Below are 90,627 nucleotides of genomic sequence, written 5' to 3'. Positions count from 1 at the left end.
TTGCAGACCATCGACAACCCGTTCGGCACGAGGTTGTCACCCATGTCTTAGGTACATTCTGTTACCCATGTCTCCGGGTCGTACCCCGAGGTGGATGGTGCCCAGAGGCGGATTCGAACCACCGACACGCGGATTTTCAGTCCGCTGCTCTACCAACTGAGCTATCTGGGCCTGCCCCAGTGGGCGGCAATCTGCACACCGGGTTCATGAAAGCGCCGTCGGCACCCCTTGAAAGCGCGTGGGTTATAGCACGGGAATTCGGCCTGTCCAGCGCTTAGAGCATGATCCCGAAAAGTGGAATCCGGTTTTCGGAAAAAGATTATGCTCAGACAAAAAGCATGATCCCGAAAAGTGGAATCCGGTTTTCGGAAAAGATCATGCTCAGACAAAACGCCAGAACCTGTTCCGTCCGACAGTGCCCGGCCGGAGCAGGTTCTGGACATTGATTTCAGTCGGGAAGCGACAGGCAGTCCGCAAGGCCGATCATCGGTCACGATCGCGGCTGCGAAACCGTCCCAAGCCTGCGGAAAACCGCAGGTGGACGGTGCTATTTCTGGTCGTCGTTCTCATCCTCGTCGTCGCGGCCCGGGATGACGTAGACCCCCTTCAGCCAGCGGTTGAGGTCGATGTCCTTGCAGCGCTTCGAGCAGAACGGATAGGTTTCGCGCGCCGATGGCTTGCCGCATTCCGGGCATGGCCGCTTGGGACGCAGCGGCGTGACCTTGTCGTCCGAGCTCATATCCCTGCACCCGTCAGCCAGTTGGCATGCACCTTGAAGCCTTCGCCGCTGAGCAGCGCCACCGTCTCGTAGAGCGGCAGGCCGACGACGTTGGTGTAGGAGCCGACAAGCTTGACGACGAAGGCGCCGGCAAGCCCCTGGACGGCATAGCCGCCGGCCTTGCCGCGCCATTCTCCGGATGCGATGTAGGCCTCGATCTCCTCGCGCGGCAGCCGCTTGAAACGCACCCTGGTCTCCACCAGCCGCAAGCGCTGCTTGCCGCCTGGCGTGATCAGGCAGATGCCGGAATAGACGCGGTGCGAACGGCCGGACAAAAGCCCGAGGCAGTTGGCCGCGTCATCGAGCGTCTCGGCCTTGGGCAGGATGCGCCGCCCGACGGCGACCACCGTGTCGGCGGCCAGCACGAATGTCGGCACGTAGTCGGTCTCGGTCTTCAGCGAGGCCAGCGCCTTCTCGGCCTTCTGCGTCGCCAACCGCTTGGCCAGCGAGCGCGGATGCTCGGCACGCAGCGGCGTCTCGTCGACATCAGCCGGCAACACACGGTCCGGCTCGATGCCGGCCTGCTGCAGCAGCTCTATCCGGCGTGGCGAACCCGAGGCAAGCACGAGCTTCTGCAAAATGCCCATCGCGATCCCGGCCGGGTCCTTGAACTTACTTGAAGCGGTAGGTGATGCGGCCCTTGGTCAGGTCGTAGGGCGTCATCTCGACCAGGACCTTGTCGCCGGTCAGAACGCGGATGCGGTTCTTGCGCATGCGGCCGGCCGTATGGGCGATGATTTCATGTTCGTTTTCGAGCTTGACCCTGAACATGGCGTTGGGCAGCAGTTCTGTCACGACACCCGGAAACTCGAGGACTTCTTCCTTCGGCATTCGATACCTTTGCTTGGATGGATACTTCCAGCGCCCCGGCCGGAAAGTTGCGCGGAACCTATATGATAAACGTCCGCTTGTGAACATGCTTAATCCGCGGCGTTTTCAGCCCCGTTGCCGAGAAAACGGCGGCCGATCCGCGCCTTCAGCCGCTCGCGCACGTCGCGATAGGCGGCCATGATCTGCTCGCGCGTGCCGCTGACGCCGGTCGGGTCGGGCATCGGCCAATATTCGACTTCGACGGCCAGCGAACGGGTGAGCTCGAGCGCGGTGTGGTGGGCTTCCGGCGCCAGCGTCACGATCAGGTCGAAATAATCGTCCTCGAGGTCGTCCATCGTTCTCGGGTGCCGTTCGCCCAGTGAAAGGCCCTCTTCGGCCAGTACGGCATCGACGAACGGGTCGCGTTCCCCGCCGCGCACCCCGGCCGAGGCAACGAAGGTGGTGGGCGGGAGCACCTTGCGTGCCAGCAATTCGGCCATCGGCGAGCGCACTGCGTTCATGCCGCAGACAAACAGGATCGAGCGGGGCAGATTCGAGCGGGGCAGCGGGGCGGCCAGTTCAGCCTCGCCAGTGCAGCACGCAAACCAGCGTGAACAGCCGGCGCGCCGTGTCGAAGTCAATCTCGATCTTGCCGGCGAGCCGGTCCATCAGCGTTTGCGAGCCTTCATTGTGCAGGCCGCGCCGGCCCATGTCGATCGCCTCGATATGGCTGGGCGTCGCGGTTCGGATGGCATCATAATAGCTTTCGCAGATCATGTAGTAATCCTTGACGATGCGCCTGAGTGGCGTCAGCGACAGGATGTGGGTGACCACGGCTGCGCCGTCCTCGCGCGTCACGGCGAAAACCAGCCGGGATTCGGCCAGCGACAGTTTTAGTCGGTACGGCCCGGCGCCATCGTCATTGACCGGTTGAAAACGGTTCTCCTCGATCAGGTCGAAGATCGCCACCGCCCGCTCATGCTCGACATCGGGCGTCGAGCGGCCGATCGTCTCGTCGAGCTCGACATCGATCAGCCTGGCGCGGGTTTGGTCGTAGTCGGACATTTCTACATGTTCAGCCGGATGCCGACGGAGCGTCCATGCGCATCGAGGCCTTCCGCCTTGGCGAGCGTAATCGCCGCCGGCGCCAGCGCCCGCAACTGCTCCGGCCCGAGCTTCAGGACCGAAGTGCGCTTGACGAAATCGAGCACCGAAAGTCCGGACGAGAAGCGCGCTGAGCGCGCTGTCGGCAGCACGTGGTTGGAGCCGGCGACATAGTCGCCGATGGCTTCCGGCGTATGGCGGCCGAGAAACACCGCGCCGGCATTGCGCATCCGCGCCAGGAATGCCTCGGGATCGTCGATGGCAAGCTCGACATGTTCGGCGGCGATGCGGTCGACCAGCGGCAGTGCCGCCTCGATCGTCGGCACCAGGATCACGGCGCCGAAATCGCGCCAGCTCGCCGCCGCCGTTTCTCCGCGCGGCAGGTTCTGCAACTGCCGCTCCACCGCCTGTTCGACCGCCTCGCCAAAGGCAGAATCGTCGGTGATCAGGATCGACTGCGACGATACGTCGTGCTCGGCCTGGGCGAGCAGGTCGGCGGCGATCCAGTCCGGATCGTTGCTGCCGTCCGCCACAACCAGCACTTCCGAGGGCCCGGCGATCATGTCGATGCCGACCGTTCCGAACACCTGGCGCTTGGCCGCCGCGACATAGGCATTGCCGGGGCCGACGATCTTGGCGACAGGTTTTATCGTTTCGGTGCCAAAGGCAAGGGCGGCGATCGCCTGGGCGCCACCGACGCGGTAGATTTCGGAGACGCCGGCAAGGTCGGCCGCCACCAGCACCAGCGGCGGCACGTCGCCGCCGGAGGCCGGCACCACCATGGCGATGCGCTCGACGCCGGCGACCTTGGCCGGCACCGCGTTCATCAGCACCGAGCTCGGATAGCTCGCCGTGCCGCCCGGCACATAGAGCCCCACGGCCTCGATCGCCGTCCAGCGCGAGCCGAGCTCGACGCCGGCGGCATCGGTGTAGCGGTCGTCCTGCGGCAGCTGGCGCTGGTGATGGGCGCGGATGCGCTCGCGGGCGAATTTCAGCGCCTCGACCGTTTGCGGATCGGCTGCATCGTAAGCCTGGGCAATGTCGTCCCTGGAGACGGCGATGCCGAGCTCGGCCAGGTCGCCGCCGCCGAATTTCTGCGTGTACTCGACCAGCGCGGCGTCGCCCTCGGCGCGCACCTTGGCGATGATCTCGCGCACCACGGCGTCGACATCGGCCGAGACCTCCCGCTTGGTCAGCAGGAACGCGGCAAAGCGCTGCTCGAAATCGGCGTCGGACTGGCGAAGCGTGATGGCCATCGGCTCAAACCCTGTGGGCCGGGCGCGACGTCGCTTCCCAGGCGCCGCCGACATCGGCAAGCCGCGCCTCGATGCATTCGACATCGAGCATGATCGCGCCGCCGCCCGAAAAGATCAGCTCGACGATGCCGGCCGGCTTGTCGAGCGCGAGAAAGCTGATCGCCAGCAGCGACAGCACTTCGTCGGGCTTGTCGCGGGCAATGCCGCTGGTCTTGGCGCCGAGCACCCGGTCGAAATGCAGCACAGCCTGCCGCCGCTCGTTGTGCTGGCGAAAGAAGCCGGATTTGGCCTCCCAGACGAAGCGATTCATGGTCAGCACGAAGCGCTTTACCGAAGGCAGGTATTCAAGATCGCTGACCTTCATGACGGCATCCTGGACATGCGCCGAGATGATGCTCAGATCCTGATCGTCGAGCGCGACAAGCTTGAGGGCCATGCGGATTTCACACCTGAAGGTTGGACTATTCAGCCTTCTGTTAGGCGGTCTTTCCGGTCCGTGCAACCGCGCCACAAGCCCTGCGGAAAGGCTCTAGCCCGAAATGCGCTCGATCTCCGCGCCGCAGCCGGACAGCTTTTCCTCCAGCCGCTCGAAGCCGCGGTCGAGATGGTAGACGCGGTTGACGGTGGTTTCGCCTTCGGCGGCGAGGCCGGCGATGACCAGCGACACCGAGGCGCGAAGATCGGTCGCCATGACCGGCGCGCCCTTCAGCTTCGCCACCCCGTCGACGATCGCGGTCTGGCCGGACAGCGTGATGTGGGCGCCGAGCCGGGCGAGTTCCTGGACGTGCATGAAGCGGTTTTCGAAGATCGTCTCGGTGATGCGCGACTTGCCCTTGGCCATCGTCATCAGGCCCATGAACTGCGCCTGCAGATCGGTCGGGAAAGCCGGGAAGGGCGCCGTCGTCACGTCAACCGGTGAAATGCCGGCGCCATTGCGCCTGACGCGGATGCCGGAATTGGTCTGCGTGATCTCGGCGCCGGTCTGCGAAATGATGTCCAGCACCGTCTGCAACAGGTCGGGCCGCGCGCCTTCGAGCACGACGTCGCCGCCGGTCATCGCCACCGCCATCGCATAGGTGCCGGTCTCGATACGGTCGGGGATCACCCTGACGCGGGCGCCCGACAGCGCCTCGACGCCGTCGATGGCGATGGTCGCCGTGCCGGCGCCCGAGATCTTCGCGCCCATGGCGTTGAGGCATTCGGCGAGGTTGACGATCTCCGGCTCGCGGGCGGCATTTTCGAGCACCGTCTCGCCCTTGGCCAGCGAGGCCGCCATCATCAGCACATGGGTGGCGCCGACCGAGACTTTCGGGAACACATAACGGTTGCCGACAAGCCGTCCGTTCCTGGTCTTGGCGATGACGTAGCCGGTGTCGACGTCGATATCGGCGCCCAGCGCCTGCAGGCCTTCGAGGAAGAGGTCGACTGGGCGCGTGCCGATGGCGCAGCCACCGGGCAGCGACACCTTCGCCTCGCCCATGCGGGCCAGCAACGGACCGATCACCCAGAACGAGGCCCGCATCTTCGACACCAGCTCGTAAGGCGCCGTCGTGTCGACAATGTTGCGGGCGGAGAAAGTGATGGTGCGCGAATAGCCTTCCTGCTGCTTTTCGCGGCGGCCATTGACCGAGTAGTCGACCCCGTGATTGCCGAGGATGCGGATGAGCTGTTCGACATCGGCCAGATGCGGCACGTTTTCCAGCGTCAGCGTGTCGTCGGTCAAAAGCGAAGCGATCATCAGCGGCAGCGCGGCGTTTTTCGCGCCCGAGATCGGGATGCTTCCGGCAAGCTTGTTGCCGCCGACAATTCTGATGCGATCCATGAAGAGCGTCCCCTCGGCTAAAAGGCCGGTTTAAATCGGTTGAGTCTGTTGCCGCCCATCTAGACCATTGGCCGGCTTGGTTCAAGAAACAGGCTATTCCCCACTTTGGCCCACGCTGATTTGGCCAAAGTACCGGCGACCAACATAGCCGATTCGCGTTAATCTTTTTTCATCGCCGCCTGCAGCCCGTCCGGCCGCTGGTCGGCGTCGCCGGTCCTTCGTGAGCGCAATTGCGCCTTGCGCTTCTGCAGATTGGCGCGCAACTGCTCGGCCAGGCGGTCCTTGCGGCCAGTTCCTGCCTTTTTCGCGGAACCATCCTTCTTCGGTGGCTTGTTCGGAGAAACTGCCTTGTCGTTCATCGTTCCGTCCCCGGCCCGGCGACCCGCCGGTACGGATCAAGGGATAGCCAACATTGTGGCACGGCCATGTCCGCAACGATCGCCTGGTGCGGCCTTTCAACCCGGCCCCGTTTGTGCCCTTGTCTTGGCCTTGCGCTTGCCGGTTCGATATGGCAGAAGCCCCGCCATCGGCGGCTGCGGTAGCTCAGTGGTAGAGCACTCCCTTGGTAAGGGAGAGGTCGAGAGTTCAATCCTCTCTCGCAGCACCAGCGAATTCAGCATGCACCTGTTAGCGCCAACTGGTCGCTAGTATCCCGGGCAGACTCCAGCATCATTCGAACCACACTGAAGCGATCCAGTCAGATCGCGGCAACGCTCGCTGGCATGGCGACGCCCCCGAGCGGGAAGTGGACGGCTATGGGTCAGGCGAACCCAATCCGATGGCGTTGGGGTCAAAACCCGATTGTCAGGGGCGGAAGGCGTGGCTCCTCCGCGTCGTCAAATGGGGTAGCCGACGGCCCCGTTTAGGATTCGAAGCAGTCTTTGCCCCCAGGCTACTGTGTCTGACGTGAGCCCAACGGTCCAGCCGTCCGAAATCGGCCCGCGCATGGCGGCCAGCGCCGTTCGGGCGGGCGTCCGAAAATGCCTGAATGCCAAGCATCTCGCCATGATAGAAATGCCAAGGTCGAGCCACAGCTCGTGCTCGCACGCGCCATGATGCGCATGGGGAAGCGCTCTGGTCTGCCCCCGCTGCAGGCGACTTAACAAAGCTTGCAGCCGGGAACAATCGCTCAATGACTCGCGTTTCTTGCGAAGACCCGCTTCTTTTGCACGGGCAGCGGCCTCGAAGGCTCGCAAATGTCGCGCCGGCGTTTCAATCGCACCCGCCTCAGCCCTCACGATTTGGCTATTTGTGAACGCGTGTTTGATCAGGTTTGCGCAGATGAGCACATTGACCCTCTAAGCCTGGCTGCCGAAGCCTTGGCGGTGATGATTTTCGCAATCTTCCGAAACGTGACTACCAATGAGCGCGAATTGCTGGAGGAAGTTAGGTCTCTTCGTGGCTCAAAAGGCACAGAGAAGGCGCACTAGCTTGGCAACGTTCTGCGGCGAATTGGTCTAGTCCGGCTTTGGCACAGCCGTTTGGCATCTGAATTGCTCATTGAGAATCGCCAGGTTGTAGCCACCGAGCTTGCGAAGGGGATGGAAATGGGCTTAGCCGAAGACTTATCAGATGTCGCGCTCACATTCGAATGTCCGGATTGCTTGCATCCGGCGGTAAGAAAGGGCTCTGCACTAAGAACAATCGCGCACTTCAAATGCGATGGGTGCAACGCAAAGGTGCGGATAACCTATCCGCAGAAGCTAGCGATCTTCGAAAAGCACAGGCTATTGGCCGCGGGCGACCGCCGCCAGCAAGGCCAGGAACACTACGGTGCCCGCAACAACATCGATCGGGCCGCCGATGCGGCCGAAGTGGCTTCGCGACCGCTGCCGCGCGCGGCGACGCGTGCTTAAGCCTTCCTCATCCGCGCGACCTTCACGCATGTGACCACGGCAATGCCGTCCATCGGAATAATTCGGGCGAAGGGCGCGTTAGTTCATTAGACGATGCTAAAAATACGGCAACGTGTCCGAATGTCACTTCATGAAGCCCGCCAGACAGGCTGCGGCTTGCTCTGGCCTAACCTCGAAGGGAACCAGGGATGAAAATTTCGACCTCTTTCACGAGACGAAGTGTTGTCGCCGGGCTGGCGCTGGCCGCCGCATCGACGTCGGTATTGCCTGCCGACAACGCACTCGCCCAGGCTAAGAAAACCACATCGGGGAAGACTCTATATGAGCGCCTGGGTGGTGTGTTCGCCATCGCAGCGGTGATCGATCATTTCAGCGACGCCGTCGTGATGAACCCGATTGTCGGCAAGAAGTCCAAGAACCCACAATTGCGCAAATGGCACACCAAGAACCTTGAAAGGTTGCCCGGCCTCAAGTTCATGCGGACGCTGTGGGTCTGCGACGTTTCTGGCGGGCCCTTCAAGTTCGTCGCCACCAAGCCCGGCACGACGCCGCTCGGCCTCGAGGAGGCGCATCGCGACCTGCGGATTTCCCCCGCGGAATTCGATGAGGTCGCAGCGGAACTCGGGCGGACCTTGGATCATTTCAAAATTCCGAAGCCTGAGAAAACCGAAGTCCTGGAAGCTTTCGCCGCTCACAAGGACGAGGTCACCGCCGGCTACGTCAAGCCGGGCTGAAGCGCTTATATCGCGCGGGCATTCGTTCTGAGCATGGGCGCGGCGCGGCCGCAGCTCAGCGCGCACCTTTCCGATGGTCCCTACTCTGAACCCGCCCGAGCTGTCTCCACTCTGAGCGACCCTTCCGGCAACGGGCGCAGGAGTTCGGCCTCGGACCTCGTCAGGTGGATCCAGGCCGCCCAGTCCGACGGCCGCAGCACAACCACTTGCCGGTTGTGGTATGGCGCCACGTCCGGCCCCGGCTCGCTCGTCAGCATCGTGAACGTCGGCGGCTTGTTGCCGATTCCCTCGCGCCACAACCCGGCAATCGCCATGAACGAATGGCCATTCAGCGTGAACCTGTGCTTGGTTTTTGGATATTTCGTTCCCGTGAATTCGAAGAATGCCGACGCCGGAACGAGACAGCGCTTGCTGTTGCCGAACTGCCGGCCCTCCGAGCGAAAGTTGAATACAGGTCCGCCTTTTGGCCCGGCCGGGGGAAAGCCGAACGTCATCGACGCCAGTTCGATTGCGTCGCCGGCGGCGCGCATTACAGGCGCGGGGTCGTTGATGTGGATGTCATCCGTCTGCGGCAGATCCAGTTCGGTTTGATGGCTGGGGATTTTGAGCGCCAGCGATTCCATCATCCGGCAGTATTCGGCCCAGGCGATGTGCTGCTCGTAGTCGTTGCACATGGAAAGGCTCCGTACGCTCGACCGAGATCAGTTCAATCCATAGCGTTTGGTTGGCGCTGATTGCCGGCGGATTTGATATAAGCCTATTTGGGCCGGCGTGCAGCAGCGATGGTCTGCAACAGATTGATGCTGTTCACGTCAGGTTGACTGGATGCGGCGACGGCAAGTGCGGTGGCCTCGGCTATTTTCGCGACGTCGTCGCTGCTGATCAATCCGCGCTTTTCCAGCAGATTTACCAGTTCGACAACGAGAAGAAAGGCGTTCACACCATATCGTTCGGCTTTGAGCTCGAACTCGCCTCGGGCCAATTTCTCCCTGTCTCCTTCAGCCCGTTTGTCCACGTCGGCGTCCTCTCCTATGGCTACAAGCTATTAACGCTTAGCACGAATGGTTTAATCCTTCGAACTGGCCACAACCTTCGCCAATTGCCGGGCATAGTGTCGCCGGTGGCAAGGGGCATGGGTTCAGCCAAGGATGAGACCAGCCAACAGAACGGTAAGAATAAAGGACAACACCACGGTAAGTAGCCCGCATGCTTCAAACTTCATCGGGCACCAGATCGGACGCGGAGCCGGCTTGAATTTGGCGAAGCGCTCCTCTTCATCGGCCCGGAAGGCGTCTCCGCGAAACTCCGGAGCACCGTATGCGCGGCGCCGGCCTGCCTTTCATCGACCCGGGCCATCACCAGTACGACACCCTCAGCGATCCTCGGCTTGCGCGGCTTCTGGGCGAAATTGGCGAAAGTTCCGAGAAGCACGCCGGCAAAGCCGCCCCACGCCGCGCCGACCAGGGCCATGCCGGTCATCCCCGCAGGATCAACGTCTTGAGCTCCAAAAGCGCTGAAGCCGGCCAACAGACCAGCCGTGGCGCCAAGTGCGGCACCGGCGACGGCGCTCCGCCAGAGAGCGCTCATCTCATCGTCGTAATATCCAGCAACGCTGATCGGTTCATCATTGTCGTTGTAAGATCCGACCACGCTGATCTGGCGGCGGCGAATCCCGGCAGCCTGAAGCGCGGCAACGGCACGTGCTGCCTGGGCATGGGAATTGAACAGTCTGCTGATTGTTTGCATTCACGCCCAGGCCCGACGCTCGTTAGCAGCGTCGGGCCTCTCCTCCCTGGCTTTGAACTCTTCCGCCCGGACGCATCTTCGTCGCGCCAAAGCTCACCACAACGTGAGCCAGCCGGCTACGTTCCTCAGCCGAGGCTTCGGTCCAACCCCAGAGCGGCTTGCTTGGGACCTAAGTCTGACCAGCTTGGGCGTGCTGAGGCCATGCCGCGCGGGGACGGTCGCCGGCTCGAAGAGAGGGTTCAGATGCTATCGCAGACCCAAAAAACTCAAAATGGCTATTACGATCACGATCGCGCCGACCAGCCAGATAATGTTGTTCATGATTGCACTCCTTCGCCTCCGGGCGGGGCGCACGCCGGGGCGAAGCCCGCCACGCAAGTAGAACATTAGATACGGCTAAAGGTTCCTCGCGGGGCCTCGCTGTCGAAAGAGCCCACCGCACCAGTCGGCACGGCGGGCGACGCGAGTTCACCCCGGTGGGAGAAGACGGCGTTGCGTCCAAGGCTCAGCTGATGCTTCTGGACCAGTCATCAACCTGGCGCTCCGCCTCTTCCTTGGCGATGCCATATCGCTCCTGGATACGCCCCAAGAGCTGGTCCCGGTTGCCCTCGATCCGATCAAGATCGTCGTCGGTTAAGTCACCCCACTGCTCTTTCGCCTTGCCTTTGAACTGCGTCCATTTTCCCTTGATTTGATCCCAGTTCATATGTTCCTCCTTGCTTCCTGGGCCCGCACTGAAGCGGAGCGCGGACCGATCGGCATTTCAATGTCGGTGACGAATGAAGATTAGCGGCCGCTAAAAGTTCCGGTGCCGGCGCAAAAAGCCCGCCGTGCCCGTGCCGGACTGCGAGCTGATGTTGATGATGCCTGGAGCTTGATGCTCCTTGCAGCGCCATCCTATCCCGTTGAAACCGCTGAGCTTCTCGCTGGTTGGCTTTGGCTGGCAAGTCTCGACAGGCTGCCCAGCAGCATCGTTCTGTCCTTGCCGATCATCAGCACGCCGCTGTCGGGTGCCAACAGTGCCGAGAACGGCAGCATCGCCGCGCCGATTGGCGAAGCCTCGGGGCCGAATTGTCCCGAGACGATTTCCGGCGCCACGATGCCGATGGCGCTGATCCTGTTGAACTGGGTCTGCACCTTTGCCAGCAGCTCGAGATGGATCGGCCGCGGCAGGATGCTGTCGAGAACGATCGCCTCGATGTCGATGACCGAGGTGATGGCGATGATCGCCTCGACCAGCGCATTGGCGCAATCGTCGATCCATTCGGACAGCGGCTCGCGCGCCCCCGGCGGCAAGGGGTCGAGTTCGCGCACGCGATTGATTTCGATGCCGCGCGATTTGAGATGATTGACCAGCACATAGATCGAAGCGCGATGCAGCAGGCTCTGGTAGCGCGCCGGCTTGGCCGCCACCGAATCGAGGCTTGAAGGCGAGACCGGCAAAGGACCGAGCGCGGCGCTGTTGCCGTGCGGCCCGGTGTGGACCTTGCCGCCTTGCACCAGTCCGCCGCCGACAAAGGTGTCGATCGAGATATGCATGAAGTCGCGGAACCGCGCGCCGGTCCCCTGGATGAGCTCTGCGAGTGCAGCCGATGACGCGTCGTTTTCCACGAAGACCGGGGTCTTCGGCTTTGTGGCGAAGACCGTCGTCAGATCGATTGCTTCCCAGCGGCTGCCAAGGTCGTCGGGAAAGCCGAGCTCCTCGCTCCAGCCGCCGAGGAAATACGGCGAGGCGATGCCGACGCCGACGATGCTGGCATCGCCAAGCCCCTCGATCAACTTGTCGAAATTGGCCAGCGACATGTTGCCGGCCTTAAGCACCATGTCGGGATCCGGAAAGCGATATTCGTGCGACTCGCGCGAGCGGACCTCGCCGGCGAAGTCGACGAGCACGGCTTCCAGCGCGCGCCGGCCGATCTTGATGCCGACGCTGTAGATGCGCTCCGGTGCAAGTCGGTAGAGAGTGGACGGCGATCCGCGTTGTCCGAACCTTTTTCCCACTTGCTTTACAAATCCTGACGATTCCAGCCCGTCGACAATGGTGGCGACCGCGGCCGGCGTCAGATTTGCGGCGCGCGCCAGATCGGACTTGGATGCCTCCTTCAGGCGGCGAATGGCATCAAGCACGAAGCGCTCGTTATAATGCCGAACCTTGACCGAATTGCTGCCTTTTCCGGACAAAACCGGCGCCTCCCCATCATTCCCGCAGAGCCACTCCAGCCGCTTGCAGCTTTGAGGCTGCCGCGGGGTCGAGCACTCCAATCGCACCCGTGCGCGACGCGACAGTGCCCTTCGCGGCCATGGAAGTCAATTTTCCAGTTGCGGCATTCGACCATTTAATATAGCAAATTGAAAAAACAGGACCAGGGAGGAAGGGTGCTGCACTTGGGCGCATTAGGCGAAGCCGACGCCATGGTGAAGAACGACGCGGCTGTCCCCGTTGCCCTGGTTCAGGCGACAAAAGCCTTCGGCGGCACGATTGCCCTCAAGGACGCGTCCTTCGACTTGCGCTCAGGCGAGGTGCTGGCTCTGCTTGGCGAAAACGGCGCCGGCAAGAGCACCTGCGTAAAGCTGCTGGCCGGCGTGTATCTCCCGACCGGCGGCCATGTCGAAGTCGATGGCAAGCCTGTGGTCTTCCATTCACCGCACGACGCCCAGGCTGCCGGCATCTCGGTCATGCACCAGCACCCCGGTCTTTTCCCTGATCTTTCGGTGGCGGAGAACATCTATCTCGGCCATATGCCGCGCGACCGCTTCGGCGGCATCGACAACGCCGCCATGCTTACCGGCGCGCGCAGGGTGCTGGCGACAGTCGGCCTCGACGTGCCGGCCGAAACCCGGCTCGGAACGTTGCGCACCTCCGAACAGCAACTGGTCGAGATCGCCCGTGCCCTGTCGCTCGACGCGCGGGTGCTGATCATGGACGAGCCGACGGCCGCCCTGTCGCAGCGCGAGGTCGAGCGGCTGTTCACTGTCGTCGCCGACCTGCGGCTGCACGGCGTGGCGATGATGTTCGTCGGCCACCGCATGGACGAGATCTTCCGCATCGCCGACCGCATCGCGGTGCTGCGCGACGGACGTTTCATTGGCGTCAAGCCGAAGGCCGAGCTTGGCCGCGCCGCCGCCATCGGCATGATGGTCGGCCGCGAGGTGACCGACCTCTATCCGCAACGAAGCCACGCCACCGGCGCACTGGTGCTGGAGGCGAGGGGGCTTTCGCACGCCGGTGGCTTTTCCAATATCGACCTCAAGCTCCATGCCGGCGAGGTGCTCGGGCTCGGCGGCCTGGTCGGCAGCGGTCGGACCGAGATCGCGCGCGTGCTGTTCGGCATCGACCAGCCCGATGCCGGCGAAATCCTGATCGACGGCGAAGCTGTGCGCTTCGCCTCGGCACGCGACGCCATGGATGCGCGCATCGCCTATGTCTCGGAAGACCGCATGGGCCAGAGCCTGGTGATGGATTTTTCCATCCTCGACAACGCGGTGCTGCCAATCCTCGACGAGGCAGCCCGCTCCGGCTTCTACGGCACGAACCGCGCGACCAACCTGGTCTCGGACTGGCTGAAGCGCATGAAGCTTCGCTTTTCCGGCTACGCGCAGCCGGTGAAGGAACTGTCCGGCGGCAACCAGCAGAAGGTGGTGTTGGCCAAATGGCTGCGCACCGAACCGCGCGTCCTCATCCTCGACGAGCCGACGCAAGGCATCGATGTCGGCACCAAGGCGGAAGTGCATGCGATGATCGCCGACCTTGCCGCCCAGGGCATGGCCATCATCCTGATCTCCTCCGAAATGCCCGAACTCATCGGCATGTGCGACCGCATTATCGTCCTGCGCGAAGGCCATCGGACGGCCGAATTTGCCAGGGGCGAAGCCACTCAGGAAAAGGTGCTGGAAGCAGCGACGAAAGCCGGCGAAAGCGCCGGCCCGGTAGCACAGGCCGCCGGCGAGGAGAAAAGAAAAGGGCCGCTCGACATACTGAAGCGGCGGGAGTTCGGCCTGCTCGCCGCGATGCTGGCGGTCGCGATCCCGGTCACCATCATCAACCCGCGCATGGTGAGCGCTGCAAACCTGACCGCCGTGTCGATGGATGCCGCGCTGCTCGTGGTTGCAGCACTCGCGCAGATGCTGGTGCTGATCACCCGCAACATCGACCTTTCGATCGCCGCGGTGATTGGCCTGTCGGCCTACATGGCGGCCAGCATGGTCCAGGCCTATCCAGGGCTCGACATCGGCATCGGGCTGATGACCGCATGCGCCGTCGGTGGCGTCGCCGGCCTGATCAACGGCCTCGTCGTCACCAGGGGAAAGATCCCGGCGATCGTCGTCACGCTGGCCTCGATGTCTATCTTCCGCGGCTTCAACTCGATCTGGGCAGCCGGCGACCAGATCAGCGCCGACGAAGTCACGCAAGCCTGGCTCGACATGACCGGCCTGAAGATCGCCGGCGTGCCGCTGATCGTCGTCATCGCAATCGTCATCCTGTGCCTGGGCTACGTGCTGCTCTATCGCACCGCCTTCGGGCGCGAATTGTTCGCCGCCGGCTCCAATCCCGACGGCGCGCGTCTGATCGGCATCCCTGTCGACCGGCGCATTCTGCTGGCCTTTGGCATGGCCGGCCTGCTCGGCGGCCTGTGCGGCGCGCTGTGGGCATCGCGCTATGCGACCATCGACGCCCGCGTTGCGCTCGGCTTCGAACTCACGGTGATCGCGTCAGCGGTGGTCGGCGGCGTCGCCATCCGCGGTGGTTCGGGCACGCTGCTCGGCATCATTCTCGGAGCCCTCACGCTGCTGGTCATCAAAAACGGGCTGACGCTGGTGCGCGTCGATCCGCTGTGGCTGCAGGGCGTCTACGGCCTGGTGATCCTGGTCGCCATCGGCATCGACACCTTCATCGTACGGCGCGCCGAGCAGGCAAGACAGGCGAGGGCGCGGTGAAAAAGTTCCTCCGGTCGATCGACTTCTGGGATCTGCTGCTGGCGACCTCCTGTGTAGCCATCTTCCTCTATGCCGCGATCTTCGTGCCGAATTTCGTTTCCGGCTTCAATCTCTCGCAACTGGCCGCCAGCGCCTCGGAAAAGGCATTGCTGATCCTGCCGATGACGCTGCTCATCATCACCCGCGAGATCGACCTGTCGATCGCCTCGGTGCTGGCGCTGACATCCGTCGTCTTTGGCTTGCTGGTCCAGGCCGGTATGCCGACGCTTGCCGCAATTCCGCTGACACTCGTCGGCGGCGGCCTGCTCGGCGCCTTCAACGGCTATCTGGTCTCGGGCCTTGGACTGCAGTCGTTGGTTGTGACGCTCGGCACCATGGCGCTCTATCGAGGCCTTGGCTACATCCTGCTCGGCACCGGCTCGGTCAACATCCTGCCGCCCGCGGTCGTCGATTTCGGCATCAACAACCTGCCTGGCACCGAGATACCGTGGACCATCGTGCCCTTCCTGGTGCTGGCGCCGGTGTTTGCGGTCGTGCTGCAGAAGACGCCGACCGGCAAGCGCATCTACGCGCTCGGCGGCAGCCCCGAAGTGGCGCGCTATTCGGGCATAAACACGCGGCGGATGGTGCTGAACCTGTTCGTCGTCTCGGGCGTTGTCGCCGCCATAGCCGGCATCGTCTATACCGCGCGCCTCTCCAACGCCCGCGCCAACAATGCGCTCGGCATGGAGCTCGACGTCATCACCATTGTTCTGCTCGGCGGCGTCAGCGTCTTTGGCGGCAAGGGCCGCCTGACCGGCGTCATGCTGGCGCTGGTCCTGATCGCCATCATCCGCAACGTGCTGGCGCTCAACCAGATCGGTGGCGACGCGCAGGGCATGATCATCGGCCTGCTTCTGATCGGCTCGCTGCTGGTCGGCAATTACTGGCGCTCCACACAGGAGCTGCTCAGCAGATCCCGCGCAATGCGCGAGACAAAGGGGTGATCTCGGGCCCCTTCCTTCAAGCCCGAATTTTGACGGAGGAGTCACAATGAAAGCGTTTAGATTAGCCCTGCTCGCGTCCGCGGTTCTGCTTGCGCCAACGTCGCTGGCCTTCAGCCAGGAATGCGCCAAGGAACCCGTAACGGTCGGTTTCCTGCCCAAGCTCGACACAGATCCCTATTTCAAAGTGGCCTTCGGAGGCGCACAAGAGGCGGCCAAGGAAATTGGCGGCACCGCCACCCAGGTCGCCCCATCGCAGGCGACTGCCGAGGCGCAGATCGAATTCATCAACAGCCTCGTGTCGCAGAAGGTCGGGGTCATCGCAATTGCCGGCAACGACGCCAATGCCGTCGCGCCGGCGCTGAAGCGCGCCGTTCAGCAGGGCGTCAGGGTGATTTCGTATGATTCCGACGTGGCCGCCGATGCCCGCGCGGTGTTTGTCAATCAGGTGAAGGGCGACAGCCTCGCCGAGATGATGCTGGAAAGTGCATTCGCCCTCAGCGGCGGTGAAGGCGAATTCGCGATCCTGTCGTCGACGCCGACGGCGACCAACCAGAATGCCTGGATCGACTTCATGAAGGCGAAGATGGCGGCCGAGCCGAAGTTCTCCAAGATGAAGCTGGTGCAGGTGGCCTATGGTGAAGAAAGCGAACAGATCAACCAGCAGCAGGCATTGGCGCTGGTCCAGGCGTTTCCCGATCTCAAGGTGATCATCGTCCCGGCAGGCATTGGCCTTCCGGCGGCCGCGCGTGCACTCGAGGAAGCGGGCATGATCGGCAAGGTCAAGCTGACCGGCCTCGCGCCGGCCACTCTGATCTCGAAATACATCAAGGACGGGGCGGCTCAGGATATCTGGTGGAACGTCACCGATCTTGGCTATCTTACCTATCAGACAGCCCAGGCGCTTGCGCAGTGCAAGATCACCGGCAAGGAGGGTGAGAAGTTCACGGCAGGCAGGCTCGGCGAATACACGATTGGCGCCGGCGGCGAACTGATCCTTGGTCCGGCCAAGATCGTGACCCCCGAAAATCTGGCCGAGTTCAAGTTCTGATTCTATGGAGCTCAAGCTCCAGAGGGGCGCCGGTCGATCCGGCGCCCTTCCTAAAACATCTCGAATGAAAACAGTGCGGGGCGGCAATGAAGATCTTGCTTGCAGGCGAAACCTTTGCAGCGACGACGTCGGTTGCCATCGGCAGCGACGTGCTTACAAGTGCGGCCTCGACCAATGGCGCTATGGCCTTCAATGCCGCGCTGGCCACTGAAGGCATCGCCGTCACGCAGATCGGCGGCGAGCGTTGCAGCGCGGAGTTCCCTTATGACCTCGATGGGCTCGCCCAATATCAGGCGGTGGTGATCTCCGATGTCGGCGCCCTGACATTGCTGGTCACGCCGGATGCCCGCGCCGGGCGTGTCGGCGTCAACCGCCTCGATGTGCTCAAGGCCTATGTCGAAGCTGGCGGCGGGCTGATGCTGGCCGGCGGTTACATGGGCTTTCAGGGCATGTTCGGGACGGCGCGTTTCCACGACACCCCGGTCGAGGACGTTCTGCCCGTCCGCTGCCTACCCTACTGCGACGGCATGGAGGTGCCGCAAGGCCTGCAGGCCTCCATCCTGCAGTCGTCACATCCGATTTTTTCCGGGGTGGAGGGGCCTTTGCCGCCGATTCTCGGCATGAACAAGCTGGAATTCAGGCGCGACGGTTCGTCCCGGCTTCTGGCGACCTGCCACCATCGCGGCACCGACTGGCCGCTCCTTGCCGTCGGCAGCCATGGCCGCGGCCGCGCGATTGCCTGGGCAACCGATATCGGCCCGCATTGGCTCTCGCAGGATTTCCTCGCATGGCCGTTCTACGGAAAACTGATGGCGAACATGGTCCGTTGGCTCGCCGGCAATGAATGAGAAAGCTGGTTTGACCAGTGCGGTGCCCAATCCTCCAACGAAAGACCAGGCCATTAAGCATGCGTTGAATCAGGACGGCAGTGGCTCATAAACCGAAACCCCGATGTATCGATCGTATGAGCCGCGATCTTTCTCAGGAAGCTTGTCTCGGGTTACGCGCAATGTGAATCCCCCATGCAAGTGCCCCGCGTCGAGAACCATCCAATCGAAAATATCGTCGCCTTCAAATGCAAGTCGCTGTCCGACTTGATGCCATTTCTGAAGCTCGGGTGGCACCCCGAAAAACGTACCCGAAAATAGCCGCTCCTCAGCATGATAATGCACTGCGGCAAGCCAAAGGAAAACAAAGTTGTCCTCCCCAAGACGTTCGGACTCGTCGGGATCGCGAAACCGAAGCTTCGCGGAACAGAAGGCATCTGCATTTCTCTCGATGTGTTCGACAAATGTCGGCACACTCGCAAGTGCGCGATCGTAAGCTGCAAGGAAGGCGGGGTCTGTCTGCGAGATAGTCGTGAAGAGTGGCTCATTCCGCGGTTCGTCGAATTCACTGTTCGATTGAGATTTTTCGCCCATAAAAGACCTCTTGGACTAACCTTGAACCGCTCAACGACCTGCGAAGTCCGCGCGCTTCTTCCGGTGTGGGGAGGCGGCACTCGCGAGGCGGTGTCGCACTACCAGCCAAAGAGCCCTATCACGCTAGCGACCAACCGCCATCCACCAATATATTCGCGCCGGTGATCAGTGACGCCGCCGGCAAGGCGAAGAACACCACGGTGCCGGCGACGTCGATCGGGTCGCCTATGCGGCCGAGCGGGATGTGGCCGAGCACATGCAGGCGAGTGCGCAGGCGCGGCCGATGCCGCGCGAGGCGCCGGTAACCAGCACCACCTTGCCGGCCAGGTCGAATTTCGGCGTGAATTCATTTGTCATGCGATTCCACCTTGTTCTTCAAATCGGTCCGGCTGCCGTGTCGGACCGAATAGGCTCGCGTGAATTCGGCGCCCAGCAGAAATATCTCCGCCGAATAGTAGACCCATAACAGCACGACGAGCAGAGCGCCGGCCGCGCCGTATGACGATGAGATGGCGCTGGTTCCGATATACCAGCCAATCAGCGACTTGCCGATGGTGAACAGAAACCCGGTGACCACGGCGCCGAGGCCGACATCGCGCCATTGCAGGCTGCGGTCGGGCAGCACCTTGTAGATCGCGGCAAACAGCAGCGTGATCAGGGCAAACGAGACGATCCCGTTGATGGCGCTCAGGATGATGGTGCCGAACGGCAGATAGGCGTTGATGACCTCTCCGAGCGCCGAAATTGCAGCGCTTACGACCAGCGACACCAGGAGCAGGAAACCAAGCGCGGCGACCAGGCCCAGGCTTGCAATGCGTGCCCGAACCAGCCGCGAGATCGTTGCCCCGCTCGGTTTGACTTTCCAGATCTCGTTCAGCGCCAGCTGCATTTCGCCGAACACGCCGGATGCGGCGACGAACAACGTGACCAGCCCCAGAATGCTGGCAAGGGTTCCCGCTTCCTTCTGCGAGGCGTTCTCGATCGTCGCCTGCAGCAGCTCGGCACTTTGCGGCCCCATCAGGCCGGCGATCTGTGCCGAAAGGGCGAGTTGCGCCGCCTCGTGCCCGAAGGCCATGCCGGCGATAGCGACAACGATGAGCAGGATCGGCGCAAGCGAAGTCGTGGCATAAAACGCTATCGCCGCCCCATGGCTCAGCGCATTGTCGTTGACGAAGCCGAGGATGCTTTGCCTGAGGAGTACCCAGCCCTCCGTCGCCAAGTTCCACATGTGGGCCTCGCATAGTTGTCATTAAACAAGTAGCGGCGAGATAGAAGTGGGCGAGGGGTAGTGGACGACCTGGCCGCCGGCTCTGAAAAAACCTCGCGGAGGCGCAGGTGTTGCTGGCCGAATTGCGGTAGCCCGCGAGAAACCGACGCAGCCACTTTCGTTGGGCCGCTCACCCCTTATTGCCTAAGGAAATTGGACGCGCTCATGATCCAACCAATGGAACTGCGACAGTCGTCCCATAATTTATCGGATACCGATCGAAGTACGGGAACTCGATAACGAAAGCATACCTGGCCGTGAGATGTGCCATTCGAAAGCCGCCGTTGGGGGCGTCGATTGCTATTGTTACGTCTACGTCTTTCAATCCCAAAGTCAGCAATTTTGCCGTGGCTATGGCTTCTATCTCGGCCTGCGTCAGCGAGTTCTTCATCTGCAGCGCACGCGCGGACGTTTCCAGCGTATACCGAACACTGGACATGGCATTCAAGGCCCAGCCGAATGCGAAGACGCCGATCAAGACCATTATCAGAACAGGGGCGATCAGCGCGAACTCCAACGCAGCTCCGCCTGATGCTCCCCGTATGAAGGCCCTCGCTTTAGCGAACACGGATCACCTGTTGGTGGCTGAGCTCGCGCGAGAGCGAAAACGCGCCGAAACTGAAGGGCGGTGACCAGGTGGCTGTCGCTTGGATTTCGACGAAAACCGCGGGAGCTTTCAAACTGTCGCACAGGACAGATGGATCGACCACGGTGGTCCCGCACATATATTTCCGGCTCAGCGTCACCTGCGCGTCGCCGGGATGGTTTTCCCAGCCTGAAAGAGCGACAGCTTGGATAGTCGCATCCTCGGCTGCTCCTTGCATCACGAGATTCGCCGCCGTTTTGACGCCTGCACGCATCGACAACGCGTTCGACACAAAAGACCAGCCGTCAATGATGCCAAGGAGTACCAGGCAAAGGATCGGCACAATCAGCGCAAACTCTACCGCGGCAGCACCCGAATCGCTGCGGAACATCCGGACTGCTGACCCTGTCACGAAGATTACTCGACAAGCTTTATGGATTGCGTCGCCGGAATGTCTCGCATTCCAAGGCTCGTGCAGTCCTGATTGACGTTCGCGTTGCCGGACCACTGCACGGTACTGGCGACGACCTGAGTGCAACCGCCTTTGCCCGAGAAATTGCCGAGATAATTAACGTCTTGCGTTGGAAAATACAAAGCGCCGGTCAAAAGCGAATCTGCCGTGCCATTAACCGTGTTCGATCCAGTCAGGTTGGCTTTGTCGCCGTAAAACAGCACCCCCGAATAGGTGCCCGACGTTGGTGCGCTGAGCTTGATGGTGGCCGTGCCGTTCATGCTGACGCCGGAGCTGCCGGCCAGATAAATGATGACTCCGTCGCCGGAAATATTCGCGTTCGAGTTCGCTTTGAAATCACCGCCTTGAATGACGTATATCCCGGGCGAAAGCGTTACATTGCCGCTCAAGCTGAGCCCCCTGCAGTATGTTCCAGGTTGCAACACCGACTGATTGCTGTTTCGACAGGGGTTCGTGGCCGGTGGCGCCGGCAAGTCGGCAAAAGGATCGGCAGCGGGCAACGCCTGGGTTATCGGCCTGGCGCACACGGTCGTCACGGGGTTGCTCAACGAAACACCGCCTGCCGATACCAGGCAATCGACCTGAAGGCTTGCCGATCCCTGAAGCTTGATGGCGTCCGCGGCTATCGAATTCGACATCACGACGCAGCCGTTCAGTTTGAGATTCGAACTGCCGGAAAAGAGCGCCGCTTTCGGAGCGGAATGATTGAGAGCTAGAGCGCAGGCCTTTGAGGCGTCGGTGATAAGAGCCACCGCTCTTGCCTGTGCGCCGACCGCATTTTGCGTGAATATCGATGTAAAAAACCGATCGAGGGTCTGATGAACGATGACCTCGACAGCCTTTTGGGCCACATTCGGGCCGGAGGACGGGGGCGTGAAGATTTCGATTGTGCCTGTCGACGGGTCCCAGCCATTCGTTGTCGCAGACAATGTCGCGGCGGAGACTATCGTTGGTTTGTCGGATCCTGAAACCTTTTCCAAAGCGCCAGCATAGGCTGCCGCATCCGCCACCGCTTGTAGCTTCAGGCCGCTGTAATACCAGTAGGAAGTCTCAACGCCGAGACCCGCGCCGCCGACGACGATCGGCAACGACAGGGCAAAAATAGTGGCAACGTTGCCACTCTTGCCGGTTCGTCGCATGCAGAAAAAACGCCTGAAGATACGGGCACGCCAGTCCATTCCTCATTTAAGCCGGGATGCATAAAGGAATGACTAAGAATTTCCGTCCATTTCTTGGCTGTGATCCATTCAAACGGCGCTTAGCGGTTCTGCTGCACCCGTTCGCCGGTTGTGCCCTGAGAGGCATTTTCTAAGATCTGAGAACGCGGACGTTAGGCCCACAGGACCGTCGGTAACACTTTGGCCGGGTGCATTGTCTTCACAGAAAGCAATCCGATTTTGGGGCCAAGCGCAAGAAAACACCGCCGGCGGCCGGTTTCGTTGGCAAACCGTTACCGTTCCCTGCTATTCCCGCATCCTGATGCATGTTGCCCAAGTGTGCCGCGGTTTTGGGACAGCGACATGCGCAAACAAAGACTTAAAGCAGTGGACGCTCTCGCATGACCAATGTCGCCTTGACCGGGCTTGCCCGCGATCTTGCCAAGCGCGCCGCACAAGGCCGCCCGGTGCGCATCGGCGTCATAGGTTCCGGCGAGATGGGAACCGACCTGGTGACGCAAGGCATGCTGATGCCGGGCATTTCGGTTTGCGCGATCTCGACGCGCCGCCCGCATACGGCGCGTGATGCCATCCGCATCGCCTATGGCGACGAGGCGATGGCACGGGAGGCCGATACGCCGTCGAAGCTCAGCCAGGTGATCGAAAGCGGCAAGATCGCCATAACCTCGAACGAAATGCTGGTCACCAATCCGCTTATCGATGTCGTCATCGATGCTACCGGCAAGCCCGGCGTCGCCGCCGATTTCGACCTGATGGCGATGCAGCACGGCAAGCATCTGGTGATGATGAATGTCGAGGCCGACGTCACTATCGGCTGCTATCTGAAGCAGCAGGCCGACCGGCTCGGCGTCGTCTATTCGGTCGGCGCCGGCGACGAGCCGTCGAGCTGCATGGAGCTGATCGAGTTCGCCTCGGCGCTCGGCTACACCATCGTCTCCGCCGGCAAGGGCAAGAACAACCCGCTCAACCACGACGCCGTTCCCGACGACTATCGCGAGGAAGCGCTACGCCGCAACATGAATCCGCGCATGCTGGTCGAGTTCGTCGACGGCTCGAAAACCATGGTTGAGATGTGCGCCATTGCCAACGCCACCGGGCTGGTGCCCGACGTTCCCGGCATGCACGGCCCCAAGGCCGATCGCGACGAGCTGGTCAAGGTGCTGATCCCGCGCGAGCAGGGCGGCATCCTGTCGAAGAACGGCGTCGTCGACTACACCGTCGGCAAGGGCGTGGCGCCCGGCGTCTTCGTAATCGTCGAGGCGACGCATCCGCGCATCATCGAGCGCATGGACGATCTGCATATCGGCCACGGCCCCTATTACAGCTTCTTCAGGCCCTACCATCTGACCTCGCTGGAAGTGCCGCTGACGGCCGCTCGCATCGCGCTTTATGGCAAGCCCGACATGGTGCCGCTGCCACGGCCGGTGGCCGAGGTCTGCGCCGTGGCCAAGCGCGATCTGGCGACGGGCGAGACGTTCGATGCGATCGGCGAGACCTGCTACCGCTCCTGGACCATGACCGTCGAAGAAGCCCGCGCCCATCGCGCCGTGCCCGTCGGCCTGCTCGAAGGCGGCAAGGTGCTGAAACAGGTGCGGAAAGGCGAATTGCTCACCGCCGACAATGCCGCGCCCGACCCGACGACCAGGCTGTTCGCCTTGCGCCGGCTGCAGGACGGGATGCTGTATGGAGCGTAAGGCTCTCGACCGGTGAGCCGTCGCAATGGCCTCCGGCCGAGCACTGGCTTTGTCATGACGAATTCGCTATATTGTAGTGACGATGAAGGCGGAGGCGATTACATGAATCTTCAGATCAGGGATCCGCGCGCACGCGAACTGGCGCGAGAGCTTGCTGCCAAACGCAAGATTTCTATGACGGAAGCGGTCATCGAAGCGCTTGAATCCGAGTTGAAGCGGGAGAGCGGACGCATTCCCTTGGCCGAGCGGCTTGCTGCCATTGCCAACGACTTCAAGGCCAAGGCAGGCCAAGATGGTCGGGCTATGACGAAGGATGAGATCGATGAGATGTGGAGCCATTCCTGATGTTCGTCGACACCTCCGTGGTTGTCGCGATTCTTTCAGGCGAAGAGGATGCCCGCGAGTGGAGCAACCGAATCGAGGCAGCGCCCGCAAGAATAACTTCGGCGTTGGTGGTGCTTGAAGCGGCGATGCGGCTTTCGACCATGCTTGCCGTGCCGCCGGTTGTCGCCGGAGATGCGATAGAGGCGTTTCTTCGCGAGGCTGAAATCGAAATTGTGCCTATCGACGCCAGCGATGCCAAGCTCGCAATCCATACATTTTCAGATTACGGAAAGGGGCGCGGACATCCCGCCCAGCTCAACTTAGCCGACTGCCTTTCTTATGCTTGCGCAAAAAGTCATGGCTCCGCACTGCTCTACAAGGGCAACGACTTTTCGCATACCGATCTCGCGTAATCCGAAATCAGCTGTTACTTCCCCAGTTCGATCGACCGCAGCCGCGCCGCTTCCACCGCCTCAGTGAGCAGGCGCGTCAGACGGTCCTCGCCCATCAGCACGGCAAGGGCGGCAGCCGTGGTGCCGTTGGGGCTGGTCACCTGCTGTCTAAGCACGCCGGGCTCCTCGCCGCTTTCGGCGGCAAGCGAGGCGGCGCCGTAGACCGTTTGCATGGCCAGGAGCTTTGCGACCTTGCCAGGCAGGCCAGCCTTCTCGGCGGCCACGGTCAGCGCTTCGATGAAGTGGAAGATATAGGCCGGCCCCGACCCGGAGACCGCCGTCACCGCGTCCATCAGGCCCTCGTCGTCGATATCGGCCACTTGCCCGCTCGCCGAGAGCAGGTCGGCGACGAAACGTTTAGTCTCGTCGGAAACCAGCCTGTTGGAAAACACCACCATCATGCCCTTGCCGATCGCCGCCGGCGTATTGGGCATGCAGCGCAGGATCGGCGCGCGATCGCCGAGAATGCCTTCGAACGTAGCGACCGGCGTCCCGGCGGCGATGCTGAGGAAAGTGGTTCGGCCATCGTTGAAGCGGATGTAGCCAGCCGTCACGTTACGGATCACCTGCGGCTTGACCGCAATGACGACGAGGGCCGGCACGGCGTCCGCCGGGATGGCGCCGGCGTCCGCGGCAGCAGAGCAGCCCAGTGCTTCGGCACGCTTGCGCAACTCGGCATTGGGCTCGACCACGAACACCGCAGCCGGAGCGAGCTTGCCGGCTTTCAGCCAGCCCGAGAGCATGGCGGAGCCCATATTGCCGCAACCGGCGAGAACAAGCCTGATCGTCATCGAAAGCCTCCATAGAGATGGCTTCCCCATAGACGTTCGCGGCAGGGCGGGGAAGCCCTTTTGGGACCGTGATCAGGCGGAAACCCGGACCTTGCGGTTGGGATGCGCATGTAGTCGCGCAGGGGCGCGGCGACCACATTAACCTTTTATTTCCTATGCCTGTTTAGCATCGCTTAACCAGTGGCGGTCGCTACGTCCCAGCCCGAGGGGGAAGCTCCAGAAACCATGGCTTATAGGAATAATCGTGAACACTGGAGGAACGAGCAGTCCCTGCTGTCGTTCGTCGAGGCAGCGCGCGACGAAGACGAAGCAGCGCTGGTTTCCCTGGAGGACCGTACAGCCCGGTCATGGCGCGAGGATGCCGCCACACGCCATCGTCTGGCCCGCTCGCGCCGCGAAGCGCGTGCCAGCCCGATCCTGTTGGCAGCCGCAGGCATAGGCCAGCCCCATCCTGATGCGTCAAAGGCCGGCCCCATACTGATGGAAGAGGCTACAGCTGCCGATGCATTTTTCGACCCCGTAGGCTCCCTTGACGGCCCCGATTCCGGTTCCGCCGATCGCGCCGCATACCCGGCAGCGCCGCCTCTCGCTCTGCTCGAGGTCGCGCGCACCAAACGGCCGGGTCCAATCGGTGCCGTGTTGTCGGCGCTGGGCCGGCTCATGCCCGGCAGAGCGCAGGAGGAGATGACGTCGGGTGAAACTTCCACCGCGACAAACTCAAGCGCAGCCATGTCGCCTGCCTTCTACCCGCAGCCGCTCTATGCCGGTCGGGCACCGTATCCGCAGCAACCCACGCCGCCGCATTCGGCACATACTCAGGCCTGGTCGAGGGACGCAATTCAGGCCTCGGAAGCCGCCGATCAGCAAAGCCAGATCGAGGAAATCCGCGCCAGCCTGCGCGAATTCCGCGAGGCGGTTCGCGAGCTCACCGAAAACCGCACGCATCGCCGCTATTTCTGAGCGTCGAATAAAACATGCCGGTTTCGAGTTAACGGCATGGGACGGCGCATTGACGGGATTGCCCGGCTCGATTTTCGTGAAAATGCCGCGCTGCATGTCCGCCCGCCCGCGCATGGTTCTGGGCAACGACCTGCATAAAAACATATCTGGAGCACGCCGCATGGATGCGGCAGGCTTAGCAATAGGCGTCGAGGGTGGTTCATGGCCGAGTTGATTGACGGAAAAAGCGTCGCCGAAGACGTGGTGCAGCGGGTCAAGACACTGACCGCCGAACTAGCGGAAAAAGGTGGGCAGCAGCCCGGTCTCGCGGTGGTCATCGTCGGCGAGGATCCGGCGAGCCAGGTCTATGTCGCATCCAAATCCCGTACCGCCAAGGAATGCGGCTTCCATTCGGTTCAGCACACACTGCCGGCCGAAACCTCCGAGCCGGACCTTTTGAAGATCATCGGCCAGCTCAATGCCGATCCGGCCATCAACGGCATCCTGGTGCAGCTTCCGCTTCCCGGCCATATCGACGCCGGCAAGATCATCCAGACCATCGCGCCGGAGAAGGATGTCGACGGCTTCCACTTCATCAATGTCGGCAAGCTCGGCACCGGCGAGCTTGAGACCGCCTTCGTGCCTTGCACGCCGGCCGGCTCGATGCTGCTGATCGAACGGGTGCGTGGCAAGGACCTGTCCGGCCTCAATGCGGTCGTCGTCGGGCGTTCGAACATCGTCGGCAAACCGATGGCCAATCTTCTGCTTGCCGCCAACTGCACCGTCACTATCGCACACAGCCGCACCAGGGACCTGCCGGCGCTTGCCCGCACCGCCGATATTCTAGTTGCAGCCGTCGGCCGGCCCGAAATGGTCCGCGGCGACTGGGTCAAGCCTGGCGCAACCGTCATCGACGTCGGCATCAACCGCATCGCCGCACCTGAGAAGGGTGAAGGCAAGACCCGCCTCGTCGGCGATGTCGCCTTTGCCGAAGCAGCGACGGCGGCCGGCGCCATCACGCCGGTGCCTGGCGGCGTCGGACCGATGACCATTGCCATGCTGATGGCCAACACGCTAGCTTCCGCCTATCTCGCGGCCGGGTTGAAACGGCCTTCCTTCTGACCAGAAAGCAGCGTCCTTGCCGAACCTCACTGTTCCCTTAGAACGGCCGGTCACCAATGATCCCGTTCAGGGCGGCCGGCAGTTCGGGTTTCTGCTGGTCGACAAGTTCTCTATGTTCTCGCTGGCCGCGGCAATCGACACGTTCCGGTCGGCGAACCGGCTGCTCGGCCGCGATTTCTATGGCTGGACGACGGTGTCGGCCGACGGCGATGCCGTCATGGCGTCCAACGGCCTGCCGCTCAAGATCGACTACGCCGTCGCCGATCTGCCGCCGGTCGATATCCTGTTCGTCTCGGTCGGGCTGACGACGGAATTTCCGGGCAAGAGCAAGGTGCTGGCAGCGCTGCGCAGTTGGGGCCGGCGCGGCAATGCGCTCGGCGCGCTTTCGGTCGGCTCCTATTTGCTTGCCGAAGCAGGCCAGCTCGATGGCTATCGCTGCACCATCCATTGGGAAAACCGCGCCGGCTTCCTCGAACGCTTTCCGGACATCAACTGCACCGGCAACGTCTTCGAGATCGACCGCAAGCGCTACACCTGCGCCGGCGGCACCACATCGATCGACCTGATGCTGGAGATCGTGCGCGGTGATTTCGGCTCGAGCCTCGCCAATGGCGTCGCCAACCAGTTCCAGCATGAGCGCATCCGCTCGGCCGGGGACCGCCAGCGCGTCGGCCCGGAACGCGACCTCACCGGCAAGTCGGAGAAGCTGCGCCGCATCGTCGAGCTGATGGCCGACCATCTCGACGAGCCGCTGTCGGCGGTGCAGCTCGCCAAGTCGGCGGGCCTGTCGGTGCGCCAGGTCGAGCGCCTGTTCCTGCGCCATCTCAGTGTGACGCCCGGGCGCTATTATATGCGGCTCAGGCTCGAGCGGGCGCGCGAATTGCTGCGCCAGACCAACATGCCGATCCTCGACGTGGCAATCGCCACCGGCTTCACCTCGCATTCCTATTTTGCCCAGAGCTACCGGCTGCAATTCGGCCGGCCGCCTTCCGATGAACGCCGCACGGCCTATTGAGGGTTTGGCAGAGAGGCGACGCAGCTTCGTACTCCGTCCGGGCTTGTGTCGCGACCCGGCGTCAAATAGCTTTCCGGCGCCGAGCGGCGGCGACTGACGGGGGAGATTTTTGATGGCGGGATTTGTGCAGAGCGTCGCTGCGGCGGCCTTGTTGCTGTGGACGACGGGGTTCGGCTTCGCCGCCGATCGCGTCATCGTCGTTCTCGATGCCTCCGGCTCGATGTGGGCGCAGATCGACGGCAAGCCCAAGCTCGAAATCGCCCGTCAATCGCTGCGGAACGTGCTGCAATCGGTCCCGGCCGAGGAGGAAATAGGCTTCATGGCCTATGGCCATCGCGAGAAGGCCAGTTGCGACGACATCGAACTCATCGTGCCACCGCAGGCAGGCTCGGCAAGTGCGATCTCAGCCGCGGCCGACAGCTTGAAATTTCAGGGCAAGACGCCGCTGACCGCTGCGGTCAAGCAAGCGGCGGAAGCATTGAAATACACCGAGGACAAGGCGACGGTCGTTCTCATCACCGATGGCATCGAGACATGTAGCGGCGATCCCTGTGCGCTCGGCAAGGAACTGGAGGCTGCTGGCGTCGACTTCACCGTCAATGTCGTCGGCTTCGGCCTGACGGCGGCCGAGGGCAAGCAGGTCGGTTGCCTCGCCGACAATACCGGCGGCAAATATATCGAAGCGTCGGATGAAAAGGCATTGCAGGACGCCCTCGTCGAGACCGTTGCGCCTCCGCCACCCGCCCCTGAACCGACTCCCGCCCCGCAGCCTGCTCCCCAGCCGGCGCCCGCCCAGCCGGCGGAGTCCAATTTCGTGCCCACCGTCGTGCTTGCCGAGGGTGGCGATCCCGTCACCGACGGCAATGCCTGGGAGATCTACAAGGCGAATTCCGACGGCACGCGCGGCGATCCCGTCACCACCGAATATGGCACCTACAAGGGCAATCTGGAGCCGGGCGACTATATCGTCGTCGCGCGTGCCGGCGAGGCCAGGGCCGAACAGAAGATCAAGATAGAGCCTGGCCAGGTCGCCAAACCGCACTTCAACCTGAATGCCGGCACGCTGGTCATCCACCCGCGACCAAGCGAAGGAGCGGACGTTGATGACGGCGCGGCTGTCGTAATCGGCTATCCCGGCGTCGACACCCCGCCGACCTACTACGGTGACACGAAAGTCGTGCTGCCGGCCGGTGACCAGAAGGTGACGGTCACGATCGGCCAGGGCATGGTTATCGAGACGATCCCGCTTGCCGCCGGCAGGGTCATCGACAAGGACATCATCGTCGGCGTCGGGCGTATCGTCGCCAACGCCTATTATGCTGCCGGCGGCGACAAGGCCGAGGGTTCTGGCGTCGGCTTCAAGGTGCTCCAGGCGAAAAAGAACATCGACGGAACCAGGCAGGAGGTGACCTATGCCTACGGTCCGGACAGCAAGTTCGATCTGCCGCCCGACGATTATGTAATGGTCGCGACGGTCGACCTTGCGGTGGCCGAGCAGCCGTTCAGCGTCAAGGTTGGCGACCATCAGGATCTGAAGATCGCGATGAACGCCGGCATGCTGACGATAACCGCGCCAGGGGCCTCGAAGATCGAGATATTCGAGGCCAGGAAGGCCATCGACGGAACCCGCAAGTCGGTCGGCTACGCCTACGACCAAAAGTATCAAGCCACCCTGTCGGCCGGCGACTACGCGGTGGTTTCGGAGAAATCGGACAACAGCTCGAGGGAAGGCACGGTAACGGTCAGGGCCGGCGCGCGAGCCGAGCTGACCGTTCAGTAGATATAAGGGAGAGCGGCCACCAGCCGCTCTTCCATGGTCGAAAAGTCACGCCGTACCGAAGGCGCTGGCGCCATGGTCGGCGCGTCCCACCAACTGCCGGAACCCGGCGAAAAGCTCGCGGCCGAAGCCGAATTCATTGCCTATGAGGTCGCTGTCCGCGGGGCGGCGCAGTGCGAAATCGCCGGCTGGCACCAGTACCTCCAGCGTCCCGGCCTCGGCGTCGAGCCTGATGATATCGCCGTCATGGATCCTGGCGATAGGCCCGTCCTCCGCCGCTTCCGGCGTCACGTGGATCGCCGCCGGCACCTTGCCTGAAGCGCCCGACATGCGCCCGTCAGTGACCAGCGCCACATGCTGGCCGCGGTCCTGCAAGATGCCGAGCACGGTGGTCAGCCTGTGCAATTCCGGCATGCCGTTGGCCTTCGGACCCTGGAACCGAATGACGGCGATGAAGTCGCCGGTCAGCGACCCCGCCTTGAACGCCTCGTTCAGCCCTTGCTGGCTGTCGAACACCTTGGCCGGCGCCTCGATGATGCGCCGCTCCGGCTTGACCGCCGATGTCTTGATGACGGCGTGGCCGAGATTGCCTGAAAGCACTTTCAGCCCGCCGCTCGGCTGGAACGCCTTCTTGAACGGTGCCAGCACCTTCTCGTTGCCGCTTTGGCGCGGGGAGGCCTCGCGTACGACGCCGCCGTCCGCACCGAGCTTGGCCTCGACCGCGTAGGGGCGCAGCCCTTCGCCCCACACAGTCTGCACATCCTCATGCAAGACGCCTGCGTCGAGCAGTTCGCGGATCAGGAAGCCGAGCCCGCCGGCGGCGTGGAAATGGTTCACATCGGCAAGGCCGTTCGGATAGACCCGCGCCAGCAGCGGCACCGCTTCCGAGATATCGGAGATGTCCTGCCAGGTAATGGCGATGCCGGCCGCCGCTGCCATGGCGATCAGGTGGATGGTGTGGTTGGTCGAACCGCCGGTGGCGTGCAGGCCGACGATGCCATTGACGATCGAGCGCTCGTCGATCATCCGCCCGACTGGCGTGTAGGCGTTGCCGAGCGCGGTGATCGCCAGCGCCCGCTTGGTCGCTTCCCTGGTCAGCGCGTCGCGCAACGGCGTGCCGGGATTGACGAAGGAAGCGCCAGGCGTGTGCAGGCCCATGATCTCCATCAGCATCTGGTTGGAATTGGCGGTACCGTAGAAAGTGCAGGTTCCCGGCCCGTGATAGGATTTTGATTCCGCTTCGAGCAGTTCGGCCCGCCCCGCCTTGCCCTCGGCATAGAGCTGGCGGATCTTGGCTTTTTCGTCGTTCGGAATGCCGGTCGTCATCGGCCCGGCCGGGATGAAGACCGCCGGCAGATGGCCGAAGGTCAGCGCCGCGATCACCAGCCCCGGCACGATTTTGTCGCAGACGCCGAGATAGACGGCGGCATCGAACATGTTGTGCGACAGGCCGATTGCCGCGGCCATGGCGATCACGTCGCGCGAGAACAGCGACAGCTCCATTCCGGGTTGGCCCTGGGTGACGCCGTCACACATCGCCGGCACGCCGCCGGCCACCTGGGCGATGCCGCCGGCCTCGCGCGCCGCGTCCTTGATCAGCGCCGGGAATGTCTCGAAAGGCTGATGCGCCGACAGCATGTCGTTATAGGAGGTGATGATGCCGAGGTTCGGCACCCGGTCGCCGCCAAGCGCCACCTTTTCGGAAGGGCTGCAGACGGCAAAGCCGTGGGCCAGGTTGCCGCAGGACAGCACGGCCCGGTTGGCGGTGCGGTTCGAGGCTTCGGCGATGCGGCCGAGATAGGCCTCGCGACCGGGCTTGGAGCGCTCACGGATGCGCTGGGTGATGGCTTCGATGTCGCGTCTTGCGGTCATGGCGGTCGGTCCTTTCAGGCGAGGTCCCGCAAATACCTTCCGGCTGTTGCCGGGACCTGCAGCCAAGTTGAGATCAGGGTGCCCAGAAAACCTCTACGGGCTTTTGAGTGGCATCGAGCACGGCGCGAATGGGCTTTCGTGTTCCAGTTCCAAGCGCGGCCTCGAATGCGGTGCGTTTTTCCGCGCCCTCGATATGCAGCGCGATGAAGGCGGCATTGATGATCCGCGCCAATGACAGCGTCAGCCGTGGCTCGCCGGCGCTTGCCGCGTGAACCGGAAGCACGATCCTTTGCGACGACGGATCGAGCAATCTTGCCAGGTTGTCGGCATCCGGAAAGAACGAGGCGGTGTGGCCATCAGTTCCCATGCCGAGCACAACGACGTCGAGTGGCCAGGGCAGCACTTGCAGCGCCTCACCGTCGGAGACCGCTGCACCCTCGATACTTGCCGCGGCGCGGTAGAGCGGCACGAAATTCGCGGCCGCGGCCGCGTTCTGCAGCAGGTTGGCGGCAACCAGGCCGGCATTGGAGCGCGGCGATGAGGGCGGCACGAAGCGCTCGTCGACCAATGTTATCGTCACCTTTTCCCAGGCGATCGGAACGGTCGAAAGCGCCGCGAAGAATTTCGCCGGCGTCGTGCCGCCCGAGACCGCGAGCAGTCCCGTGCCGCGCTCGGCGATCGCCTTTGACAGACGGCCGGCGACGTGGCCGGCAAGCGCGGTCGCCAGCTCCTGGCGTCCGGCAAATTCGTGCCAGTTGTAGGCGCCGCCTAATTGCTCTCGTGCCATGTCCGCCCGTCGCGTTCGATCAGCGCAATCGAGGCCGAGGGGCCCCATGTGCCGGCGGTGTAGCCTTGCGCCTCTTGCCTGCCGCTTTCCCAGGCGTCCTGGATCGGGTCGATCCATTTCCACGCCGCCTCGACCTCGTCGCGGCGCATGAACAGCGTCTGGTTGCCACGGATGACGTCCATGATCAGCCGCTCATAGGCATCGGGGGCGCGGCCGTCGAAGGATTGCGCAAAACTCATGTCGAGCGGGATCTGGCGCAGCCGCATGCCGCCCGGCCCCGGATCCTTGATCATGATGAACTGCTTGACGCCTTCGTCGGGCTGCAGCCTGATGACCAGCTGGTTGGCGGAGATCGGCCCGGCGCTCTCGCCGAAGATCGAGTGCGGGATCGGCTTGAATTCGATGACGATCTCCGAAACGCGGGTCGCCAGCCGCTTGCCGGTTCGGAGGTAGAACGGCACGCCCGCCCAGCGCCAGTTGCCGATCTCGGCCTTGAGCGCAACGAAAGTCTCGGTGTTGCTGTTCTTGCCGAGTTCCTCGACATAGCCTTTCACCGGCCCGCCGGCCGAGGCGCCGGCACGATATTGCCCGCGCACCGTGTGCTTCGGCGCTTCGTTGCCGTTGATGCGCTTCAGCGCCCGCAGCACCTTCAGCTTTTCGTCACGGACAGCATCGGCGTCCATCGACGACGGCGCCTCCATGGCGACCAGGCAGAGCAGCTGCAGCATGTGGTTCTGCACCATGTCGCGCAATGCGCCGGCCTTGTCGTAATAGGTGACGCGGTCTTCCAGGCCGACCGTCTCGGCCACGGTGATCTGCACATGATCGACATTGGCGGAATTCCAAAGCGGCTCGTAGAGCGCGTTGGCAAAGCGCAGCGCCATCAAATTCTGAACCGTCTCCTTGCCGAGATAGTGATCGATGCGGAAAATCTGGCTTTCATGGAAATCGTCGCCGACCAGGTCGTTGAGCGCGCGCGCCGAAGCGAGATCGCGGCCGATCGGCTTTTCCAGCACGATGCGCGAATTCGGCGTGATCAGCCCGTGCTCCTTCAGCTTGTGCGAGATGTCGCCGAACAGCGCCGGCGCCACCGCCAGATAGAAAGCGCGGATGTGTTCGCTATCGCCGATCGCCTTCTTCAGCCTGTCGAAGCCGGCACCTGTGGTTGCATCTGCCGGGACATAGGAGAGCCGCGCGAGGAACGTCTTCAGTTCCCTGGCGTCGATATCCTCCGGTTTCACATGATCGGCAATCGCCTGCCTGGCGAACGACTGGAATTCCTCGTCGGTCATCTTCGAACGTGATGTGCCGATGATGCGCGTCGGCTCGGAAAACTGGTGGTCGCGCTGCCGGTGGTACAGCGACGGCAGAAGCTTACGTTCCGACAGGTCGCCGGTGCCGCCGAAAATGATGAAGTCGAAGGGGTCGACGGGGATGATCTGGCTGGTCATGGTCTATCCGCTGTGACGCCGGTCGCGATAACGCGGCTGATATAATCTAATCGATTTAAACTTGCCAGTGCCATTGCGTCACATCCGCGTGTGCTCTTGACACGGGCGCTAGCCGGAGGCTTGTCGGCAAGCGATGCTTCCGGAGCCTTCGCAGGTGCAGCATAGTGCCGGATGGCAGCGAAAGCCAAAGGAGAAATCGTCGATGGACGCACATCTTTCGATGGCCTGGCCAAAGGCGTCGTCGATCGCCTTCAACGATGAGTGAGAAAAGCATGCGCCTGCAAAACAAAGTCGCCATCATCACCGGCGCTGCCTCGGGCTTTGGCGAGGGCATAGCCAGGCGCTTTGCCGAGGAGGGTGCGCGGGTAGTCGTCGCCGATCTGAACGCCAAGGGCGCGGAGCGCGTTGCCGGCGAGATCGGCGAAAAGGCGATCTGGACCCAGACCGACGTCTCGCTGCGGTCCGAATTCGACGAGTTGGTCCATGCCGCAATGAGCGCCTTCGGCCACATCGACATCATGGTCAACAATGCCGGTTACACTCATCGCAACGGTGACATGCTGGAAGTCGACGAAGCGACCTTCGACCTGATCACAGCTGTCAACATGAAGGCGATCTACCACGCAGCGCTTGCCGTGGTGCCGGTCATGGAACGGCAAGGCGGTGGCGTCATCCTGACGACGGCCTCCACGGCCGGTATCAGGCCGCGGCCTGGGCTCACCTGGTACAACGCATCGAAGGGCTGGGCGATCACCGCGACCAAATCGATGGCGGTGGAACTCGCGCCGAAGAACATCCGCGTCAACTGCCTCTGCCCAGTTGCCGGCGAGACCGGCATGCTCGCGAAATTCATGGGCGCCGACACACCCGAGATCCGCGAGAAGTTCCGCGCATCGATCCCGCTCGGCCGGCTTTCGACGCCGCTCGATATTGCCAATGCCGCGCTTTGGCTTGCTTCGGACGAAGCGGCTTTCATCACTGGCGTGGCGCTGGAAGTCGACGGCGGACGTTGTATTTGAACGGCCGGGTCCTCAGGCGCAGGACTGGCTGATGGCGAGCCACCCGCGATCGCTGTGCCGACCTTACGCCCCGGTTTTGACGTAGCTCTTGTACACCCAGCCGCGCTTGCCGTTGTAGACGATCTGGCACCATTGCTTGCAGCTCATCACCTGCACCGAGGTCTTGGCAGGCACGGTGAGAATGGCGGCAGCATTCTTCTTCGGGCCGATCCGCATGGTGACGGATCTCAGAATGCGTCCGGTACCCGCAGTATTGGCTTTTCCGGATTTTGCCTTGGTGCCGTCGCCGTCCTCACTCGCGGACTGCGCCGCCGGCAGTTGCGGCTTGGGCGTGGGGATGGCGGCGGTCTGTGCGCCGTCGGGCCCGGCGTTTTTCGTCGAGCTGCCGGGAGCCGCCACTTTGGCAAACAGTGCCGCAGCGTCGGGTTTTGCTGCCGGGTCAGCAAACGCCACCGCGGCGGACGATTTATCGGCCGCCTGCTCGGTCTGGCTTGCCAGTTGGTCGGATGCTGCCGTGGCGGCGGCCGATGCCGTCTTTGGCCCCGTCCAGCGCGGATCGTTGGGAGCCAGCGCTGGTATCTCGGCTTCCGCAGCGGCAACCGCCGGTGAAACCGCATCTGCCTTGCCCGTCGTCCGCGGCGCCGCAGCGACCTTGGCAGGCATGATCTTCGTCGTCTTGACCGGGATGGTCGGAACGATCTGCTCAGGGCTTGCGGCCGCTTGTCGCTCATTTGCCGGCAATGCCAGCCACAGTGCCACCGCGGCAACGCCGAGCAGTGCGGCCGTGCCAAGCGCGGCGATTACCAGATGCGCGTTCGACCGGACCCCATGCCAGAACGTCGGCCGCATATCGTAACCGAATTGCATCGCAAGGCGCCGTCGTTCCGGCGCGCCGAAACTGAAGGGCTCTTTCACTCTTGCCACCTCCATTTGCGGGCCGATGTTCTTACGACCCCTTGCCGGAGAGCCGGCATTTCGATCGGCATCGGTCCCAAACCAAAAGCGGGCAAGCCCGCAAAATTCCCCGTTCAGCTGCCCACGAGCATCATCTTTCGCCCGCGATTGTGGCATCACTGCGCCCTTGGCGGGAATTCTGCGCCCAGGTTAAGGATTCTGCAACGTCTGGTTAAATCCTGTCCCGCAACGCGTACCAGTTGAGCGCAAGAAAGAGCAGTGGCGCGCGCAAACGCCGGCCGCCGGGGAAGGGAGGAATTTTCAGGTCCTCGATCAGCTTCAGCCGGTCGCGGTTGCCGGCGACCGTCTCCGCATAAAGCTTGCCGAAAAAGTTCGACAGCATGACGCCATGGCCGGAATAACCGCCGATCGAGATCACATTGGGCATCACTTCGCGCACGAACGGCTTTCTCGGCACGGTGATGCCGACATAGCCGCCCCAGCCATGGGTGATCTCGACGTCCTTCAATGAGGGATAGATCTCGGCGATCTGCCGGCGGATGTGGATGTGGATGTCCTTGGGATCGTTGACCGCGTAGATCTCGCGCCCGCCAAACAGCAGCCGCCCATCCTTCGATTTGCGGAAATAGCGCACGACGAAGCGCGAATCGTCGACCGCCTCGCCACCCGGCAACACTTTGGAATCGGCTCCCAGCGGCACCGTTGCACCGATGAAGGAGCCGATCGGCATGATATGCGCGGCACTCACGGGTTCGAGCGTGCCGCCATAGGCGTTGACTCCGATCAGGCATTTAGCGGCGGTGATCGTGCCCTTCGGCGTCACAACATTGACCTTGCCGCCGCCGGAGGTGATGCCGGTCGACGGCGTCTGCTCGAAAAGCTTTGCGCCGGCCTGTGTCGCGACTTTCGCGGTGCCGATCACCAGCTTCAGCGGATGGATGTGGCCGGTGCCGGTATCGCGGGTGCCGCCGAAATAATGCGTCGAGCCGAGCCGCTCGGCAGTCTCCGCGGCATCCATGAATGAGATGTGCGGATAACCGAACCGGTTTGCCATGATCTCGGCATGAGCCTTGTAGTCGTCGACATAGCGCTTCTTGTGCGCCACCGACATTTGGCCGGGCATATAGTCGATCTCGATCTGGTTCACCGCGGCGAAGTCGAGCAGATGCGCCTTGGCCTCTTCGGCCAGGTCGAACAGCGCCTTGGCGCGGGAAAAGCCGTATTCCGCTTCCAGCTCCTCTGCCCAGGCCCGCTGTCCGGTGCCGAGCTGGCCACCATTGCGGCCCGATGCGCCATCACCGAAACGATGCGTTTCGATAAGCACGACATCCGCGCCTGTCTTGGCGAGGTGAGCCGCGGCCGACAGGCCGGTAAAGCCGCCGCCGACGATCACCACATCGCATGTCCGGTCGCCGTCGAGCGTCGGATATTCGGGCCTTGGCCCGGCGGTGTCTTCGTACCAGGAGCGGCCGGGGGAGATTGGGGATTGGTAGGGCATGATGCAGCCAAGACTCGGAGATTTTTGCAGAGGCGGAGAGAAATAGTGAGTAATGAGTAGTAGTTGGTGAATAGGAACGGACAGTAACGGTCTTGGTGCGATCCAGCCCCGTTCACTACTCACTAATGACTACTCACTACTCACACATTCAGCAGTAAATACTCCCTCTCCCACGGGCTGATCACTTCCATGAAGGTCTCGAATTCCGCTCGCTTGATCGCCGCATAGGTCGCTGCGAAGGATTTGCCGAGCAGGGCGCAGAGTTCCTCGTCGGCCTCGAACAGGTCGACGGCTTCGAGCAGGCTGCGAGGCAGGTCGATCTGGTCCTCGTTGGCGGTCGTCAGAACCGGCGGCTCGGCCTGGATCTTGTTGGTCATGCCGATCAGCCCGCAGGCGAGCGATGCCGCCAGCGCCAGATAGGGGTTGGCGTCAGAGGAGGGAATGCGGTTTTCGACGCGCCGCGCCGCCGGGTCGGAGCGGGGCACGCGGAAGGCCGTGGTCCGGTTATCGTAGCCCCATTTGTTGTTGACCGGCGCCGAGGCCGACTGCGTCAGCCGCCGGTAGGAATTGACGTAGGGCGCAAACATCACCAGCGCGTTCGGCACATGTTTCTGCATGCCGCCGATGAAGTGGAAGAAGGCGTCGGTCTCCGAGCCGTCCTCCGCCGAAAAGACGTTCTTGCCGGTCTTCTTGTCGATGATCGACTGATGGATATGCATGGCGGAACCGGGCTGGCCCTGGATCGGCTTGGCCATGAAGGTGGCGTAGATTTCGTGCTTCAGCGCCGCCTCGCGGATTGTGCGCTTGAACATGAACACCTGGTCGGCGAGCTCGATCGGATCGCCGTGACGCAGATTGATTTCGAGCTGGCCGGCGCCCTCCTCGTGGATCAGCGTGTCGATCTCCAGCCCTTGGCTTTCGGAGAAATGATAGATGTCGTCGATCAGTTCGTCGAATTCGTTGACCCCGGCGATCGAATAGCCAGCGCCGCCGCCGATCGGCCGCCCGGAGCGCCCGACAGGCGGGGTGAGCGGGTAGTCCGGATCGGGGTTCTTGCGCACCAGGTAGAACTCGATCTCGGGCGCCACGACCGGTCTCAGCCCGCGTCTGTCATAAGCGGCGAGCACGCGCTTCAGCACGTTGCGCGGCGTGAACTCGACCGAGCGGCCGTCCTGGTGGACGAGGTCGCAGATAACCGCCGCCGTCGGGTCCTCCTCCCACGGCACCACGGTCAGCGTCGAGAGGTCAGGCATCAGCTTGAGGTCGCCATCGTCTTCCGGATAGTGGAAGCCATTGCCGTCCTCCGGATAGCCGCCGGAAATCGTCGTCATGAACACCGCCGAAGGCAGTGCCAGCGAGGTATTGGAGGTGAATTTCTTCGATGGCATCATCTTGCCGCGCGCAACCCCGGCCTGGTCGGGCGTGATGCATTCGATGTCTTCGATGCCGCGCCATTCCAGCCAGGCGCTGACTTCCTTCCAGTTCTTGACGCCACGTTGGTTTTTCACGAAGGCAGGCGTGCGGGCACGTCCTCCGCGGCTCGACGGACGGACTTCCTTTTTTGCAGGCGGCATCAATCACCAGATTTGTTGCAGATTGTGGAGTATAGCCGTTGCCGACGACGGAAGGGAAGGGGAGCCGGCGGGCGTGCGCCTCGATAATCGGGGAAACACAACGACTTCCGGATGAAAGCTTCCTGGTCTAGGGTCGGCCTCCCGCAACGCTGCAATTAATGGGCCACATGCAACACAGCCGCAAACTGACGACGATCGGCTTCGACGCCGATGACACGCTGTGGCAGAATGAACAGTTCTTCCGCATGACCGAGAAGCGCTTTGCCGCACTGCTCGCCGATCACGCCGAGGAGGACCGGATTTCAGCAAGGTTGTTAGAGGCCGAGAAGCGCAACCTCGCGGTCTACGGCTTCGGCATCAAGGGATTTACGCTGTCGATGATCGAGACGGCTATCGAGGTCACCGAGGGCCAGGTGCCGGCCTCAACCATAGCCGAAATTCTCGACGCGGGCCGCGAGATGCTCAGCCATCCGATCGAGCCGCTTCCGCATGCGCGCGAGACCGTGGAAAAGCTGGCCGGCGCCTACCGCCTGGTGCTGATCACCAAGGGCGACCTGTTCGACCAGGAACGCAAGCTGGCGCAATCCGGACTGGGAGAGCTGTTCCATGCGGTCGAAATCGTCAGCGACAAAAGCGCTGCCACCTATAGCCGCATCTTCAGCCGCCACGGCGATGGCCCGGAAAAGGGCATGATGGTCGGCAACTCGCTCAAATCGGACGTCGTGCCGGCCATCGAAGCCGGCAGTTGGGGCATCCACGTGCCGCATGAACTGACCTGGGTGCTGGAGCATGTCGAGCCGCCGGTCTCAGCACCGCGCTTTCGCCAGATAGCCAATCTCGGTGAACTGCCAGGCCTGATCGAGCGTATCGGCGAGATTGATTGATCCAGGTCTGCGGTCGGCGCGTCGCCGTAGAGGTCAGTTGCGGCCGACCCCGACCAGCCGGTCAATCACCGGCTGCAGCCGTTCGGTGGTGATCGGCTTGACGACCACCGCATCGACGACGCTCGACAGGCCCAGGCTCTCCGGAGTGCCGGTCTTGACTGAAAGCAGGATCACCGACGGAAGCGATCTGCCTGACGCCCTTCGCAGTGCATCGATACCCGACAGCAAGGCGTCGCAGTCCCCGTTCTCCGCGCCGCCGTCGAGAACGACAGTCCCGGGTATCAGCGCGTGCAAGGCCTTTGCCGCGGTTTCGGGAGTTTCCGAGATCGGTTTGAGGCCGGACCGCTCCACGATTTTTGAAACCACGACGCGGTTGATCGGTGATTTTCCGACCACCAGCACCCGCGAGAAATCCGGGAGCATCCCTGTCTCCAAGTCTCGGCTAGCGAAAGGCGGCTGTTTTGCAGGCTCGATATCGCGATTCGCTGGGCACATGGCGGGGCAGGCCGTTGTTCAACATTTCAATGCAGGGTTGAAACTCGAGAGTTAATTGGCGTGAGATCACTGCTCATGTCAAGCTCAAATGGCATATCAGGAGAATATCGCAAGAAACATTAAAATTAAAATTAAGTGCTTTCTTTGCCGCCGCCCGGAGGAGAAGTTGCCACCACAACGGGGCAGACTCCAGTGAACTTTAGCTTTGCAGCGCGAACGCACCAACTCGCAGCCGTAGCCGGGTTGACGAAAGGTTGGGATGAAGGCGAGGCAGGTCTGTCGCGAGCTTGTCGTATCGTCTCGGCGGACTACCCTTCCTCGTTGGCTAAGCACGTCTCTTTGATCGACGGGAGATGACAATGGAACTCGTGACTCACAAGAAATTCAAAAATGGCCGGTTGATGCCGTGGGGAAAGGGTACGGTCGTTACCGGCGCAAAGGGGTTTGTCTACCTTTCCGGAAACACCGCGACCGTCGAGGACTACGATCCGATCGGCAAAAGCGGCGGCGGCGCCGTCGGCGGTGCGGCCGCGCAGTGGCGCGAAATTCTCACCAACATCAAATCAGACCTGGAAGAGCTTGGTACTGCGCTCGACCATCTCATCAGACTGACCTTCTTTGTTAAGGGGCCATTTCCCGATGGCGGCGTTCTGAGCTCTCCCAATTTTCGCCTGGACGTCCTGGACGAATTCTTTGCCGAGCACTGCCCGAAGCACTGCAGCTACAACAACCCGCCGCCCTCGGAAGGTATCGGCGTTGCAGCACTTGCGCAGCCTGATCTTGTCATTGAAATCGTTGCACTAGGGGCTCTGCCGGACTAGGCAGAGCCGCGGCGTGCGGGGTGCGATAACATGCGCTCACAAAAGGCGCGGTGCGGTAGAATTCATCAGTCGTGGCTCCGTTGCGTGACGATGACCGGGATCAGCAGGTCGCCCCAGTTGCCGTCGCCGCCATGGTGCCGTGCCGAGCGCACCAGTTCGACCGAGACGCCGGCCTCGACCGCCTTCATTACCGACTGATTGAGCCTGTGCAGATCGTTCGCCAACATTCGGATGGTCGCCTGCTGGTCGACATTCATGCTGGTGGCCTGCTCTTCGGCCCGTTCCTTGACGCGGCTTATCGATGCCATTGGTCTTCTCCCTGTGTTGCCATGCCTGTTGTGTTGCCATGCCGTTTGGGCGTTCCTCTGTTTGTCTGCTATTCCGCCGCCGGCCTGAATTGGGCGTGCTCGGTCGATCCATGCATGGCCGTGGTCGAAGACTGGCCACCGGTGATCGCCATCGAGACGGCGTCGAAATAGCCGGTGCCGACCTCGCGCTGGTGCTTGGTGGCGGTGTAGCCATAGGCTTCCGCGGCGAATTCCGCCTCCTGCAGTTCCGAATAGGCTGCCATCTGCCGCTCCTTGTAGCCGCGGGCGAGCTCGAACATGCCGAAATTGAGCTGGTGGAAACCGGCCAGCGTAATGAACTGGAACTTGTAACCCATGGCGCCGAGTTCCTTCTGGAACTTCGCAATCGTCGCGTCATCGAGATTCTTCTTCCAGTTGAAAGACGGCGAGCAATTATAGGCAAGCAGCTTGCCTGGATGATGCTTGCGCACGCCCTCGGCAAACGTCCTGGCCTGCCCCAGATCGGGCCTGGAGGTCTCGCACCAGATCAGGTCCGCATAGGGCGCATAGGCGACGGCACGGGCGATGCAGGGCTCGATGCCGTTGCTGACATGGTAGAAGCCCTCCGCCGTACGGCCGGCGCCATAATCGACGAAGGGCCGGTCGCGTTCGTCGATGTCGGAGGTCAGGAGCTTTGCCGCTTCCGCGTCGGTGCGCGCCACGACCAGTGTCGGCGTGCCCATGACGTCGGCGGCAAGGCGCGCCGCGTTGAGATTGCGGATGTGTGCGGCGGTTGGGATCAGCACCTTGCCGCCGAGATGGCCGCATTTCTTCTCCGAAGCCAGCTGGTCCTCGTAATGGACGCCGGCCGCACCCGCCTCGATGAATGCCTTCATGATCTCGAAGGCATTGAGCGGCCCGCCGAAGCCGGCTTCCGCATCGGCGACGATCGGCGCGAACCAGGTGTCGACCGATAGCCCCTTGTCTTCGCAAGTCTCGATCTGGTCGGCGCGCTGCAGGGTGCGGTTGATGCGCTTGACCAGTTCGGGCGCCGCATTGGCGGGATAGAGCGACTGGTCCGGGTACATGGCGGAAGCGGTGTTGGCATCTGCGGCGACCTGCCATCCCGACAGATAGATCGCCTTCAGCCCGGCCCGCACCTGCTGCATCGCCTGGTTGCCCGACATGGCACCCAGCGCGTTGACGAAATCCTCTTCATGGATGAGCTGCCACAGCCGGTTTGCCCCCATTTCGGCGAGGCTCTGCCGGATCTGCACCGAGCCGCGCAGCCGCTTCACCTCCTCCGGCGAATAGGGCCGTTCGATGCCATCAAAGCGGCCTTGCGGTGCCGACGGGACAAGGTTGTAAAAGTCGGTCATTTGTCACTCCAGGCGGGTTTGATGCCGGTTTTCGGATGGCGTCGCAGAGGGAAAAATGTGTGCGCCATGTGTGACATCATTTACACGCCGGCACGACGCAAGCGAGGTAAACCTCCAGACCGGCCAGAAAATAAGGGAAAACCTGTGTTGTGTTTGACTAATGAGAGCTGTAAATCTGTCATGATTGTAAAGGCCGCCATGCCATCGGCGGATGTAAATTTCTGTCAAGGGCAGTCGATTGGCCGACCATAAAATCTTCGCCGGGCCGCGCATTCGTCGCATCCGCAACGCCAAGGGGCTAACCCAGACGGCGATGGCCGAAGGGCTCGGCATCTCGCCGTCCTATCTCAATCTCATCGAGCGCAACCAGCGGCCGCTGACGGTGCAACTGATCCTGAGGCTGGCATCCGTCTACAAGATCGACCCGCACGAACTGCAAGGCGAGGCGCGGGGATCGGTCGCCGATTTGAAGGAAGTGTTTTCAGACCCGTTGCTGGCCGGCGAACTGCCGGGCGACCAGGAACTCATCGAGCTTGCCGAGGCGGCGCCCAACGCTTCCGCCGCTGTGATAAAGCTGTTTCGCGCCTATCGCGAGCAGGCCAAGCGATTATCGGATCTCAACGAGCTGCTCGCGCGTGAGGGCAAGGCCACCGCACTCTCCGGTGCCCGGCTGCCGATCGACGAGGTGCATGAGATTTTCGAACGCCGGCCGAATCATTTTGCCGCGCTCGAAGAGGAAGCCGAGGCATTCACGTCGGTGCTCGATCCCGGCGACGATCTGTTCAGTGCGTTGAAGGCTTGGCTGCGGCGTGAATTCGGCATCGTCGTCAAGGTACTGCCGGTCGCCACCATGCCCAACTGGCGCCGTCGCTATGACCGTCACTCGCAACGCCTGTTCCTGTCCGAGCGCCTGTCGCCATTCGATCAGCTGCGCGAGGTGGCTATGGAGGCCTGTCTGATCCGGATGAGCGTCGCTGTCGCCGCCGAGATCCAGGCGCTGAAGCTGACCACGGACGAAGCCCGCCGGCTGGCGCGTTTCGAGCTCGGCCGCTATGCCGCGCACGCGCTGATGATGCCCTATCAGCCTTTTCACGCCGCTGCGGTCCGCACCCGCTACGACATAGACATGTTGCGGTCGCGCTTCGGCGTTTCCTTCGAGCAGGCGGCGAACCGGCTGGCCACGCTGCAGCGTCCGGGTGCGTCAGGTGTGCCGTTCTTCATGCTCGAGGTCGACAGTGCCGGCAATCGCTTCCGCAAGGCGGGCAGCCACGGCTTTCCGCAAAGCCGCTTCGGCGGCGGCTGTCCGAGGCTGCCGGTCCATGCCGCCTTCGCCCAGCCCGGCCAGATCCTGGTCGAGGCGGTGGAAATGCCCGACGGCGCAGCGTTTCTCTGCATTGCCCGCACGCTCGAGGGGCCGCAGGGCTCGTTTGCCGAGCGGCCGCGCCGCACCGCGCTGCTGCTCGGCTGCGACATCGGTTTTAGCGACGAGGTCGTCTATGGAGCGGCGTTGCCGAGGCCAGCCGCCATCGGCAAGACCGGACAGAGCGCCACGGCGACGGCGACGCCGGTCGGCCCTGCCTGCCGGCTGTGCGAGCGCATCGGCTGCCTCGCCCGCGCCGAGCCACCCGTTACACGCCCGCTCGGCCTCGATGAGATGGTGACGGGGCTGTCCGCATTCGATTTTCAGTGATTCGGCTCCAGCAATATTGCGGCTGAATCTTCGACCGAAGAACCTCATCTGTTCCTGCGGCGGCAACCAGTAAGCTGGTTGTGCCGGCCAAAATATTGCCAAAATATTGATTCAGCCGAATATTGATTCAACATTGACAGTACGGTATCAAAAAAAAGAACTGCGCAACGGTCGGGGATCAATTATGGGCAGGACAGTTTTTTGGCTTGGCTTGGCGCTCGCGTTTTCGGTGGCCGATCCCGCATTGGCTGAAAAGTCCTCGGATTTCTTCAAGTCCTATCAACAGTATAATGATGCCGGCAAGGCGTTCCTGGACAAGATCGATCCGAAGACCGGCGCGATAAATCTTGCCGAAGGCATCCATCTCGATCTCAAGGACAAGTTCTATTTTCTGGACAAGAAGGACACGCTCACCGTCCTCACCGAAGCCTGGGGCAATCCGCCCGACTCTGGTTCCGATGCCCTCGGCATGATCTTTCCAGTCTCCCATGATCCCATTGCCGATAACAATTGGGGGATAGAGCTGCGCTGGGAAAAGATTGGTTACGTCGACGACAGTGACGCCGCGTCCATCGATTACAATGAACTGCTGCGCAACATGCAGTCAGACACTCTGTCCGGCAACGATCAGAGGGTAAAGGACGGCTACGCGCCCATTACGCTGATCGGCTGGGCGTCGCCGCCGGTTTATGACGCGGCCCACAAGCGCCTTCACTGGGCCAAGGAGCTGCAATTTGGGAACGATGCCGCCCATACGCTCAACTACGACGTCCGTTTCCTTGGCAGGGAGGGCGTCTTCGTGATGAGCTATATCGCGACGGTGGAACAATTGCCGGAGATAAGGCAAAGCCTGGATGAAGTGCTTGGCCTCGCGGACTTCAATACCGGCAAGACATACGCCGATTTCGTGCCGGGCGTCGATACGGTTGCGGCGATTGGCGTCGGTGGCCTGATTGCCGGAAAGCTGGCGGCGAAAGCAGGTTTTCTGGTCGTGGCGCTGATCGCGCTGAAAAAGTTTGGCCTGCTCCTGCTGGTTCCCCTGGCCGGTCTCTGGCGCTTTATCCGCGGCAACAGGGGCACGTCGTAAAGCGATCGTCGACAGGTCGCCTCGGATCATCGCCGGGCGAGGGCGAGGCGCCCTCATCAGTGCGCCAAACGGAACATTGAACTGGATCACGCCCGGCCTTCTGCTTTGCGTTACGCGAATGAGGCACGTCTCTGTCGTCCATTGCACGTCGTGCTGCTCCGAATTCGCCGACAGTCGCACCCATGACCGATACCGCATCATCTCCGGTTGCCGCTTCGCCGATCGTGTCGCCGCAAGGGGAACGCGTCGGTTTCCTGCTGGTATTCCTGTCGGCGCTGATGTGGAGTTTTGGCGGCACAATTGCGCGCTTCATCGACAACACTGACAGCTGGACGGTGGTGTTCTGGCGCTCGGTCTGGGCCGCTGCCTTCCTGCTCTGCTTCATGGTCTGGCGCGACGGCTGGCGTGGCACGCTGAAGCTGTTTCGTGGCATGGGCCTGGCCGGCCTTGCGGTGGCGTTCTGCTTCGCCACGGCGTCGACCTCTTTCGTCGTCGCGCTTGCCTATACCACCGTCGCCAACATCCTGTTGATGCAGGCCGGCGTGCCGCTTCTGGCTGCGCTGTTTGCCTGGGCGCTGTTTCGCGAACGCGTGGCGGTGGCGACCTGGTTGGCGATTGCCGCCGTCATTGCCGGCGTCGCCATCATGGTGTCGGAATCGCTCGATGGCGCGGTATCGCCGATCGGCGACGGGCTGGCGCTGCTCATCGCCGTCATGTTCTCGGTCGCCACCGTCATCACGCGCCGCTTTGCCCATGTGCGCATGACCCCGGCGACTTGCCTCGGCACGATGCTGGCGGCCGCCTTTGCGGCATCGCAAGGGTCGGCCCTCGACGTCTCGAGCCACGATATGGGCTTTCTCTTTGTCTTTGGCGTGATCAATCTGGGACTCGGCCTCGCCTTCTTCGCCACCGGCGCCCGGCTTGTTCCGGCCGCCGTCGCGGCGCTGCTCGGCACGTTCGAACCGATCCTTGGCCCGATCTGGGTCTGGCTCATCCATTCCGAGGTGCCGTCGGCGCGCACCATCGTCGGCGGTGCGGTCGTCGTCACCGCACTGCTCGTCCATATCGGGCTCGAATTCAAGCGTCAGACGCGGCCCGCGCGAGCGGGCGTCACCGGTGTGCCGTCGCCTAATTGATGCAGCGCACGCGACAAAGCGAGATGAACCATTGACAATGTCGCGGCCGCGCGGGCAGGCTGCGATCACGGCAACAACAAGACAGGCGTATCTTGCCAAGTCTCCATGCCGGCCGCATCGAGGCCGGACAACATCGTCGTCTCCCTGCCCGCGCCGTAGCGAAAGCTTCCGACGGCGCCGGAACACCAGCAACGCCACGCCAAGTCTTCGCTGTCGCCTCGTCGCCGAACCATAATGGCGCCGGCAATTCCCGCTTGTCGCCTGCCTGCAAGCCCAATACCCTGAAGCAAATGCCCAGCCGCGCGAGCGCCGCGACGAGCTGGCGACGGAACACTCATCAAAGGAGAATAGCATGACCCGCAAAGCGCTCTGGCTTTCGGCGACTTCGGCGTTTCTGGCAGTTTTCACCTTAGGCGCGCATGCCGAGGATCGCGTCGTCAACGTGTTCAACTGGTCGGACTATATCGACAGTTCGATCATCGACGACTTCACCAAGGAAACCGGCATCAAGGTCGTCTACGACACTTTCGATTCCAACGAGATCCTGGAAACGAAGCTGCTCGCCGGCGGCAGCGGCTACGATGTCGTCGTGCCGAGCGGCAATTTCCTTGCACGCCAGATCCAGGCGGGTGTGTTCCAGAAGCTCGACAAGTCGAAACTGCCGAACATTTCCAATATGTGGGACACGGTCATGGAACGGACCGCCAAATATGATCCCGGCAACGAATATTCGATCAACTACATGTGGGGTACTGTCGGCATCGGCTACAACATCAAGAAGGTGCAGGCAGCGCTCGGCACCGACAAGATCGACAGCTGGGACGTGTTCTTCAATCCCGAAAGCCTGGCCAAATTGAAGGACTGCGGCGTCTATGTGCTGGACTCGCCGGCCGACATCATACCGGCGGCATTGAAATATCTGGGCCTCGACCCGAACAGCACATCGCCCGATGAGATCGCCAAGGCCGAAGAAACATTGCTGAAGGTCCGGCCCTATATCCGCAAGTTCCACTCGTCCGAATATATCAACGCTCTTGCCAATGGTGACATCTGCCTGGCGGTCGGCTGGTCGGGTGACGTCTTCCAGGCCCGCAACCGCGCCGACGAAGCCAAGCAGGGCGTCGAGATCGGCTACTCCGTGCCGAAGGAAGGTGCGCAGATGTGGTTCGACCAGATGGCGATCCCGGCCGACGCGCAGCATGTCGCCGAAGCGCATGAGTTCCTGAACTACATGATGAAGCCCGAAGTGATCGCCAAATCGTCGAACTATGTGCTCTACGCCAACGGCAACAAGGCTTCGCAGCAGTTCATCGACAAGGCGATCCTGGAAGATCCGGCGATCTATCCAGACGCCGCCACCTTGCAGAAGCTCTACACCGTCTCGCCTTACGATCCCAAGACCCAGCGCATCATCACCCGCACCTGGACCAAGATCGTCACTGGCCAATAACAATCTGACCAGGCCCCGGCAGCCGGCTGCCGGGCCTGCTTTCTCATGGGGCAAGCAGCAGGACGGAGTGGGACATGAAATCGCTTGGCAGCATCCGCAGGGATTTCGCGCCATGGAACGATCCGAACGCCAAGCCATACATCCAGTTCGACAACGTCACCAAGAAATTCGGTGAGTTCACGGCGGTCAACAACCTGTCGCTGACCATCTTCGAACGCGAATTCTTTGCCTTGCTTGGAGCCTCAGGCTGCGGGAAGTCGACGCTGCTCAGGATGCTTGCCGGCTTCGAGGAGCCGACCGCCGGCCGCATCCTGCTCGATGGCCAGGATCTGCGCGGCATTCCGCCCTACCGGCGGCCCGTCAACATGATGTTCCAGTCCTACGCCTTGTTTCCGCATATGACGGTCGAGAACAACATCGCGTTCGGCCTCAAGCAGGAAGGTATGGTCAAGGCCGATATCGAAAAGCGCGTCGCCGAGATGCTGAAGCTGGTCAAGCTCGAGCAGTTCGCCAAGCGCAAGCCGCACCAATTGTCGGGCGGCCAGCGCCAGCGCGTCGCGCTCGCGCGCTCGGTGGCAAAGCGCCCGAAAGTCTTGCTGCTCGACGAGCCGCTTGGCGCGCTGGACAAGAAGCTGCGCGAGGAAACCCAGTTTGAGCTGATGGACCTGCAGCAGAATCTCGGCCTCACCTTCGTCGTCGTCACCCATGACCAGGAAGAGGCGATGACGATGGCCGACCGCATCGCCATCATCGACAAGGGCGAAGTGATGCAGGTGGCGACACCGGCCGAGGTCTACGAAGCGCCGGGCTCGCGCTTCGTCGCCGGCTTCGTCGGCAACGTGAATATGTTCGACGGGAGGATCGCGGCTGGCGAGGCCGGCAGCGCAAGCATCGATGCCGGCAACGGCATCACCATCCGAACCGAAAACGCCGGCAGTGCCGCCGCCGGGACATCCGTCACCTTCGCCATCAGACCGGAGAAGATCAAGGTGTCCTCGACGAAACCCGCCGGTGCCGTCAATGCCATCGAGGGCGAGGTCTACGATATCGCCTATCTCGGTGACATGACCGTCTATCACGTCAGGCTGGACGATGGTCAGGTGGTGCGGGCAAGCACCATGAACGCGGCACGCCTCACCGAGGATCCGCTGAGCTGGAACGACCGCGCCTGGATTTCCTTCCGCCCTGACGCCGGCGTCGTGCTGACACGGTAGGGATTGATCATGTCCGCTGTCACTGCCGCAACAAGCTCTCCGGCAAATGCTGCCGGTAAATCCGCCCCGGCCAGGCTGAGCGCGGCTTTCGTCGGCCGTCTCGTCATTATCGTCCCCTATCTCTGGCTGCTGTTCTTCTTTCTTGTCCCCTTCATCATCGTCTTCAAGATTTCGCTATCGCAGACGGCGATCGCCATGCCGCCCTATACTCCGGTGCTCGATTTCCGCGGCGGCATTTCGGGGTTCATCTCGGGGGTTGGCGCGCTCAATTTCGACAACTACACGTGGCTGACGAAGGATGCGCTCTACTTCAACGCCTATGTGACGAGCGTCGTCGTTGCCGCCATCTCGACGGTCCTGACATTGCTTGTCGGCTATCCCATTGCCTATGGCATGGCGCGCGCTCCGGCGACGATCCGCCCGACCTTGCTGATGCTGGTGATCCTGCCGTTCTGGACCTCGTTCCTGATCCGTGTCTATGCCTGGATCGGCATCCTCAAGCCCGAAGGCCTGCTCAACCAGCTGCTGCTCGCCAGCGGCATCATCAGCCAGCCGCTGATCATCCTCAACACCTATACGGCTATCTTCATCGGTATCGTCTACTCCTATCTGCCGTTCATGGTGCTGCCGCTCTATTCGTCGTTGGAGAAGATGGACCATACGCTGATCGAGGCGGCGAAGGATCTCGGGTGCCCGCCGACCAGCGCCTTCTGGAAGATCACCTTTCCGCTGTCGCTGCCCGGCGTCATCGCCGGCTGCCTCCTGGTGTTCATTCCCGCCGTCGGTGAGTTCGTCATTCCCGACCTGCTCGGCGGCTCGCAGACGCTGATGATCGGCAGGACGCTGTGGAACGAGTTCTTCGCCAACCGTGACTGGCCGGTGTCGTCCGCCGTTGCTGTCATCCTGCTGCTGCTGCTGATCGTGCCGATCATGATTTTCCAGCGGGCCCAGGCGCGTGCTCAGGAGCAGGACCAATGAACGCCACCTGGAGCCGCTTCAACGTCATTTCGATCGTGCTCGGCTTTGCCTTTCTCTACCTGCCGATCGTCCTGCTCGTCGTGTTCTCTTTCAACGAGTCGAAGCTGGTCACCGTCTGGGGCGGCTTCTCGACGAAATGGTACGTCTCGCTGTTCCACAACCGGGGTCTGATGGACGCCACCTGGGTGACGGCCCGGGTCGGCGTCATCTCGGCAACCGTGGCGACCGTGCTCGGCACGCTGGCGGCGCTCACCTTGACACGCTACACGCGCTTTCGCGGCCGGCTTCTGTTTTCGGGCATGGTGTTTGCGCCGCTGGTCATGCCCGAAGTCATCACCGGCCTGTCGCTGCTGCTGCTCTTCGTCGCCGTCGGCCTCGACCGCGGCTTTCTGACGGTGACGCTTGCCCACACCACGCTGACCATGTGCTTCGTCGCGGTGGTGGTGCAGTCGCGCCTGATCACCTTCGATCGGTCACTGGAAGAAGCCGCGATGGACCTCGGTGCACCGCCGGTAAGGACCTTCTTCCAGATCACGCTGCCGGTCATCATGCCGGCGATCGTCTCCGGCTGGATGCTGGCCTTCACGCTCTCGCTCGACGACCTGGTTATTGCCAGCTTCACCTCGGGTCCCGGCGCCACGACACTGCCGATGAAGATCTACAGCCAAGTTCGCCTCGGCGTGACGCCGGAAATCAACGCCGCCTGCACCATCCTGATCGCCGTTGTCGCCGTCGGTGTGATCATCGCTTCGCTTGTCAACAAGAGCCGCGAAGTGCAGCGCCAGCGCGACGAGCAGGCCGCGCAGCGCGGTTGAAGCTGCTGCTGCTTACTCTCCCGAAACGCCGCGGCTTATCGGCGAGATGAACGGCGTGCTCCACGTGCCGCCGACGAAGAACGACGACTGATTGGGTCCCTGGCCGTTCGTCTGCGTGGCAGCCTGGCTCGGCCGGACGATGCCGCCGGACAGTGCCAGCCCGCGTCCGGCATAGGATGCAATGCCGGAAAGCCAGATCTTGTATTGCGCGGAATTCACCTCGGCCTTGTCGATGCGCGCGACGCCGTTCGAAATGCTCGCCTTGAGCTCGGCCCCGTCAATCGGCAGCGTTCCGTCCGAGACGTCGTCCAGCGCGAAGAATCCGCCCTGTTCGGTGTGCTTGAGGAACGCCGGCAGGTTAAGCCGGCTCAGCGCACCCGCGCCGAACGTCGCGGACAGCGAGCCATTGGCGTTTTCGAAAATCGAGTCCCAGGTTCTGCCAGGCCCCTTGAGGATGACCGAAACGGTTCCAGTGCCGATCGGCACCAGCCGCTTCATCCCGGCCGCGGTGCCGAAAGCGCCGCCGTCGATATCGGAAGCAAGCAGCCGGATCTCGACTTCCGTGCCTGCGGGCTTGCGGTCGAAACGGACGCTGCTCTGGACGTTGCCGCCGAAGGCGGATGCATCCGATATGTCGAAGACGGCAAGGCCGTTCTTGACCTGGGCGGTGGCGGCGACGTCGGCAAGCTGGATGGCGCCGGCCGTGGCATGCGCCGCCGACAGCCTGAGATCGAGATTGATCCGGTCGGCGAAGCTCGTATCGATTTCGCCCGGATCGGTGCCGCCGGCGGATGGCACCGGGGCAAAGGCGGAGAGAAATGATCTGAGGTCGAGCGTATCGAAGGCAAGTGTGCCGGAGATCACCGGCAATGCCTCGCCGTAGGTGAAGTCCAGCGCGCCCATTCCGGGGTTGTTGTCGAGGGTCAGGGCGGTGTTTTCGAATTTGACGCGCCCGGCCGTCGCCGTGATCTTGCTTGAAACCGAGATCGAGCCGATTGCCGCACCGGGCGCGATGCCGGCCTGCGACCATTCGAGCACGCGTCGGAGCGAAGGTGCGGCGAATTTTGCCTGGCCGTCGAAATAGCCGTTTTCCGACATGCTGGCGCGGCCGTCGAACGAAAAACTGGCCGGCGCCGCCTTGAAGGAAAACGTGGCCGGTGCTGTGCCGCCACCAAACAACACAAGCGGGTTCGGCGATGCGGCGTCGATGGCAACACTTTCGCCGCGCCATATCCCGGTCGCCGACAGCGTCGCATTGCTGTTCATCGCGGCCCAGTTCGCCTGGCCGCTCAGGCTGCTCAATATCTCCTGGTCCTTGCCGCCAATGGCAGCCACCACGCGGCCGTCCCTGAACTCGACTGTGCCGAACGGATCTGTCGGCAGCTTGCCGAGATCCGGCTTGGCGGGATTTGTGTTGATCACCGCGCGGGCAGCATCGATCGAACGCGTAATGCGCCCGCCGCTGGGAATCGCAGGCAGGAAAAACCCGCTCGCGGTACGCTGAACCCGGATCGTCGGTCGTACCATCCGCGCCGTCGAAAACACCACGTCGCCACGCAGCGCCGCCATCGCCGAGAGGTCGACCTCGACCCGTTCGGCTTCGACCACGGGCGGCGCATCCGTCTCTGTCCATTGCGACAGCGTCACGTCGCTCAGGATCGCCCGGAAATTCGGCCAGACTTCGATGCGCGGCGCGCCGTCGATGGTGACCCGGAAACCGCTCCAGGCGCTCATTTCCCATGCGATGCGGTCGCGCACGATGCGGGTCGAGGCGATCAGCGGCAAGGCTGCGACGACCAGCGCGATGACGATGACGGCTGCGCCGATCGCCCATATTCCGCGTCGGATCAAAGGTGATGGCATATCGCCCTGTATGCTTCCATTCCGACAAAATCGCCCGACGGGTGTAACCGACGGCTGACGCATTTCAAGTCTTTATGGCCCGGCGATGGCATTTGCGCACACCCTGACCGGCGCGGTCCAACAAAATCTTGCTCTGCTGCATCGCGATATTGCATAAGCGATGCAGCCTGCGGAGGAACAATGATGGCTGACGACGCACCGCTCTGGATCCCGACGCAAGAGCAGATCGACGCGGCGCCGATGACCGCCTTCATGAACGCCGCGGCGAGCATGGCCGGCGAGGCTTTCTCCTCCTATGCCGACCTGCATCGCTGGTCGATCGATGACCGTGAGACCTTCTGGAGCCTGGTCTGGGACTTTTGTGGCATCGTCGGCGACAAGGGCGAACGCGTGCTGATCGATGGCGACAAGATGCCCGGCGCGACCTTCTTCCCTGATGCGAAGCTGAACTTCGCCGAGAATCTCCTCAAGAAAACCGGGCTTGGCGACGCAATCGTTTTTCGCGGCGAGGACAAGGTCGAGCGGCGGCTGTCCTGGAACGAGCTGCATGCGCTGACCTCGCGCCTGCAGCAGCTTTTCCTGTCGCTCAAGGTGAAGAAGGGCGACCGCATCGCCGCGATGATGCCCAACATGCCGGAGACCGTTGCTGCGATGCTGGCGGCCGCCTCGATCGGCGCCGTCTGGTCGTCCTGCTCCCCAGATTTTGGTGAGCAGGGCGTTCTCGACCGGTTCGGCCAGATCGAGCCGGTCATATTCATCGCGCCGGACGGCTACTGGTACAATGGCAAGGCGATCGAAGTCGCCGACAAGGTCGCGGCCGTGGCGGGCAAGCTCGCCACCGTCCGCAAGGTCCTCATTGTCGACTATCTCGGCACCTCGCTCGACGTCGCCGCGACCATCGGCAAGGCGGCCGCGCTGGAAGAGGCGCTGTCACCCTTTGCCGCCAGGTCTGTCAGCTGCGAGGGGTTGCCGTTTTCGCATCCGCTGTACATCCTGTTTTCGTCGGGCACGACCGGCATCCCCAAATGCATTGTCCATTCGGCCGGCGGAACGCTGATCCAGCACGTCAAGGAAGAACGGCTGCATGCCGGCCTGCTCGACGGCGACCGCTTCTTCTATTTCACCACCTGCGGCTGGATGATGTGGAACTGGCTGGTGTCGGGCCTGGCGTCGGGTGCCACCTTGCTGCTCTACGACGGCTCGCCCTTTTACCGGGACGGCAATGCACTGTTCGACTTCGCCGATGCCGAGAAGATGACGTATTTCGGCACCTCGGCCAAATTCATAGATTCCGTGCGCAAGGCCGGCCTCAAGCCGATCCGCACGCATGATCTTTCCAGCGTGCGCACCATCTCCTCGACCGGCTCGCCGCTATCGCCGGAAGATTTCCGCTTCGTCTACGAAGGCATCAAGAAGGACGTGCATCTGGCTTCGATTTCCGGCGGCACCGATATCGTCTCCTGCTTCGTGCTCGGCGTGCCGATCGAACCGGTATGGACCGGCGAGATCCAGGGGCCCGGGCTCGGTCTTGCCGTCGATGTCTGGGACGATGACGGCCGGCCGCTCCGCCAGGAGAAGGGCGAGCTCGTCTGCACCAAGGCGTTTCCCGCGATGCCGCTCGGCTTCTGGAACGACCCTGACGGCAGGAAATACCGAGCCGCCTATTTCGAACGTTTCGACAATGTCTGGTGCCACGGCGATTTCGCCGAATGGACCGCCCATGGCGGCCTGATCATCCATGGCCGTTCCGACGCCACGCTCAATCCGGGCGGTGTCAGGATCGGCACGGCGGAGATCTACAATCAGGTCGAGCAAATGCCGGAAATCCTCGAAGCACTATGCATCGGCCAGGATTTTGACAATGACGTTCGCGTCGTGCTGTTCGTGCGGTTGGCGGCAGGCATCGAACTCGATGCCGAGCTGGAAAAACGCATCCGCGCGAAAATCCGCATCGGGGCGAGCCCGCGCCACGTGCCGGCCAAGATCGTCGCCGTCAGCGATATTCCGCGCACCAAATCGGGCAAGATCACCGAGCTCGCGGTACGCGACATGGTGCATGGCCGCGCCATCAAGAACAAGGAAGCGCTCGCCAATCCCGAAGCGCTCGAGCTGTTCCGCGACCTGCCGCAGCTTGCCGACTGACCCTGGCCCAAGGTGGGAGCTGTTTTGAGGTCTCCGGTATCGTTAACAAATTATCTCTTCGGAATTTACCTAGATTTCATGAGTGGTACACATTGGTAAATTTTCCGGCGTGGCGGTAAGGATTTGTTAAGGCCCGGCATCGATAGTCGTGCGTAACTTGAGGGAGAAATCCCGTTCCTCTTAGCCCCAGAGGATCTGATTCGCTCAAGCCCCGTTGTGACAGCAATTCCAATTTCTCAAGGCGTCCTGTTGGACGCCTTTTTCTTTGCGCAACCATAGCTAACCGGCGAGCACACGGGTCGAGGGAAAGGCGACTTCGACCAGGGTTCCCTCGCCGGGCGTCGAGTTGATGGTGAACCGGGCCCGGTTCGCTTCGACCATCGCCTTGGTCAGCGGCAACCCAAGACCGGTGCCGTCGCCGCGGCCGCGCTTCAGCGCATTGATCTGCTTGAACGGCTTCAGCGCCTGCTCGATCTCGGACGGGCTCATGCCGATGCCGGTATCGCGCACGCGCATGACGACATCGCCGGAGAGCTCGTAGGCCGTCGACACGATCACCTGGCCGCCGGCCTGCGTGTAGCGGACGGCGTTTGACAGGATGTTGAGCGCGATCTGCCGAACGCTGCGCAGATCGGCCACCACTTCCGGCAGCCGGGAGGCGAAGCTGGAGCGGATGATGACGCGTTCCCGGTTGGCTTGCGGCTGCATCATCGCCACGGTTTCGGCCAGCGTGTCGTTAAGCGACACCGCCTCGTAGGCCATCTCCTGCTGGCCTGCCTCGATTTTCGAAATGTCGAGCAGGTCGTTGACCAGATCGAGCACGTGGTTGCCCGAACGGTTGATGTCGCGCAGATAGTCGCGATAGCGGTCATTGGCCACCGGCCCGAATTTCTCGTCCACCATCAGCTCGGAAAAGCCGATGATAGCGTTGAGCGGCGTGCGGATCTCGTGGCTGATGCGGGCCAGAAAATCGGTCTTCTGCGACGAGGCGCGCTCGGCGACCGCGCGTGCCTGGGTCAAGTCCTCTTCGGCCCGCTTCCACTGGGTGATATCGCGCACCACCGCGCAGAAGCCGCTGTCGTTGGGCAGCCTGCCGATGGTCATGAACAGCGGAATGAAACGCCCCTGCGCCTCGCGCCCGATCACCTCGCGGCCATCGTTCATCACGCTTGCAACGCCGGGCTCCGACAACCCCTCGAGATAGTCACGCGCCGCGCGCTGGCTTTCGATCGCAAACAGCGAGACGAACGGCTTGCCGGTCACCTCGTCGCTGTCGAAGCCGAATAGCGCTTCCGCCGGACGGCTAATTGAACGGATCGTTCCGTTACGGCCGATCAGCACGACGCCGTCGGTGGCGGTGTCGATGATGGTGCGCATTTCGGCAATGCGCGCCTTGAGCTCGGAAACATCCGGCTGCGTTTGGTCGTCGGCAGCGCCATGCGGAATGGCTGCTGCTTCGTCGTCGCCGGAACGGCGTACGACCAGCATCAGCGCCTTGCCGTTCCCCCACGGGACGGAACGCAAAATTGCGTCGATCGGAAACTCCTGACCGTCGCGCGTCTTCAGCCGCAATGCGCGGTCGCCGCCCTCCGAACTGCCGTCGTCGGCATAAGGGTCGGCAAACAGCGCGCCGAGCCCGCCCGCCTCGTCCAGGGCGTTGAGCGTCGCATAGCCGGTCAAGCCGAGGAATTCGTCGTTCGCGTAGTGCAGTTGATCGCCGGAATGGATAAGCACCGGCACCGGCAGCTTGCCGAGGATCGAGGTATCCGGCCCCTTGTTGTCCGCTCCGGCAAACGCCGACGGCACGAAGCCGCCGAGTTTGAGCGGTGGTGCCTGCGGCCGCTCGACGGGCGGCACCTGGCCGGCAGCGTCGGCTGCGCTGTCCTCGGACCAATCCTCGCTGTCCTCGGCGTCACGGAAATCTTCGGCCGTCAAGCTATCATCGTCGCCATCCCGCGGCGCTTCGGCGACGATCGTTCGACCGTCCGTGCTGGGCTCGTCGCCTTCCTGCGCTTCATCGCTGGGTTCGCGGTCGGCATAATCGAGCAGCGATCCGGAAACAGGGCGTGTGACGGGTTCGCCGGCTTGCGCCTCTGCTACCGCCTCATCCGGCTGCTCGCTGTCGAGCCGGGCGAGGTCCTTCTGGTCCTCGGCATCGGCCTCGGGTGGTTCGGCGGCAGCCGCCTCGCTTTCCGGACCTGGTTCCGGCATCTCACCCTTGTCCGTCGGGCCGGCTCCTTTCAGCTTTGGCTCGTCGGCATTGCCGGCTGCCTCGACTTTCTCAACCGGCTTCTGCTTTCCGTCGCTGGGCTGTTCTTCGGCCGGGGTGCTGTCCTTCTTGAGACGCTCGCCAATCTCCCGAAACGCGCTGCGTTCCAGCGTCGACAGGCCCTTGTCGTTGGCCGGCTGCCGGTGCTCGGCCAGCCGGATCACCTTGTCGGCAAAGCGCCGCTCGGGCTTTGGCACGATGGTCAACGCCGGCACTTCGCCCCTGAACGGATCGGCGGGTTTCGGTGTCGCTGGGGCAGGTTCGACGGCTTCCGGCCCAACGCTCGCGGCGGGCTTCTCCTCGGCGACAAGGGCCATGCCGACGGCATCCGGATCGACCACCGCATCGCCGCTCCTGGCGACGCCAAAACCGCGAAAACCTTCGAAAACCCGGCTGCGGCTGTAAACCGGGAGCGCCGCCAGATCGACGGGTATCTTCAGATCGGTGCCGGCGACCGGCCACAGCACGGAGCGGCCGGACCAGGTGTCGCGCCGTTCGAGCAGGCCGGCAATCTCGCCAGAAGCATCGAGGCCATAGGCGGCCGAAACATCCTCGAAGCGGCGGCCGATCACGTCGGCGGCAGGCCTGCCGACAAGCTCGGCAAATTCCGGCGACAGGGCGCTGAACCGGCCCTCCGCGTCGGTACGCCAGACGAAACGCATGGGCGCGGCGGTGCGATCGATCGCCGAAGCGCGGCGTTCGGCCGGGGAGGCGGCTTTGGTGGCTTTTGCGGCGCTTTCCGGCGAAGTATCCGCGCCGGCCTGCGAAGCGTCCGGGCTGTTCTCGGCTTTCCCGGACGCAGCTGCCCCGGGCGGGACCTGCGCGTCGTCGCCGGCATTGAAGTACCAATGATCATGCTGCGTCGGCGTTTCGCCAACCGTGTGTTGATTGTCAGCCGCGTCGACAGCTTCGTGCTCCGCCGATGCTGAGGTGCCTTCCATCGCTGCAAGGTTGATCTCCGCCGCGCCCATCCTGGCGATTGGCGGCTCGTTGTCTTGGCCCGTCGGCTGGGGAAGATCGCCACCGCTCGGTGCCGCTGCTGCTTCGCTGCCGGTTTCCCCCCCGGCGCGCTCGCCATCAGGGGCCCCGCCGTCGAGCCGGTCCTCGTCGATCACCACCAGCAGATGCCGCTCGTCCGTCAGCCGGGCAAGGCCCGCCGGATAGGAGCTGGATCCACCCGGGACCAGGCGCTTGACGATGCGGTCGCTCTCGTTCGCCACGTCGGCGACAAGCGCGGCCAGCGTCTCAGGCCGGATGCCGAGTGCCGAAAAGCCGTCCGATGCGGCGTCGATATTGCCCTTGGCGTCGACAAAGGCGATGTAGTGGCCGTCTTCCGTAAAACCACCGATGGCGCGATCGGCGATCTCGGCCGCACTGCGCGAGCCGGTCTGCGCCGCCGGCAGCGCCAGCATGATTGCTTCCTCTCCATCGGGCATGGTCACTGCGCTGGCCAGGAAGCCGACCGCGCGGCTGGTCAGGCCGGTCGCCAGCCGAACCGTGATGGCACGGTCGCGGCCGATCTGCGGAAAACCGCTGGTTGCCATGATCTGGCGCCTGGCGATCAGCGGCAAACCTGCCGAGGCGCCGATGATCGCGCCGATGTCGGGATAGCCGAATACCGCTGCGCCGGGGCCGTTGGCCCAGATCACCTGCTCGAGATCTGCCGACAGAATAGCGATCGCGTCGCCTGCGGCGAAGCGCAGGCGGACCGCGTCGAGCACGGCGACATCGAGGAAGGAGTAGTTTTCAGCCGGCATGCGTTTGGCGACCCTCACAGAGCGGGCAATTTGCGGTTAACGCTTTGTTAATAAAAGCCGACGGCGCGAAGGTCCACAAGTCATAGCGTGCAACCAATGGAATCTCTAGGCGCGTGGTTAACGCCACGAACAAATAATATATGGTGCGATGCAACAAACATGTTGCAATGCACAAAAATTGCCTTTATATTGCCATGATACATGAACGAGACGGCTTTTCGTCAAAGCCGCTGCCGCTGAAAAGGATGGAAAATGTCCAGGACCAAGACCGCTGAAACGATCGAAAACGTTGAATTCCCGAGCTTCGACGCTTCCAAGGCCACTGACCAGATCCGCGCTTTCGCCGAAAAGGGCGTCGAGCAGTCGAAAGAGGCCTATGCCAAGCTGAAGACCGGGGCCAAGGAGACCCAGAAGGCTCTGGAGTCGACCTACGAGACCGCCAAGTCCGTTTCCAGCGACCTGTCGCTCAAGACCATCGCCGCCCTGCGCGCCAATGCCGAAGCCGGCTTCTCGCATTTCGAAGCGCTGATCGGCGCCAAGTCGCTGTCGGAAGTCGTCGAGTTGCAGACCGCTTTCCTGCGCAAGCGCGTCGAAATGACCGTCGAGCAGGCCAAGGACTTCCAGGCGGTTGCTGCCAAGGCGGCCGAGGACGTATCCAAGCCGATCAAGACCGCCTTCGAGAAGGCCATGGAAGAAATCAAGATCGCCTAATATTTGCACATAGTCTAACGATGCATCAAAAGGTCGCATTTCGTCAGACAAATAGATGTGCGATATAGTCGTTCAAACGAATACCCGGCGAGTGGAACCTCCTCCCTCTGCTCACCGGGGTAACCAGCCAGCACCTCCTCCCGCTGGCTCGTAACAGGAAAAGGCCGGCACCTCCTCCCGCCGGCCTTTTCTTTGTCCGGCGGAAAATGACGCGATGCCGGAGCGAGCTTTTGCCTTGCCAAAAGCCTTGAATTAAACTCCGATAGCCCGTATGGACGCATCGCCGAACGACAGAGCGGGTCCCGAACGTTTCATCTCGATCCCGCTCTGGCAAAACGTGCCGTTGTAGCTCAGATGGTTAGAGCGCCGGATTGTGGATCCGGAGGTCGCTGGTTCGATCCCAGCCAACGGTACCATCACCTTTCAGCTACACTTCTGACCGGCAAAATACTGCTAAAGCGGTCTTATGACCGGTTGCCTCACCCACGGTCCCGCGCCTGACGCGCGCCGCGCAGGTGGTCCACGAGGGCTCTCAGCTTCGGCGCGACATTCCGTCGGCTGGGGAAATAGAGATAGAAACCAGCAAACGGCGGGAAATAGCCGTCGAGGATTGGTACAAGCTCGCCGCGGTCGATCCAGGGGCGGAATGTATCCGCCATGCCGAACGTGATCCCGGCGCCTGCAACGGCCAGCCGGATCATCAGCCACATGTCGTTGGTCGTGATCTCGGGCGCAACCGCCACGTCGAATTCGCGCCCGTCCTCGCCAAACTCCCACCGATAGGGCGAAACTCCCGGCGCCGGCCGCCAGCCGATACAGCGATGAGCCACAAGCTCGCGCGGATGGGCGGGTGCTCCGAACTTTTCGAGATAGCGCGGGGCACAGACGGCCATCTGCCGCTGATCGCCCGATACCGGCACGGCAATCATGTCCTGCTCGATCACTTCGCCGAGCCTGACTCCGGCATCATAGCCTTCGGCAACGATGTCGAATTCCTCGTCTGTCACCACGATGTCCAGATGCACCTCGGGAAACGTTTCGGTAAAGGACGCCAGCAACGGTCCTGACAGAAAGGTCTCTGCGATAGACGAAACCGCGATCCGCAGGCGGCCGCGCGGGCGGTCCAGAAACTCCGTGGTGGCTTCGACTGCCGCGTTCACGTCGGCGATTGCCGGTGCGACGCTCGCCAACAGGCGCTCGCCCGCTTCGGTCAGGTTGACGCTGCGTGTCGTGCGCTGCAGCAATGCGATCCCCAGACGCTGTTCAAGCCTGAGGATGCTCTGGCTGACCGCTGAGCGCGTCACGCCCAACCGGTCCGCAGCAGCGCGAAAATTGCGTTCCTCAGCGACCGTGACGAAGACAGCAATTGCATTGAGATCGACGTCCATTGGTTAGCGGCACTTACCTTAGAGGTTAACAATAGGCGGCTTATCGCGACAATGCCCTGGCTCTATCTCTGTCGCAACGGCAAGAAGGCTTGATCCTCCCGATCCAAGCCGAAGCCGACCGACAAGGAGTATCCCATGACATCACTCCCTTCCTCCTGGGACCTGGATGGAAAAGTCGCCCTCGTGACCGGCGCGGCACGCGGCATCGGTCGCTGCACGGCGGAGCTGCTGCGTGCGCGCGGTGCCCGGATCGTGGCAAGCGATCTCAGCGACACCGTACGCGAATTGGAAGCCGAGGACGTGGCAACCCTGGTCGGCGACGTCGTCGACGAGGATCTGGCCCGACGCTCGGTCGAGCTCGCGGCGAAGCGCTTCGGACGCCTTGACATCGTCGTGAACAATGCCGGTCGCACGCTCAACAAACGTCTGACGGAGACCTCGGTCGACGACTACGACCGCATTCTGCAGATCAACGCGCGCGGCAGCTTCGTCACCGCCCGTGCCGCTGTGGAACTGATGGCCGCCGGTGGTGGCGGCGCGATCGTCAATGTCTCATCGATCTCGGCCGTCGCGGCCTTCGAGACGCAGGCGGCCTATGCCTCCTCCAAGGCGGCTGTCGCACAGCTGACCAAGGTAATCGCGATCGAATATGGGCGTATGGGCATTCGCTGCAACGCCGTTGCCCCTGGCGTGATCGAAACCGATATCATGGAAGGTGTGGTGGAGAATGGCCGGGAGATGCTGCGCAGCTTCGGCAATGCGCATCCGATCGGCCGGATCGGCCAGCCGCAAGAAGTTGCCGAGGCCATCGCCTTTCTTGCCTCGCCGGCATCCAGCTTCATCACCGGGGCGTTGCTTCTGGTCGATGGCGGCTACACCGCCCAGTGATCCCCTATAAAGCCGGCGCGCCGCGGGAGCTGATCCGCACGCCATCCCTTCACATCGTGAAATAATCACAAAACCAAAAGGATCATCTACGATGACCATGAACAAAGTTGTTCTGATCACCGGTGCCTCCAGCGGCATCGGTGCTGGCATCGCCCGCGAACTTGGCGCGGCAGGTGCAAAGCTGATGCTCGGCGCGCGGCGCACCGACCGCCTTGAAGCGCTTGCGGCAGAAATCGAGGCGGCTGGTGGAACGGTTCGCGTGCGAGCGCTCGACGTCACCAAGAGGGCGGACGTCGCAGCATTCGCCGATGCCGCGCGGGCCGAATGGGGCCAGGTCGATGTCATCGTCAACAATGCGGGCATCATGCCGCTGTCGGCCATGGCAGCCATGAAGGTCGACGAGTGGGAGTTGATGGTGGACGTCAACGTCAAGGGTGTTCTGTACGGCATCGCGGCGGTGCTCCCTGAGATGACGGCACGTGGCTCCGGGCATATCATCAATATCGGTTCCATTGGCGCACTGGCCGTCTCGCCCATGGCTGCCGTCTATTGCGCAACGAAATACGCTATCCGCGCGATTTCCGATGGGCTCCGCCAGGAGAGTGACGATATCCGGGTAACCTGCATTCATCCCGGCGTGGTGGAAAGCGAGCTGGCGAACACGATCTCCGACGAAGCCGCTGCCGCCGCCATGAAAACCTGGCTTGCTATTGCCCTGCAACCCGATGCCATCGCCAGGGCAGTGCGCTACGCACTCGAACAGCCCGACGATGTCGACGTCAACGAGATTGTCGTGCGTCCGACGAAGGCTGCGCATTGATGCCATCCACTTTGACTGCAGTGCTTACGGGTATTGCCCTTGCTGTAACTCCAGCCGGCCTGACCCTTCCTTCAACTCCAATCCTTGCAGAGGAACCAATGACGCAGCAAGATCATCCTTATGTCGGACTGTGGGTCACCGGGGATCGCCATATCAGGCACGAACTCCTGCCGAACGGCCGTTATGACGAAGCGCGCGGTGACCGCGAGAGCGCCTACCGGGGACGCTACGAAGTGCGGGGCAACCACATAGAATACTGGGATGATACGGGCTTCACCGCGGATGGTGAGTTCGTCGAAGGCGTCCTCCATCATGCCGGCATGATCCTTTACCGCCAGCGATAGAGAGCCACCCTGAGACAAGCACTTCAGGGTTCCACAAGACGCTATTGCATGCCTTGCATGAGGCGCTCGGCAGCTTGCACTGCAAGGCCGGTCACACCACATCTCTCCCAGCAAGCGCGGCGGAAAGAAGCAGGACCGGGAGCGGAGTCGACATTGCAAATGGTTGTCACTATATAGCGGCGGCTTTGACGGCTCGCCTTTTACGTCGTGTCAGCGAGAGCGCGGTAAATGTGCTAGCTATTGTGACATCTATTGTGATCTAAAACGGCTTGAAAACCGAAAAAAAGCAAATAGAAACAATAGCGCGGGTCGAACGAGTTTCCTCGAGAGAATCAGTCCTCAAGAACTAGAACGTGCTCCTTGAACCCTCCATTCCCTTCGGCTCTGTGGACCTCGGACAAGTTCGGCTTGCCGGGCGAAGCCGACTCGGCTCGAATGGCAGCACGCATCTTTTCGAAGATGCCGACGTTTATGATTACCAATCGGCATAGCCGCTAGGGAAACAGCAGTATGAGTGAACACGCGATCGAGTTCTTGCGCGGGTGGATTGGCGAAAAAGTCCACTGCCAGCCCTCGCCAGCCAGAATCGAGAAGCAGGCCGAGACCCTCGCCAGGGAATGCGCGGCCAAGGCTGCCGAAGCCGGCATACCCCTGGAGGATATTCAGGAAGAGGTCGGCGACATTCAGGAGCTCATTGCTTCGAGGCTCGAAGAGGCGGCCGAGGCCGAGCAGGACGAGCGGAATTCCAACAAGCCTGCCGGCTGACGGACGCCTCCGGCAAAACCTGCCGGGCGAACATTGCCTGTCTGATGCAGTTGCGCGGTCTCATCGCCGCGCAGCTTTGCCAAATCTCTCCTCGAGCCATGTTTTCGGCAACGCCGGCACGAAATTGCCGTCGCGCCCGCTCATGTCTTCGTTGGCGATCAAAGCATTGAGGATTGCTTCCTCCACGCTCTGAATGACGGCGTCGAAGAACGGGTTGATGTCGGCATCCGGTATGTAACCGGCGCTGGCCAATTTGCCGGCCGCGCCGCGCGCCGCATCGGCATTGGCCGTGCTGAACGCAAGAAAAATATCGCCGGACGAATTGTATCCATAGCCGCCGGTCAGCGCGACCCCGAGGGGCACGCGTTTCGCCAGCCGTTTCAACTGGTGCGGCATGAATGGCGCATCGGTGGCGACGATCGCGATGATCGAGCTCTTTTCCGCTCGCGGCGTGTTGTCCCGGATCGCCGGTTCGGCGAGTTCCGCTCCGGCCCTGATGCCACCGATGACGAGGTTTCGCCTTGCACCGAAATTCGACTGGACGAAGCAGCCGATCGTGAAACGCTCTCCGTTCCAGTCGACGCTGCGCGAGGATGTGCCGGACCCTGCTTTGAAGCCGAAGGTGATCATGCCTGTGCCGCCGCCGACGCTGCCCTCTTCGATCGGCCCGCTTTCAGCCGTGTCGAGCGCGGAAAACACGTGCTCGAAGCTCAGATGATGGCCGTTGATATCGTTGAGAAAGCCATCATAAGTCTCGCCCGCCACCGGCAGCGCCCAGGCGCTGTCGAGCGCGTGCGGCAGCACCGTCTGCATCCAGCGCAACGTTGCGTCGCGGCTGACGCCGCAGGAATGCGTGTTGGTGATGGTGATGGGAAGATTGAACGCTCCGAGCTCCTCTATCAGATGCGAGCCGGTCAGTTCGCCATTGCCATTGGCGCTGAACACACCGGCGAACGCCGGGACGGCCAACTCGTCTCTGGGCCTTGGCAGGATCGCGGTCACGCCGGTGCGTACCGGACCCTTGCCGACAACGAGCGGCCCGTCCCCTGAGATCAGCGTCGTATAGCCGACCGTCACGCCGGGCACTTCGGTGATCGCATTGAAGCGGCCTGGGGTGCCTTCGAACGGGATATCGACGGCGCGTGCACGCAGTTTGCCCGAGGGCGTCGTAAGATGCGGATCGGCCATTTCTTCCTCAGAAAAGCGCCTTGGTCTTCCTCAGAAAAGCGAGCCTTGGCCGCCCGGCGCCTTGAGCTTGGCTGCCGACTTGGCAATCGCCTTCGGCCGCGCCGTGCCACTGATGGCGACGGCATCGGCAGTGCCGTCGGCGAACTCCAGCGAAAGCGCCATTCCCGACGCGACCTCCGCCGAACGCTTGACCACCGCGCCGCCCGCATCCTTGACGAGTGCGAAGCCTCGCGCCAGCACGGCCTTGTGCGACAGCGTCGCCAGCAATCGATCGGCCTGCGTCAGTTTTCCACGCAGACGGTCCAGCCGCCGCGAAATCGCCTGGTCCTGCCGCCGTGTCAGTGCCAGCAGGGCATCGCCTTGCAGTTTCTGCCGTCTGGCGATCGGCGCCGGTGACAGTCTGGCGGCCGTGCGCGAAAACCGTGCCCGACGCTCGCGCACGATGGCGAAGAACGCCGCTTGCGCTCGGGCGAGGTCGCGGCGGGTCAGTGTGCGGGCTTCGTTCATGCGCCGCGACAAGGTCGCCGGTGTCAGACGCTGGCCCAGAAGCCTGGCCCGCTTGCGCTCGACGCTAACCGACAGCGCCCGGCCGAGCCGGCTCGTCGCCTCGTCGAAGCGCCGCCGCGGCAGCGCCAGCAATTGGTCGGGCGAGGGCAGCGCCCGGGCGGCTGCGCGCGCCGCCTGCCGCTTGCGTTCGAAATTGCGCGACAGTGCGGTCTTCAACCGCGCGCCAAGGCCGGCAAGCGTCGCTTCGAGGTCGACTTTGACCGGTACGGCGATCTCGGCGGCGCCTGTCGGCGTTGGCGCCCGCACATCCGCTGCCAGATCGATCAGCGTCCAGTCGGTCTCGTGGCCGACCGCGGAAATCACGGGAATGCCCGAAGCGGCGACGGCCCGGGCGAGCGCTTCGTCGTTGAAGCCCCACAGATCCTCCAGGCTGCCGCCGCCGCGCGCCACGATCAACAGATCGGGCCGCGCGATGGCGCCGTCCCAAGCCAGTGCATTGAAGCCGTTGACGGCAGCGGTCACTTCCGCGCCCGCCGTCTCGCCCTGCACCCGCACCGGCCAGACGAGCACGTGCAGCGGGAACCGGTCCTTGATGCGGTGGATAATATCGCGGATCACCGAACCTGTTGGCGAGGTGACCACGCCGATGGCGCGCGGCATGAACGGCAGACGCCGCTTGCGGGCCGCGTCGAACAGCCCTTCCGCCTGCAGCCGGCGCTTGCGCTCGTCCAGCAGCGCCATCAGCGCACCGGCACCGGCCGGCTCGAGATTGTCGATGACGATCTGGTAGTTGGATTTTCCGGGATAGGTGGTGAGCCTGCCGGTGGCGATCACCTCCATGCCTTCCTCGGGACGGAATTTCAGCCGGCTCATCGTGGTCTTCCACACCACGGCATCGAGCCGCGCGCGATCGTCCTTCAGGCAGAAATAGGCATGGCCGGAGGAATGGGGTCCGCGATAGCCGGAAATCTCGCCGCGCACTCGTACATTGCCGAAGACGTCCTCGACCGTGCGCTTCAGCGCGCCGGAAATCTCGCTCACCGTATACTCGGTGGCGTTGGTGCGTGATTCGGGTGCTGCGTCGCTCATCGGCCGATTGGGGAACGGTTGTTGGCCGCCGTCAAGGCGGCCGTGTTCGATGTCGGCCCCAATCGCGCGATCACCAGCCCGGCAGGATCTGGTTCGGCTTGGTCCGCTTCATCTTGGCGAAGGCGAGGGCGGCGAAATCGAACGTGCCGGTCTCCTCGCCGAGTGGCACGGAAATATTGTCGAGGCTCTCCGAAATGTGGCGCGCAAGCGCGTCGACGATCTCCGGCCGCGAGGTCTGGCCGCGCATAATGCCGATGCGGCAATCAGGCAGGGCGCCGAAACCGTCGGCCTCGCCCAGCACCCGCATGCCGGGCCGCAGCGCGCATTCCGGCAGCACCGAGATCGCCAGGCCGGAAAGCACCGCCGCGGCGATGACGGTGGCAGAGAAGCTGGTGAACAGGATGCGGTAGTCGCGGTTCTGCTGGTCGAGCACGTCGGCGGCCGCCCGCCGCCAGATGCAGTTCGGCCGGCCGAAGGCCATCGGCAGGATCGGCTGCTCATGCGTCGCGTGGTTGGCCGAGGTAACCCACAGCAGCGGTTCGCGCCGCACCACTTCCGACTGGCCGCGCGCGTCATTGTGCGTCACCAGCGCCAGGTCGAGATTGCCGCGCTTGATGTGTTCGACCAGTCCCGGCGTCGGTTCGCAGATAACGGTCAGTTCGACATGCGGGTTGGAGCGGGCAAACCGCGCCATGATCTCTGGCAGGAAGCGATCGGCATAGTCATCCGGCGTGCCGATGCGGATGGTGCCTTCGAGCCGGCGGTCGTCGAAGGCGGCCAGTGTTTCCTTGTTGAGATAGAGCAGCCGCCTTGCGTAGGAGAGCAGTCTATCGCCTTCCTCGGTCAGCCTGTTGGTGCGGCCGTCTTTTTCGAACAGCGGCTTGCCGATCCGTTCCTCCAGCCGCCGCATCTGCATCGACACCGCCGACTGGGTGCGATGCACCGCTTCCGCCGCGCGGGTAAAGCTGCCGGTGTCGACAATCGAGATGAAGGTCTGCAACTGATCGAGATCGAGCGGCGCTTTCATTGGCCTAATCCATCATTGATGCTGATGCTAAAGATTAGAAACATTCGTTGGATTAATCAATCGGGCCATGGCAAATTCCGATTTGTCCACATGAACGCATGTGAATCGAAGCCGGAACGGCCGCTGTTGCCAGCGCCCGATCGACCGGTTTCGCCCGTTCGAATGTGAAGGAGACCGACATGGCTACGTTTGATTTCGCTACCGAGACCTCGCGCATCACCTCGCGTCCGGCCGTTGCGACGCGCGTGGCCAATGCCGCTGCCAATGTTTACCGCGCCTGGAAAAACCGCCGCGCCTTTTATCGCCTCGGCGAGATGTCGGATGCCGAGCTCGCCGACATCGGCCTGACCCGCGCCGACCTGCACGTCGCTGTCGGTGTACCCTTTGGCCGAGATCCGACAGAAAGGCTTCGCGTCATCGCCATCGAGCGCGCCGAAACGATCGAGGATCTTGCCCGCAAGGTGGTGTGATCGCACAAATTCGCGATTTTGGTCGCATTGAACCTCTTGAGGCACGACGCCACCAAGTTACGCAGGCTCCCCACTCCCTGCCGGATCCCCCCGGCCAGCCTGCGCGCTGCCCGGTCCTCCCAGGACCGGGCTTTCTTTTTTGGGCGGCACTGATGATTGCTTGCCGGTGTCTGGTCTAGCGCCGGCCCATGCCTTGCTTGAACTGGTCGAAGATCGACTCCATGCCTTTCTGGTAGTCGTCGCGCTGCTGGGCGCCTGTCTCGAACATTTTGCCGAACAGGTCGTCGAACGGATTTCTCGGCCTGCCGCTCGGATTGGCCTGCGGCTGCGGCGCCTGGGGTTGCTGCGGCGCCTGACGCGGCTGAGACTGTTGTGCGCCACCGCCGAACATGTCCTGCAGTACTTTGCCGAGCGGATTGTCACCATAAGGGTTCTGTGTCTGCTGGGGTTGGTTCTGCGGCTGCTGTGGCTGTGGTGCACCGCCGCCGAACATATCCTGCAGCACCTTGCCGAGCGGATTGTCACCATAAGGGTTCTGTGTCTGCTGCGGCTGGCTTTGGGGCTGCTGCCCGCCGCCGAACATGTCCTGCAACACCTTGCCCAGCGGGTTGTCGCCGTAAGGGCTCTGCGTCTGTTGCGGCTGCTGCCCGCCGAACATATCCTGCAGCACCTTGCCGAGCGGGTTATCCGTGGGGGCCGCAGGCTGAGGGGCCGGTGCCTGGCTGCCGCCGCCCGCCTGCCGCATCATCTGCTCGATGAGTTCGCCGAGCGGATTGCCGCCACTGCCTGCCGCATGCATCTGTCCGCCTAGCTGGTTGGTGGTCTGCTTGAACAGCCCGCCCATCATCATCGAGGCGATTGCCGGCAGCATCTGCTGCAGCACCTGCTGGCTGACGCCACTCGCCTGCGCGGCCTGGTTGGCAACGGCCCGCGACAGGTCCTTCGAGCCGAACAGATGGCCGAGAATGCCGTTGCCCTCATCGAGGCCCTGCGGCGAGAAAGCCCGGCTTGCATCCTCGAAATATTTGGCGTGCTGGCCGCTGGCCATCGCCGTCATGAAGGAGCCGAGCCCGTAAGGGTCCGCCGTGTTGCGCTTGAGCCCCTGCGAAAAGGCCGGCAGCAGCGCCGCGACCGCCGCCTGCGTCTGCTGCTGCGACAGCCCGAACTGCTGGGCCAGCGCCTGCATGCCGTTGCCGTTCTGGGCCTGTGCCAGACTATCGAACAAGGAAGGCATTGTTTTCTCCTCCGGGAAAATCCTCGTTGGAGAAGCCTAGTTCGTTTCCATCACTGATTGAAGCGAATTTGCCGGACCGTGGCTCATGCGGACAGGGAAGCGTTAATACGCGTATTCCATGAATACCGGCTCGATCGAGCCGCCCCAGCGTGTGTGGTAGGCGGAGAGCATCTCCTCGGCGCTGGTCGTGCCGCGCGCGACGACCTCGTCCAGCGTGTTGAGGAACGAGGTCTCGTCGTAGCCGTCGCGGTTCTTGCGGCCACGGTTCTTCAGTCCCATGCGCGAGATGACGAGCACGTCGCGGGCGATCTCGCGCAACGTCGTGTTGCGGAAGGGCGCCGAAATGCCCTGTTGCGGCACCGCGTTGCGCATCGCCAGCACTTCGTCATAGCTCCAGCTCGAGGTCAGCGCCTCGGCCGCGTCGAGCGCTGCCGCGTCGTAGAGCAGCCCGACCCAGAAGGCCGGCAGCGCGCAGATGCGCCGCCACGGCCCGCCATCGGCGCCGCGCATTTCGAGAAAGCGCTTCAGCCGCACGTCCGGGAACAGGGTCGACAGATGGTTCGCCCAGTCGCCCATCGTCGGCAGCCCGTCCGGCAGTTCGTTACGGGCAGCGCCCGCCATGAACTGGCGGAAGGTGATGTGAGTCATGTCATGGTACTGGCCGTCGCGGATGACGAAATACATCGGCACGTCGAGCGCCCATTCGACATAATCGGCAAAGCCGAAATCGGGCGAGAAGCAGAATTCGAGGAGGCCGGAGCGCTGATTGTCGGTGTCGCGCCAGATCTCGCCGCGCCAGCTCTGCAAGCCGTTCGGCCGGCTTTCGGTGAAGGGCGAGTTGGCAAACAGCGCCGTCGACAGTGGCTGCAATTTCAGCGACACCTGCATCTTGCGGCGCATGTCGGCTTCGCTCTCGAAGTCGAGGTTCACCTGGATCGTGCAGGTCCGGTACATCATGTCGAGGCCCTTGGTGCCGACCTTGGGCATGTAGCGCGTCATGATCTCGTAGCGCGATTTCGGCATTTTCGGCGTCTCGGCCAGCGACCATTTCGGGCTGCCGCCAAGGCCGAGAAAACGAATGCCCATCGGTTCAGCGATCTCGCGCACCTGCGCCAGATGCGCATTGCCTTCGCGGCAGGTCTGGTGGATCGTCTCCAGCGGCGCGCCGGACAGCTCGAACTGGCCGCCTGGCTCCAGCGAGATCGCGCCCTGACCGGTCGGCTCGACCAGTCCGATGATGCGGCCGGCATCCATGATCGGGTCCCAGCCGAGTTTGTCCTGCATGCCTTCGAGGATGGCGCGGATGCCGCGCTCGCCGCCATAGGGCACCGGGGCATTGCCGTCGACATAGAACGGGAATTTCTCGTGCTCGGTGCCGATGCGCCATTTGTCGCGCGGCTTGTTGCCTTCGGCCAGGTGCTCGACGAGTTGGTCGACGCCTTCGATCGGCCGGAAATCGGTGGTATCGCGCGCCATATCGCCCTCCGCACATGACCCCGAAAACCGGCTTCGATTTTCTGAAGGGATCAGGTGCCCAATCAAATGCTACAGCGTCCTTTGCGCGTCCGAAAGGACACGCGGCCACTGCCGGCGCTAGATGGACGAAATGTCAGTAGCCGATCAAGCGAAAAATCCTGAGCCAGAGGGTAACGGGAATTGATCACCAATCGCCGATTGTCGCCTGGATCAGCGCCAGTGCCGCCACCGCCGCCGTATCCGCTCGCAGGATGCGCGGCCCGAGCGGAATGGCGGTAACGAAGGGCAGCGCTCTCAGCATCCTGCGTTCCTCGTCGGAAAAGCCGCCCTCAGGCCCGACCAGCAGACCGAGCTTTCTCTCCCGCACCGCCTGCAATGCCGGCAGGGGATTGTTGGTTGATGCATCCTCGTCGCAGAAGATCAGCCGCCGCTCGCGGTCCCAACCCGCCAGCAGGCGCTCGAATTTTTCCGCTTCGCGCAGCTCCGGCACCGCCAATATGCCGCATTGCTCGGCCGCCTCGACGACATTGGCGCGCAGGCGCTCGATACCGGGTTTTGCCACTTGCGTGTGCTGGGTGATGACCGGCTGCAGGATGCCGGCGCCCATCTCCACCGCCTTTTGCACGAGGTAGTCGAGCCGCCCTTGCTTCAGCGGCGCGAAGCAATAGACGAGATCGGGCAGCGGCGGCTGCGGCCGCTGCAGCTTCATCACCTTCAGGCGCAACGCCTTCTTCGACTTCGCGGCGATCGCCGCCGACCATTCGCCGTCGCGCCCGTTGAAGACCAGAACCTCGGCGCCTTCGCCGAGCCGCAGCACATGCGAGAGATAATGGCTCTGCTGCTGGCCGACGTCGAACTCGATATCCAGTCCAAGTTCGTCCGGCACGAATAGCCGCTGCATCTTGTAATTGGCGCGCATCGCCGAGGAATGGGCGAGGCCGTCGCCGGCGTCAAGCCTCCGCGCTGGCGTGCCAGACAGGTCTGTAGCCACGCTTCAGCACGGAAACAGTTGTCGCCGGCGTGAGCATGCCGATTGGACCGTGGGTAAAATCGCCGAATCCCACCGGATCGCCATAGCCGCCGAAACTCCAGGGCAGCGCGGCGCCGTCAAACAGGGCGTACGCCCTGTTTCCTGACGAGATCATCGTGCCGTCCGGCAAGTCCGCAAGCGCCTCCGGTTTCAGTCGCGGCGCCCGCCCGCCCGATGCCAGGCGCTCCTTGTGCAGGCGCTTGTCGAGCTGCGGCGCGCGTGGCTCGGCAATGTCGAAGGCATCGCCGAAGCGCTGGACAAAATCCCTGGCCCGCTCGCGCCGGCAGAAGAAGCAGGGCCGGTGCCCGGCGGCAAGTGCCGTCACCTCGTCGAGGAAAAACAGCTCGGTCCAGCCGGCCTTGCCGCCCAATTGGTCGTCGCTTTGCCGGTTGCGCCCCATCGGCTGGCGCCGCACGTCGCCGTATTCGCAGACACAGATGATCCAGGCTTGCAGCGCCCAGCGCTTCTTCAACAGCGTTCTCGTCTCGGGGTCGTGAATGATGCCGCGATTGCCCATGAACTGGCCGCGCTCCGGCACGGCATGGATGGCGCCGAACGGGTCGACCCGGTTTTGCAGTGGCATAGGCGTTCCCTGTTGGCTGCAATGCTGACGCCATGATATCGCTCGCTGCATCAATTTCATGTCAGCAGGTTTCGATGCGGGTCTTGGTCGTCCAGAACTTCGACAATGAGGGCCTTGGCCAGATCGGCGCGGCGCTTGTCGAGGCGGGCGCCGATATCGACCTGCGCCGGCCGTATCGCGGCGACGCGCTGCCGCAAGATAGCGGCTGGCATGACGCCATGGTGGTGCTCGGCGGCGCCCAGAATGCGCTGGACGACGAGCTCTGCCCGTATTTCCCGGGCCTGCTCGATCTGACGCGCAACTTTGCCGACAGGGATCGCGCGGTGCTCGGCATCTGCCTTGGCAGCCAGTTGGTCGCGCGCGCCTTTGGCGGCGAGAACCAGATAGGCGGTGCCTCGGAGTTCGGCTGGCACGAGGTCGCGCTCACCGCGGCGGCGCAGGCCGATCCGGTGCTCGCCGCCTTGCCTGAAAAATTCCCGATCTTCCAATGGCACGACGACACCTTTGACTTGCCCGAGACTGCCGTGCGGTTGGCCGGCAATGCCGTCGCCGAGAACCAGGCGTTCCGCATCGGCCGCGCCATCTACGGCTTCCAGTTCCATTTCGAGGCCGACAGTCCGATGGTGCGCGACTGGAGTACCTCCTTCGCACCGCTGATCGCCGAGCGGCATCCTGAATGGGCGGGCCGGCTCGACGATGAAATGGCCCGCAGCGGACCGCAAGCCGATGCCGCCGGCCTGGCCATCGCCCGCGCCTGGGTGGCGACCATCTGACGGCTCATACAGCCAACGTATTTGGCGACGTTGCATATTTGGCACGCGGCGGCAAATCCGCCGGGGATAACGCGTTTCATCCTTGGCCTGTGTCAGTCCGCCAGCCTAAAAGGCGCCCGCTCTGCATCTTGCGTGCAACCGCGATGAACCTTTGCTGTGACCCGCGCGACACACCGCCGATACAGAACATGCCTAGAAGCGCGAAACCGTCAGACATTTGCGACGTATTTCGCGTTTCAACGCATTGGTAACCCGCTCGTGCATAGATGCAGAAAGCTCAACAAGAGATGACGTCCGTGAAAGCAGCCTTTTTGTCCTTTGCCATGTTGTCGGCCATCGTCTTGTGCGGCCTCGGCATTTATTCCGCCGACGCGGCCAACAACCACAATGCCGTCGACGGCTACGGCGTCACCGCCGCGCTTCGCTAGACCCTCTGCACATAACCTCGCGCCTTACCTACGCCCGCTCACCCGTCACCGTCAGGATCCGTTTCTCCGCGCCGTCCACGACGAGCGCGGTGAGGTTTCCCGAGTGCCAGGCGAGGGTGTCGACATTGACGCGGTTGCCGGTGATCTCGGGCTTGGCCACCGGCGTATGGCCGTGCACCACGATCTTGGGATGAAGGCCGGTGTGGTCGTGGAAGACCTCGCGGATCCAGATCAGGTCCTGCGGGCTCTGGCTTTCCAGCGCAATGCCGGGCCGGATGCCGGCATGACAGAAGAAGAAGTCGCCGAATGTCACTGAAAAGGCCAGCGAGCGCAGGAACTCGACATGGTTCTGCGGCACCGCCTCGACCAGTGCGGCGTGCCCTTGCCGCAAGGCCGCATCGGCGCGGCCAAACCAGGCGCTGCTGCCACCGAGCGACACGCCATAGGATAGCGCCGTCTGGATGCCGCCATAGCGCATGAACAGGCCGTCCGGGTCGGGGACATCGAGAAAATCGAGGAAGCCGAGATCATGATTTCCGGCCAGCATCAGGTGACGCGGATCGCGTTTTTGCGCGTCGATCAGGAAATCGATGACGCCTTTGGAGTCCGGACCCCGGTCGACATAGTCGCCGAGATGGATAACGCGCCAATCGGCAGTGGGCTTCCTCTCCAGCTCGCCCTCGATCCGGCGGTGCATGGCGGTCAGCAGGTCAAGCCGACCGTGCACATCGCCGATCGCATAGAGGCGCATACCTTCCGGTCCGCGCGCTTCGAAAAAATTGATGCCGGGCTCCGTCAATGCCTGCGTCGCCTCCGTGGTCATGCCGTCACGGGACTTTAGCGCCGGAGCTGATCCTTGCCCATGTCGGTGACCAGACGCTTTCCGCACAGTGCCAGCGTTATGTCCATCTCCTTGCGGATGATTTCCAGCGCCTTGGTAACCCCTTCCTTGCCGAGTGCGCCGAGGCCATACAGGAAAGGCCGGCCGATATAGGTGCCCTTGGCGCCGAGGCACAATGCTTTGAGCACGTCCTGGCCGGAACGGATGCCGCCGTCCATATGCACCTCGATCGTGTCACCGACGGCGTCGGCGATCTCTTCCAGCGCCATGATCGATGACGAGGCGCCGTCGAGCTGGCGGCCGCCATGGTTGGATACAATGATCGCGTCGGCGCCCGTCCTGGCCGCCATCAGCGCATCTTCCTTGTCGAGTATGCCTTTCAGGATCAGCTTGCCGCCCCAGCGCTCCTTGATCCAGGCGACGTCCTTCCACGACAGATGCGGATCGAACTGCTCCTTCGTCCAGGACGACAGCGAGGCGAGGTCGCCGACGCCCTTGGCGTGGCCGACGATGTTGCGGAAGCTCCGGCGCTTTGTCCCGGCCATGCCGACGCACCAGCGCGGCCTTGTCGCCATCTGCCAGATGTGCTTCGGCGTCATTCGCGGCGGCGCCGAAAGCCCGTTGCGGATGTCCTTGTGGCGCTGACCGAGGATCTGCAGGTCGAGCGTCAGCACAAGCGCCGAACATTTCGCCGCCTTTGCGCGGTCGATCAGATCGAAGACGAAGTCCTTGTCGCGCAGCACGTAGAGCTGGAACCAGAACGGCTTACTGGTCACCGACGCGACATCCTCGATCGAGCAGATGCTCATCGTCGACAGCGTGAACGGCACGCCGAATTCTTCCGCAGCCTGCGCCGCCAGCATCTCGCCGTCCGGATGCTGCATGCCGGTCATGCCGGTCGGCGCCAGCGCCACCGGCATCGTCACTTTCTCGCCGATCATGGTCGATTCCAGCGAGCGGTTGTCCATGTCGACAAGCACGCGCTGGCGGAACTTGATCTTCTGGAAATCCTCTTCGTTGGCGCGGTAGGTGCTTTCGGTCCAGGCGCCGGAATCGGCGTAGTCGAAGAACATCTTCGGCACACGGCGGCGCGCTAGGTCCTTGAGGTCGGCGATGGTGAGAATGCTGCTCATGGATCTTTTTCCGCTGGTTCTTCGCTGGTTCGTCGTTGGATTTTCTGGGCGGGGCCTACGGCTGTTTTCTCGCCGCCTCACCGTCACCGGGTTCGGAGCGTTGCCTGAGCCTCAGCCGCGACACGCGCTGCCAGTCGCCGCTGCGCTCGGCCTCGGCCATCGATCGTTCGACGTAGGAGATGTGGTCCATCGCCGCCTGCCGCGCCGCAGCCGGATCGCCGGCCTTGACCGCCGCATAGATTGCCCGGTGTTGCGAAAGCAATGCCTCGCGCGCGCCCGGCACGTTGAACACCAGCCGCCGGTTCTGGAACACGCCTTCCGACAGCAGCCGATAACAGGAGCGCAGCGTGTGCAGCAGGATAATATTGTGCGCGCATTCGCAGATCGCGTGATGGAACTCGATGTCGATTTCCGCCTCGTCGTCGAAATTGGCGGTCCGGTGCGCCTCGTCCATGCGCGCCATGATGCGGTCGAGCAGCGCCAGATCGTCAGATGTGGCACGCCGCGCCGCATATTCGGCAGCCACCGCCTCGATCTCGCGGCGGTACTCCAGATAGTCCGTCACCGCCTTGCGATGCATCGAGATCAGGTCGGCCACCGGCTTGGTGAACAGCTGGCCGATGACATCGGCGACATGGGTGCCGCCGCCTGGCCGTGTCGTCAACAGCCCGCGCCCTTCCAAGGCTTTCAAGGCATCGCGCAGGATCGGCCGCGACACCTCGAACTGGCGCGCCAGCTCGCGCTCGCCCGGCAGCCGGTCGCCGGTGCGCAGCACGCCTTCGAGGATCAGGCTCTCGATCTGCTGCACCACCTCGTCGGCGGTGCGCGAATGCTCGATCCGGGAGAAAATGTCGCTCAAACGGGGTGCCTGGGGGTTGAACCGAAGTCGCGCAAGATAAAGCCAGCGTCGCCAACTGGTCAAATTATTTATCCAATTCGCCGGCCAGACCCGTTCACTGCCGCGGCTTCATATCAGCGTAAGCTAAATTGGCCGTTTGCGTCCTCTGGAGATTGCCTCTAGAGCAATTCCAGGAAAAGTGTGAAACGGTTTTTCCGTCCGGAATTGCGCAGAATCAAAGAGATAGAGCGGTTCGGCGTTTCCGTGAACAAGAGAGACATCATTGCCAAAAAGGGCTCAGAGAAGCCCGGGGGACCAGCCGTGCCAGACGCCGACCCGTCCAACCTCGAATTCCAGCTGCGCGCCAAAGCCGTGGGCGGCAGCGTCATGGGCTTTCCGGCGCATGAAGGTCGGCCGGGCGCCCTCGGCGAGGTCCACGCCCGGCCGCATCCGCTGGTCGAAAAGCCGCGCGTGCTGGTGCAGCTTTCCTTCATGACCGAAGCTGGATCCGGCGTCGATCAGGCCGTGCTTTCCGAATTGTCGCGACGCCTTGGCATCGCCGCGCCCGACCCCCACGCCCGCCACCACGCGATGAAATGGGGCAAGGGCTCGCTGCGCTGGGAACGGCACACGGAGTTCTCGACCTACCTCTGGGAAGGACCGCTCGCCGAAAACGGCAGAGGGCAAGAAGACACACCCTTCGGCAACGGGTTTTCGCCGCCGGGAACGGTGATTTCCGGCATTAGGCTCGAAATCCGCAAATGGACGCCGGCGAACGAGAGGCTGATCGCCGGCTTTGACCCGACCAGCCTGTGCTACTCGCTGGTCGAGCGCGGCAACGCGGCCATCGTCACCGATTTCCGCCAGGATGGCGACGGCTTGACCCGCATGCTGATGCTCGACCGCGGCCTGACCCCGGCGCGCACCGGGGCACTGTCACAGCGGCTGATCGACATCGAGACCTACCGCACGCTGGCCATGCTTGGGTTGCCGCTGGCGCTGACGCTGTCCGGTCGCGCCCGCCGCATCGAAGACAGGCTGGCTCAGACCACCTTGGAAATGAAGGTCGCCGAGACCCGCGACAGCCAGACGCTACTTGCCGACTTGACCGAACTGGCTGCCGAGCTGGAGGCGGATGCCGCTTCCAGCCTCTACCGCTTCGGCGCCAGCCGCGCCTATGACGGCATCGTGCGCGAACGGCTGGAGGCGCTCGACGAAGAGGCCGTGCCCGGCTATGACACCTGGGGCGGTTTTCTGCAGCGCCGCGTGGCGCCGGCGATGCGTACCTGCCGTTCGGTCGAGGAGCGTCAGGCCAACCTGTCGACGAAGCTCACCCGTGCCACCACGCTGCTGCGCACCTGGGTCGACGTCGAGGTCGAAAAGCAGAACCGCGATCTTTTGGCTTCGATGAACAATCGTGCCCGCCTGCAATTGCGGCTGCAGCAGACGGTGGAGGGGCTCTCGGTCGCCGCCGTCTCCTACTATGTCGTCGGCCTCATCGGCTACGTCGCCAAGGGCGCCTCGGTCTTCGGCCACGCCTTTGCGCCGGAAATGGTCACCGCCGCCTCGGTGCCGCTCGCCGTCGTGCTCGTCTGGTGGGGCGTGCGCCGCGTCCGCCGCATGCACTCCGAACCAGGCAAGCAGCCCGGCGAGTAGCGAAGGGCGGAGCGGCAGATTGCCGCTGCGGAAGGCTGTCCCGGCCATAGGCCTCCCAACCCGGCCAAAGCGGCATTTGCAAGCGACCACCGTCGCTGGTAAAAGATTTTTACCAGTCGATCGAAGGAGGCTGTCGATGTCCGGCCTTGCCATGCCGAAACCAGACGACGCCACGATGCGCCGGCGCGACGAGATCGTCGCCGATATGCGCATCATCGTGCCGGGCGAGGGCGTCGTCGACGCCGCCAATGCCATGCGCGCCTTCGAGAGCGACGGGCTTACCGCCTACCGGCAATTGCCGCTCGTCGTGGTGCTGCCGCAGACCGTGGCGCAGGTGTCGCGCGTGCTGAAATATTGCAGCGATCGCAACATCCGCGTCGTGCCGCGGGGTTCCGGCACCTCGCTGTCCGGCGGCGCGCTGCCGCTCCAGGACGCGGTGCTGCTGGTGATGAGCCGCTTCAACCGGATCCTCGAGATCGATTTTCAGAACCGCGTCGTCGTCGCCCAGCCCGGCGTCACCAATCTCGGCATCACCACTGCCGTCGAGCAGGAGGGCTTTTACTACGCCCCCGATCCATCCTCCCAGATCGCCTGCTCGATCGGCGGCAATGTCGCGGAAAATTCCGGCGGCGTGCACTGCCTGAAATACGGCCTAACCGCCAACAATGTGCTCGGCATCGAGATGGTGCTGATGAATGGCGAGGTGGTGCGCCTCGGCGGCAGCCATCTCGACGCGGAAGGCTACGACCTGCTCGGCGTGATGACCGGCTCCGAAGGACTGCTCGGCGTCGTCACCGAGGTCACCGTACGCATCCTGAAGAAGCCGGAGACGGCGCGTGCCCTGCTGATCGGTTTCCCGACCAGCGAGCAGGCCGGCCAATGCGTCGCCGACATCATCGGCGCCGGCATCATCCCGGGCGGCATGGAGATGATGGACCGTCCGGCCATCCACGCCGCAGAGGATTTCGTCCAGGCCGGCTATCCCCTGGATGTCGAGGCGCTGCTGATCGTCGAGCTGGACGGGCCGGGTGTCGAGGTCGATCACCTGATCGGCCTGGTCGAAGCCATCGCCTATAGGAACGGCTCGACCACATGCCGCATTTCGCAATCGGAGCAGGAGCGGCTGAGTTTCTGGGCCGGCCGCAAGGCGGCTTTCCCGGCGGTCGGCCGCATCTCGCCCGACTATTACTGCATGGACGGCACCATACCGCGCAAGGAACTGCCGCGCGTGCTCGCCGGCATGCGCGAACTGTCGGAGAAATACGGGCTCGGCGTCGCCAATGTCTTCCACGCAGGCGACGGCAATCTGCACCCGCTCATCCTCTACGACGCCAACGTGCCGGGCGAACTCGACAAGGCGGAAAGCTTCGGCGCCGACATATTGCGGCTCTGCGTCAAGGTCGGCGGCGTGCTGACCGGCGAGCACGGGGTCGGCGTCGAGAAGCGCGACCTGATGCCGGAAATGTTCAACCAGATCGACCTCGACCAGCAGATGCGCGTCAAATGCGCGTTCGACCCCAACCATCTGCTCAACCCGGGCAAGGTGTTTCCGCAGCTGAGGCGATGCGCCGAACTCGGGCGAATGCACGTGCATCGCGGGCAAGTGGCGTTTCCGGACATTCCGAGGTTTTGAGGGTATGTTGGCGCTTGGACACCCCCCTCTGTCCTGCCGGACATCTCCCCCGCAAGGGGGGAGATTGGCTGCTTCAACGTCCTGCTCGCCTTCAAGCGTTGATGGTTGGCGAAAGCCTAAGCGACATCCGATCTCCCCCCTTGCGGGGGAGATGTCCGGCAGGACAGAGGGGGGTGGGAAGGATCGCGGCCTCTCGTCATTTACGACTGGTGGTTCTGCCGCATGACCACCTTCACCCCGACCACATCAGCGGAAACCGTCTCCACCGTCGCTTGGGCAGCGGCGGAAGACTCGCCGCTCGAAATCCTCGGCCACGGCTCCAAGCGCGGCATCGGCCGGCCGCAGCAGAGCGAGCATACGCTCGACCTTTCCAAACTCTCCGGCGTCATGCTCTACGAGCCGGCCGAGCTGGTGCTGTCGGCGAAGGCCGGCACGCCGCTGGCCGAGATCGAAAGTCTGCTTGCCGAAAACGGCCAGCAACTGGCCTTCGAACCGATGGATTACGGCCCGCTGCTCGGCGGCGAGCCAGGACGAGGCAGCATCGGCGGCGTGCTTGCCGCGAACCTTTCCGGGCCGCGCCGGCTGAAGGCCGGTGCTGCGCGCGACCACATTCTCGGCATATCTGCCGTTTCCGGGCGCGGCGAGGCCTTCAAGTCCGGCGGCCGCGTGGTCAAGAACGTCACCGGCTATGATCTGTCCAAGCTGATGGCCAACAGCTGGGGCACGCTGGCGGTGTTCACCGACGTCACCTTCAAGGTGCTGCCTGCCGCCGAGACCGAAGTCACGCTCGCCATCCGCGGCCTGCTCGACGATCACGCCGCCGCCGCCATGGCGCTGGCGCTCGGTTCCAGCGCCGAAGTGTCGAGCGCTGCCCATCTTCCCGAACGGGTCGCAGCTAGGGTCGCTGACGGCAGTCTCGGCAGCGATGCGGCGACGCTGCTGCGCATCGAGGGCTTCGGCCCGTCGGTCGCTTACCGCATTGCCGCGCTGAAAAACCTGCTGAAAGACGCTGGGCCGCTGCAAGAGATTTCCGGTTCGGTCTCGTATTCGGTCTGGCGCGACATCCGCGACTGCGCGCCCTTCGCCGATGGCGGCGAAAGGCCTGTGTGGCGCGTCTCGATGGCGCCGTCACAGGGCCACCAGATGGTGCTGGCGCTGCGCATGCAGGCCGCGGTCGATGCCTTCTACGATTGGCAGGGCGGGCTGATCTGGCTGCGCATGCAGCAGGACGATCCCGAGGCCGGCCTGTTGCGCGGCCTCATCAGAAGACATGGTGGCGGCCATGCGACGCTGGTGCGCGCAACCCCCTCGCACCGCGCTGCCGTTCCCGTGTTCGAGCCGCAAGCGCCGCAACTGGCAGCACTGTCGGCCCGGCTGAAGGCCGAATTCGACCCGAAGAATATCCTCAGTCCCGGCCGTATGGCGCCGGGCGCAGGCTCTGCTACTCTCGCCGCGGCAACCGAGGGAGGAGCCCAATGAGCGATCCAGGCCAAAACGGTACGTCACGCCAGACCGACCGCTGGCTAGAGCCCGGCCCGACCAACGCGCTGGTCATCTACATCCTCTATCTCGCCGGCCTAGCCATCGGCGTCAGCGGCATTGTCGGCATCGTCCTGGCCTATATCAACCGCGGCAAGGCCGGCGGCTTCGTCGAGAGCCATTACACATTCCTGATCCGCACCTTCTGGATCGGCCTGCTCTATGCACTGATCTCGGCGCTGCTGATGATCGTGGTCATCGGTGTCGTGCTGATTTTCGCCGTCGCCGTCTGGTTCATCGCCCGCTGCATTCTCGGCCTGCAGGCGCTGCAGCGCGGCGAAGCGGTCAAGAACCCCGAAAGCTGGTTTCTAGGATTATGAGCGTGATCCCCAAAAGTGGGTACCGGTTTTGGGAAAAGATCATGCTCAAACGGTAAGGATTTGTTTACGTGCAGACCAATTTCTCAGCTGCCCAGCTCGCCGATCCGCATGTCGCGGAATCGGAGAAGATCCTGCGCAAATGCGTACATTGCGGCTTCTGCACCGCCACCTGCCCGACCTATGTGACGCTCGGCAACGAGCTGGATTCGCCGCGCGGCCGGATTTACCTGATCAAGGACATGCTGGAAAATGGCCGGCCGGCCGACAAGGAGATCGTCACCCATATCGACCGCTGCCTGTCCTGCCTCGCCTGCATGACCACCTGTCCGTCGGGCGTCAACTACATGCATCTGGTCGACCACGCCCGCGCCCACATCGAGGAGACCTACAAGCGTCCCCTGGCCGATCGTCTGACCCGCGCCATGCTGGCCTTCGTGCTGCCCTATCCCTCGCGTTTCCGCGCGGCGCTCAAGCTGGCGAAGCTCGGCCAGCCATTCGCCGGCCTGTTTGAGAAAATCCAGGCCTTGAGGCCTCTGGGCGCTATGCTCAAGCTCGCACCCGCGTCGGTCCCGGCAGTCTCGCCGATGGCCTCGCCGGGCGTCCATGCGGGGCAGGGCCCGAAGAAAAATGGCCGCGTCGCCATCCTCACCGGCTGCGCGCAATCCGTGCTCGATCCCGGCATCAACGACACGACGATCTCGCTGCTGACCAGGCTTGGTGTCGAGGTCGTCGTACCCGAAGGCGAAGGCTGCTGCGGCGCGCTGGTGCATCACATGGGCCGCGAGGCGGCTGCCCTGGCGTCGGCCAGGCAGAATGTCGACGCCTGGACGCGCGCCATCGAGCAAGGCGGGCTCGATGCCATCGTCATCACCGCGTCAGGCTGTGGCACCACGATCAAGGATTATGGCTTCATGATGCGCCTCGATCCGGCCTATGCCGGCAAGGCGGCGCGCGTCTCGGCGCTGGCCAAGGACATCACCGAATACCTCGTGAGCCTCGACCTGCCCGAGCCGGTGCGCAAGCCGGGCACCGTCGTCGCCTATCACTCCGCCTGCTCGATGCAGCACGGCCAGAAGATCACCCGCCAGCCGAAGGAGCTTCTGGCCAAAGCCGGGTTCGTCGTGCGCGAGCCGCGCGAAGGGCATCTCTGCTGCGGTTCGGCCGGCACCTACAACATCCTGCAGCCCGGGATTTCGGCGACGCTGCGCGACCGCAAGGTCAGGAATATCGAGGCGACCGGCGCTGAAATCGTCGCCACCGGCAATATCGGCTGCATCACCCAGATCGCCTCTGCCGCGAAGCTGCCGGTGGTCCATACGATAAAGCTGCTCGACTGGGCCTATGGCGGGCCGAAGCCCGAAGGCGTTCGCGAAGAGAGGGCGGCTATCGCGGCCCAGTGATCCGCCAGTCGTCTACTCGGCCGCCAGTCTGTCCGCCGTGCCGTAGGTTGCCTGGTAGCGCGCGCGCTGGCGGCTGAGCGCCACCATGGTGTTGCGCAGCAGGATCGCCACGGTGATCGGGCCGACGCCGCCAGGCACCGGCGTGATCCACGACGCGACATGCCTAACGCTCTCGGCATCGACGTCGCCGACGATGCGGCTCTCGCCGTCTGGCCCGATCTCCGAATTGATGCCGATATCGATGACGGCCGCACCCGGCTTGACCATATCGGCCTTGATCAGCCGCGGCTTGCCCACGGCGACGAACAGCGCGTCGGCGCGGCGTGCGTGTGCCGCCACCGAGCGCGTCATGTGATGGCAGACCGTCACCGTCGCGCCTTCGCTCATCAAAAGGAAAGCGATCGGCTTGCCGACGATCTCGGAATGGCCGACGACCACCACTTCGAGCCCCTTCAGGTCGAGGCCGGTTTCCTTGAGCAGTTCGACCGAGGCAGCCGCCGTGCAGGGCGCCAGATCGAGCTGGTTGTAGACGATGTTGCCGATCGAGGCCGGATGCATGCCTTCGACGTCCTTGAGCGGATGCACCGCCGCCTGCAGCGTCTTGATCGGGATGTGCACCGGCACCGGTCGCTGGATGATGATGCCGGTGACGCGCGGGTCGGCGTTGAGGCCGTGGATCGCCGCTTCGAGTTCGCCGGCAGTGATGTCGGCGCGAAAGCGCCTTTCCTCGAAGCCGATGCCGGCAAGCCCCGCCTTGGCGCGCTGGTTGCGGACATAGACGTCGACCGCCGCCGTGTCGCCGACGGTGATCGACACCAGCTTGGGCGGAAAGCCTTCGGCGGTGGCGATCGCCGCGTCCTCGCGCACGCCGGCGATGATGCGTTGGGCAACCGGGCCGCCTCGGAGATAGCGGCTGTCGTCGGAGAGGGTCATCGAGATAGGGCCTTTGTCTGGAACTTTAGCCGCCACATAGCAAAGCAACCGCGAACAGGCAGTGCGAAAAACGAACCGCCATGCCCGTCGCGCGACGTGCCGGCGAAATCTTCCCGTCAATTCTTGCTGGCGTTGGCGGAAACAAAAAGGGCAGCACGGCTTGCCGCGCTGCCCTTTCGTGACTGGCCGCATCCCCACACGGCCCGTCCCCCGTTATTCAATACTCCCGAGGCTTCTGAGCAGAATCATCGGTGAGGTCAACCGCAGATTACATCACTACAACCGTCGTGCCAACATTGACCCGCTCGTAAAGGTCGACCACGTCCTCGTTGCGCATGCGGATGCAGCCCGACGACACCGCGCCGCCGATCGTCCAGGGCTGATTGGTGCCGTGGATACGGTACTCGGTCGAGCCGAGATAGAGCGCGCGTGCGCCGAGCGGGTTTTCCATGCCGCCGGCGAGATAGGTCGGCAGATAACGGCCCTTGGCGGCCTCGCGGGCGATCATCACCGCCGGCGGCCGCCAGTCCGGCCAGACGCGCTTGTTGGTGATCTTGTGGGTGCCGGACCATTCGAAGCCCGGCTTGCCGGTGCCGACGCCATAACGCCGCGCCTTGCCGTTCTTCTCGACCAGATAGAGGAAATTCTCTCGCGTATCGATGACGATCGTGCCCGGCTTCTGCGGGCCGTCATAGGCGACTTCCTGCGGCAGATAGATCGGGTCGATCTGCGGCCGCATGATCATGCGCTTGGCCGGTGCCTGCACCGCTGCGGTGCGCAGCTGATCGGGTTCGGCCTGGCGCCGATAGCGCCGTTGCGGCTGCGCCTCTTGCCGGCTCTGCCGCACGATGCCCGGCGCATGGCCGAGCTGCAGCACCCAGGGCGCCGAAAGGTCGGGACTGACCACCACCGGCGGCCTCTCGGCATAGCGGTCGTTGGCATTGGCGGCACCGGCGGCAAGCACGGCGGCGGCGCCGAACAGTGGGAACAAGAATGTCTTCATCGCAACGCACCTTGATCGTCGAACATGCCGGGGTGCAAAGCCTCCCCGATTTCGCCGACAATGAGCGCGAAGCGGCCACCGAAACATGAATCGGAATGCGTAAAATGCCGATCTGTCAGTAAAGCTTTTGGTGTGGTTACCGCCCGGTTCAGGAATCTGGTAAAGCCACGGTAAAGGCCGCGTCAAAACGCGTTAACGCCAGGACAAGAACGGAATTCCGCCATGGACGAAAAGACAGGTCTGCTTGCCGGTCCCGACGGCGTCGCCCGCTGCTTCTGGCACGGCAACCTGCCGGATTATCTGCACTACCACGACCACGAATGGGGCCGGCCGGTCGCCGACGACCGCCGGCTGTTCGAGAAGATCTGCCTCGAGGGTTTCCAGTCGGGCCTGTCCTGGCTGACCATATTGCGCAAGCGCGACAATTTTCGCGAGGCCTTCGCCGGCTTCGATGTCGACAAGATCGCCGCCTTCACCGACGCCGATGTCGAGCGCCTGCTCGGCAATGCCGGCATCATCCGCCATCGCGGCAAGATCGTGTCGACCATCAACAACGCCAAACGCGCCCGCGAGCTCATCGACGAGGCCGGCTCGCTGGCGGCATGGTTCTGGAAGTTCGAGCCAGGACCGGACGAGCGGCCCGAGATCGTCGATCTCGCCCATCTGCGCGCCAACCCGACGACGGCCGTCTCGGTCCGCATTTCGAAAGAACTGAAGAAGCGCGGCTGGAGCTTTGTCGGCCCGACCACCGTCTACGCCTTCATGCAGGCGATGGGGCTGGTCAACGACCATCTCGAGGGCTGCGTCTGCCGCGAGCCGGTCGAGGCGGAGCGGAAAGCCTTCAAGCGGCCGAAATAGCGGCTCAGGCGCCGCCGGCGCCGGCGAGGAAAAACCCGGCGAGGATGGCCGCCAGCGCGGCGAACACCGGATAGATCACCAGCAGGCCGGTTATCAGCACGTCGCGCATGGTCGGCCCGTTGCGCTGTTGCGCCGCGATCTCGAACGGTCCCGCGAATTGCTTCGTCGCCTTGGGCGCATGATTGTCGGCCGGCCGCAGCCGGACCGAGGCGTCGCGTGCGCCGCTATCGATGATGTCGAACTTCTGTAGCGTGGCCATGGGCCCGAACCCCTTGTTTCGGCGCGCTTATCGGCCCGGATTGTGTCTGCACGATGCCGCGCGCATGGCGCAATTGTTTCAGCTTCTTTTTCTTGCCTTCTCCCACAAGGGGGAAGGAGAAGCGCAAACCCTTGCCGCTCCCGGCTGCATCGGTTAGGACACCCGCGCCGTGGAAATCGGATATTTAACCGATCCCCGGAGCGCCACGAAACACCGAGTACCCATCCCATGGCCGACAAATCCGAAAAGATGAAAGCGCGGCTGCCGCGCGGCTTTGTCGACCGCAGCGCCGACGACCTGCGCGCCGTCGAGAAGATGATGGCGACGATCCGCTCGGTCTTCGAGCTCTACGGTTTCGAGCCGGTCGACCAGCCGCTCATCGAATATACCGACGCGCTCGGCAAATTTTTGCCAGACCAGGACCGGCCGAACGAGGGCGTGTTCTCGTTCCAGGACGACGACGACCAGTGGCTGTCGCTGCGCTACGATTTGACCGCGCCGATGGCGCGCTTCGTCGCCGAGTATTACGAGCGCCTGCCGAAACCCTATCGCAGCTATCGCTCCGGCTGGGTGTTCCGCAACGAGAAGCCCGGTCCCGGCCGCTTCCGCCAGTTCATGCAGTTCGACGCCGATACCGTGGGCACCCCGGGCGTTGCGGCCGATGCCGAGATGGCGATGATGATGGCCGACGTGATGGAGGCGCTGGGCATCAAGCGCGGCGATTACGTCATCCGCGTCAACGACCGAAAAGTGCTCGACGGCGTGCTGGAGGCCATCGGCCTCGGCGGCGACGAGAATGCGGGCCGCCGGCTGACCGTGCTGCGGGCCATCGACAAGCTGGACAAGCTTGGCGTCGCGGGCGTGCGCCTGCTTTTGGGCGCCGGGCGCAAGGACGAGAGCGGTGATTTCACCAAAGGCGCCGGGCTGGACAATGCGCAAATCGACGTTGTCATCAGCTATTTCACAGTCATGGCGCAGCATGATCCCGAAAAAATTATCCAGACACTGGGATCCATCAACCCCGGTGTCGCCAATCTTATCGAGGAAAGGAAACTCGAACATCTGGGCATCACGAACGCCTCGTTTGTTGAGGGTCTTGCAGAGTTGGAGCAGATAAGAACCATGGTCGCACAAAGCGGCTACGGTGAGGATCGCATCCGCATCGACCCCTCCGTCGTGCGTGGCCTCGAATATTACACCGGCCCGGTCTACGAGGCCGAGCTGCTGGCCGAGATCCCCAATGAGGACGGCCAGATCGTGCGCTTCGGTTCGGTTGGCGGCGGCGGCCGTTATGACGGTCTCGTCTCGCGCTTTCGCGGCGAGCCGGTGCCGGCGACAGGTTTTTCCATCGGCGTCTCACGGCTGATGACGGCGCTGAAGAACCTGGGCAAGCTCGATATTTCCGATGTCATCGCGCCGGTCGTCGTGCTCACCATGGACAAGGATACGGAAAGCCTCGGCCGCTACCAGAAGATGGTGGCCGAGCTGCGCGCCGCCGGCATCCGCTCGGAAATGTATCTCGGCGGCGCCGGCATGAAGGCGCAGCTGAAATACGCCGACCGCCGCGGCAGCCCCGTCGCTGTCATCCAGGGCGGCGACGAGCGCGCCAAGGGCGAGGTGCAGATCAAGGACCTGATCGAGGGCGCACGGATGTCGGCCGAGATCGCCGATAACGCCGAATGGCGCGCGGCACGGCCGGCGCAGGTGACGGTGGCGGAGAGTGAGCTGGTTGCCGAAGTGAAGAAGATACTGGCGGCGCAGGCCGAGGAGCGGGCGCGTGGCAAGTAGGGTGCCAGCCTTCCCTTCTCCCCTTGTGGGAGAAGGTGGCCTCGCGAAGCGAAGTCGGATGAGGGGTGTTCCAGGGAACGCCGACGCCTCATTTCTTCCGGCACCCCTCATCCGTCTTGGCGCTTCGCGCCAATCCACCTTCTCCCACAAGGGGAGAAGGGAAGGGCGCCTGCGATGACCCCCCGCCCCGCCATCGCATCCGACATCGCGACGCTCTTCGCCGCGCGCAACACCCATGCGGTCGAAGTCGCCGTGCTGCAGCCGGCCGACCCGTTCCTCGACATGGCCGGCGAGGATTTGCGCCGCCGCATCTTTCTCACCGAAAGCGAGACCGGGCAGACGCTTTGCCTGCGGCCGGAATTCACCATTCCGGTCTGCCTCGACCACATTGCCAGCCAGGCGGGCACGCCGCGCCGCTATTCCTATCTCGGCGAGGTGTTTCGCCAGCGCCGCGAGGGCGGGAACGAATTCTTCCAGGCCGGTATCGAGGACCTCGGCGACCGCGACACGGCCGCCGCCGACGCCCGCTCGCTGGCCGATGCGCATGCGCTGCTCTCGTTGGTGCTGCCCGGCCGCGAGCTGGTGGTCACGCTCGGCGACCAGACCATCTTCGAGGCGGTGCTGGCAGCGCTTGGCCTGCCGCGCGGCTGGCGGATGCGGCTGGCGCGCGCCTTCGGCTCGGCGGCGATGCTGGAGGCATCCCTTGCCGACCTCGCCAATCCGCCGCGGAACAGCCGGCTCGCCGGCGCCGTCGCCGCCCTTGTCCTTGATGGCGATCTGGACGCTCTTTCGGCGCATATCGCCGGCGGCATGGAAGAGGCCGGCCTGTCGGCAACGGCCGGGCGTTCGCCCTCCGAAATCGCGCGGCGCCTGGTCGAGAAGGCCGAATTGCGCAGCGTGCGGCTGTCGAACGAGGCATTTGCGGCGCTGAAGGGGTTCCTGGCGATCGACGTGCCGCTCGATAGCGCCGCCGGGGCGCTCGAAAGCTTTGCCGCCGATGCCGGCCTTTCGCTGGGCGCCGCGCTGGACAATTTTGCCGCCCGCGCGGCGGCCATCGCAAGCCTCGGCCTGCCGATGTCTGAAATCCGCTACGACGCTGCCTTCGGCCGCCCGCTCGATTACTACACCGGGCTGGTCTTCGAGATCGCGGCGCAAGGCGGCGACCGTCCGCTCGCCGGTGGTGGCCGCTACGACCGGCTGCTGACGCTGCTCGGCGCAAAAACGCCGATCCCCGGCGTCGGTTTTTCCGTCTGGCTCGACCGCATCGAGGCGCTGCGGGAGAAGGCGCCATGATCACGCTGGCGCTGCCGTCGAAGGGCCGGCTCAAGGAGCAGGCGCTGGAGGTGCTGGCCAAGGCCGGGCTTGCCGTCAGCCTGCCCGGCGACGAGCGCAAATACCGCGCCCGTATCGATGGCATGGACGGCGTCGAAATAGCGTTCCTGTCCGCCTCAGAGATATCAAGCGAAATCGGCCAGGGCTCGGTCGATCTCGGCATCACCGGCGAGGATCTGCTGCGCGAAAACCTTGCCGATTGCGAGGCGCGCGCCGAAATCATCGCCCGCCTCGGTTTCGGCAATGCCGATGTCGTCGTCGCCGTGCCCGACATCTGGCTCGATGTCGACACCATGGCCGACCTCGACGACGTCGCCGCCGACTTCCGCCAGCGCCATGGCCGGCGGCTCAGGATCGCCACCAAATACTGGCGCCTGACCCAGCAGTTCTTTTCGCAAAAGCACGGCATCCAGGTCTATCGCATCGTCGAAAGCCTGGGCGCCACCGAAGGCGCGCCGGCGGCCGGATTGGCCGATATCGTCGTCGACATCACCACGTCAGGCTCGACGCTGCGCGCCAACCATCTCAAGGTGCTGGCCGACGGTCTCATCCTGCGCTCGCAGGCCTGTCTCGTCGCGTCGCGGAAGGCGCGCGCGGCGGCGGACGAGGCCGTGCTGCGCGATATTGCGGGCAGGATGGTGTCGGTGAACGCAGGCTGACGCCGCCGATCTCCCCCCTTGAGGGGGAGATGTCGCCGAAGGCGACAGAGGGGGTCGGTACGTCTTCACGCGACTCTCCTGACCGACAGAACAGGCTGGAGCTCCACGCGCGGCGCCCCCCTGGCCTGCCGGCCATCTCCCCCTCGAGGGCAGGGGAATCGCATATGGCGATTTTGGGGTTGAGTTTAGGCTGAGAAAGGATTCTTTGGAGAGGCAGT

The 90,627-nt window shown here is 63.1% G+C and carries 87 protein-coding genes, 3 tRNA genes and 1 pseudogene; 43 read left to right on the top strand and 48 right to left on the bottom strand.

Annotation, left to right across the window (positions count from 1 at the left end):
* Window positions 1-95: 95 nt before the first annotated feature.
* The 10 genes from NKH80_RS25360 to NKH80_RS25315 all read right to left on the bottom strand — a co-directional run bounded on the left by NKH80_RS25360 (window position 96) and on the right by NKH80_RS25315 (window position 6,129).
* Window positions 96-171, bottom strand: a tRNA-Phe gene (locus NKH80_RS25360).
* Between the two features lie 376 nt (window positions 172-547).
* Window positions 548-739: a DNA gyrase inhibitor YacG gene (gene yacG, locus NKH80_RS25355; RefSeq protein ID WP_352994311.1), complete on the bottom strand. Its 192-nt coding sequence runs from the start codon at window positions 737-739 to the stop codon at window positions 548-550.
* The gene (locus tag NKH80_RS25350; protein WP_352994308.1) at window positions 736-1,365 is read right to left on the bottom strand and encodes a Maf-like protein; all 630 of its coding nucleotides are present in this window, start codon (window positions 1,363-1,365) and stop codon (window positions 736-738) included. The genes yacG and NKH80_RS25350 overlap by 4 nt, the downstream gene beginning before the upstream one ends.
* Window positions 1,366-1,390: 25 nt before the next feature.
* Window positions 1,391-1,609 (bottom strand): translation initiation factor IF-1, encoded by a 219-nt coding sequence (gene infA / locus NKH80_RS25345; RefSeq protein WP_006200926.1) that lies wholly within the window; start codon window positions 1,607-1,609, stop codon window positions 1,391-1,393.
* Window positions 1,610-1,698: 89 nt separating this feature from the next.
* Window positions 1,699-2,109, bottom strand: coding sequence for an arsenate-mycothiol transferase ArsC (locus tag NKH80_RS25340; RefSeq protein ID WP_353006212.1), 411 nt, complete (start codon window positions 2,107-2,109; stop codon window positions 1,699-1,701).
* A gap of 58 nt (window positions 2,110-2,167) precedes the next feature.
* Window positions 2,168-2,653, bottom strand: a complete 486-nt coding sequence (locus NKH80_RS25335) for a UPF0262 family protein (RefSeq protein WP_352747096.1) — start codon at window positions 2,651-2,653, stop codon at window positions 2,168-2,170.
* A 2-nt stretch (window positions 2,654-2,655) separates the two neighbouring features.
* Window positions 2,656-3,948, bottom strand: a complete 1,293-nt coding sequence (gene hisD, locus NKH80_RS25330; RefSeq protein WP_352778322.1) for a histidinol dehydrogenase — start codon at window positions 3,946-3,948, stop codon at window positions 2,656-2,658.
* Window positions 3,949-3,952: 4 nt separating this feature from the next.
* The gene (locus NKH80_RS25325) at window positions 3,953-4,384 is read right to left on the bottom strand and encodes a DUF2948 family protein (RefSeq protein ID WP_254820565.1); all 432 of its coding nucleotides are present in this window, start codon (window positions 4,382-4,384) and stop codon (window positions 3,953-3,955) included.
* Between the two features lie 93 nt (window positions 4,385-4,477).
* Window positions 4,478-5,770 carry a UDP-N-acetylglucosamine 1-carboxyvinyltransferase gene (murA, locus tag NKH80_RS25320; protein WP_352751527.1) on the bottom strand — a complete coding sequence of 431 codons (1,293 nt, stop codon included), beginning with the start codon at window positions 5,768-5,770 and terminating at the stop codon, window positions 4,478-4,480.
* Window positions 5,771-5,928: 158 nt separating this feature from the next.
* On the bottom strand, window positions 5,929-6,129 hold the full coding sequence (locus NKH80_RS25315; RefSeq protein WP_352475882.1) for a hypothetical protein: 201 nt from the start codon (window positions 6,127-6,129) through the stop codon (window positions 5,929-5,931).
* Window positions 6,130-6,302: 173 nt separating this feature from the next.
* Here NKH80_RS25315 and NKH80_RS25310 point away from each other — a divergent pair.
* The 3 genes from NKH80_RS25310 to NKH80_RS25300 all read left to right on the top strand — a co-directional run bounded on the left by NKH80_RS25310 (window position 6,303) and on the right by NKH80_RS25300 (window position 8,360).
* Window positions 6,303-6,377: transfer RNA gene (locus NKH80_RS25310), tRNA-Thr, on the top strand.
* 874 nt (window positions 6,378-7,251) lie between these two features.
* Window positions 7,252-7,626: a hypothetical protein gene (locus NKH80_RS25305; protein WP_352994305.1), complete on the top strand. Its 375-nt coding sequence runs from the start codon at window positions 7,252-7,254 to the stop codon at window positions 7,624-7,626.
* A 188-nt stretch (window positions 7,627-7,814) separates the two neighbouring features.
* Window positions 7,815-8,360: a group I truncated hemoglobin gene (locus NKH80_RS25300; RefSeq protein ID WP_352994302.1), complete on the top strand. Its 546-nt coding sequence runs from the start codon at window positions 7,815-7,817 to the stop codon at window positions 8,358-8,360.
* An 80-nt stretch (window positions 8,361-8,440) separates the two neighbouring features.
* On the opposite strand, the gene NKH80_RS25295 is transcribed toward NKH80_RS25300, so the two are convergent.
* The 5 genes from NKH80_RS25295 to NKH80_RS25275 all read right to left on the bottom strand — a co-directional run bounded on the left by NKH80_RS25295 (window position 8,441) and on the right by NKH80_RS25275 (window position 12,287).
* Window positions 8,441-9,034, bottom strand: a complete 594-nt coding sequence (locus NKH80_RS25295; RefSeq protein WP_352994299.1) for an SOS response-associated peptidase — start codon at window positions 9,032-9,034, stop codon at window positions 8,441-8,443.
* An 83-nt stretch (window positions 9,035-9,117) separates the two neighbouring features.
* On the bottom strand, window positions 9,118-9,375 hold the full coding sequence (locus NKH80_RS25290; RefSeq protein WP_352994296.1) for a hypothetical protein: 258 nt from the start codon (window positions 9,373-9,375) through the stop codon (window positions 9,118-9,120).
* 203 nt (window positions 9,376-9,578) lie between these two features.
* The gene (locus NKH80_RS25285) at window positions 9,579-10,106 is read right to left on the bottom strand and encodes a hypothetical protein (protein ID WP_352994293.1); all 528 of its coding nucleotides are present in this window, start codon (window positions 10,104-10,106) and stop codon (window positions 9,579-9,581) included.
* A gap of 505 nt (window positions 10,107-10,611) precedes the next feature.
* Window positions 10,612-10,812 (bottom strand): CsbD family protein, encoded by a 201-nt coding sequence (locus NKH80_RS25280; RefSeq protein WP_023677416.1) that lies wholly within the window; start codon window positions 10,810-10,812, stop codon window positions 10,612-10,614.
* A gap of 191 nt (window positions 10,813-11,003) precedes the next feature.
* The gene (locus NKH80_RS25275; protein ID WP_352994290.1) at window positions 11,004-12,287 is read right to left on the bottom strand and encodes an ROK family transcriptional regulator; all 1,284 of its coding nucleotides are present in this window, start codon (window positions 12,285-12,287) and stop codon (window positions 11,004-11,006) included.
* Between the two features lie 195 nt (window positions 12,288-12,482).
* On the opposite strand from NKH80_RS25275, the gene NKH80_RS25270 reads away from it, so the two are divergent.
* The 4 genes from NKH80_RS25270 to NKH80_RS25255 all read left to right on the top strand — a co-directional run bounded on the left by NKH80_RS25270 (window position 12,483) and on the right by NKH80_RS25255 (window position 17,923).
* Entirely contained in the window at window positions 12,483-15,041 is a 2,559-nt protein-coding gene (locus NKH80_RS25270; RefSeq protein WP_502900996.1) for an ATP-binding cassette domain-containing protein, read from the top strand.
* A complete protein-coding gene (locus tag NKH80_RS25265; RefSeq protein ID WP_352508639.1) occupies window positions 15,038-16,027 on the top strand; it encodes an ABC transporter permease in 990 nt (329 codons plus the stop codon). Before NKH80_RS25270 ends, NKH80_RS25265 begins: the two co-directional genes overlap by 4 nt.
* A gap of 46 nt (window positions 16,028-16,073) precedes the next feature.
* Entirely contained in the window at window positions 16,074-17,075 is a 1,002-nt protein-coding gene (locus NKH80_RS25260; protein ID WP_352508640.1) for a rhamnose ABC transporter substrate-binding protein, read from the top strand.
* A gap of 86 nt (window positions 17,076-17,161) precedes the next feature.
* Window positions 17,162-17,923, top strand: a complete 762-nt coding sequence (locus NKH80_RS25255) for a glutamine amidotransferase (RefSeq protein WP_352508641.1) — start codon at window positions 17,162-17,164, stop codon at window positions 17,921-17,923.
* Window positions 17,924-17,992: 69 nt separating this feature from the next.
* Here the strand turns inward: NKH80_RS25255 and NKH80_RS25250 are convergent, their stop codons facing one another.
* The 7 genes and pseudogenes from NKH80_RS25250 to NKH80_RS25220 all read right to left on the bottom strand — a co-directional run bounded on the left by NKH80_RS25250 (window position 17,993) and on the right by NKH80_RS25220 (window position 21,999).
* Window positions 17,993-18,496, bottom strand: coding sequence for a DUF2314 domain-containing protein (locus NKH80_RS25250; protein ID WP_352644236.1), 504 nt, complete (start codon window positions 18,494-18,496; stop codon window positions 17,993-17,995).
* A gap of 118 nt (window positions 18,497-18,614) precedes the next feature.
* Window positions 18,615-18,755 (bottom strand): annotated as a pseudogene (locus tag NKH80_RS25245) (SDR family oxidoreductase); the annotation flags it as partial.
* Complete coding sequence (locus tag NKH80_RS25240) at window positions 18,722-18,853, bottom strand: hypothetical protein (protein ID WP_352508643.1); 132 nt, start codon at window positions 18,851-18,853, stop codon at window positions 18,722-18,724. The pseudogene NKH80_RS25245 and the gene NKH80_RS25240, both read right to left, overlap by 34 nt.
* Window positions 18,843-19,724: a YihY/virulence factor BrkB family protein gene (locus NKH80_RS25235; protein WP_352508644.1), complete on the bottom strand. Its 882-nt coding sequence runs from the start codon at window positions 19,722-19,724 to the stop codon at window positions 18,843-18,845. Before NKH80_RS25235 ends, NKH80_RS25240 begins: the two co-directional genes overlap by 11 nt.
* A gap of 202 nt (window positions 19,725-19,926) precedes the next feature.
* On the bottom strand, window positions 19,927-20,280 hold the full coding sequence (locus NKH80_RS25230) for a TadE/TadG family type IV pilus assembly protein (protein ID WP_254820550.1): 354 nt from the start codon (window positions 20,278-20,280) through the stop codon (window positions 19,927-19,929).
* A gap of 40 nt (window positions 20,281-20,320) precedes the next feature.
* On the bottom strand, window positions 20,321-20,740 hold the full coding sequence (locus NKH80_RS25225; protein ID WP_352508645.1) for a TadE/TadG family type IV pilus assembly protein: 420 nt from the start codon (window positions 20,738-20,740) through the stop codon (window positions 20,321-20,323).
* Between the two features lie 26 nt (window positions 20,741-20,766).
* A complete protein-coding gene (locus NKH80_RS25220; RefSeq protein WP_352508646.1) occupies window positions 20,767-21,999 on the bottom strand; it encodes a pilus assembly protein TadG-related protein in 1,233 nt (410 codons plus the stop codon).
* A gap of 380 nt (window positions 22,000-22,379) precedes the next feature.
* On the opposite strand from NKH80_RS25220, the gene NKH80_RS25215 reads away from it, so the two are divergent.
* The 3 genes from NKH80_RS25215 to NKH80_RS25205 are packed head-to-tail and all read left to right on the top strand — an operon-like array spanning window position 22,380 to window position 24,430.
* Window positions 22,380-23,693, top strand: a complete 1,314-nt coding sequence (locus tag NKH80_RS25215) for an NAD(P)H-dependent oxidoreductase (protein WP_352508647.1) — start codon at window positions 22,380-22,382, stop codon at window positions 23,691-23,693.
* A gap of 54 nt (window positions 23,694-23,747) precedes the next feature.
* The gene (locus tag NKH80_RS25210) at window positions 23,748-24,038 is read left to right on the top strand and encodes a type II toxin-antitoxin system VapB family antitoxin (protein ID WP_352994282.1); all 291 of its coding nucleotides are present in this window, start codon (window positions 23,748-23,750) and stop codon (window positions 24,036-24,038) included.
* Entirely contained in the window at window positions 24,038-24,430 is a 393-nt protein-coding gene (locus tag NKH80_RS25205) for a type II toxin-antitoxin system VapC family toxin (protein WP_352508649.1), read from the top strand. The genes NKH80_RS25210 and NKH80_RS25205 overlap by 1 nt, the downstream gene beginning before the upstream one ends.
* A 14-nt stretch (window positions 24,431-24,444) precedes the next feature.
* On the opposite strand, the gene proC is transcribed toward NKH80_RS25205, so the two are convergent.
* Window positions 24,445-25,260: a pyrroline-5-carboxylate reductase gene (proC, locus tag NKH80_RS25200; RefSeq protein ID WP_352508650.1), complete on the bottom strand. Its 816-nt coding sequence runs from the start codon at window positions 25,258-25,260 to the stop codon at window positions 24,445-24,447.
* 225 nt (window positions 25,261-25,485) lie between these two features.
* On the opposite strand from proC, the gene NKH80_RS25195 reads away from it, so the two are divergent.
* The 4 genes from NKH80_RS25195 to NKH80_RS25180 all read left to right on the top strand — a co-directional run bounded on the left by NKH80_RS25195 (window position 25,486) and on the right by NKH80_RS25180 (window position 30,116).
* On the top strand, window positions 25,486-26,220 hold the full coding sequence (locus NKH80_RS25195) for a hypothetical protein (protein ID WP_352688444.1): 735 nt from the start codon (window positions 25,486-25,488) through the stop codon (window positions 26,218-26,220).
* Window positions 26,221-26,421: 201 nt separating this feature from the next.
* Window positions 26,422-27,321, top strand: coding sequence for a bifunctional methylenetetrahydrofolate dehydrogenase/methenyltetrahydrofolate cyclohydrolase FolD (folD, locus tag NKH80_RS25190; protein WP_352822419.1), 900 nt, complete (start codon window positions 26,422-26,424; stop codon window positions 27,319-27,321).
* A 16-nt stretch (window positions 27,322-27,337) separates the two neighbouring features.
* Window positions 27,338-28,336, top strand: coding sequence for a GlxA family transcriptional regulator (locus NKH80_RS25185; protein ID WP_352508652.1), 999 nt, complete (start codon window positions 27,338-27,340; stop codon window positions 28,334-28,336).
* Window positions 28,337-28,448: 112 nt separating this feature from the next.
* Window positions 28,449-30,116, top strand: a complete 1,668-nt coding sequence (locus tag NKH80_RS25180) for a vWA domain-containing protein (protein WP_352508653.1) — start codon at window positions 28,449-28,451, stop codon at window positions 30,114-30,116.
* A gap of 45 nt (window positions 30,117-30,161) precedes the next feature.
* Here the strand turns inward: NKH80_RS25180 and edd are convergent, their stop codons facing one another.
* The 3 genes from edd to zwf all read right to left on the bottom strand — a co-directional run bounded on the left by edd (window position 30,162) and on the right by zwf (window position 34,223).
* Window positions 30,162-31,985 (bottom strand): phosphogluconate dehydratase, encoded by a 1,824-nt coding sequence (gene edd / locus NKH80_RS25175; RefSeq protein ID WP_352475859.1) that lies wholly within the window; start codon window positions 31,983-31,985, stop codon window positions 30,162-30,164.
* A 73-nt stretch (window positions 31,986-32,058) separates the two neighbouring features.
* Window positions 32,059-32,772 (bottom strand): 6-phosphogluconolactonase, encoded by a 714-nt coding sequence (pgl, locus tag NKH80_RS25170; RefSeq protein ID WP_352879789.1) that lies wholly within the window; start codon window positions 32,770-32,772, stop codon window positions 32,059-32,061.
* Complete coding sequence (gene zwf, locus NKH80_RS25165) at window positions 32,754-34,223, bottom strand: glucose-6-phosphate dehydrogenase (RefSeq protein ID WP_352879787.1); 1,470 nt, start codon at window positions 34,221-34,223, stop codon at window positions 32,754-32,756. The genes pgl and zwf overlap by 19 nt, the downstream gene beginning before the upstream one ends.
* 272 nt (window positions 34,224-34,495) lie before the next feature.
* On the opposite strand from zwf, the gene NKH80_RS25160 reads away from it, so the two are divergent.
* Complete coding sequence (locus NKH80_RS25160; RefSeq protein WP_352879785.1) at window positions 34,496-35,242, top strand: SDR family oxidoreductase; 747 nt, start codon at window positions 34,496-34,498, stop codon at window positions 35,240-35,242.
* Window positions 35,243-35,305: 63 nt separating this feature from the next.
* Here the strand turns inward: NKH80_RS25160 and NKH80_RS25155 are convergent, their stop codons facing one another.
* From NKH80_RS25155 to NKH80_RS25145, 3 genes are all read right to left on the bottom strand, one after another.
* The gene (locus NKH80_RS25155) at window positions 35,306-36,157 is read right to left on the bottom strand and encodes an SH3 domain-containing protein (protein ID WP_352879783.1); all 852 of its coding nucleotides are present in this window, start codon (window positions 36,155-36,157) and stop codon (window positions 35,306-35,308) included.
* 211 nt (window positions 36,158-36,368) lie between these two features.
* Complete coding sequence (locus NKH80_RS25150) at window positions 36,369-37,655, bottom strand: NAD(P)/FAD-dependent oxidoreductase (protein WP_352879781.1); 1,287 nt, start codon at window positions 37,653-37,655, stop codon at window positions 36,369-36,371.
* 140 nt (window positions 37,656-37,795) lie between these two features.
* Window positions 37,796-39,229, bottom strand: coding sequence for a glutamine synthetase family protein (locus NKH80_RS25145; protein WP_352475854.1), 1,434 nt, complete (start codon window positions 39,227-39,229; stop codon window positions 37,796-37,798).
* 167 nt (window positions 39,230-39,396) lie between these two features.
* Here NKH80_RS25145 and NKH80_RS25140 point away from each other — a divergent pair, with 167 nt between their 5' ends.
* Entirely contained in the window at window positions 39,397-40,113 is a 717-nt protein-coding gene (locus tag NKH80_RS25140) for an HAD family hydrolase (protein WP_352879779.1), read from the top strand.
* A gap of 33 nt (window positions 40,114-40,146) precedes the next feature.
* Here NKH80_RS25140 and NKH80_RS25135 read toward each other — a convergent pair whose 3' ends face one another.
* On the bottom strand, window positions 40,147-40,536 hold the full coding sequence (locus tag NKH80_RS25135; protein WP_352822408.1) for an ANTAR domain-containing protein: 390 nt from the start codon (window positions 40,534-40,536) through the stop codon (window positions 40,147-40,149).
* 431 nt (window positions 40,537-40,967) lie between these two features.
* On the opposite strand from NKH80_RS25135, the gene NKH80_RS25130 reads away from it, so the two are divergent.
* A complete protein-coding gene (locus tag NKH80_RS25130) occupies window positions 40,968-41,429 on the top strand; it encodes a RidA family protein (protein ID WP_352994272.1) in 462 nt (153 codons plus the stop codon).
* 65 nt (window positions 41,430-41,494) lie between these two features.
* Here the strand turns inward: NKH80_RS25130 and NKH80_RS25125 are convergent, their stop codons facing one another.
* Together NKH80_RS25125 and aceA are read right to left on the bottom strand one after the other, a co-directional pair.
* Window positions 41,495-41,737 carry an SMc00767 family acetate metabolism repressor gene (locus NKH80_RS25125; protein WP_023719402.1) on the bottom strand — a complete coding sequence of 81 codons (243 nt, stop codon included), beginning with the start codon at window positions 41,735-41,737 and terminating at the stop codon, window positions 41,495-41,497.
* 68 nt (window positions 41,738-41,805) lie between these two features.
* Window positions 41,806-43,095 carry an isocitrate lyase gene (gene aceA / locus NKH80_RS25120; protein ID WP_352879775.1) on the bottom strand — a complete coding sequence of 430 codons (1,290 nt, stop codon included), beginning with the start codon at window positions 43,093-43,095 and terminating at the stop codon, window positions 41,806-41,808.
* Between the two features lie 238 nt (window positions 43,096-43,333).
* Here aceA and NKH80_RS25115 point away from each other — a divergent pair, with 238 nt between their 5' ends.
* The 7 genes from NKH80_RS25115 (at window position 43,334) to NKH80_RS25085 (ending at window position 51,465) form a co-directional block, all read left to right on the top strand.
* Window positions 43,334-44,785: a helix-turn-helix domain-containing protein gene (locus NKH80_RS25115; RefSeq protein ID WP_352879773.1), complete on the top strand. Its 1,452-nt coding sequence runs from the start codon at window positions 43,334-43,336 to the stop codon at window positions 44,783-44,785.
* Between the two features lie 106 nt (window positions 44,786-44,891).
* The gene (locus NKH80_RS25110; protein WP_352994266.1) at window positions 44,892-45,872 is read left to right on the top strand and encodes a DUF2167 domain-containing protein; all 981 of its coding nucleotides are present in this window, start codon (window positions 44,892-44,894) and stop codon (window positions 45,870-45,872) included.
* A gap of 182 nt (window positions 45,873-46,054) precedes the next feature.
* A complete protein-coding gene (locus NKH80_RS25105) occupies window positions 46,055-47,008 on the top strand; it encodes a DMT family transporter (protein WP_352879767.1) in 954 nt (317 codons plus the stop codon).
* A 352-nt stretch (window positions 47,009-47,360) separates the two neighbouring features.
* Window positions 47,361-48,458 (top strand): polyamine ABC transporter substrate-binding protein, encoded by a 1,098-nt coding sequence (locus NKH80_RS25100; RefSeq protein ID WP_254819291.1) that lies wholly within the window; start codon window positions 47,361-47,363, stop codon window positions 48,456-48,458.
* A gap of 74 nt (window positions 48,459-48,532) precedes the next feature.
* Entirely contained in the window at window positions 48,533-49,672 is a 1,140-nt protein-coding gene (locus tag NKH80_RS25095) for an ABC transporter ATP-binding protein (protein ID WP_352508667.1), read from the top strand.
* A 3-nt stretch (window positions 49,673-49,675) separates the two neighbouring features.
* On the top strand, window positions 49,676-50,650 hold the full coding sequence (locus NKH80_RS25090) for an ABC transporter permease subunit (protein ID WP_502900995.1): 975 nt from the start codon (window positions 49,676-49,678) through the stop codon (window positions 50,648-50,650).
* Window positions 50,647-51,465: an ABC transporter permease gene (locus NKH80_RS25085; RefSeq protein ID WP_254819294.1), complete on the top strand. Its 819-nt coding sequence runs from the start codon at window positions 50,647-50,649 to the stop codon at window positions 51,463-51,465. Before NKH80_RS25090 ends, NKH80_RS25085 begins: the two co-directional genes overlap by 4 nt.
* Before the next feature lie 12 nt (window positions 51,466-51,477).
* Here the strand turns inward: NKH80_RS25085 and NKH80_RS25080 are convergent, their stop codons facing one another.
* Complete coding sequence (locus NKH80_RS25080) at window positions 51,478-53,328, bottom strand: AsmA family protein (protein ID WP_352702134.1); 1,851 nt, start codon at window positions 53,326-53,328, stop codon at window positions 51,478-51,480.
* A gap of 183 nt (window positions 53,329-53,511) precedes the next feature.
* On the opposite strand from NKH80_RS25080, the gene NKH80_RS25075 reads away from it, so the two are divergent.
* Window positions 53,512-55,470, top strand: a complete 1,959-nt coding sequence (locus NKH80_RS25075) for an acetoacetate--CoA ligase (RefSeq protein ID WP_352994320.1) — start codon at window positions 53,512-53,514, stop codon at window positions 55,468-55,470.
* 279 nt (window positions 55,471-55,749) lie between these two features.
* On the opposite strand, the gene NKH80_RS25070 is transcribed toward NKH80_RS25075, so the two are convergent.
* Complete coding sequence (locus tag NKH80_RS25070) at window positions 55,750-59,496, bottom strand: PAS domain S-box protein (RefSeq protein ID WP_352994258.1); 3,747 nt, start codon at window positions 59,494-59,496, stop codon at window positions 55,750-55,752.
* Window positions 59,497-59,748: 252 nt separating this feature from the next.
* Here NKH80_RS25070 and NKH80_RS25065 point away from each other — a divergent pair, with 252 nt between their 5' ends.
* Both NKH80_RS25065 and NKH80_RS25060 read left to right on the top strand, forming a co-directional pair.
* Complete coding sequence (locus NKH80_RS25065; RefSeq protein WP_352994255.1) at window positions 59,749-60,207, top strand: phasin; 459 nt, start codon at window positions 59,749-59,751, stop codon at window positions 60,205-60,207.
* 339 nt (window positions 60,208-60,546) lie between these two features.
* A tRNA-His gene (locus NKH80_RS25060) sits at window positions 60,547-60,623 on the top strand.
* A 63-nt stretch (window positions 60,624-60,686) separates the two neighbouring features.
* Here NKH80_RS25060 and NKH80_RS25055 read toward each other — a convergent pair.
* On the bottom strand, window positions 60,687-61,595 hold the full coding sequence (locus NKH80_RS25055) for a LysR family transcriptional regulator (RefSeq protein ID WP_352994252.1): 909 nt from the start codon (window positions 61,593-61,595) through the stop codon (window positions 60,687-60,689).
* Between the two features lie 135 nt (window positions 61,596-61,730).
* On the opposite strand from NKH80_RS25055, the gene NKH80_RS25050 reads away from it, so the two are divergent.
* The 4 genes from NKH80_RS25050 to NKH80_RS25035 all read left to right on the top strand — a co-directional run bounded on the left by NKH80_RS25050 (window position 61,731) and on the right by NKH80_RS25035 (window position 64,412).
* Entirely contained in the window at window positions 61,731-62,483 is a 753-nt protein-coding gene (locus NKH80_RS25050; RefSeq protein WP_352506906.1) for an SDR family NAD(P)-dependent oxidoreductase, read from the top strand.
* A gap of 91 nt (window positions 62,484-62,574) precedes the next feature.
* On the top strand, window positions 62,575-63,303 hold the full coding sequence (locus NKH80_RS25045) for an SDR family oxidoreductase (protein WP_352994249.1): 729 nt from the start codon (window positions 62,575-62,577) through the stop codon (window positions 63,301-63,303).
* Window positions 63,303-63,647, top strand: coding sequence for an Atu4866 domain-containing protein (locus NKH80_RS25040; RefSeq protein WP_254819302.1), 345 nt, complete (start codon window positions 63,303-63,305; stop codon window positions 63,645-63,647). Before NKH80_RS25045 ends, NKH80_RS25040 begins: the two co-directional genes overlap by 1 nt.
* A gap of 510 nt (window positions 63,648-64,157) precedes the next feature.
* Entirely contained in the window at window positions 64,158-64,412 is a 255-nt protein-coding gene (locus tag NKH80_RS25035) for a hypothetical protein (RefSeq protein WP_352715470.1), read from the top strand.
* Between the two features lie 60 nt (window positions 64,413-64,472).
* On the opposite strand, the gene NKH80_RS25030 is transcribed toward NKH80_RS25035, so the two are convergent.
* From NKH80_RS25030 to NKH80_RS25020, 3 genes are all read right to left on the bottom strand, one after another.
* Window positions 64,473-65,600: a DmpA family aminopeptidase gene (locus tag NKH80_RS25030; RefSeq protein ID WP_352994245.1), complete on the bottom strand. Its 1,128-nt coding sequence runs from the start codon at window positions 65,598-65,600 to the stop codon at window positions 64,473-64,475.
* Between the two features lie 30 nt (window positions 65,601-65,630).
* Entirely contained in the window at window positions 65,631-67,196 is a 1,566-nt protein-coding gene (xseA, locus tag NKH80_RS25025; RefSeq protein WP_352994242.1) for an exodeoxyribonuclease VII large subunit, read from the bottom strand.
* A 70-nt stretch (window positions 67,197-67,266) separates the two neighbouring features.
* The gene (locus tag NKH80_RS25020; RefSeq protein WP_023716458.1) at window positions 67,267-68,223 is read right to left on the bottom strand and encodes a LysR substrate-binding domain-containing protein; all 957 of its coding nucleotides are present in this window, start codon (window positions 68,221-68,223) and stop codon (window positions 67,267-67,269) included.
* Window positions 68,224-68,402: 179 nt separating this feature from the next.
* Here NKH80_RS25020 and NKH80_RS25015 point away from each other — a divergent pair, with 179 nt between their 5' ends.
* Window positions 68,403-68,693, top strand: coding sequence for a DUF1127 domain-containing protein (locus NKH80_RS25015; protein ID WP_352475835.1), 291 nt, complete (start codon window positions 68,403-68,405; stop codon window positions 68,691-68,693).
* Between the two features lie 175 nt (window positions 68,694-68,868).
* Here NKH80_RS25015 and NKH80_RS25010 read toward each other — a convergent pair whose 3' ends face one another.
* The 4 genes from NKH80_RS25010 to NKH80_RS24995 form a co-directional block, all read right to left on the bottom strand.
* Window positions 68,869-69,927, bottom strand: coding sequence for a DUF937 domain-containing protein (locus tag NKH80_RS25010; protein WP_352994239.1), 1,059 nt, complete (start codon window positions 69,925-69,927; stop codon window positions 68,869-68,871).
* Window positions 69,928-70,029: 102 nt separating this feature from the next.
* The gene (locus NKH80_RS25005) at window positions 70,030-71,403 is read right to left on the bottom strand and encodes a glutamate--cysteine ligase (protein WP_352994236.1); all 1,374 of its coding nucleotides are present in this window, start codon (window positions 71,401-71,403) and stop codon (window positions 70,030-70,032) included.
* Window positions 71,404-71,587: 184 nt separating this feature from the next.
* A complete protein-coding gene (locus NKH80_RS25000; RefSeq protein WP_352994314.1) occupies window positions 71,588-72,322 on the bottom strand; it encodes a 16S rRNA (uracil(1498)-N(3))-methyltransferase in 735 nt (244 codons plus the stop codon).
* Window positions 72,323-72,353: 31 nt separating this feature from the next.
* On the bottom strand, window positions 72,354-73,016 hold the full coding sequence (locus tag NKH80_RS24995; RefSeq protein ID WP_352994233.1) for a hypothetical protein: 663 nt from the start codon (window positions 73,014-73,016) through the stop codon (window positions 72,354-72,356).
* Between the two features lie 74 nt (window positions 73,017-73,090).
* On the opposite strand from NKH80_RS24995, the gene NKH80_RS24990 reads away from it, so the two are divergent.
* Entirely contained in the window at window positions 73,091-73,789 is a 699-nt protein-coding gene (locus NKH80_RS24990) for a type 1 glutamine amidotransferase (protein WP_352883265.1), read from the top strand.
* A gap of 296 nt (window positions 73,790-74,085) precedes the next feature.
* Entirely contained in the window at window positions 74,086-74,217 is a 132-nt protein-coding gene (locus NKH80_RS24985) for a hypothetical protein (protein WP_280952144.1), read from the top strand.
* Between the two features lie 28 nt (window positions 74,218-74,245).
* Here NKH80_RS24985 and NKH80_RS24980 read toward each other — a convergent pair whose 3' ends face one another.
* From NKH80_RS24980 to NKH80_RS24970, 3 genes are read right to left on the bottom strand one after another with little or no spacing between them, the layout of a single operon-like run.
* On the bottom strand, window positions 74,246-75,016 hold the full coding sequence (locus NKH80_RS24980) for a metallophosphoesterase family protein (protein ID WP_352476071.1): 771 nt from the start codon (window positions 75,014-75,016) through the stop codon (window positions 74,246-74,248).
* Window positions 75,017-75,054: 38 nt separating this feature from the next.
* Entirely contained in the window at window positions 75,055-76,191 is a 1,137-nt protein-coding gene (locus tag NKH80_RS24975) for an alpha-hydroxy acid oxidase (RefSeq protein ID WP_352883263.1), read from the bottom strand.
* A 55-nt stretch (window positions 76,192-76,246) separates the two neighbouring features.
* Window positions 76,247-77,050, bottom strand: coding sequence for a FadR/GntR family transcriptional regulator (locus NKH80_RS24970; protein ID WP_352994230.1), 804 nt, complete (start codon window positions 77,048-77,050; stop codon window positions 76,247-76,249).
* 300 nt (window positions 77,051-77,350) lie between these two features.
* On the opposite strand from NKH80_RS24970, the gene NKH80_RS24965 reads away from it, so the two are divergent.
* The 5 genes from NKH80_RS24965 (at window position 77,351) to glcF (ending at window position 83,577) form a co-directional block, all read left to right on the top strand.
* On the top strand, window positions 77,351-78,685 hold the full coding sequence (locus tag NKH80_RS24965; RefSeq protein ID WP_352994227.1) for a DUF3422 family protein: 1,335 nt from the start codon (window positions 77,351-77,353) through the stop codon (window positions 78,683-78,685).
* A gap of 136 nt (window positions 78,686-78,821) precedes the next feature.
* Window positions 78,822-80,318, top strand: a complete 1,497-nt coding sequence (locus NKH80_RS24960; protein ID WP_352994224.1) for an FAD-linked oxidase C-terminal domain-containing protein — start codon at window positions 78,822-78,824, stop codon at window positions 80,316-80,318.
* Between the two features lie 222 nt (window positions 80,319-80,540).
* Window positions 80,541-81,797: an FAD-binding protein gene (locus NKH80_RS24955; RefSeq protein ID WP_352883257.1), complete on the top strand. Its 1,257-nt coding sequence runs from the start codon at window positions 80,541-80,543 to the stop codon at window positions 81,795-81,797.
* Complete coding sequence (locus NKH80_RS24950) at window positions 81,794-82,177, top strand: DUF4870 family protein (RefSeq protein ID WP_254819316.1); 384 nt, start codon at window positions 81,794-81,796, stop codon at window positions 82,175-82,177. The genes NKH80_RS24955 and NKH80_RS24950 overlap by 4 nt, the downstream gene beginning before the upstream one ends.
* 68 nt (window positions 82,178-82,245) lie before the next feature.
* Window positions 82,246-83,577, top strand: a complete 1,332-nt coding sequence (gene glcF, locus NKH80_RS24945) for a glycolate oxidase subunit GlcF (protein ID WP_352702102.1) — start codon at window positions 82,246-82,248, stop codon at window positions 83,575-83,577.
* Window positions 83,578-83,589: 12 nt separating this feature from the next.
* On the opposite strand, the gene NKH80_RS24940 is transcribed toward glcF, so the two are convergent.
* Both NKH80_RS24940 and NKH80_RS24935 read right to left on the bottom strand, forming a co-directional pair.
* Window positions 83,590-84,510, bottom strand: coding sequence for a bifunctional 5,10-methylenetetrahydrofolate dehydrogenase/5,10-methenyltetrahydrofolate cyclohydrolase (locus tag NKH80_RS24940; RefSeq protein WP_352506893.1), 921 nt, complete (start codon window positions 84,508-84,510; stop codon window positions 83,590-83,592).
* Window positions 84,511-84,778: 268 nt separating this feature from the next.
* Window positions 84,779-85,513, bottom strand: a complete 735-nt coding sequence (locus NKH80_RS24935) for a L,D-transpeptidase (protein WP_254819319.1) — start codon at window positions 85,511-85,513, stop codon at window positions 84,779-84,781.
* Window positions 85,514-85,735: 222 nt separating this feature from the next.
* On the opposite strand from NKH80_RS24935, the gene NKH80_RS24930 reads away from it, so the two are divergent.
* Window positions 85,736-86,371 (top strand): DNA-3-methyladenine glycosylase I, encoded by a 636-nt coding sequence (locus tag NKH80_RS24930; protein ID WP_352506891.1) that lies wholly within the window; start codon window positions 85,736-85,738, stop codon window positions 86,369-86,371.
* 4 nt (window positions 86,372-86,375) lie between these two features.
* Here the strand turns inward: NKH80_RS24930 and NKH80_RS24925 are convergent, their stop codons facing one another.
* Window positions 86,376-86,630, bottom strand: coding sequence for a hypothetical protein (locus NKH80_RS24925; RefSeq protein WP_352475820.1), 255 nt, complete (start codon window positions 86,628-86,630; stop codon window positions 86,376-86,378).
* A 228-nt stretch (window positions 86,631-86,858) separates the two neighbouring features.
* Between NKH80_RS24925 and hisS the strand changes: the two genes are divergently transcribed.
* The 3 genes from hisS (at window position 86,859) to hisG (ending at window position 90,409) form a co-directional block, all read left to right on the top strand.
* Window positions 86,859-88,418 carry a histidine--tRNA ligase gene (gene hisS / locus NKH80_RS24920; protein ID WP_352994220.1) on the top strand — a complete coding sequence of 520 codons (1,560 nt, stop codon included), beginning with the start codon at window positions 86,859-86,861 and terminating at the stop codon, window positions 88,416-88,418.
* Window positions 88,419-88,592: 174 nt separating this feature from the next.
* Entirely contained in the window at window positions 88,593-89,711 is a 1,119-nt protein-coding gene (locus NKH80_RS24915) for an ATP phosphoribosyltransferase regulatory subunit (RefSeq protein WP_352994217.1), read from the top strand.
* Complete coding sequence (gene hisG, locus NKH80_RS24910; RefSeq protein ID WP_352994214.1) at window positions 89,708-90,409, top strand: ATP phosphoribosyltransferase; 702 nt, start codon at window positions 89,708-89,710, stop codon at window positions 90,407-90,409. Before NKH80_RS24915 ends, hisG begins: the two co-directional genes overlap by 4 nt.
* The last annotated feature ends 218 nt before the right edge of the window (window positions 90,410-90,627 follow it).

Origin of the sequence: Mesorhizobium sp. M0904 (assembly GCF_040319475.1) — a bacterium.
GTDB lineage: Bacteria > Pseudomonadota > Alphaproteobacteria > Rhizobiales > Rhizobiaceae > Mesorhizobium.
The sequence above is the reverse complement of the archived record's forward strand: the minus strand, read 5'-3'. Positions and strand labels throughout refer to the sequence as shown.

Bases quoted from the DNA above. Each gene is read 5' to 3' on its own strand.
- yacG (WP_352994311.1), bottom strand. From the start codon at position 739: ATGAGCTCGGACGACAAGGTCACGCCGCTGCGTCCCAAGCGGCCATGC.
- NKH80_RS25350 (WP_352994308.1), bottom strand. From the start codon at position 1,365: ATGGGCATTTTGCAGAAGCTCGTGCTTGCCTCGGGTTCGCCACGCCGG.
- infA (WP_006200926.1), bottom strand. From the start codon at position 1,609: ATGCCGAAGGAAGAAGTCCTCGAGTTTCCGGGTGTCGTGACAGAACTG.
- NKH80_RS25340 (WP_353006212.1), bottom strand. From the start codon at position 2,109: ATGAACGCAGTGCGCTCGCCGATGGCCGAATTGCTGGCACGCAAGGTG.
- NKH80_RS25335 (WP_352747096.1), bottom strand. From the start codon at position 2,653: ATGTCCGACTACGACCAAACCCGCGCCAGGCTGATCGATGTCGAGCTC.
- hisD (WP_352778322.1), bottom strand. From the start codon at position 3,948: ATGGCCATCACGCTTCGCCAGTCCGACGCCGATTTCGAGCAGCGCTTT.
- NKH80_RS25325 (WP_254820565.1), bottom strand. From the start codon at position 4,384: ATGGCCCTCAAGCTTGTCGCGCTCGACGATCAGGATCTGAGCATCATC.
- murA (WP_352751527.1), bottom strand. From the start codon at position 5,770: ATGGATCGCATCAGAATTGTCGGCGGCAACAAGCTTGCCGGAAGCATC.
- NKH80_RS25315 (WP_352475882.1), bottom strand. From the start codon at position 6,129: ATGAACGACAAGGCAGTTTCTCCGAACAAGCCACCGAAGAAGGATGGT.
- NKH80_RS25300 (WP_352994302.1), top strand. From the start codon at position 7,815: ATGAAAATTTCGACCTCTTTCACGAGACGAAGTGTTGTCGCCGGGCTG.
- NKH80_RS25295 (WP_352994299.1), bottom strand. From the start codon at position 9,034: ATGTGCAACGACTACGAGCAGCACATCGCCTGGGCCGAATACTGCCGG.
- NKH80_RS25285 (WP_352994293.1), bottom strand. From the start codon at position 10,106: ATGCAAACAATCAGCAGACTGTTCAATTCCCATGCCCAGGCAGCACGT.
- NKH80_RS25280 (WP_023677416.1), bottom strand. From the start codon at position 10,812: ATGAACTGGGATCAAATCAAGGGAAAATGGACGCAGTTCAAAGGCAAG.
- NKH80_RS25260 (WP_352508640.1), top strand. From the start codon at position 16,074: ATGAAAGCGTTTAGATTAGCCCTGCTCGCGTCCGCGGTTCTGCTTGCG.
- NKH80_RS25255 (WP_352508641.1), top strand. From the start codon at position 17,162: ATGAAGATCTTGCTTGCAGGCGAAACCTTTGCAGCGACGACGTCGGTT.
- NKH80_RS25250 (WP_352644236.1), bottom strand. From the start codon at position 18,496: ATGGGCGAAAAATCTCAATCGAACAGTGAATTCGACGAACCGCGGAAT.
- NKH80_RS25240 (WP_352508643.1), bottom strand. From the start codon at position 18,853: ATGACAAATGAATTCACGCCGAAATTCGACCTGGCCGGCAAGGTGGTG.
- NKH80_RS25235 (WP_352508644.1), bottom strand. From the start codon at position 19,724: ATGTGGAACTTGGCGACGGAGGGCTGGGTACTCCTCAGGCAAAGCATC.
- NKH80_RS25225 (WP_352508645.1), bottom strand. From the start codon at position 20,740: ATGTTCCGCAGCGATTCGGGTGCTGCCGCGGTAGAGTTTGCGCTGATT.
- NKH80_RS25220 (WP_352508646.1), bottom strand. From the start codon at position 21,999: ATGGACTGGCGTGCCCGTATCTTCAGGCGTTTTTTCTGCATGCGACGA.
- NKH80_RS25215 (WP_352508647.1), top strand. From the start codon at position 22,380: ATGACCAATGTCGCCTTGACCGGGCTTGCCCGCGATCTTGCCAAGCGC.
- NKH80_RS25210 (WP_352994282.1), top strand. From the start codon at position 23,748: ATGACGAATTCGCTATATTGTAGTGACGATGAAGGCGGAGGCGATTAC.
- NKH80_RS25205 (WP_352508649.1), top strand. From the start codon at position 24,038: ATGTTCGTCGACACCTCCGTGGTTGTCGCGATTCTTTCAGGCGAAGAG.
- proC (WP_352508650.1), bottom strand. From the start codon at position 25,260: ATGACGATCAGGCTTGTTCTCGCCGGTTGCGGCAATATGGGCTCCGCC.
- NKH80_RS25195 (WP_352688444.1), top strand. From the start codon at position 25,486: ATGGCTTATAGGAATAATCGTGAACACTGGAGGAACGAGCAGTCCCTG.
- folD (WP_352822419.1), top strand. From the start codon at position 26,422: ATGGCCGAGTTGATTGACGGAAAAAGCGTCGCCGAAGACGTGGTGCAG.
- NKH80_RS25180 (WP_352508653.1), top strand. From the start codon at position 28,449: ATGGCGGGATTTGTGCAGAGCGTCGCTGCGGCGGCCTTGTTGCTGTGG.
- edd (WP_352475859.1), bottom strand. From the start codon at position 31,985: ATGACCGCAAGACGCGACATCGAAGCCATCACCCAGCGCATCCGTGAG.
- pgl (WP_352879789.1), bottom strand. From the start codon at position 32,772: ATGGCACGAGAGCAATTAGGCGGCGCCTACAACTGGCACGAATTTGCC.
- zwf (WP_352879787.1), bottom strand. From the start codon at position 34,223: ATGACCAGCCAGATCATCCCCGTCGACCCCTTCGACTTCATCATTTTC.
- NKH80_RS25160 (WP_352879785.1), top strand. From the start codon at position 34,496: ATGCGCCTGCAAAACAAAGTCGCCATCATCACCGGCGCTGCCTCGGGC.
- NKH80_RS25150 (WP_352879781.1), bottom strand. From the start codon at position 37,655: ATGCCCTACCAATCCCCAATCTCCCCCGGCCGCTCCTGGTACGAAGAC.
- NKH80_RS25145 (WP_352475854.1), bottom strand. From the start codon at position 39,229: ATGCCGCCTGCAAAAAAGGAAGTCCGTCCGTCGAGCCGCGGAGGACGT.
- NKH80_RS25140 (WP_352879779.1), top strand. From the start codon at position 39,397: ATGCAACACAGCCGCAAACTGACGACGATCGGCTTCGACGCCGATGAC.
- NKH80_RS25135 (WP_352822408.1), bottom strand. From the start codon at position 40,536: ATGCTCCCGGATTTCTCGCGGGTGCTGGTGGTCGGAAAATCACCGATC.
- NKH80_RS25130 (WP_352994272.1), top strand. From the start codon at position 40,968: ATGGAACTCGTGACTCACAAGAAATTCAAAAATGGCCGGTTGATGCCG.
- NKH80_RS25125 (WP_023719402.1), bottom strand. From the start codon at position 41,737: ATGGCATCGATAAGCCGCGTCAAGGAACGGGCCGAAGAGCAGGCCACC.
- aceA (WP_352879775.1), bottom strand. From the start codon at position 43,095: ATGACCGACTTTTACAACCTTGTCCCGTCGGCACCGCAAGGCCGCTTT.
- NKH80_RS25105 (WP_352879767.1), top strand. From the start codon at position 46,055: ATGACCGATACCGCATCATCTCCGGTTGCCGCTTCGCCGATCGTGTCG.
- NKH80_RS25100 (WP_254819291.1), top strand. From the start codon at position 47,361: ATGACCCGCAAAGCGCTCTGGCTTTCGGCGACTTCGGCGTTTCTGGCA.
- NKH80_RS25095 (WP_352508667.1), top strand. From the start codon at position 48,533: ATGAAATCGCTTGGCAGCATCCGCAGGGATTTCGCGCCATGGAACGAT.
- NKH80_RS25085 (WP_254819294.1), top strand. From the start codon at position 50,647: ATGAACGCCACCTGGAGCCGCTTCAACGTCATTTCGATCGTGCTCGGC.
- NKH80_RS25080 (WP_352702134.1), bottom strand. From the start codon at position 53,328: ATGCCATCACCTTTGATCCGACGCGGAATATGGGCGATCGGCGCAGCC.
- NKH80_RS25075 (WP_352994320.1), top strand. From the start codon at position 53,512: ATGGCTGACGACGCACCGCTCTGGATCCCGACGCAAGAGCAGATCGAC.
- NKH80_RS25070 (WP_352994258.1), bottom strand. From the start codon at position 59,496: ATGCCGGCTGAAAACTACTCCTTCCTCGATGTCGCCGTGCTCGACGCG.
- NKH80_RS25065 (WP_352994255.1), top strand. From the start codon at position 59,749: ATGTCCAGGACCAAGACCGCTGAAACGATCGAAAACGTTGAATTCCCG.
- NKH80_RS25055 (WP_352994252.1), bottom strand. From the start codon at position 61,595: ATGGACGTCGATCTCAATGCAATTGCTGTCTTCGTCACGGTCGCTGAG.
- NKH80_RS25050 (WP_352506906.1), top strand. From the start codon at position 61,731: ATGACATCACTCCCTTCCTCCTGGGACCTGGATGGAAAAGTCGCCCTC.
- NKH80_RS25045 (WP_352994249.1), top strand. From the start codon at position 62,575: ATGACCATGAACAAAGTTGTTCTGATCACCGGTGCCTCCAGCGGCATC.
- NKH80_RS25040 (WP_254819302.1), top strand. From the start codon at position 63,303: ATGCCATCCACTTTGACTGCAGTGCTTACGGGTATTGCCCTTGCTGTA.
- NKH80_RS25035 (WP_352715470.1), top strand. From the start codon at position 64,158: ATGAGTGAACACGCGATCGAGTTCTTGCGCGGGTGGATTGGCGAAAAA.
- NKH80_RS25030 (WP_352994245.1), bottom strand. From the start codon at position 65,600: ATGGCCGATCCGCATCTTACGACGCCCTCGGGCAAACTGCGTGCACGC.
- xseA (WP_352994242.1), bottom strand. From the start codon at position 67,196: ATGAGCGACGCAGCACCCGAATCACGCACCAACGCCACCGAGTATACG.
- NKH80_RS25020 (WP_023716458.1), bottom strand. From the start codon at position 68,223: ATGAAAGCGCCGCTCGATCTCGATCAGTTGCAGACCTTCATCTCGATT.
- NKH80_RS25015 (WP_352475835.1), top strand. From the start codon at position 68,403: ATGGCTACGTTTGATTTCGCTACCGAGACCTCGCGCATCACCTCGCGT.
- NKH80_RS25010 (WP_352994239.1), bottom strand. From the start codon at position 69,927: ATGCCTTCCTTGTTCGATAGTCTGGCACAGGCCCAGAACGGCAACGGC.
- NKH80_RS25005 (WP_352994236.1), bottom strand. From the start codon at position 71,403: ATGGCGCGCGATACCACCGATTTCCGGCCGATCGAAGGCGTCGACCAA.
- NKH80_RS25000 (WP_352994314.1), bottom strand. From the start codon at position 72,322: ATGCGCGCCAATTACAAGATGCAGCGGCTATTCGTGCCGGACGAACTT.
- NKH80_RS24995 (WP_352994233.1), bottom strand. From the start codon at position 73,016: ATGCCACTGCAAAACCGGGTCGACCCGTTCGGCGCCATCCATGCCGTG.
- NKH80_RS24990 (WP_352883265.1), top strand. From the start codon at position 73,091: ATGCGGGTCTTGGTCGTCCAGAACTTCGACAATGAGGGCCTTGGCCAG.
- NKH80_RS24975 (WP_352883263.1), bottom strand. From the start codon at position 76,191: ATGAGCAGCATTCTCACCATCGCCGACCTCAAGGACCTAGCGCGCCGC.
- NKH80_RS24960 (WP_352994224.1), top strand. From the start codon at position 78,822: ATGTCCGGCCTTGCCATGCCGAAACCAGACGACGCCACGATGCGCCGG.
- NKH80_RS24955 (WP_352883257.1), top strand. From the start codon at position 80,541: ATGACCACCTTCACCCCGACCACATCAGCGGAAACCGTCTCCACCGTC.
- NKH80_RS24950 (WP_254819316.1), top strand. From the start codon at position 81,794: ATGAGCGATCCAGGCCAAAACGGTACGTCACGCCAGACCGACCGCTGG.
- NKH80_RS24940 (WP_352506893.1), bottom strand. From the start codon at position 84,510: ATGACCCTCTCCGACGACAGCCGCTATCTCCGAGGCGGCCCGGTTGCC.
- NKH80_RS24935 (WP_254819319.1), bottom strand. From the start codon at position 85,513: ATGAAGACATTCTTGTTCCCACTGTTCGGCGCCGCCGCCGTGCTTGCC.
- NKH80_RS24930 (WP_352506891.1), top strand. From the start codon at position 85,736: ATGGACGAAAAGACAGGTCTGCTTGCCGGTCCCGACGGCGTCGCCCGC.
- NKH80_RS24925 (WP_352475820.1), bottom strand. From the start codon at position 86,630: ATGGCCACGCTACAGAAGTTCGACATCATCGATAGCGGCGCACGCGAC.
- hisS (WP_352994220.1), top strand. From the start codon at position 86,859: ATGGCCGACAAATCCGAAAAGATGAAAGCGCGGCTGCCGCGCGGCTTT.
- NKH80_RS24915 (WP_352994217.1), top strand. From the start codon at position 88,593: ATGACCCCCCGCCCCGCCATCGCATCCGACATCGCGACGCTCTTCGCC.
- hisG (WP_352994214.1), top strand. From the start codon at position 89,708: ATGATCACGCTGGCGCTGCCGTCGAAGGGCCGGCTCAAGGAGCAGGCG.